At 31.5% G+C, this 115,343-nt stretch carries 106 protein-coding genes (1 of these 106 cut by a window edge); 57 read left to right on the top strand and 49 right to left on the bottom strand.

Annotated features, from left to right (window positions below; translation table 11 throughout):
- Window positions 1-505: 505 nt before the first annotated feature.
- The 13 genes from ATO12_RS12775 to ATO12_RS24930 all read right to left on the bottom strand — a co-directional run bounded on the left by ATO12_RS12775 (window position 506) and on the right by ATO12_RS24930 (window position 18,190).
- Window positions 506-1,603, bottom strand: a complete 1,098-nt coding sequence (locus ATO12_RS12775; protein ID WP_034242441.1) for a TlpA disulfide reductase family protein — start codon at window positions 1,601-1,603, stop codon at window positions 506-508.
- 89 nt (window positions 1,604-1,692) lie between these two features.
- Window positions 1,693-3,138: a TolC family protein gene (locus ATO12_RS12770; protein WP_034242439.1), complete on the bottom strand. Its 1,446-nt coding sequence runs from the start codon at window positions 3,136-3,138 to the stop codon at window positions 1,693-1,695.
- Window positions 3,135-6,095, bottom strand: coding sequence for an efflux RND transporter permease subunit (locus tag ATO12_RS12765; RefSeq protein ID WP_034242437.1), 2,961 nt, complete (start codon window positions 6,093-6,095; stop codon window positions 3,135-3,137). Before ATO12_RS12765 ends, ATO12_RS12770 begins: the two co-directional genes overlap by 4 nt.
- On the bottom strand, window positions 6,073-9,159 hold the full coding sequence (locus ATO12_RS12760; RefSeq protein WP_081802059.1) for an efflux RND transporter permease subunit: 3,087 nt from the start codon (window positions 9,157-9,159) through the stop codon (window positions 6,073-6,075). Before ATO12_RS12760 ends, ATO12_RS12765 begins: the two co-directional genes overlap by 23 nt.
- A 6-nt stretch (window positions 9,160-9,165) precedes the next feature.
- Window positions 9,166-10,212: an efflux RND transporter periplasmic adaptor subunit gene (locus ATO12_RS12755; protein ID WP_081802058.1), complete on the bottom strand. Its 1,047-nt coding sequence runs from the start codon at window positions 10,210-10,212 to the stop codon at window positions 9,166-9,168.
- 124 nt (window positions 10,213-10,336) lie between these two features.
- Entirely contained in the window at window positions 10,337-10,906 is a 570-nt protein-coding gene (locus tag ATO12_RS12750; protein ID WP_034242433.1) for a hypothetical protein, read from the bottom strand.
- On the bottom strand, window positions 10,906-11,961 hold the full coding sequence (locus ATO12_RS12745; RefSeq protein ID WP_081802057.1) for a BF3164 family lipoprotein: 1,056 nt from the start codon (window positions 11,959-11,961) through the stop codon (window positions 10,906-10,908). Before ATO12_RS12745 ends, ATO12_RS12750 begins: the two co-directional genes overlap by 1 nt.
- Window positions 11,962-12,104: 143 nt before the next feature.
- Window positions 12,105-12,329 carry a hypothetical protein gene (locus ATO12_RS12740; RefSeq protein ID WP_034242430.1) on the bottom strand — a complete coding sequence of 75 codons (225 nt, stop codon included), beginning with the start codon at window positions 12,327-12,329 and terminating at the stop codon, window positions 12,105-12,107.
- 68 nt (window positions 12,330-12,397) lie between these two features.
- Window positions 12,398-13,327 carry a signal peptidase I gene (gene lepB, locus ATO12_RS12735; RefSeq protein ID WP_081802056.1) on the bottom strand — a complete coding sequence of 310 codons (930 nt, stop codon included), beginning with the start codon at window positions 13,325-13,327 and terminating at the stop codon, window positions 12,398-12,400.
- Window positions 13,328-13,906: 579 nt separating this feature from the next.
- Complete coding sequence (locus tag ATO12_RS12730) at window positions 13,907-14,254, bottom strand: hypothetical protein (RefSeq protein ID WP_034242426.1); 348 nt, start codon at window positions 14,252-14,254, stop codon at window positions 13,907-13,909.
- A 19-nt stretch (window positions 14,255-14,273) separates the two neighbouring features.
- On the bottom strand, window positions 14,274-14,615 hold the full coding sequence (locus tag ATO12_RS12725; RefSeq protein ID WP_034242424.1) for a hypothetical protein: 342 nt from the start codon (window positions 14,613-14,615) through the stop codon (window positions 14,274-14,276).
- Between the two features lie 166 nt (window positions 14,616-14,781).
- Window positions 14,782-15,249 (bottom strand): hypothetical protein, encoded by a 468-nt coding sequence (locus ATO12_RS12720; RefSeq protein WP_034242423.1) that lies wholly within the window; start codon window positions 15,247-15,249, stop codon window positions 14,782-14,784.
- A gap of 97 nt (window positions 15,250-15,346) precedes the next feature.
- Entirely contained in the window at window positions 15,347-18,190 is a 2,844-nt protein-coding gene (locus ATO12_RS24930) for a M23 family metallopeptidase (protein WP_051575806.1), read from the bottom strand.
- A gap of 405 nt (window positions 18,191-18,595) precedes the next feature.
- Here ATO12_RS24930 and ATO12_RS12710 point away from each other — a divergent pair, with 405 nt between their 5' ends.
- From ATO12_RS12710 to ATO12_RS12700, 3 genes are all read left to right on the top strand, one after another.
- On the top strand, window positions 18,596-19,204 hold the full coding sequence (locus ATO12_RS12710; RefSeq protein WP_034242421.1) for a hypothetical protein: 609 nt from the start codon (window positions 18,596-18,598) through the stop codon (window positions 19,202-19,204).
- A 233-nt stretch (window positions 19,205-19,437) separates the two neighbouring features.
- Entirely contained in the window at window positions 19,438-20,763 is a 1,326-nt protein-coding gene (locus ATO12_RS12705; protein ID WP_034242420.1) for a hypothetical protein, read from the top strand.
- Between the two features lies 1 nt (window position 20,764).
- Entirely contained in the window at window positions 20,765-22,219 is a 1,455-nt protein-coding gene (locus tag ATO12_RS12700) for a hypothetical protein (protein ID WP_034242418.1), read from the top strand.
- A 246-nt stretch (window positions 22,220-22,465) separates the two neighbouring features.
- Here the strand turns inward: ATO12_RS12700 and ATO12_RS12695 are convergent, their stop codons facing one another.
- The 26 genes from ATO12_RS12695 to der form a co-directional block, all read right to left on the bottom strand.
- Window positions 22,466-23,338 carry a restriction endonuclease gene (locus tag ATO12_RS12695; RefSeq protein WP_034242416.1) on the bottom strand — a complete coding sequence of 291 codons (873 nt, stop codon included), beginning with the start codon at window positions 23,336-23,338 and terminating at the stop codon, window positions 22,466-22,468.
- A 78-nt stretch (window positions 23,339-23,416) separates the two neighbouring features.
- On the bottom strand, window positions 23,417-23,626 hold the full coding sequence (locus ATO12_RS12690) for a hypothetical protein (protein WP_034242415.1): 210 nt from the start codon (window positions 23,624-23,626) through the stop codon (window positions 23,417-23,419).
- Window positions 23,627-23,641: 15 nt separating this feature from the next.
- A complete protein-coding gene (locus tag ATO12_RS12685; protein WP_034242413.1) occupies window positions 23,642-24,376 on the bottom strand; it encodes a hypothetical protein in 735 nt (244 codons plus the stop codon).
- A gap of 66 nt (window positions 24,377-24,442) precedes the next feature.
- Complete coding sequence (locus ATO12_RS12680; RefSeq protein ID WP_034242412.1) at window positions 24,443-24,760, bottom strand: hypothetical protein; 318 nt, start codon at window positions 24,758-24,760, stop codon at window positions 24,443-24,445.
- A 462-nt stretch (window positions 24,761-25,222) separates the two neighbouring features.
- The gene (locus ATO12_RS24925) at window positions 25,223-26,527 is read right to left on the bottom strand and encodes a hypothetical protein (protein ID WP_051575805.1); all 1,305 of its coding nucleotides are present in this window, start codon (window positions 26,525-26,527) and stop codon (window positions 25,223-25,225) included.
- Between the two features lie 40 nt (window positions 26,528-26,567).
- Window positions 26,568-27,182, bottom strand: a complete 615-nt coding sequence (locus ATO12_RS12670) for a hypothetical protein (RefSeq protein ID WP_034242410.1) — start codon at window positions 27,180-27,182, stop codon at window positions 26,568-26,570.
- Between the two features lie 25 nt (window positions 27,183-27,207).
- Entirely contained in the window at window positions 27,208-27,882 is a 675-nt protein-coding gene (locus ATO12_RS12665) for a hypothetical protein (RefSeq protein ID WP_034242409.1), read from the bottom strand.
- Between the two features lie 15 nt (window positions 27,883-27,897).
- The gene (locus tag ATO12_RS12660; RefSeq protein WP_034242407.1) at window positions 27,898-28,173 is read right to left on the bottom strand and encodes a hypothetical protein; all 276 of its coding nucleotides are present in this window, start codon (window positions 28,171-28,173) and stop codon (window positions 27,898-27,900) included.
- 27 nt (window positions 28,174-28,200) lie between these two features.
- Entirely contained in the window at window positions 28,201-28,392 is a 192-nt protein-coding gene (locus ATO12_RS12655; RefSeq protein ID WP_034242405.1) for a hypothetical protein, read from the bottom strand.
- A gap of 106 nt (window positions 28,393-28,498) precedes the next feature.
- Window positions 28,499-29,329: a hypothetical protein gene (locus ATO12_RS12650; RefSeq protein WP_034242404.1), complete on the bottom strand. Its 831-nt coding sequence runs from the start codon at window positions 29,327-29,329 to the stop codon at window positions 28,499-28,501.
- 62 nt (window positions 29,330-29,391) lie between these two features.
- Window positions 29,392-29,892: a hypothetical protein gene (locus ATO12_RS12645; RefSeq protein ID WP_131248829.1), complete on the bottom strand. Its 501-nt coding sequence runs from the start codon at window positions 29,890-29,892 to the stop codon at window positions 29,392-29,394.
- 22 nt (window positions 29,893-29,914) lie between these two features.
- A complete protein-coding gene (locus ATO12_RS12640; RefSeq protein WP_034242401.1) occupies window positions 29,915-30,502 on the bottom strand; it encodes a hypothetical protein in 588 nt (195 codons plus the stop codon).
- A 21-nt stretch (window positions 30,503-30,523) separates the two neighbouring features.
- A complete protein-coding gene (locus tag ATO12_RS12635) occupies window positions 30,524-30,757 on the bottom strand; it encodes a hypothetical protein (RefSeq protein WP_034242399.1) in 234 nt (77 codons plus the stop codon).
- A 7-nt stretch (window positions 30,758-30,764) separates the two neighbouring features.
- On the bottom strand, window positions 30,765-31,013 hold the full coding sequence (locus ATO12_RS12630; RefSeq protein ID WP_034242396.1) for a hypothetical protein: 249 nt from the start codon (window positions 31,011-31,013) through the stop codon (window positions 30,765-30,767).
- A 48-nt stretch (window positions 31,014-31,061) separates the two neighbouring features.
- Window positions 31,062-31,316 (bottom strand): hypothetical protein, encoded by a 255-nt coding sequence (locus ATO12_RS12625; RefSeq protein WP_034242394.1) that lies wholly within the window; start codon window positions 31,314-31,316, stop codon window positions 31,062-31,064.
- Between the two features lie 45 nt (window positions 31,317-31,361).
- A complete protein-coding gene (locus ATO12_RS12620; protein ID WP_034242392.1) occupies window positions 31,362-31,925 on the bottom strand; it encodes a hypothetical protein in 564 nt (187 codons plus the stop codon).
- 15 nt (window positions 31,926-31,940) lie between these two features.
- A complete protein-coding gene (locus tag ATO12_RS12615; protein WP_034242390.1) occupies window positions 31,941-32,207 on the bottom strand; it encodes a hypothetical protein in 267 nt (88 codons plus the stop codon).
- A gap of 163 nt (window positions 32,208-32,370) precedes the next feature.
- Window positions 32,371-32,712 carry a hypothetical protein gene (locus ATO12_RS12610; RefSeq protein ID WP_131248828.1) on the bottom strand — a complete coding sequence of 114 codons (342 nt, stop codon included), beginning with the start codon at window positions 32,710-32,712 and terminating at the stop codon, window positions 32,371-32,373.
- A 71-nt stretch (window positions 32,713-32,783) separates the two neighbouring features.
- A complete protein-coding gene (locus ATO12_RS12605) occupies window positions 32,784-33,707 on the bottom strand; it encodes a hypothetical protein (protein ID WP_034242387.1) in 924 nt (307 codons plus the stop codon).
- A gap of 24 nt (window positions 33,708-33,731) precedes the next feature.
- Window positions 33,732-34,010: a hypothetical protein gene (locus ATO12_RS12600; protein WP_131248827.1), complete on the bottom strand. Its 279-nt coding sequence runs from the start codon at window positions 34,008-34,010 to the stop codon at window positions 33,732-33,734.
- 69 nt (window positions 34,011-34,079) lie between these two features.
- Entirely contained in the window at window positions 34,080-35,105 is a 1,026-nt protein-coding gene (locus tag ATO12_RS12595; RefSeq protein ID WP_034242384.1) for a PIN domain-containing protein, read from the bottom strand.
- Window positions 35,106-35,191: 86 nt separating this feature from the next.
- Window positions 35,192-35,986, bottom strand: coding sequence for a hypothetical protein (locus ATO12_RS12590; protein WP_034242382.1), 795 nt, complete (start codon window positions 35,984-35,986; stop codon window positions 35,192-35,194).
- A gap of 88 nt (window positions 35,987-36,074) precedes the next feature.
- Window positions 36,075-36,254: a flagellar FlbD family protein gene (locus tag ATO12_RS12585; RefSeq protein ID WP_165583374.1), complete on the bottom strand. Its 180-nt coding sequence runs from the start codon at window positions 36,252-36,254 to the stop codon at window positions 36,075-36,077.
- Window positions 36,251-37,420 (bottom strand): hypothetical protein, encoded by a 1,170-nt coding sequence (locus tag ATO12_RS12580; RefSeq protein ID WP_034242379.1) that lies wholly within the window; start codon window positions 37,418-37,420, stop codon window positions 36,251-36,253. The genes ATO12_RS12585 and ATO12_RS12580 overlap by 4 nt, the downstream gene beginning before the upstream one ends.
- Window positions 37,410-37,748, bottom strand: a complete 339-nt coding sequence (locus ATO12_RS12575; RefSeq protein ID WP_034242377.1) for a hypothetical protein — start codon at window positions 37,746-37,748, stop codon at window positions 37,410-37,412. The genes ATO12_RS12580 and ATO12_RS12575 overlap by 11 nt, the downstream gene beginning before the upstream one ends.
- 730 nt (window positions 37,749-38,478) lie before the next feature.
- Complete coding sequence (gene der, locus ATO12_RS12570; protein WP_034242376.1) at window positions 38,479-39,786, bottom strand: ribosome biogenesis GTPase Der; 1,308 nt, start codon at window positions 39,784-39,786, stop codon at window positions 38,479-38,481.
- Window positions 39,787-40,392: 606 nt separating this feature from the next.
- Between der and ATO12_RS12565 the strand changes: the two genes are divergently transcribed.
- Window positions 40,393-41,862, top strand: a complete 1,470-nt coding sequence (locus ATO12_RS12565; protein ID WP_034242374.1) for an alpha/beta fold hydrolase — start codon at window positions 40,393-40,395, stop codon at window positions 41,860-41,862.
- A gap of 430 nt (window positions 41,863-42,292) precedes the next feature.
- Here the strand turns inward: ATO12_RS12565 and ATO12_RS12560 are convergent, their stop codons facing one another.
- Together ATO12_RS12560 and era are read right to left on the bottom strand one after the other, a co-directional pair.
- A complete protein-coding gene (locus ATO12_RS12560; RefSeq protein WP_034242373.1) occupies window positions 42,293-43,825 on the bottom strand; it encodes a choice-of-anchor I family protein in 1,533 nt (510 codons plus the stop codon).
- 178 nt (window positions 43,826-44,003) lie between these two features.
- A complete protein-coding gene (era, locus tag ATO12_RS12555) occupies window positions 44,004-44,885 on the bottom strand; it encodes a GTPase Era (RefSeq protein ID WP_034242372.1) in 882 nt (293 codons plus the stop codon).
- Window positions 44,886-45,108: 223 nt separating this feature from the next.
- Here era and ATO12_RS12550 point away from each other — a divergent pair, with 223 nt between their 5' ends.
- Window positions 45,109-47,130 (top strand): OmpA family protein, encoded by a 2,022-nt coding sequence (locus tag ATO12_RS12550; protein WP_240486130.1) that lies wholly within the window; start codon window positions 45,109-45,111, stop codon window positions 47,128-47,130.
- A 17-nt stretch (window positions 47,131-47,147) separates the two neighbouring features.
- Here ATO12_RS12550 and ATO12_RS12545 read toward each other — a convergent pair whose 3' ends face one another.
- The 3 genes from ATO12_RS12545 to ATO12_RS12535 form a co-directional block, all read right to left on the bottom strand.
- Window positions 47,148-48,491, bottom strand: a complete 1,344-nt coding sequence (locus ATO12_RS12545) for an alanine/glycine:cation symporter family protein (RefSeq protein WP_034242371.1) — start codon at window positions 48,489-48,491, stop codon at window positions 47,148-47,150.
- Between the two features lie 75 nt (window positions 48,492-48,566).
- Complete coding sequence (locus ATO12_RS12540; protein ID WP_034242370.1) at window positions 48,567-49,034, bottom strand: RNA methyltransferase; 468 nt, start codon at window positions 49,032-49,034, stop codon at window positions 48,567-48,569.
- Window positions 49,035-49,113: 79 nt separating this feature from the next.
- Entirely contained in the window at window positions 49,114-49,956 is an 843-nt protein-coding gene (locus tag ATO12_RS12535) for an N-acetylmuramidase domain-containing protein (RefSeq protein WP_034242369.1), read from the bottom strand.
- A gap of 593 nt (window positions 49,957-50,549) precedes the next feature.
- On the opposite strand from ATO12_RS12535, the gene ATO12_RS12530 reads away from it, so the two are divergent.
- The 3 genes from ATO12_RS12530 to ATO12_RS12520 all read left to right on the top strand — a co-directional run bounded on the left by ATO12_RS12530 (window position 50,550) and on the right by ATO12_RS12520 (window position 55,108).
- Entirely contained in the window at window positions 50,550-51,125 is a 576-nt protein-coding gene (locus ATO12_RS12530) for a hypothetical protein (protein WP_034242368.1), read from the top strand.
- 166 nt (window positions 51,126-51,291) lie between these two features.
- Window positions 51,292-54,351 (top strand): sensor histidine kinase, encoded by a 3,060-nt coding sequence (locus ATO12_RS12525; protein ID WP_034242367.1) that lies wholly within the window; start codon window positions 51,292-51,294, stop codon window positions 54,349-54,351.
- Window positions 54,352-54,358: 7 nt separating this feature from the next.
- A complete protein-coding gene (locus ATO12_RS12520; RefSeq protein WP_025667385.1) occupies window positions 54,359-55,108 on the top strand; it encodes a LytR/AlgR family response regulator transcription factor in 750 nt (249 codons plus the stop codon).
- Window positions 55,109-55,146: 38 nt separating this feature from the next.
- Here ATO12_RS12520 and ATO12_RS12515 read toward each other — a convergent pair whose 3' ends face one another.
- Window positions 55,147-56,388 (bottom strand): NAD(P)/FAD-dependent oxidoreductase, encoded by a 1,242-nt coding sequence (locus tag ATO12_RS12515; RefSeq protein ID WP_034242365.1) that lies wholly within the window; start codon window positions 56,386-56,388, stop codon window positions 55,147-55,149.
- 111 nt (window positions 56,389-56,499) lie between these two features.
- Here ATO12_RS12515 and ATO12_RS12510 point away from each other — a divergent pair, with 111 nt between their 5' ends.
- The 35 genes from ATO12_RS12510 (at window position 56,500) to ATO12_RS25330 (ending at window position 91,049) form a co-directional block, all read left to right on the top strand.
- Window positions 56,500-58,035, top strand: coding sequence for an HAL/PAL/TAL family ammonia-lyase (locus ATO12_RS12510; RefSeq protein ID WP_034242363.1), 1,536 nt, complete (start codon window positions 56,500-56,502; stop codon window positions 58,033-58,035).
- On the top strand, window positions 58,035-59,171 hold the full coding sequence (locus ATO12_RS12505; protein ID WP_034242362.1) for a WG repeat-containing protein: 1,137 nt from the start codon (window positions 58,035-58,037) through the stop codon (window positions 59,169-59,171). Before ATO12_RS12510 ends, ATO12_RS12505 begins: the two co-directional genes overlap by 1 nt.
- Complete coding sequence (locus ATO12_RS26090) at window positions 59,168-59,341, top strand: hypothetical protein (protein WP_165583373.1); 174 nt, start codon at window positions 59,168-59,170, stop codon at window positions 59,339-59,341. The genes ATO12_RS12505 and ATO12_RS26090 overlap by 4 nt, the downstream gene beginning before the upstream one ends.
- A complete protein-coding gene (locus ATO12_RS12500; RefSeq protein WP_034242361.1) occupies window positions 59,338-60,465 on the top strand; it encodes a WG repeat-containing protein in 1,128 nt (375 codons plus the stop codon). The genes ATO12_RS26090 and ATO12_RS12500 overlap by 4 nt, the downstream gene beginning before the upstream one ends.
- A 56-nt stretch (window positions 60,466-60,521) precedes the next feature.
- Window positions 60,522-61,253 carry a 3-oxoacyl-ACP reductase FabG gene (gene fabG / locus ATO12_RS12495; RefSeq protein ID WP_034242360.1) on the top strand — a complete coding sequence of 244 codons (732 nt, stop codon included), beginning with the start codon at window positions 60,522-60,524 and terminating at the stop codon, window positions 61,251-61,253.
- A gap of 15 nt (window positions 61,254-61,268) precedes the next feature.
- Window positions 61,269-62,492, top strand: a complete 1,224-nt coding sequence (locus tag ATO12_RS12490) for a beta-ketoacyl-[acyl-carrier-protein] synthase family protein (RefSeq protein ID WP_034242359.1) — start codon at window positions 61,269-61,271, stop codon at window positions 62,490-62,492.
- A gap of 3 nt (window positions 62,493-62,495) precedes the next feature.
- A complete protein-coding gene (locus ATO12_RS12485) occupies window positions 62,496-62,744 on the top strand; it encodes a phosphopantetheine-binding protein (protein ID WP_024771999.1) in 249 nt (82 codons plus the stop codon).
- 6 nt (window positions 62,745-62,750) lie between these two features.
- Entirely contained in the window at window positions 62,751-63,635 is an 885-nt protein-coding gene (locus ATO12_RS12480; RefSeq protein WP_034242358.1) for an LpxL/LpxP family acyltransferase, read from the top strand.
- 1 nt (window position 63,636) lies between these two features.
- A complete protein-coding gene (locus tag ATO12_RS12475; RefSeq protein WP_034242357.1) occupies window positions 63,637-64,566 on the top strand; it encodes an NADPH-dependent FMN reductase family protein in 930 nt (309 codons plus the stop codon).
- Complete coding sequence (locus ATO12_RS12470) at window positions 64,566-65,702, top strand: beta-ketoacyl-ACP synthase III (protein ID WP_034242356.1); 1,137 nt, start codon at window positions 64,566-64,568, stop codon at window positions 65,700-65,702. The genes ATO12_RS12475 and ATO12_RS12470 overlap by 1 nt, the downstream gene beginning before the upstream one ends.
- 1 nt (window position 65,703) lies before the next feature.
- Window positions 65,704-66,135, top strand: a complete 432-nt coding sequence (locus tag ATO12_RS12465; RefSeq protein ID WP_034242355.1) for a hypothetical protein — start codon at window positions 65,704-65,706, stop codon at window positions 66,133-66,135.
- Window positions 66,135-66,590 carry an ABC transporter permease gene (locus ATO12_RS12460; RefSeq protein ID WP_034242353.1) on the top strand — a complete coding sequence of 152 codons (456 nt, stop codon included), beginning with the start codon at window positions 66,135-66,137 and terminating at the stop codon, window positions 66,588-66,590. Before ATO12_RS12465 ends, ATO12_RS12460 begins: the two co-directional genes overlap by 1 nt.
- A gap of 7 nt (window positions 66,591-66,597) precedes the next feature.
- Entirely contained in the window at window positions 66,598-67,005 is a 408-nt protein-coding gene (locus tag ATO12_RS12455) for a hypothetical protein (RefSeq protein WP_034242352.1), read from the top strand.
- Complete coding sequence (locus ATO12_RS12450; RefSeq protein WP_034242350.1) at window positions 66,995-67,990, top strand: BtrH N-terminal domain-containing protein; 996 nt, start codon at window positions 66,995-66,997, stop codon at window positions 67,988-67,990. The genes ATO12_RS12455 and ATO12_RS12450 overlap by 11 nt, the downstream gene beginning before the upstream one ends.
- Window positions 67,991-68,004: 14 nt before the next feature.
- Window positions 68,005-68,745 carry an ABC transporter ATP-binding protein gene (locus tag ATO12_RS12445; protein ID WP_034242349.1) on the top strand — a complete coding sequence of 247 codons (741 nt, stop codon included), beginning with the start codon at window positions 68,005-68,007 and terminating at the stop codon, window positions 68,743-68,745.
- A complete protein-coding gene (locus ATO12_RS12440; RefSeq protein WP_034242347.1) occupies window positions 68,738-70,006 on the top strand; it encodes an ABC transporter permease in 1,269 nt (422 codons plus the stop codon). Before ATO12_RS12445 ends, ATO12_RS12440 begins: the two co-directional genes overlap by 8 nt.
- Window positions 69,984-70,445 carry an acyl-CoA thioesterase gene (locus tag ATO12_RS12435; protein ID WP_117590041.1) on the top strand — a complete coding sequence of 154 codons (462 nt, stop codon included), beginning with the start codon at window positions 69,984-69,986 and terminating at the stop codon, window positions 70,443-70,445. Before ATO12_RS12440 ends, ATO12_RS12435 begins: the two co-directional genes overlap by 23 nt.
- Entirely contained in the window at window positions 70,438-71,583 is a 1,146-nt protein-coding gene (locus tag ATO12_RS12430; protein WP_034242346.1) for a beta-ketoacyl-[acyl-carrier-protein] synthase family protein, read from the top strand. Before ATO12_RS12435 ends, ATO12_RS12430 begins: the two co-directional genes overlap by 8 nt.
- A 17-nt stretch (window positions 71,584-71,600) precedes the next feature.
- On the top strand, window positions 71,601-72,662 hold the full coding sequence (locus ATO12_RS12425; RefSeq protein ID WP_034242344.1) for a methyltransferase: 1,062 nt from the start codon (window positions 71,601-71,603) through the stop codon (window positions 72,660-72,662).
- Between the two features lie 7 nt (window positions 72,663-72,669).
- Entirely contained in the window at window positions 72,670-73,290 is a 621-nt protein-coding gene (locus tag ATO12_RS12420) for a 3-oxoacyl-ACP synthase (protein ID WP_034242689.1), read from the top strand.
- 1 nt (window position 73,291) lies between these two features.
- Window positions 73,292-73,549 carry a phosphopantetheine-binding protein gene (locus ATO12_RS12415; RefSeq protein WP_024771985.1) on the top strand — a complete coding sequence of 86 codons (258 nt, stop codon included), beginning with the start codon at window positions 73,292-73,294 and terminating at the stop codon, window positions 73,547-73,549.
- A gap of 17 nt (window positions 73,550-73,566) precedes the next feature.
- On the top strand, window positions 73,567-74,769 hold the full coding sequence (locus ATO12_RS12410; RefSeq protein WP_034242343.1) for a beta-ketoacyl-[acyl-carrier-protein] synthase family protein: 1,203 nt from the start codon (window positions 73,567-73,569) through the stop codon (window positions 74,767-74,769).
- Window positions 74,770-74,827: 58 nt separating this feature from the next.
- Window positions 74,828-75,892 carry a beta-ketoacyl synthase N-terminal-like domain-containing protein gene (locus ATO12_RS12405; protein ID WP_034242342.1) on the top strand — a complete coding sequence of 355 codons (1,065 nt, stop codon included), beginning with the start codon at window positions 74,828-74,830 and terminating at the stop codon, window positions 75,890-75,892.
- Window positions 75,886-76,662: a polysaccharide deacetylase family protein gene (locus ATO12_RS12400; protein ID WP_034242341.1), complete on the top strand. Its 777-nt coding sequence runs from the start codon at window positions 75,886-75,888 to the stop codon at window positions 76,660-76,662. The genes ATO12_RS12405 and ATO12_RS12400 overlap by 7 nt, the downstream gene beginning before the upstream one ends.
- Window positions 76,655-77,272 (top strand): LolA family protein, encoded by a 618-nt coding sequence (locus ATO12_RS12395; RefSeq protein ID WP_034242340.1) that lies wholly within the window; start codon window positions 76,655-76,657, stop codon window positions 77,270-77,272. The genes ATO12_RS12400 and ATO12_RS12395 overlap by 8 nt, the downstream gene beginning before the upstream one ends.
- Window positions 77,253-77,864, top strand: a complete 612-nt coding sequence (locus ATO12_RS12390; protein ID WP_034242339.1) for a hypothetical protein — start codon at window positions 77,253-77,255, stop codon at window positions 77,862-77,864. The genes ATO12_RS12395 and ATO12_RS12390 overlap by 20 nt, the downstream gene beginning before the upstream one ends.
- Complete coding sequence (locus ATO12_RS12385) at window positions 77,861-78,457, top strand: porin family protein (protein ID WP_034242338.1); 597 nt, start codon at window positions 77,861-77,863, stop codon at window positions 78,455-78,457. Before ATO12_RS12390 ends, ATO12_RS12385 begins: the two co-directional genes overlap by 4 nt.
- 6 nt (window positions 78,458-78,463) lie before the next feature.
- A complete protein-coding gene (locus tag ATO12_RS12380; RefSeq protein ID WP_034242337.1) occupies window positions 78,464-78,829 on the top strand; it encodes a hotdog family protein in 366 nt (121 codons plus the stop codon).
- A 119-nt stretch (window positions 78,830-78,948) separates the two neighbouring features.
- A complete protein-coding gene (locus ATO12_RS12375; RefSeq protein ID WP_034242336.1) occupies window positions 78,949-79,446 on the top strand; it encodes a hypothetical protein in 498 nt (165 codons plus the stop codon).
- 21 nt (window positions 79,447-79,467) lie between these two features.
- Window positions 79,468-80,652 (top strand): DUF2062 domain-containing protein, encoded by a 1,185-nt coding sequence (locus ATO12_RS12370; RefSeq protein WP_051575803.1) that lies wholly within the window; start codon window positions 79,468-79,470, stop codon window positions 80,650-80,652.
- Entirely contained in the window at window positions 80,652-84,341 is a 3,690-nt protein-coding gene (locus ATO12_RS12365) for an MMPL family transporter (protein WP_034242335.1), read from the top strand. Before ATO12_RS12370 ends, ATO12_RS12365 begins: the two co-directional genes overlap by 1 nt.
- A 143-nt stretch (window positions 84,342-84,484) precedes the next feature.
- Complete coding sequence (locus tag ATO12_RS12360) at window positions 84,485-86,023, top strand: phytoene desaturase family protein (protein WP_034242334.1); 1,539 nt, start codon at window positions 84,485-84,487, stop codon at window positions 86,021-86,023.
- 47 nt (window positions 86,024-86,070) lie between these two features.
- Entirely contained in the window at window positions 86,071-87,747 is a 1,677-nt protein-coding gene (locus tag ATO12_RS12355; RefSeq protein WP_034242333.1) for an acyl-CoA--6-aminopenicillanic acid acyl-transferase, read from the top strand.
- Entirely contained in the window at window positions 87,744-89,039 is a 1,296-nt protein-coding gene (locus tag ATO12_RS12350) for a phenylacetate--CoA ligase family protein (protein WP_034242332.1), read from the top strand. Before ATO12_RS12355 ends, ATO12_RS12350 begins: the two co-directional genes overlap by 4 nt.
- 246 nt (window positions 89,040-89,285) lie before the next feature.
- Entirely contained in the window at window positions 89,286-91,049 is a 1,764-nt protein-coding gene (locus tag ATO12_RS25330) for a serine hydrolase (protein ID WP_165583372.1), read from the top strand.
- Window positions 91,050-91,135: 86 nt separating this feature from the next.
- Here ATO12_RS25330 and ATO12_RS12340 read toward each other — a convergent pair whose 3' ends face one another.
- Window positions 91,136-92,875 carry a phytoene desaturase family protein gene (locus ATO12_RS12340; RefSeq protein ID WP_051575802.1) on the bottom strand — a complete coding sequence of 580 codons (1,740 nt, stop codon included), beginning with the start codon at window positions 92,873-92,875 and terminating at the stop codon, window positions 91,136-91,138.
- Window positions 92,876-93,162: 287 nt separating this feature from the next.
- Between ATO12_RS12340 and ATO12_RS12335 the strand changes: the two genes are divergently transcribed.
- The 8 genes from ATO12_RS12335 (at window position 93,163) to ATO12_RS12300 (ending at window position 103,427) form a co-directional block, all read left to right on the top strand.
- The gene (locus ATO12_RS12335) at window positions 93,163-93,570 is read left to right on the top strand and encodes a response regulator (protein ID WP_034242331.1); all 408 of its coding nucleotides are present in this window, start codon (window positions 93,163-93,165) and stop codon (window positions 93,568-93,570) included.
- Between the two features lie 263 nt (window positions 93,571-93,833).
- Window positions 93,834-94,379 carry a heme NO-binding domain-containing protein gene (locus tag ATO12_RS12330; RefSeq protein WP_034242330.1) on the top strand — a complete coding sequence of 182 codons (546 nt, stop codon included), beginning with the start codon at window positions 93,834-93,836 and terminating at the stop codon, window positions 94,377-94,379.
- Window positions 94,372-95,967, top strand: coding sequence for a sensor histidine kinase (locus tag ATO12_RS12325; protein WP_034242329.1), 1,596 nt, complete (start codon window positions 94,372-94,374; stop codon window positions 95,965-95,967). Before ATO12_RS12330 ends, ATO12_RS12325 begins: the two co-directional genes overlap by 8 nt.
- A 5-nt stretch (window positions 95,968-95,972) precedes the next feature.
- Window positions 95,973-97,109, top strand: coding sequence for an FIST signal transduction protein (locus ATO12_RS12320; RefSeq protein ID WP_034242328.1), 1,137 nt, complete (start codon window positions 95,973-95,975; stop codon window positions 97,107-97,109).
- Window position 97,110: 1 nt separating this feature from the next.
- Window positions 97,111-98,166: a sensor histidine kinase gene (locus ATO12_RS12315; protein ID WP_034242327.1), complete on the top strand. Its 1,056-nt coding sequence runs from the start codon at window positions 97,111-97,113 to the stop codon at window positions 98,164-98,166.
- 3 nt (window positions 98,167-98,169) lie between these two features.
- Window positions 98,170-98,490, top strand: a complete 321-nt coding sequence (locus ATO12_RS12310; RefSeq protein ID WP_034242326.1) for an Hpt domain-containing protein — start codon at window positions 98,170-98,172, stop codon at window positions 98,488-98,490.
- A gap of 22 nt (window positions 98,491-98,512) precedes the next feature.
- The gene (locus ATO12_RS12305) at window positions 98,513-99,244 is read left to right on the top strand and encodes a LytR/AlgR family response regulator transcription factor (protein ID WP_034242325.1); all 732 of its coding nucleotides are present in this window, start codon (window positions 98,513-98,515) and stop codon (window positions 99,242-99,244) included.
- A gap of 157 nt (window positions 99,245-99,401) precedes the next feature.
- Window positions 99,402-103,427 carry a DUF6923 family protein gene (locus ATO12_RS12300; RefSeq protein ID WP_034242324.1) on the top strand — a complete coding sequence of 1,342 codons (4,026 nt, stop codon included), beginning with the start codon at window positions 99,402-99,404 and terminating at the stop codon, window positions 103,425-103,427.
- 310 nt (window positions 103,428-103,737) lie between these two features.
- On the opposite strand, the gene ATO12_RS25685 is transcribed toward ATO12_RS12300, so the two are convergent.
- Both ATO12_RS25685 and ATO12_RS12295 read right to left on the bottom strand, forming a co-directional pair.
- Window positions 103,738-103,893: a bacteriocin-like protein gene (locus tag ATO12_RS25685; protein ID WP_131248826.1), complete on the bottom strand. Its 156-nt coding sequence runs from the start codon at window positions 103,891-103,893 to the stop codon at window positions 103,738-103,740.
- A 206-nt stretch (window positions 103,894-104,099) separates the two neighbouring features.
- Window positions 104,100-106,106 carry a tetratricopeptide repeat protein gene (locus ATO12_RS12295; RefSeq protein WP_240486129.1) on the bottom strand — a complete coding sequence of 669 codons (2,007 nt, stop codon included), beginning with the start codon at window positions 106,104-106,106 and terminating at the stop codon, window positions 104,100-104,102.
- Window positions 106,107-106,744: 638 nt separating this feature from the next.
- Here ATO12_RS12295 and ATO12_RS12290 point away from each other — a divergent pair.
- From ATO12_RS12290 to ATO12_RS12265, 6 genes are all read left to right on the top strand, one after another.
- Window positions 106,745-107,551, top strand: coding sequence for a glycosyltransferase (locus ATO12_RS12290; protein ID WP_034242322.1), 807 nt, complete (start codon window positions 106,745-106,747; stop codon window positions 107,549-107,551).
- Window positions 107,552-107,645: 94 nt separating this feature from the next.
- Entirely contained in the window at window positions 107,646-111,674 is a 4,029-nt protein-coding gene (locus ATO12_RS12285; protein WP_034242320.1) for a DUF6923 family protein, read from the top strand.
- Between the two features lie 120 nt (window positions 111,675-111,794).
- Window positions 111,795-113,051, top strand: coding sequence for an oligosaccharide flippase family protein (locus tag ATO12_RS12280; RefSeq protein WP_034242319.1), 1,257 nt, complete (start codon window positions 111,795-111,797; stop codon window positions 113,049-113,051).
- 102 nt (window positions 113,052-113,153) lie between these two features.
- Entirely contained in the window at window positions 113,154-113,450 is a 297-nt protein-coding gene (locus ATO12_RS12275) for an STAS domain-containing protein (RefSeq protein WP_034242317.1), read from the top strand.
- Window positions 113,451-113,480: 30 nt separating this feature from the next.
- The gene (locus tag ATO12_RS12270; RefSeq protein ID WP_034242316.1) at window positions 113,481-113,780 is read left to right on the top strand and encodes a hypothetical protein; all 300 of its coding nucleotides are present in this window, start codon (window positions 113,481-113,483) and stop codon (window positions 113,778-113,780) included.
- Between the two features lie 246 nt (window positions 113,781-114,026).
- Entirely contained in the window at window positions 114,027-115,244 is a 1,218-nt protein-coding gene (locus ATO12_RS12265; protein WP_034242314.1) for a glycosyltransferase, read from the top strand.
- A 90-nt stretch (window positions 115,245-115,334) separates the two neighbouring features.
- Here the strand turns inward: ATO12_RS12265 and ATO12_RS12260 are convergent, their stop codons facing one another.
- Window positions 115,335-115,343 carry the final stretch of a cellulase family glycosylhydrolase gene (locus ATO12_RS12260; RefSeq protein WP_034242312.1) on the bottom strand. Its footprint extends 1,539 nt past the window's final position, so 9 of the gene's 1,548 nt are visible here — the last part of the coding sequence; its start codon lies off the right edge, out of view; the stop codon is at window positions 115,335-115,337.

Raw genomic sequence — 115,343 nt, 5'->3', positions numbered from 1 at the left:
ATTGCACTAATTTCTACACATAGTATACTATGAACCCGTTTAGTAAATAACAAAAATGACCATAAAATGATAGCAGCATTAAAACCAGTAATCTAGAATTAAACATTTGTTAGACCTCACAGGTTTTTAAAACCTGTGAGGTCTAGTCTTTAATCTCTATAGACAGGGGGTTATAAAATATCTGGTACACAAAAGGGAACAAAGGCACACAAAACCCTGCTTCAAAACCCTGCTCTGTATACTTTCCTGGTTACACTTATAGAGCCTATTAATATAAATAAATGATTTGGCAAAAATTTGATAATCAAAAGTGTAAAAATAAAATGAGTTTTCAGTATCTAAAACTTCTTAATTGATTCATCAGCATACGGTTCTGAAAACCGGTCGATTTATAAGACTCTCCTGCCACTGTGACAGAAATACAATGGTTAGTAACATTTCCCGATTTCCATGGTAAAGTATTTCTTAAACTTAAACCTACATTTTTATAAACTTTTTCTTAATTTTAAAATAGTTCCTCAAGTTTATTTTTTAGATCTTCGTTTCTTAAACCTCTGGCAATAATTTTTCCATTTTCATCTATTAAAAAATTATCTGGTATTTCATTAACTCCATACATCAAAGCAACCTCATTTTCATTACCCTTCAAATCACTTACATTTTCCCAAACTAAACCATCTTTTTCTATTGCCTTAAGCCAATTATTTCTTTTTTGATCAAGCGAAACCCCTATAATTTCAAAACCTTTATCTTTATACTTCACATACTCTTTCACAAGTTCAGGGTTTGATTTTCTACATGGAATACACCAAGAAGCCCAAAATTCAATGAGTGTGTATTTTTTCTGAATATTTGAAAACTTGATCTTTTGGCCATTTAAGTTTTCCTGTTCAAAATCTAAAAATTTATCACCAATGTTAAGTTTTTTACTCAATTCTATAAATTTCATAATAGCTTTTCCATCAGCCGTTTCATGTAGGTTTTTATCTATTAAAGAAAATAATTCTTTTGTTGTTTCTTTTCCAAATGTAGTTTTATACAGGTTTAATGTTTGACTACTCACTAAAGAATTTGGGTATTCTCTAATAAAAACTCTATTAATGTCTAATTTTTTCTTTCTTACATCATTAAACTTTGTAATAATTGAATCTCTATATACTTCATCGAGCGATTTATTAGAAAGAATTTTATTTAAACTATCAAATTCTTTTTTATAAGGTAATACTCTTTTATCAAGTATATTTGCCTCTTCTTGAGTTTTGGATCCAATTATTTTACTTTCTATAAAATTTCCTTTTTCAGCATAAAAATCAATTTTACTATTTTCCAACCAGAAGGGTTTGAAATTAATATCTCTAGATTTTTTTGTCATTAAAAAGACATTAGTTGGTTTTTCTACTTTTCCAATTAGTTTGAATTTTTCTCCAATAACAATTGTTGAATCAATAACTTTGTTATTAACCAAAATTTGGACTAAAGTACTATCAGGAATATTTTTGACATATCCATTGATTTCATACCCATCAAAACTATTTTTTTTCTCTTTTTGACATGAAGCAGTAAATAACACGATGGATAATAATAGAAATATGATTTTTTTCATGAATCTCAATTTTAGGTTTAAGTAAATGTTTTATTGATAAAGTTAATGAATTTCACTTGTAAGTGAAATTCATACTAAGAGAAATAGCTTTATAAATAGCTTATTTTTCGCTTATTTTGAAAGTCATACATGGTTATTTTTCTTATTTTATAATATTTAAGCCAAGTTTCTTTCAACATAGTTAAGTAATCACTATCTATTTGTTGATGTTCTCTTTGGGCTATATTAAGATCGGTTATTGTAGCTTTACCCAAAGAATACCTTTTTCTTAAAAATTCATATCTTTCATTAGCAATAAATAATTTTTTATCTAATAAGGACATTCTTTTTATATTAGAATTATATTCGTTAACTAAACGATATAATTGTTGTTTCATATCTTCTATTATTACATCATAATGATTCCCCTGTAAATCTTTCTTAATATTCATTAGTTTAATTTGTTGTTTATTTTTTCCAAAATCATACAAAAGATATTTTAAAGAAAGTGAATATGATTGTTGATCCTGTAGGTTTTCTATTGATTCATTGAATGAAACAGCGGTATTTGACAATCCGTAAGACGCATTAATATTAATTTTGAATCTATTTTTTGATTTATATTTTTTGAGTTCTAATTCTAATTCTAATTTTCTTCTTTCTTTTTCAATCATTAGTTGATTGTTTTCCATCATTTCCTTTAATGCCAAATCAAATGAAATATCTAGATTTAAAATAAGTTGTTTTGGTGTTGTATTTAATTCTAAATATGTACTTTCCTTAATAAAACTTTCAAGTACTTGCTGCGATATTTTTTGATTAGTGAGTAAAGTATTTATTGTGGACTCTGTATCTAATATGCTTAATTCTAAAGAAAGTAACTCTCCTTTATTTATGCTACCTATTTTGAATCTTTTCTTAGCTACATCATATATTTCTTTTATATCTATGTTAGCCTTTCGTATTTCTTCAATATTTTTAGTTAATACAAATAATTCAAAATATTTCTCTACTGTTTGATAAGCTATCTCTTCAAGTTGAGTGTTAAAATTTGCAATATCTTCTTTTGTTTTTAACCTATTAATCGTTTTTTCATGCCTAAGTGGATTGAAAATAAAAGCATTGTTGGTGTAGGATAAAGAAAAAGGAGTCGAAAAGTATGTTTGGTTTTCAGTATTTCCAAATAAATCAATTCTATTAAAAAAAGAAGAAAAAGTAAAAACTCCACCAAATATAGGCTCTCTTTGTTCTATATTAAGGCTTAAATCGTAATAAGCTTGGTTTTGAGTTACAAAGATATCTTTTCCTTCAGATGTTGTCACCCTGGTTACCGATTTAGAGATAGAAGGTAATATTGATGAAGCATAAATGTTAGGAAGAAAAACTTTGTTGAAAATAATACTATTTGTTTCTGAATACAATTTTTCTTTCTGAGCTTTTTTATACAGTTCAGAGTTTTTTAATGCTAAATCTATCGCTTCTTCAACACCTAAAGTTGATTGTGAGAATAAAAATCCTGAGCTAAAAATTAATAGATACGTTGTGTATATTCTCATAACATTAATTTTTTATAGAGAATTGGAACTATAAAAATACTCATAAATGTTCCTGCCAACAACCCTCCAATTAGTGAAATAATTAGAGGAGATTGTAACTGAGTACTTAATTCATTTTGAAATAGGATAGGTAAAGTTGCCAATATCGTTGTTAAACTTGTCATAACAATTGCATTTAATCGTCTTTTACCTGCAGAATTAATAGCTTCATCTATAGTAAATCCATTAATAAGGAGTTTTTTGATTAAATCTATTTTTAGAATAGAATCATTAATAATTATACCGCTCATTACTATCATTCCAATAAATGACATAACATTTAAAGTGTTATCTGAAAGATATAAAAAGATAAGTGCCACTGAAACCGAAACAGGGACTTCTGACAGAATGATTAAAGGTAATTTTAAAGAATCAAATTGTATTGCTAAAATTAGATATAACAATAGAAAGGTTGTGATAATAATAAAGAAAATCTCTTTTTGCAGTTTTTCTACCAACTTGTAAGTACCCTCAAAACTTATGGGGGAATTAGGGAAAGTTTTCCTTATAAAATCAATAACTTGTTTTGGTTTTTTTGACTTAACGTATAATATATTACATATACCTCCTAAATCAGCTTCAACCCCTTTTTTATATTCTTCATATTCAAGAGAAATTAAATCTTTTAAGTTATATGAGATTCCATTATTGTTAATAAACTTTGTTTTCAAAAAAGAATCTAATTCAGGGCTGTTTGCAAGAAAAGTAACAGGAATTCGTGTTCTGCCATAATTAATGTTTAATAACTTTTCTTTTCCAAATTTCAATTTAATAAATTCGATAATCTCATTTTTATCGATACCATAAATAAAGAGTTTATCGTCATCTATATTAACTTTTATTCTTTCAGTTTTACCTTTTAAATTAAAAATCAAATCTGGAAATGATCCAATCATTTTATTTTTAATGGTTTCCAAATTAATTTTGTCATCATATGAAATAACTCTTAAGTTATATTCTTCATTTACTAAAATAGAATTAAGAGCATTTTCTTCACTTAAAAATTTGATACTACTCTTCGGGAATTTTACTCTTAATTTAGAAACCATTTCTTCTTTTATGATTTCTTTATCGTGGCCTTTTTTTACTTTTACGAAGTACAATGATTCATAGTCTTCAATTGAATTTCTTTGAGTTTTAGATAAGAAATTTTGTTGATTCAGATACAATTCCGAAGACTCAATATTGTTTTCTAGAAAGTTTAAAATAATTTTTGACCTTTTAATTAATTCTTTGTTTATAAGATTTTGATTCCATTCAACCTTAAAAGCTAATTCTGATGATTGTAACTCTGGTAATTGCTTTTTATCAATCAAAATAAATGAAGTTATTCCTAAAATGATGACAATAGTTATTCCTAAAATAACAGAATTTCTGTTATTATTAATTTTATCATAATATTTTTCATAAAAAAATAAAAGCTTAGTATTAAAAACATATTGATTAGATTCCTTTTTAAGCAAAATATATAAAGTAGGTAATAAAATTACGGAAACAAAAAAAGAAGATGTCAACGCTATTGTTACGGAAATTGCCTGATCATAAAATAATATTCCCGCAAGCCCACTCATAAAGATTAAAGGAATAAATATTGAACAAGTGGTGAGAGCAGAAGAGATTAAGGCTGTAAATATTTCATTCACACCTTGAATAGTGCCTTTACTTATATTATTCGCAATTTTACTATTCTGCTCTACATTATCTAATACAATAATGATATTATCTATCATTAAACCAACACCTAATATAAGACCAGATATTGATATCAAATTAATGGAAATATCTAGAATGTAGAACAGAAACAAATCAATTAGTAGTGATGTGGTGATAGTTACTAATATGATTGTTATGTTACTAAAAGACGATTTCAAGAAAAAAAATGTAGTAACAATAGTCAGTACAATCCCCAAGACTAAACTTAAGGTTAAATTCATCATAGTGTCTTTAAGTATTACAGTCTTGTCATTCGTTTTTGATATAATAATATTTTCATTCTGTTCCGCTATATTTTTAATAGTGCTATTCAATTTTGAAATAAAATCACTTTCTTTTGAGTTTGGATTTTTAATAACTGCAAGGCTAATTGCTTTATTCATATCGTGATAATATTCATCTTCATTTTTTATAACATTTTTTATATCAGCTATTTCAGAAAGAGTTATTTTTTTATGGTCAATTAACAATGTTATTTTTCCTATGTCATCTAAAGAATTAATGCTGTTCTCAATTGATAAATCATATGTAAAATGTCCTTCCGAAATCTGTACATTCCCTAAAACAAAACTACTTTCCTTTATTGCTGTTTTTACCTCTTGTAAAGTAATTCCTAAAGAATTAATAAGTTTTTCATCAATGGAGATTTGGATAGCTCTTTTGCTTAAACCGGTCATATCAACGAATGATACTTCATAAAGTTGTTCTAATCTGTTTTTTAATTTCCCATTTACAAAAGAAGAAAGGTCTTCAAAAGAAATAGAAGAATTATCTTTTAAAGTGACTGATAAATAAAGTAAAGGTATCTCTGAAAGGTTAGATTTCACAACTTTTGGACGATTTATTTTATAGGGTAAATCAGATAATGTTTCATCAATTTTCTCATTTACTTCAAAAAAAATCAAATCTAAGTTTGATCCATAATCGAAAATTAGTTCCACTTTCCCATTTTTAGTATTTGAATAACTATTAATATCAACAATACTGCTAACTTGTAGTAAATTGTTTCTAACCTTTTGCACTATTTTGTTATCAAAATCCTCTGGAGATTGCCCTGGATTATCAATAATAATATCCAATTTTGGGAAATTTGAATCAGGAAACAATGATATTGGAATTTTCTGAGACAAAATAATACCAGAAAGAATGAGCAATGCAAAACTCATAATCACTCCTATAGGCCTATTTACTAAGAATCGAATCATACTTATTATTTGAAACTAAATAAATTGGAAGAATAAATATCAGAGTAAATAATGAAAATAAGAGTCCTAAGCATATAGTTACCGCAAAAGGGTACCAAAAATTATTTTCACTATCAGATATTAGAAATGGAATTAGCCCCACAACAGTAGACAAAATTGTAATAGTTATAGGAATTATCTTTTGGTTAAATGCCTTGAAATAAGATTTTTCTGAATTAAATTTTTTATTATAATTAGTATATTCATTGATAATAAATATTGCTGAATTAACCAATATTCCAATCAATAAGATTAAACCACCATATACTCCAGAGTTAAATCCAATCTCCATGTAATAAAGACTGAAAAACAATCCTATAAGAGTTATAGGTATCATTGATACTATGAGTAAAGATTTCATAAAAGATTCTAATAATATTGCACAAATACTGAAAATCATAAACAAGCAAACTAATATTGGCAAGAATAATGTTTTACTTTTATCATCCAGAGGAACTATATCTCCATCTTTTAATTTAAAACCAGGAGCAAAATATTTTTTAAATCTATTAATTATATCTTTTTTCACAATTTTGTTGTGTTTTTTAGTTCCTTTGAAATCGTATTGCAATACTAATTGATATTCCTGATTACTTTTCACTATCTTATCTGGAACGCTTTTTAAATCTAATTTTACATCAAACTTAGGTTTGTATCTAATTGAATCATTAGCTAAAAATTGTGTATTGAGGATAATGTAGGCTGATTTCTTTTCTTTAGTATTAGAAATTAGTTTTATAGGAATTTTGCCTTTCCCGATTTTATAGTTTCCAATTTCTTTTAGCGAAAAGTTATCATAAAAATCTTTCAATACATTTCGTGAAACCAAATCAATGCCTTGTAATGTATATTTTTTTTTATTGTGGTAAAACCAAGATTGCTCACTTTGTAGTACTGTGTTTTTAATTCTATTATTTTTTATTATTTTTTTAGATACCATCTCGGCATATGAATGTAGTTTTTTATAATCGTATCCCATAAAGATAATACTAGAGCTATACGATTCATCAGAAAACGTTCCAAATGGTTTTCCTACTCCATAAATAGTAAAATCAACACCACTCATATTTAATGATTCTTTTTCTAAAAACCCTTTTAGATCATATAAAAAATCTAAACTAGTATCAGCTTTGAAAAAAACATCAATTTGAGCGGATCTCTTATCATATATGGTCGTTTGAAAAAAATCTATGCCTAAAGATAAATTAAGATTTAATGAGTTCTCAATTTTTTTGCAGATAGTATCAATATAATTGATTGTCGAACCAAAGGGCGTCTTTATTCTCATAGATACTTTTGGTCTTTTGGGGTTTTGAATAAAATCATCGTCCAGAGAATTCTCGAAAAACAACTTAAGTACCCCACCAAAATATTTATCCGTCTTAGGTCTTACATAATTGGTATAATAGTCGCTTCCAATACTTAAATTATAAGCATCAGTCCAAAAAGAATTTCCTTCTATATTTTTAGGAAGTAAAAATAACGGGGTACCAAAGAGAAATATTAATACGACACCTATTATTATACGGTAACGTGTTAGAAAAAGAATAATTTTCCTATAATAACCTACTAAAAGAAATAATTTTCTGATTTTTAATAAATTTCTTTTGGGCGTATTAGATTGAATAATAGATGGGGTGAAAAAAAAGCTCACTAATAATGAAGAAGTCAATATAATAACCAAAGTCCATGAAAAATCTATTAAGTTTATCCTAATAGAATCCTCTAAAAAAACGATCAAAAAAAGCGGAGTAATAGTGGTTATTGTTGCTGCAAAAATAGGCAAAACAATTTTTCTGTTTTTATTTCTTAAATAATGATCAATACTTATGATAGTATTATCAATTGCAAAACCGATTGATATCGCAATTGCCATCAAAGAGTAGATATGAATTCCAATTTCAAAGACCTTAAAAAAAATAAATGATACTAGTAGAATAACTATTAAAGAAAAAAATAAAACAAAAACATATCTGGAACTTTGATAAACAAATGCAGTAAAAAACAACAAGAAAACAAAAGACATTAATGTTCTAAAAAAAATACTTCCCAACTCTTTTTTTAAATGTATTGTTTTATCGTTTGTTAAAATAAAGTTATAATTCGAATATTCTTTATCCAAATTCTGAATCTCTCTTTTTATTGTGTTTGCTAATTTTATTTGGTTTGCATTTTTATCTGCAACTATAGAGAAGCTTATGGATTTTTGCCCATTGATTCTAAATAGATTTATTGGCTCTCTCTTTTTTTTAATTATAGAAGCAACATCCTTTAATCTAATAATTTTAGATTTTACCTTTTTTAAAGGCAAGTTGTATAATTCTTCTATAGAAAAAGAGTCGTTAAGTATAATTGAAAATTCTTCAGAATAAGTTTTGTTTGTACTTATAAATGTTCCTAAATTTTTCTTTTCTAACGAATGTATTAAACTTAACTTTATTTCATTTATAGAAATATTCAATAAATTTATCTCCTTAGAATTATACTTTACTTCATAATAATACGATGGAATACCATCATATTTTATTGAACTTACATTTTTAATTTGATTGATTCTTGGAGTTAATATTTTGTCAATGAATTGCGAGATATTGGAATTTCCTTTTTTCTCAATAATTGAATAACTTAAAAACCTTACATCTTGATCATAGTACCTTTGTTTTAAAACTTTAGGATATGTAATACCTTTAGGAAGGTTTGGATATATTTGCCGAATTAATGTAGACAGTTGAAACCTAACTCTATCTATATCAGTCTTATTGTTGAATTCGATAAAAATCTCTCCATAACCTGCATAGCTCTTAGAAATAATTTTCTTTACATCTTTTACAGAAGAAAATATACCTTCAAATCTAGATGTAACCTCTCTTTCTATTATGTATTGAGATGTGTTTGGCCATGAAAATGATACTTTTAGCACAGGAGAAATATTATCCGGAATCAATTTGTATGACAGAAAAGGGATGCATAATATCCCAATTATGGAGATGGTAAAAAATAGTATCTTAATTGAAAAATTAGGCATGAAGATTTATTCTATAAATTCAATTTCAGCATCGTGAGCGAGATTTATGTTGCCATCAGTAATAATCGTATCATTGATATTTATACCTTTAGTAATAATTATAGAATCGCTAGTTTCATAGCCTAACCTAACATAATTCCATTTTGATTTTCCTTTTGAATATGTGAAAACTATTTTTTTACCTTGTCTGTCCACTAAAGCTTTTTTAGGAATGCATATAACATCATTTATTTTCTTTACAATGTTCACGTTTACATTCATTCCATGTAGTAAAAGCTTATCTTTATTTTCAATAGTAGCCTTAATCAAAATTAATCCGTTATTATCCACTATAGGGTTTATGTGTCTTATGGTTCCTTTATATTTTTTTGACATTGCAACCGGAAATACTTCTATTAGATCGCCTTTAGACACCATTCCCAACTCTTTCTCTAAAATAAAAAAAGTCACAAATAATTTAGAACTATCTATTAAGCTACATATCTTATCTGACATAGAGGACAACTCTTTTTCGTGAGCACTAATGTTTGCTATCACCCCAGAAAATGGAGCAACAATTTTAGTTGCTAAATATTGTTTTCTAGTTTGAATAATTTGGTTTTCTGCTTCTAATAATCTAGAACGAGATTTAACCATATTCATGGTCTCTTTAGGGATTACTAAAGAATCTTTTAGGCTATATCCAAAACCTAATAGAATATCTTCCATATTTAGCTTAGTCTTGGTTAATGTTTCCTTATTTTTTAACATCTCAGAAATGAGATGGCTTGATGATTGATAGGCGATAACATCACCTTTCATTACCATATCTCCTTCATGTACATTTATTTTTTGAATTATACCTTCGTTTTCAAATTTTAAATCTACTTTTTTTATAGCTTCAAGTTTCCCATTACTATTTATTAAAGTCGATAAAGAAGATTTTCTAACAGTTGCTATTTTAACTTTAGTTTTTTCAAAAGCGAAGCTGTTTTCCAAGGCTAAGTTCTCCTTATTTTTGCAACAGAAGAAAAAACTTATTGAAATTAAGTATAAATACCACTTTTTATTCATCGTTTTAAATTAATAAGCTTTTTAGGGATGTTATATTTATCTTTATAATACAAAAATCCTATGGTTATTAGAGTTATATTAATTATATTCATTTCAGAAATTCTACAAAATCTATAGATTGTATTTATTCTTCATTTAAAATAAGTTCTGAATAATGTTTCTTCAAATTTTTAGATTTTAAAGGGGAGCCTATAAAAAGTATTTTTTTATTCTTATCCAACAACATAGTATTATAGGGTTTATAAGAAACATGCTTATAATGTTTTAGGAAAGAGTTATCCATATCAATAACAATATATGATTCAGAAAAATTTATTTCTCTCAAATTTTTCAGGGTCTTTTCTAGATTCGTAGTGGATAAAATAAATTTAATATTAATTTTACTATCTATTTTTTTGAAATGATTTATAATTTCTTGCCAAGCACTAAGTTCTTCAAAGCAAACCCAACAATCCGCATCATAATAAACTAAAATACTATAATCATTATCGAGGTCATTTCTAAATAAGTCATTTAATAAACTTGGATTCTGTAAATCTATTTTTTTATTTCTATAGGTATTGTTTAATTCGATTAGCTCTTTGTTTAACTTTTCTAGTTTTTTAGAGCTATTAAATGTAAAGGTATTACAGCTCAAAAAAGCCATAAATAAACAACTAATAAGAATTAAAAAAAGCTGCTTGTTGTTTTTCATTATAAGTTAAATTTAACTACATCAACAGTTATATCACTTGATAACCCAATTATTGATTCATCATTAACAACCTTAAAATTATAAATAGGTGTATCCAGATTATATAAGCTTATTGGTTTTCCATCATAATCAAATACAAGAATCCTGTTTCCTTTTTTGTAAAAATTTTCTGTAGAAATAACATTCCCAGAAAATAACATATATATATAATTTTCACTTGTATCTAAAGCAATAAAGGCATTTCTGGTTTCACCATTTATTAAACTAAAGATTTTATGTCCATTATTTGATAACTCGTCATAAATAGGTGGGAATTTATCAATAGTAAGTATAGATGTAATTTTATTAGTATCAAGATTATATATTTCAAAAAATGGAGCATATTTATAGGCTGTAATTATATTATTATTTCCATGTATAATATGTGCTGCACACGCTTGTGAAAAAGTCTTATTTGCAACGCCTTTTGCATTATGTATTAAGGATCCAAATGTTTCTATTGAACCACTTATGGTATCTAATTTATAGAAACTATTATTATTTCCATAAAAATCAGTATAGTAAATATTGTTTTCAATCATCGTAATACTTATACAATATCCTGATTCATTGATTTTTCTATCAAACATAGGTTTATCCTCTAGTAAAGATTCTAAAGAGTATCCAAGTATTTTTTTTAACTCCAAATCATACATGAAAAATAAATCATCATTGTCCGAAAATAATTGTTTTGCATGTTTGATTTCTCCAGGTCCTCGCCCTTTTTTCCCATAACTTCCTATAAATTGATATGTTTCTAAGTTGTATACTTGCAATGGATAAGTAGTCTTATCATCCAAAAGTATAAGATGATTATTGACTATATCCATGCCTTCAGGGAAAATTATAGAATCATATTTAAATGGAAGCTTTTTTGACTTAATTTGTTTTAAGTTTTTGAAATCATTCTTTGAGTAAAAATTCAAATTTTTATTAGAATAAACTTCATCATGGACATTACATGAGTTTAGTCCAATAAGACAAATTACCACAAGGAATTTCATATATATTCTCATTTTCTAATAATTTTTATATAAAAGATATCTTAAAATAGATTTATACTGTAAACTTGTTGTTATAATAAACTTTACCGTTTCATTAAGATGATAGAAGAGAAGGTTCTGACTGTTCAGAACCTTCTTTAATAAAGGGTTATACCCTATTGAGGATTATTGATCCACTGTCTGTAAAGATAGACTTCTCCTCCACCTGGATCGCAAAGAGCGGTTTCGGTTACACAGCCCCCAAAATAATATGCTTGGGCAATGTTATCAGAATCTACGAATAATCCTGAAATTTCCTCTTTTGAATCGCTGTTACTTATTGTAAATGCCAAAGCACTTGCACACAAAGCCAGCCCGAATACTAAAAACTTTTTTTTCATTTTTAAAAATTATTTTTATATTCTACCTACTCTATTAAAGGCTTTTCGGTTTTCGCCTATTTTTTTATCTAAAACCAAAAAAGAATTTTACCCACAATGCATTTTTTAGGTATAAAACCAATAAATCTAGAATCTATAGATTCCATCCTATTATCTCCTAATAGGAAAAAATAATCATTGGTAAAAGTAAAGGATGTAACTTCCTTATTTCTTAAAAAAAATTTAGAGTTGTGTTTTTTTAAATTTACATTTTCATAAGACCCTATCACCTGCCTGTACATATTATAATTTTCTTCGTTAAGGTCAATTCTCATCCCTTTAAAAGGAACTATAATGGGGCCATAATTATTCTCGTCCCACTTAGAAAACATACTTCTTGGAAAAATAGAATCTTTTTTAAAAGAAACTAGATTATTAATTTTTGATTGAGCAATGATTTTTTTATTACCTATTTTTCCATATTCTTTACCTGTTAAAGTCAATTCAAATAGATTTTCACCTAAATATTTAATCCTTGGAGCACCTTCAATTTTTTTCACTATACTCTTCTCCAAATTACCTCGGAATTTGTATCGATAAGTATCTAATATTCTTTCATTTTTAGAATTAATAATTGTGTGTCCATTAATTATTTTGATAGTATCTCCATAAATTCCAATAACTCTTTTAACGATTTTTATATCATTATATTTTGCTAAAATTATATCTTCTCGTTTTACATCTCTATAGCCAATCATCCTAATGTTTTTCCATAATCTGATTGGGCCAATTTTTTTAAAAGCTTTAGATAAGTATGGAATATCATGTGTTGTTTCAGGGAGAATAGCTCCGTAATGAATTTTAGAAGCAATAGCAAAACTCTTTTTTTCAATAGTATATTCCATCGAACTGGTTGGTATATAGTAAAGATCAGCTATAAAAACTTTAAACAAGATCAAGCAAAAAAACAGGATGATACCTTTAATCAAATAATTCAAATACCGTTTTTTTATATACATTCTTTATTTATAATTTTAGACAATATGTTTATAAGAATCAGAATAAAAACACATATTACTTTGTTTATTACTACTAATTTCGTTTTGATATTTATGTTACTATTAGCTTTCTATTTACAATAATAAAAGATGTCAGTTTCATTTTTCGGAACTGAAAGTTTTTTTTAATATTTTTAATCAAATAGCTGAATAACAAGTCACAAAACTATGGTTTTGCCACATTCCATGTCTCCGGAAACCCGTAATATTGTTGGTCGTTTTTTATTTTATATTCTTCAGTTTTTACATTTTATGGATTTTGTACTGGACATGAAAGTGTATGAAATCTAATTATTACTACTTAAGTTTAACCCATTTGTTTTAAGTGTTCCATATCAATATTGAGGTAAAAAATTCCTATCGTTATCAAAAATTAGTGATTGATAAAACAACACTATAAGAGGGGTAATATTTTTAAAAACCATGAGTTCTCATGATAAGGCATTTTCCCCTACATACATTAATTCTTTTCTTTTACCTATAATTTATCGCTTCATTGAACTTTTTATTCTCTTTTTCAACAAACCTTTAACATAAATCCTATATACACCAAGATATGAATAATGATAAAAACTGTAATACGGATCCGATCAAAATATAAAGAAAACCATGTTTAAACTTTATAAAATCTATTTTAGCTGATTGTAAATGCTCAATGTAATTTGCTTCCATTTCATCTTTAGTAAGTTCCTCATTTTCTTTTCCTTTGAAATTATTTAATATGATGTGAATAGGTTGATTAAAATCGGGAGTTTCATCTTGATCACATAAACTATTAATTTTTAAAGCTACCTTATCAATTAAATAAAGTTTATATATACCTAATACATTTAACAATATACCGGTACCACTAACCACTTTTCCAACATCAATACAATATAATTCCATTATCGTTTATTTGAACTTATTAGTTGTCAATTTTTACTTTTTTTCTTTTCGTATAGAATTTCTTTTTGTTATAAAGAACAATCATTCCAGCAGACTCAAAGCCATCCGATTTATTGACTCTTTCAAATTGTATTGCATACAAACCATCTTTTTTACTCCGATTTTTCATAATCATATTCATCCTTTGCAAAAATTCATTTCCTGATTCTTTCGATTTTTTTGGGTAGAATTCAAATTTACTATATGTCTTGTGCAATTGTAAAGTAACCGTATCCTCTTCTAATTTTAAATTTTCTTTTTCCTGTGAAAATCCCTGAAAACAGAAAAAGATAAATACTGATGTAATTAAATAAATTTTCATATCGCTTATTTTAAATAGTTTTCCCTAAATTTTGACAATTATATAATAAAACCCCATATCCAAATATTTGGATATGGGGTTTTTAAATATTTACGTTACTTCTAAATTACAAAAAAAATAAGCAACTGATATTAAGTTATTTAATTTTTATCGTTTATTTGAACTTTTAATTGTACACTATTTGAATTCCATAAATATTTTTAATTTCAAGCATTGACATTTTCAAATCAGAATAAATTCTATTACTTTCTATTGAAATTTCAAGTTCTTTTTCTCTAATATCTTCTTCACTAAATGTCGGAGCATAAGCTTGTGCTTCCATATTACTCATGCCAAAAAGGAAACCTTTTGGTGGATCCATTTTATATACCTTATTCTTGACATCTTCATGAATCATTTTCTTTACATTATCAACGTTTACAATTAAGCAAATTTTAGTCGTCTGATTTTTTAGAAAAAAATTTAATCTAGTATCAAACTCCAAGTAAGGTTTAACTTTTTTTGGTGAAAGAATTTTATCTGTATCTGAAATATAAGATACATTGGGATTATCCATTTTAATTTCATTTAATATAACACTCTTTACATCATCTATATCAAAAGCACGAGTAACCTTAACTATTACTTCTTTCATCGTTTATTTATACTTTTATTTAAAAAACAAATTGCAAATACTTAATAAGAGAGATAAACGATTACATCTCATAATATTTTTTGTACACTCCGATACATTATTGTAATTGATAAATCTGGGCTCTATCTGTTAAAGTACCATCTTTAAGCTTAATTCTCATATGTATATGATTTACCATATTCTTATTATATTTATAGTACTGTTGAGGCGTTCCACGATGTCTTATACGCATATCAGGAGATACTCCAATCTGCTCACCTCTTGTTACTTTATCACCAACCTTAAGTGCTAAATTCGGAGTAACATATACCATTTGTATTTCTGTTCCGTTTCTATCTTTTATCGTGATAGTCCTAATTTCATCGTCACTTGAATCATTAGTCTTTGGATAACCGATTTTAATGATTTCTCCTGCGCTCGGACTTATAATAATATCTCCTGGTGTTGTTTCATAATCTACAGCTCCATGAAGTCTTCTTCCTCCATCTCTATTTGCGCCTAGATCTTGAATTTTACCACCATAATCAACACGAACTTTACCTGAAATTGTGGGAGAACCAATATTACCCCAATAGTATGGAACGTTAGGGTCAGGAATGAAATGATTTGCATCTAACTCTTCTCTTTCAAATTCTTCAAATCCTCGAAGTTCTTTAGAATAATTAAGGTAAATCTCAAATAAATAGTGAATATCAGGTAATGTCATTGCTATATTTCGTCCAAAATTTTCATTCTTAATTCTTGCTCTAGTTACTTCATCTATCAATGTACTATTTAGTAAAAAGCTTTTAAAATCGCCTAAAACATTTACATCATCAAGTGCTTTTTCTATGGTGTCTTTTTGTAAATCTGATAGATAATTTTGGAAATATTTAAATTCTGTTTTTTGTTGATTGGCAAAATAGTAATGTTGATTTATTGGAATTTCGATGCTAGTCGTTTGCCCTTTAGGGGTAATGCTTATTGCTAAACTTGAATTTCCTTCTTCATCTGTTGTTACATTCACTCCCCAACCATCTACACCTAATGCATCAGCAATTGCTTTAAAAAACGAATTAGTTGCATTCCAAAAGTGATTCCAAACAGTTTCTTTTGAGCGAACATATAATTTTTCATTATTATCAAATTCTAGCTTTCTTAGACGTCCATCATCATACTCTTTAACAAGATCCGTTTCACCTTGTCTACATTTTAAAACATACTTTCTATCTCCAGATCTACATTTACCGTTTTTATCTGTTTTACACTTAATTTCGAAATCCTTGTTTTCGTTAATAGACTCTCTTGTTTTATATATAATTTGTGTATCTCTTTCTCCTTTTCTAAAAGTACCAAATACCTCTTTTAAATCTACCTCATATTTTGTAATAAAATCATTTAGTGTATATGATATCTTACCATCCGATTTTGTATAAAGCATATGTATCTTTGCACTTTCAGACGCTTTAAAAGAAACATATTCCTCAAATGTTTCCTTTTTTTCAAATGAATTGGTCTGAGAGTTATATTTGCACTCAATTTTCGATCTTGGGGTTTCAATAGATGAAGGAGTGAAATTATAATAAGTATATTCAGTTATTGTAGAGTCTAATTGTATTTCTCCATTTTTAAAGTATTCTTCTTTTATTATTCTCCCTCTATAATCATTAGTATAAATCCAGCCATTTTTTTTACCTGACTTATAAGTTCCATATTCTTTGATTTTTCCTTTTCTAATTACATGATATAAACCATCAGGAAATCCATTTTTGTAATACCCTTCAAATCCGTTTTCTTTAGTATAATCTAAGAAACTGGCTAGTCCATTGATCACAATCATATTATCTTGATTTTTCTTGAATTCGAATGAAGATTTAGCCCAATGGTAAGGATTAAATTCCTGACCAAATAATTCAAAGTTCGAGAATGGAGTAATAGAACTTGTAATCTTACTTTCATTACTTGAAATTGTACCTTTATCATTAAGCAAAACAGAGTTTATATTCAAAAAATATTTTTCATTTTCCTTGAAATATGAATCAGAAATCATCACTGGTTTTAGATCCTCTGGGATTAAATTAATTACGGGTTCGTCTGTAATTATTGAAATTAATTCTGATTCAGATGTCGCGATAATCCCATAAAAATTAACAGCATCATTCGGAAAATCAAATTCTAATGGATCCAATTCATTTAAGTATAGGAAATCTTTTTTCCAATTATTCTTATAATTCTCCAATGTAGAAGAGTTGATTACTTCAAAAACAGCTCGTTTATCATTCCAACCTAACAAGGAGGTGTATTCCAAATGGTTTAATTCTTTAACAATCCAAGTTCTTCCTTCTTCTAATATTTGTTTCAAAACTTTATGAGGAATTTTAGAATAATATGTGTTTGTCTTGCTAGAGGAATTTGATACCAGATTTGTAAGAGTTCCAGATTTTGTACTAATTTTAATAGATTGATCCGTATCTAATTCATTGGTCGAAGTAGCAATATATTCGGTTATTCCAGTTTTTATTTTGTACTTTCCATTCAAACTTTGTACTTCGTCGAAATTTTCTACTTCTTCAGATAATTCATTAATTGGTATTAGGTTTTTAATAATATTGCCATCAGAGTTTAATGAATATGAACCATAAGCAGATTGAATTTCTACAATTTTATTAGGTTTAATTTCTAAGATTAGGGTTATCCAATATCCTGTATTAATATTACCATCAGCTATCTGTACCATATATCTTTGATGGCTAACATTATTATTGAGTTTAATTATTTTCTTAGTATTATTAAATACAAATCCTTTTACTCCAAAAAAATCATCAAGAACATCTTGCTTTACATTTAGTATATTATTTGGATCATAATTCATTTTAATATCATCGTATTTAAACAAAAATTGATATTGGCCATAAGTTGGTAAAAAGCAAATAAGAATTAAAGAAGTAACTAATTTTTTCATAGTCAAATTTGTTATTTATAGTTTGATGGATTTTCAATAGGTATTTGTAAAGTATTAAAAAACCTAATTTATCGATCATTTATTTGAACAAAACACCCCATACTCAGAGTTAAACTGAGTATGGGGTTTAGTTATAATTTTCTACGTTGCTTCTAAATTACTAAAAAACTAAAACAAATGGGTTTTATTTCCTCGATTAATTTGTTATATCTGGAATAGTATCGTTTTTTTAGTGTGCAGCGACATCTGATTTTCTATATTGTTGATGATGAAGCAATAGATATCATTCGTGTTCTTGGTCAAGAAATGGATATGGTGAAACACCTTTAAACAAATTCCTAGTGACCTTGGGTATATTTCCCTAAATAACAGTAACTTTAGCTTTCACCCGAAACCAACTTATTTATGGAAGCTAACCAAGTTAACGAAGCTGCCACAGTTTACGTTACCACAGGAAAAGATAAACCAGAAGCCAAAACCAGCGAGTATTTATTTGCATTCCAGCTCACAAAAGGAAGAATCGCTGAAAGCTTAGTACAGGAGCTATTGAGCATTGAAGGCTATGAGGTGACCAAATTCGGCTTGGAGAACCTTTATCCTGGCTTCTCTAAGAAGATAAGAGGCAATAAAGACTCAACAGCCGAGTCAGTACGTTATTGTCCAGATTTATTCCTACGCAATCCCTGTAATGGTCAGGTGAATTATGCTGAAGTAAAATACCGAGCTAATGGTAAATTCAGTATCAATAGAGCAAAATATCAATTCTACGAAGAACGGTTCCCAAACTGTTTTTTCTTCTTTGTCAATCCAACCAATATTTACTGTATACCCTTTGCAGAACTTCAAGAGCGTAAAACTATCGACTGCAATAAGTGTGATGAATTTCTGCTGAAGCACACAACAGATTTCGATCTAAGAGCTGAAAGTGTTGAGCATTTTGAGAGGTTTGTTTCTACCTTCTTCAACGAAGAGTTTTTAAAGCAAAGCTCAGACATTCAATCATCTACAAAATAGTTCTTTTATCAATTTTAAGGGAATTTTCACATTTTAACCGTAACAGCTTAACTTTTTTTACGTACTTTTAAACCGCTTAACGTCAATATCTTACCGTCAAAAAAAATTACCCCGTTTTCAAGCATTAGGCTTGGAAGCGGTTTTTTATGCAGTTCTGTGAATGTTAAGTGAACCTACATCCTAATTCTCAGAGCAAAAATTAGGAAATCCCTCCCCTAGAATTATATCATATTATGGACAGGATAATTGAAGCTACGCTTATTCTTTTAATTTTAAGTTTGATAACCGAAAAGGTATCAAACTTTATAAAAATGCAGTTTCAAGGTTTATACTTGAAGTATAGAGAATCACAAATTGAAAAAGAAAGGGAAAAGAAGATTCAAACATTGACTATAGTCGTTGGTGTCGTAGTGGCTTTGCTCGCAAAAGCAAACCTATTTCTTCTATATGATGATAAGTTCGAACTTTTCTGGACACACACATCTGAAAAAGAGAATATCTTATCAAACATTATAGGGTCGATAATAGCGGGGCTATTCTTAAGTCTTGGATCAAAGTTTTTTCACGATTTATTGGATATGCTCCTTCAGGTGAAGAACCTAAAAAGAAAACTCAATGACAAAGCAGACTGGGAATTCGAAAACATTCAGCAGGTAGATGGGTATATTAAAAGCCAGGACATCTCGCATCTTAAAGATTATCTTAACAATACATTTAAAGGAAATGAAGGCTTTCTTTTCTATGAATTGGATTACGAGAACCAAGTGATAAAAGTATTTGTAAGAACTGGATCTACTGACATACAAAACGTTGTTCCCTATAAATCCAAGTTAGGAAAGACAAGACTTTTTAAGGTAGAGGTTATAGAAACAGATTCTGAAATCAAAACGTTGGGGCAAGTGCTAAGACCATCCGATGAAATTGCAAACAATGACGCCTACAGAAATAGCCTAAAAGGCAGTATAGCTTATCCAGTTGTAGGTTATGAGGACAATACTTCATATATCCTTACCTGTTATCATACTATATGGAATCAAGGACATAACTGGGACATATTCATACCAATTGGTAAGGAGGAAATTGTCCATCCACTTAATGGTTTATCAATAGGAAGTGTCGTTTACGCATTTAAAAACTCATGGCTGGATGTAGCATTAATCAAACCAAACAATGATGTTGACTTCGCTTTGCAAATCCCCTTGTTGGAAGCACCAAAAGGAACAAGGGAAATTGATGCTTTGGATGTGGAAAGAAAAACCACTGTATATATAAAAAGTAGTTTAGACAATAACAAAGCAAGTAGTGGTTACATCAACGACACGGGTGTTATGTCATACATTAGATACCCCGATGGACGTATAAGGAGTTTGGAGAACCTTATTAAAGTAAAACCTTATGGCACGCGCCCTTTTTCAACAAGCGGTGATTCAGGTTCTCTGGTTTTGGACCAATGGGGATATGCCATTGGAATTGTTGTTGCCGGAAACGAGATAGACACCACGTTCATTATTCCAATATCCACAATATTTGATAATCTTAATCTTAAAATTAAACAATAATATGAAAAACAGACTTTGCACAGCCTGCTTATTATTCCTGTCCGGGTTCTTAAGCTTTGCCCAACAGGAAATCTCGATTGCCAAGCCTTCTTCTGGTAACACCCTCTCCTTTCAAGCCATGCTAAATGGACAGAAGATAGATGTTAAAAAATTGGATACAAAAAAAAACATTTCTATAAAGCCTGATCCGGCATTGACTAATTCCAATTATATTTTAAAGTTGAATGATGGGTCAGGTGCCGATATTACACAAAAACAGTTGAATTCCTCCACCGGGGTCATTACTGGAATAACTAGTGGTCCTCCACTTTACCTTATCTACAAATCAACTGGATACCAAGATTTGAAAATTACTGATATTGGAATAAATCCTTCTTCGCTCGTCTCGCCTGGAACAAATGGAAATGGAGTTACCAGAAGAACACCTGGCACTACTACTAATAATATCACAAGTAAAAAATACACAGCCATAGAATACCTTAAAAGCGGCACACCAAAACCAAGTTTTACGGATGACCCATTATACGTACAGAACATAACTAGTGGCCAAAGATACTTTAGGGATCAGGATAGAGCCTATGTTGTGGTCGATGATAAAGGAAAACTAATTGGAAATGTCCCCGTGAATCTGGACCAGGACGACGTCGTATATATTTATGCTATAGTTGATCGAAACTTTGTTGAAAGTTATGATATTGAGGTTATTGGAGCTCAGTACGCTCCATTAGATCTACAAATAAGGAGCTACGAGTCTCCCGCTCAGATTGGGGTTGCCAATGCTCAAGGACTTTCCATGGCGGATTGGACAATCATTCGGTTTGAACGGGGACCTTATACTTCCAATAATGTTACCTTTAATATCAACAAGACGGAAAGTGTAGACGGTGTTGCACAAAAGTTAAATCTGTCCACATATTCACTGAACATTAATAAGGTGTATCACGTTGCAATTGGCGCATCATTTATATCAACAAATCTTGGGAAACCTGATTTTGATGTCTTCCCCCTCAATGATTCTGAGAATACAATAAATGTGGTGAATAGCGAAGACAGGACGATGGCAACATTCAATGTTATTTTTTATTGGAAACCAACCATAGATTTTATTGCTAAAAAATTGAGAGGAAAGGATCATATTACTCGTGGCAGGGATGTTCTAAAGGAAGCGACATGGTTGGAGCGCTTAAACCCTACATTTGGTGTATCCTTGAACAATGAATGGCGGGAAAACTTTTTCACTGGATTAACCTTTGAATTTGCCAGAGGAGGGAGCTTAATAGCTGGGTGGCATTATGGTAAGGTTCAAGAATTAGTTGATGATGATTTTGTTTTAGGAGAAACAATTTTTACTGGTGTAAAGGAAGATATAAAACTGACAGATGTTTGGGATTCTGGATTCTTTTTTGGGATAACACTGGACACAAGGATATTTAACAAAATATTATCTCGAAATTGACACTCATAGGGCTTATTCATGCATTGCCAGTCTCAAAAGTGAGAACCAGAATACTAGAAAGATACCATGTGCTGACATAGAATTTTCATTGCCTAATCGAATTTTTGGTTTTCAAGTGACACACAGGAAGGATGAAACCATTATCACTAAAACTATTGATAACTAAATACACCCTATAATTTCCATAAGTATCATTATGTAATTTTCAGGGAATAATGAAAACACACCATCTTTTTAAAAATTTTGTCATATTAACTTAGAAATTTGATTCTTATAAAAAGGACTTTCCATATAGGACCTAATACGAATTAGTGCTATATCTTTTTGACTTTTATTATTTGAACTGCCTTCCGGATAGCATTCCCATATTTTTTCATTTATATCTTTGACATTTTTAGAATTTACAATAATCACCCAAGAATATGATTCACTACATAATCCAAACCCCAATTCCTCAATACTATTTTTAAATAAAAATTTTCTAATACAACTAACCTCTTCTCGAACTCTTAATTCTGCATCTCCTTCAGCATTGTTTCCAATACCATATCCATCATTTCCAAATATTGCTGTAGCTTCAGGAGAAAATAATATAGCTCCTCGATGTGCTTGAAAATGATGCCTTCTTAAGTAATCTGCTATTTCTGTAATACGATCTTGTAAATTGCTTTTGAATGAACGTTCGAAGTATTTCTGTATTAATTCCTTATTATTAAGAAGTAAGCTTTCTAAATCACTTAAACTCCAAAAAGTGCAAATATGAGGATATTCATGATTATTTGATATGCCTTGTAATTGGTTTTTGACTGTTTCGCTTGGCACAGTAGAGGTTGCCAGTAAATATCTATTAGCCTTATGTAATACTAACCTTTCAATTATATTACCTAGATCCTTTTCTTTTACGGATTTACCAGACTTAAAAAAGTGTTTACATTCCACAAGATAACGTTCATGAATTGTTATATTCATATCATTAGTTACTGGACGTTCCGCGATAATATCTTTGCCTCTATCTGGACCCCTTGATGGCCTACTTGTTATAGTAAAGCCTTTACTTTTTAGTAAATCTTCTATCAGATATTCAAATCTCTCTTCTGATATTATATTAAAATCAATCACTTATTAGAACTATTTTTTAAGAAAAATACAAATTCTATAAATTCATTTCTGATTTCTTCAAAAGTAAATTTCATCGTTTTATTGAACTTTAGTTGTTAATAATCCATACCCTATTAAGTTGGGCACTTGTGTTTCCCAATTACTATTTTTTTTGTAGACTTCAAATAGCTTATCTGCTTTTACTTTAGCTTCTTTTTCATTATTTGCGTAAATAAAAGCGGTAAAAAAATAGGGTTCTTCTATTTTAGTTCCGTTATCTCTTCCAAAAATAGTTTTGTATTTTTCCATCTGTTTATTGAATTTTTAATATTCTTCTTCTTTAGACAATTTCTTACCTGCATGGTCCCATTCTTTTTTCCAACTTATAAAATATGATGGTTCAGAAATATCTTTCACTATTTCAACAATAAAATCTTGGACAAAACGATTTAAATTATCACTCCCAGTAACAAGTCCTATTGTACCTCCTCCTTCTGGTCCAGTCTGACCGTCATATGCGGCTTTTGACATTTTTTCTATTTTATTAGAATAATATTCTTTTGCACTTATTCCGTTAAAAAAGTCAGGAGTATATACGGTTTCTGCCAAATCAGAAAGAGCTTCAGTAAGTCTATCGAGAACTAGGTAATTTCCTTTCATCATTTCAGAAGTAACTCCTGTATTCCATAGTTCTCTAGCATCACGGTAAGCATTTGCCTTTATTCCCGGTAATTGTGATAAATAAGATTTCGGTATATTTCTTTGAAATTTTCTAACCTCATTAGAAGAATTATTATTTATTTTATAGATGTTCGTTTGATTTCCCTCTATATATGTTCCTTTATCTCTTACCTCAATAGTTCGTCTGTTATCTTGTTTTTCCTGATTTATCGAGTCAGATTTTAGTGGTTGTTCTGCATTATTATTAGATCTTTCTTTCCATTGGTTAATACCAAAAATTATTGTTACGACCACACCTGCAATTCCGATAATTTGACCTATCGTTGGAAATTTATTCAGTCTATTTGTTTTTTCGCTATGATTTTCAGATTCAGACATTTTGCTTGTTAAGTAGTTTATATTTCTTATACTGTTAGTAATGTTTTACAATTTTTCATCGTTCATTTAGACTTTAATAGCATTAACCATTTTTAAGATTGCTAAAATCAAATTTAATCCTCCAATGATTACAATTGCCCATGTTAATTCTCTTTGTCGCTTAGAAGATTTTTCTAGATTTGAAATTAACCTTTTTTGTAGCCTAATATTTAACTCTTTATTACCTTGTTCAATTAATAACGGATAATCATTTGGCCTTATAACTGGATTTTTTCTGTAATTATTTTCGACGATTTGTTTTTGAAACTTTGTAATAAGATCCTTTATCAAATCATCAGAACAACCTTCTGGATAATTACTTGGAAAACTAATTACATTATTCATATTTGTTGAAATTTTAATCGTTTATTTAGACTTTAATTTACTCTCTGTGTTATAAATTATATCAAGGTCTTTATTATTTCTAATAAAGAAATACATTCCTACAGTTAGAAAAAACCAAAGCAGATAGGGTTCAATATCCGTTGATTTACGCCAGAAAATTTGTCTAATTATCCAAAACCAAGAATAAATATTTACAGACCAAACATATAAACGTTTTAACCAGAATTCTACTTTCTTGTAGAATTGTTTAAAGTAATTCTTTTTTCATCATTTATTTGAACAAAACACCCCATACTCAGAGTTAAACTGAGTATGGGGTTTAGTTATAATTTTTTACGTTGCTTCTAAATTACTAAAAAACTAAAACAAATGGGTTTTATTTCCTCGATTAATTTGTTATATCTGGAATAGTATCTGTTTATTGAACTTTTGAATTAATTATTATTCCATTCATATAAATCTTCAGAATTCTAATCTATAGAAGAAATTATCTATGAATTCCCAAGACATATTTTCTTTTCCATTCATTCCTATTTCTCCATTTTCAGCTTTACAAATTAATCGAATAACTATTTCCTTAGATTTGTTTTCTCCATTTAACTCATATTCAATATCCATAGTTATTTCAGAAATCGCTGGTGCTTCGTCTCTGATAGATTTTATTTTAAATGAATTAAGTTTTTTATTTTCTAATATTCGCCTAATTTTTCCTGCTTCTGATCCAATATTAACTTCTTTATCGCTAAATCGATGAATTAGTTGAGCTATTTTTCCATAATTCTGCTTTTTCCAACTTTCAGCTATTTCAAATGCTGTTTTTTCTGGTCTATATTTAGTGAAATTCGTCTGCTCTATGCTAATATTTTCTCTCGGTTCCCAATTTTCTAGTTCTTCCCATCTTTTATCACTTTGGATTTTCCTTTCTTTGTATTCAACAATTACTTTTTTTATTTCTCTCCAACTTTCTCCGATAGATGTTGGTTCTTTTAATGGAACTGGTGGATTTTCTTTTTCTTCTTTTAACGCTCTTGCCCAATCATTAATAGCAAATAAAGTAGACCAACATTTACCTACCACATATTGATTATCGAATTTTAAATCTCTACCGTGCAAAATACCATTCCTGTATGGGAGGAATATTTCTTCTGTGTTGGTCTTTTTTCTTGGAGCATTAAAAATATCCTTGATTACTGTTAATCCTGTACTATGAGATGCAATGCTATCCCAAGCTTTTAATTCTGTATTCTCTGAAAAAAAACCTTTGCTTTTATTTATATCATTAACAGTCCCATCGATTATTGTCAATAATAATAGTACACAGGAATGAAACCTTTTTTCGAGAGTGTCTTTGTACGCTTTCTCAATTAATTCAAAACGGATTGAAAATGCAGGTAAAACTCTGAACCTATGTTGTAACCAATTAATCTCTGTAGATGTAAAGTGTTCCGAAAGAATACTCTCAGCTTTTTCAATATCGCCATTATCAGCTAATTCAACTGCTTTTTCCATTAAAGGCGAATTCATTGATTCATAAGAAATCCATCCTAATTTTGCAAAATAACTATTGAATCTATCTGGTAATGTTGAAAGATGTTCTACATCTCTTTTTAAATCAGGAATTTTAGAAAACACTTCATTTAACCCATTGTTTTTAATACCAAAAAAAGAAAGAAATTTCACAATTTTTCCGATAGCGTTTGCTCCTTGGACATCTCTTCTAATTTTAGAATATGATGGTAAATCAGCTATTTTGTCTTTTTCTTCCATTCAGTTTTATGCTTGTTACCAACAATCGTTTATTTAAACTTTATAAATTAAATTCTTCATGATAATAATAAGCCGTCAAATCTTCCAAACTATCGTAAATTCTTTGATAAATTTCTAGAAGATTAATCATATCAACTTCTATATTTTCCCATACTCCTGCATAAAAATGTTTCATATATCCATTAGAAATAGGATAACGTGAAAAATCTAAATTCTTTTTTCCTTTGTCATCTTTTAGTTTTTTATACAGCTCAGTGATGTAGAAGTCTAGTTCTTTTGTAACTTCTTTAAAATCTTTCCCTTTATCATCAATCCCGAACTCTATTATTCTTGCCTTCACTACAGCATAGATTTGTTTTATGTCATGGCCTCCTTCAATTCTTCTACCATTCCTCAATAGTTCGTTTAACTTCCAGGTAATCGCTTTTAGGTATAATTCGATACCGTGGTTTGCATTATGTAGAATAGGAAAAATTATTTTGTCTGCTTTTTTATCCTTATTTTTTTTTAAGCACTTCTTTAATAAGAGAATTGATGAACTCAAAAAACCATCTGCAAGTACCAAAAAATTGCTAATGTCTTCTCCATCAGTTCTCCAATTTAGAAAAGCAAGTTTTGTATAGTGCTGATCATTTCTTGCAAAGACTTCCTTCATAGGTTATTTGAACTTTAATATTGTACTATTTAATTTTCTCGTAAAACTTAATATATGCCATTTCTAAATTTTTAACTACCAGAATAATCTCTTTTAGTGATTCGTCAACAAAGCCATCTGTTACTTTATTTCTGCTGTGTTCTCCCTCAACATTATTCATCTCATCAATAGTTTTTCTTATATTTTCTGGTATATCTCGACTTATGTTATGAATGAATCGATTTCTAACTCCTCTTATAGCATCAAGTTTTCTATTAGTTACCTTAGAAATAGTAATTTCCAATTCGCAATTCCTTTTCAGCCATAAAATATATTTATTTATGATTGGTAACGGACGAGTATCTAAAATAATTTTGGAATTCAAGTCGGATGCTACTTCATTAGAAAGTTCCACTAAAAGGTTTTCAAAATAACTAATTGCTAAAGATAAAGTTGAAGCACGTAAATGGTCAGGAAAATATTCTATATCTGCTCTAACATTGTCATAGAAATTATAGTGTTCTAATTCATTAACTTTATTTTCTAACTCTATGTTTAAATTATTTAAATGAAACTGATTAAACATTTTATTTATCTCCCAGTTTCTATGAAGACTTTGAAAACGACTCATGAATTCCCAAAAAGGTTCATAAAAAATACCTTCAGTTTCATAAATTGGTTCGATATTTAAAATATCTAAAAAGTGTTCTTTTGAAATCATCGCTTTATTAAACTTTTAGTTTAGAATTCTTAGATACTTATGAATCCAATTAATTATATCAGGTTTTATATGATTATATCGTTCTGGGAATTTTTTAAATATAAAATGAAGATCTAAATGTGCTCCTTGTCCTTTTTGGATAATTTCAACTTCTTCGCTACCCACAAATCCTTTCCAAATAATCGGATATTCTATTACTTGAGGATTCATTGTTTGGTTAGGGTTTAAAAATACACTATCCTTTTCTTGAGGATGAGAATAATCTACAAATTTTTCGTTTATGGCCCACATATTAATCAATTTATTGAGTTTTATTATTTAAGAGATTAGTATACAATCCCATTGGTTTAAGTTTATAGAAAGACTGCTAAGTGAAACTCCATATTTACGCTCCACTGCTTTTTTAATATCTTCGGATTTTGGATCTCCTATAGAAGTTATAACTTCTACATTCATTCCTTTAAGAGTTTTTCCAGAACTATTCTGGCATTCACATTTATATAATTTCATAGTTTCATTGAACTTTTAACGTCTCTTGTATGTTGCGCTTGCCTGCTGAAGGTAGCATATGCAATACACAAATTGTTATGTTTTTTTATTTTTGATTCTCAATAGTTTAGTTTTGAATATCTGACAATGTCTGGAGATTGAGTCCATTTATCACAGTTGTTTGTTTTTTTATTTTTTTCAATATATCAATTGCATTATTTTCTGAGATAAAAGTGTGAACGTAAGGTGTGGTAGTCATAATTAGAATATCTATTATGTCGGATTGCTCTATTTTACGTGTTCCATCTGAGAAGAACTTATAAAAAATAGCATGTGCTAGGACATCCAATGATTTTATTTGTTTCAATTTTTTCTTGTCAACTTTCACATTTTGACCATTCAAGAACCGATACTTCAGTTCATACCTCATAAATGCTCGAACAAAATCACCTTTCTTGTTTTTGATATATTCCTTATTAATGTGATTAAATTCAGGTTTATCTAAAACAGATATAACTTCATTATAGAAATCTGTTGTGTAACGATCAACATTTATAAATGCACTTTTTACCTCTGGCTTCTCTAATAGAATGTCAAGGGAGTTTGGGTTAAATACTTCACTATTAACTTTTATTCCTTGGGGGGAGAGTAGAATTGGATTTACAAACGCCACATCTCCTGCTATTAGATCGATTTCCTTAACTCCTAAAGGGAAATATGAAATTACCAATACACATGGGTAAATCGAGTAGAATTTTTTGAAGTCCTTATACAGAGTTTTGTTTTTTGCTATCTCATATAAAGTATAAGTGCTAAAGCAAAGAAGGTACTTTTCATTAATAGGGTATTTTGTAATAAACTTATTAATCAAATCCCCTTTTTTACAAATATTACTTATAACATTTGTGTCAAGATAAATCAGTTTATGTTGTTTATATATGCTATTTATTCCAATCATTGTGAAGTTTGCATATTAAGTCAAGTTATAATAAAAATACAATTTATCGTTTATTTAGACTTTTAATTTTTTCTTCTGTGACCTTTTACATAAACTCTCTTTCCTGATTTAGTCTTTCTGTAATGCCCTTTTACATATGTTGATCCAGATGAACGTATTGACCCACTGCCAGAAGAGTAAGAATTATATTCTAAATTATTTAAGATAGAACTCTCACTTATTTTTAAGTCTGATACATCAACAAATCCAGTTTTTCCGTTGTATACAACTTTGTACACCCCAATTTCTTTATTAAGAACTTTGATTGAATCTCCAACTTTTATAGTATCAATTGCCTTTCCATACTTTTTATCTTTCAATAAAAGCTTTGAAAAGCTATATTTTTTTTCGACTTCAATTAAATACCCATTCTTTTTAATTTCGGAATTAATTTGTTCTTTTAATTCATCTACCTGACTATAAAGATAATCTAGCTTAATTCCTAAACTATCTATCTTCTTATTGTTTTGGCTGTAAGCTAAAAAACTTATTAATAGACTTACTGTTATTGTAATATTCTTCATATCTATCGTTTTTTTAGACTTTTTATTTTCGTAATAGCTTAAAATCATAATTTCCATTCTCTTTAATTGTAAGAGTATAAACTCTGTCAAACCAAGTATATATAGGTTTTCCATTTAAATCCCTACCATTTCCGCTTTTATTTGTTTCTTGTAGAGAAACCATAAATGAGTTTTGACCGTTTCTTCGGATTTTTGGGTTTTTATAAATATAACCCGCATTATAAAAATTATACCAGTCTTGTATATATTTCAATGCTGTTTGTTCATCATAATTAAATGTATTCTTAATACTACCTTGGTTCTTTTCCTTATTAATAAAGTGTTCATCTATTATTTTTTCAATTTCTTTAAGTTCCCTATAGGCCTTAATAGGTAGCCGTTGCCATATTTTTTCTTTTGTTGTGTCTTTAATACCATTATATTCACCGAATATGTCAATCTGAGGATAGTCCTTTACAATGGTGTCTAAAGTACCCTGAATAGCAAGTTTATAAATACTATCCCTTTCTGTTGTCATTTTGATTAACTCCTCTTTTAATGTCTGATGTGTTGATTCAGTAACACAACAGATTAGTAACGGAAAAGACAGAACTATCAAGATTTTTTTCATCGTTTTATTGAACTTTAATTGTCAAATAATAAAGTTTAGATGTTCGTTGTCAAATATTTCTCTTAATCTTTTGTACGAAATATTTGTTGTGTTTTTCTCAATATCAAATTGTTTATATTGACTCACATAATTAAATACTATTTCTCCCTTTACATCTTGTAACTCTTTATTACTACTCGCGAGTTTCCTAAATTCACTAAATCTTTCAGGAACATTTTCTTGTGGTAAAAACGGAGTAAATTCTAAGTTCGCCATCGTTTATTTAGATTTCATTAATTTTTTCAAAAACAATTATTACGCCGCTAGTATAACTAAACCCATATCCATAAGACTGATTTTCATCATCGGAGTGATTATTATAACCAGATATTAAAGGAGTTACAGATACCACTTTATATCCATCAATGTTATTCCGTTCTATTACTTTAGAAACTTCCTCAAATACTTTTTCTGACTTATAATGTAAGGTATCGTCTTCTATCTTTGCTTTTATGAATTCTGTTTTATTCATTTTTTGGTTTTTTATCGTTTATTTAAACTTTTAATTCATTTATCATAATTAGTGAGAAGTAGCATTTCTACCAATAAAATCCTCCCAATTATCTCGTGTTACAATCTTATTTATCCAAGGAATATGGGTTATAACATTTCCTTTTTTATCAAGTATAGAAAAGTCTACGTCTTCTGAATCAGAAATCATGTGAAACACACAATAACCATATTCTTTTTCTATATAATAGCTATTGTAGGATTTATGAAATAGGAAATTAGAATCTAGTGTATATAACCCATTTTGTAAAATTAATTCTTCCATAATTTATCGTTTTATTGAACTTTTGGTGTTTAAGTGTCTAAAGTGTTATTTTTTAAATAAATCTTTAATCTCATTCAAATCTTTAACATTAATATCAATGAAAAAATTATTCATAATGGAATGTAGCATTTCGTTATAATCATCAAAAGCAAACTTAAGTTCAATGAATTCTTCTTTAGAAGCTACTATAATATCGCCCGTATCCTTTGGATGAACCAATTTATCACGTTTATTTTTAATAGACTTTAACTTGCTGTACTTAGAATCAAGATATTGTTGAATTATTTCCTCCTTACTCCATGTTTGACAAATTCTTTTAAACGTCTTTTTAAACCTGTCTTCGAAACGGTGTTTGTCATCATAAGCTTCATATTTATCAACTTGATTCAACCCGAAAATATCTGATTCAATCAAAGAAAAAAAACCTTTCAAAGAAGCTCTATAAAGCGAATTAAATTTTTCTTCTTCTCCTTGAAATGTCTCGGTTATGTTCAAGAGCAATTGGTAATCTTTACGAATAACGTTGTGACGCTTTTGAAAGCCCAATAATGCTAAATTTGCATTTCTAAACTCCTCTGGATCTTTATAGGTTTTTGAATGTTCACTCATCGATTACTTGTACATTTAATTTATAGTAGGGTCTCCACCCCAACCTTTTAAATCTTCTTTCTGGATTTCTTCTTGAGTTTGAAATTTTAATGAATAAGAATGTAGTGCACATTCTCTTATTGTTCCATCTTGTAATTCTATTATTGCAATTTGTTCCGGTCTTTCAGAATGTTGGTTTATACCATCGAACCACTTGTGGAAATATCCTTCAAATTTTTCAGGCTCGTGTTTCTCATATTTGGCCAATATTTCCGTGATATATACTTTTCTTAAATTCTTCATATTTATAATCGTTTTATTATACTTTAATTTTGCATTGACATAATTATGTAATCAGCTCTAAATTAAATAGGTGAAATTTCACCAAATCCTTCTGTAATTTTATCATTAACTAATGAAACTTATCATCTCCTCTTGTAATTAACAACAGGTATCTATAAAGGTTTTAATCAAAAAAACCTCTAATAAAAGAAAACATAAACTTGGCAGCACCAATATACCCTGTTATCTGTGCTGCGGTATATTCCTCGATTGTACCCACTATTCCAATACCAAGAAAAACTATTGCAAGAATTAAGTTGACTAACCCGAATTCACCCCAATCAAAATTAAAACTGTTTTTATTCCGATAAAGTTTTATCCCTAAATAACCAATACCTATATATAAGCAAATAGGTAATATATATTTATAATCCACTTCTTTTTGTTCAAAAAACATCAAATATATAGAGACAATTATGAATAGACACACAATGAAAATAATAACAGCACCTAAGAGTTTTTTCATCGGTTTATTGAACTTTTAGTTTACTATCTCGCACGGAAAGCATTTCCGGCTTGAGATCCGTAATGTTTATTCTATTTCTTCAAATCTAAAAATGTTGTAATTTCTGTTTTTACTTTTTCTAAGCTATTTATATGCCCTTCAATTTCTTCAAAATGAGCTTTTGTAACTATTTCCATGTCTATCCAAGCAGCATTTACCTCATTAGTTACATCTGAAACCTCAATAGCATCTTCATCAACAGGAATATATTGTTTAGTTATTTCGATAAGTGGTATGATAAACAGTTCGATTAACTTTTCCCTAATAACCACCTGGTTTTCATTTAATAAATCCGGATTAGACAAAACGGCTTGGACGTGATGAAAATACTTTTCTGCAAATTCATTATGTCCAAAGTTGATTTGAAAACCTTGAGGACTTCGTAAAACATCTATTGCTCTTCTATTACTAATTTCGTGGAACATTCTATACATTAGCTTTCTGTATAAATAGAATCTTTTTTCTAAGGTAATGTATCTAGAAATATATGTCCTTACGGAATCCCTCAAAGAATGCCGAAAATCGTTTAAAGAGTATAGTGCTGCAAAAAGGCTATTTACTTTTCCTATACCATCTTCTTTCTTAAATCCGATAGCTTCATAAATATGTTTTACATCTATAAATTTTAAGAAATCGACTTGTATATCTGGATTAAATTCTAAACTGAAATTTTGCTTTTCTTTGTATTCTTTGAGCCCTTTCAATTGCCCATCTATGGCTAGATTTAATTGCCCTAAATTGTTTTCAAAAAGTTTAACTTCAGATTTAATAAGTTCCTTCTGCTCTTTGGCTTTATCTTTTTTATCTCTTCTGTAACCTCGTTCTCCAAGGAAGTATGCTAACCATAAGCTTAATATTGTTAAAACAAGAGAAAGTATATCAAACCAATTTTGAGAAAAAGACCAAAAACTAGTCATTTTTTCTGCTTCTTGAATTATTAAATTGAAATCAAACATAATCGTTTATTTGAACTTTTGACATTAGTAATTACAAAGGTTGTTTTGAATTTCTTCCGTTGTCAATTTTCTTAAATTATCACCAAAATTTGCCTTAAGTATTTTTCTTATTTCTTTATCTCTAATATTGTCCATATTGAACTTTGGTGTTAATCCACGACTCGGTTTTATAACAGTAAGCTCTATTTCTTTGAACTCACCACTATATTCCTCATTTAGTGTCTCCTGAATGTCCCTTTTCAAAGATCTTATATTGCTACTTAATTCCTTTTCTTTTAAATAATTTTTTCGCTTTGACCCCAATCGAATATTGCTATATTTTACGTACATATAATAGATTTATTAAACTTAGATTATTGATAATCAAATTTTTTAAATTAATTCATGATCAGATAATTCAATTTCTTTGATTTCATTATTTTGATAGACCAATCCTATGTGAAATTTTCCTCTCAAATAGGTAGTTTCGTTATGAACATTCCTAAATTCCTTGGAACCGTAATAATCATATTCATAATATTCAAATTCAGTTTCAATTTCTGCACTTACAGTAAAGTTTATAATCAACGAACCATTTATCATTTCATAAATAAAGAGGTCATCTTGATCATAAGGAATAGCTCTTAAAATTCTATAATTGCCTGTACTTTCTTTTTCTTTCTTATACTCATACCAAGATATTATGCTATAGTTATTACTATCATTTATTTCATCGCAAATTACATCGGATAGCCATTCGAAATCAAGGTTGTCTGTAATCCAATCATGATCAAAAAGATCAATTTTCTTAGAATGTTTTTCTATAAAATCTTTAATAGTTCGAAAGTAATTTACCCTTATTCCTAAATCTTGACATTCCTTTTTTAGGTTGTAATGTAATTCAGTTGGGTCTTTTATATCACCAAAGTCTTTTGGGTTATTGCTTATAAATGTGATTTGTTTTTCGTGACATCCCTGGCAATAATCTAAAATAGTAAGCCATATTATTGAATCTCTAAAGCCTTTATCTTCGTCTTTAAAGGGTTTTTGTTTGTTTATAGCTCGTTTTACTATTTCTGGTAAATATTCGTTTTTGTAAGGTATATTCTTTTCTTCTTTTCGTCCTAATTTATTGTAAACAAAATCGATGTATTTTTTAACCTCTTCGTCACAATTAATATTCAATTCATCAACCAATTCATAATTTAAACCTTGGTTTAAGTTCTTGCGAGCTTTATTATAATTTCTTTGATTTTCATCTAAAGTTCTTTTGTAAAGTCCTGTGAGTTCTTCAATTATAATCTGTGGTAAAACAAAACGAGAGTCTGTTTTATGCAAATAATCTCTCAAAATATCAAAGTCCTTGGAATTGAAGAATAAATCGCTTCTGAAAATGTTTGTGTCAAGGATTATATCCATTCTTTTATCTAGTTATTATAACAAATTTATTTCTCATATAAAAATCGTTTTATTGGACTTTTAATGTTTCATTTTATAATCTAATGTTAGTGACAGTTTTTTAATGTAAACTTTGGATAATATAAATTCTCAAAGTCCTTTTTTACAATTTCATAAACTTCCTGTATTTCAATTTCTGTTCGATTAATTTCATTTTCTTTTAACTGATCATATACTCCTTTAAAATATTCCTCTTTTGCATTTTCATTATTTTCGATTTGTGCGAATGTAAATTCCATAACTTCTTTGAAAACTGCATCGGTATCTTTATAGAAAAAACTAGAGCTTTTGTTTTTAGATTCAAGTTTTTCAAAGGCCATTATTAAATTATGTGATTCTAGTATATTTTCATAAATAATCCTATAATCATCAAGGATTTCTATCGGTTTGATAGGTTTACTGGCAGAAATATAACCACAAAAAGGACTAGTTTGTTTTAAGTCCATTGCATTATAAATGGAACGCCCATAACAAGTAGCCATACAGATGTATAGCTTATTACAGGCTTCGAGGTTTATATAGGTCAAATAATCTGTCAATTCTTTCCAATGAATGATTTCTTCATTTGATAATTGTAATCCAGCGTCTTTTCCACCGTGCATTTCTAAATGGAGCAATATTCCTAATTTGGTAGTTTTGCAATTATATTTAATGTAATTAATAGAATCAAAGAATTCGTTTCTGTTCTCCACAACAAATAATCTGAAAATTAATTTATCCTTTATGTCAGGATAATACTTATAATGCTTTTCAAGAGTATCATTATACAACTCAGAGCCTGTTTTAAGTTCTCCTTTTTTTAAACTTTCAATTATAAATATCGTTCCTATATGACCAATCATTTTTTTTAAATTGTCACTAACAATGTTATATGAGTATAAGCAAGCATACTTCCATTATATTTCATTATCGTTTTATCGAGCTTTAAGTTTATTGTTCCCTTGAAAGTCGTCGAATTTCAGTTCTTGATTCTGCCACCACCATCATTTCACCATCAGTCATTGTAATCAAGGTACAATTATTAGGTTCAGAAACCATTTTAGCGATATTATCTGTATCAACTGTAATTTCTTGTCTTTTTATGTTACCAGAATTAATTATTTCTATCAATTTCGTAAGGTTAATGTTTGGCATAATTCATCTATTTCTTGTCCTACATTAATGAAATCATCAGGGATACCGGCATTGGACATATCATATTTCAGAAACTCTGAACGTAAAGAAAAATTAGGATGAATCGTGCTTTTTATATGGTTATCTGTAAATAAAGAAAAACTCAAAAGAAATGATTTAGAAGCTATTCTGGATAGTAATATACTAGATGAAGCAGGAGCAAAACGAACATGATTTTTCAGGTGATTAGAAATATTTAGTTTATTCACTAGCCGAGAAATCTCATTGTCAAAATAATAATGCATAACATAATATTGACTTAGTTTACTACCAAAAGAGTCACAAATAAATTCTTCTAGAAAAGATTTGTTAATATTAGGAAGATTGTTTTCATTCATAAAAGACTTAACCGCAGTCTCTTGTTCTCTAAAAGATACTCCTTGAAGATTTTCTGTATTTAGCATTATATGACCAAATTCATGACCAACAATAAACGAAATGATTATATTTCTTAAACAAGAGATGAAATTTAAATCTTCATCGTTCCAACTTCCTTCTAAATGTAACCCAATCGCATCAATAATACTAGCTGTATTAATAGTCCTATATCTTTTCCCTTTATCATATTCTATGTTCATGTCGGGGCTAGTTTGGTTTACATTTTCGTATTCTAAATCACTATTCTCTTTTATAAAATCTTTCATTTTATTAATATAATTAGCTAATTCAGAAAAGTTAGTTTTGTTCAATATTACTGCGCCCATCAATATTGAAATTTCAGAAATGATGTATAACATTCCTAGATTTATTTTGATCGAAAACCTATCTAGGTTCATACCTTTAGTAACCCTAGCAATTCCAAGTATATCTCCTGAAAAAATATAAGGTTCGTTACCTACAAATGTGATATAGCAACCATCTTTGGTAAGACCTATGTTTCTATGTTGGGATTCTCCAATTGATTTACAATATAAATCATAGATTGGAGCTACTTGATTATAAAATAGCTCTTTAGATATATTATGATAAAAATTGCGTGCTTTTAACCATGCTTCAGAATTATCGTTTGAGTTATCATCATCAACTTTTAATAATGAATTCAATACCTGTATATGAAATCTTACATCTCTGCAAAATTTTAATGGAGACTCTTTAAACTTCATCTATATAATTTTTACAAAACTTATCAAGACCTATTCTACTCAACAAAACAACTAAAGCAGCAATAGAAACATTTTGAGAGAAGATTCCACCAAAACTGGCGATAACGTTATAAATATTATTATCAGAAATATTGCGGAAATTTGATAATTCTTCGGAATTACATACAATTTCCCTAATTTCAGATTTATTGTTTTCAAACCACTCTTTACCTCTTTTTACTAGGATTTTAAATGGAGGTGGTATAATATTATTGTCATCAAGAGCCCCTAATTCTGCCCATAGCTCATCATCTGAAAGCTTTGACATATAAGTGATTTCATCGTTCATATTATCATGTTTTAATTTCCTTTAAAAATAAAACACCCCATACCCGAAGAAATCTTCAGATATGGGGTAATTAGTTTTTTTACGTTGGTTCTAAGATAGAAAATTTTATTTAATCTCCCTTAGATTTCCATTTCTGTTTTTCTGTGCTTTTACAATATGCTTTGTCTGGATTTGATGTATTTTTTGTAATCTGCCTTTCGCATATTAAATTTTGAGAAGGAATGCTAAAGGGAGCATATCCAAACAACATTACTAGTTCATTTAAGGGTTAATTGATAAACTTAAAAAATGAACCACTTTATTGAACTTAATAGGTTTTATTCTCTGGTTTCTAATCAAAAGTTCACTAAAATCACCATAAAATTGGAGTTACCAAACACTCTAAAAAGAAAGAAAACCGTACATGCTTTTAGGAAGCTATCATCTTATTTGCAGAAGGAGCAATTTTAGAATCACAATTACACAAATGAAAGTGCTATCCCAATGTTTACAGGTTCTTGTAAATAGATAGGACTGTATTTTTTTTAGATTTTTTTCTGAAATTTAGGATTTTATAAAAATCCCCGATCGGGCATAGTATGTCGCTAGTACCGGTAAGAGTGATAAAATAAATACTCCATATGCTTTATCGTAACTATCCTGTGAAAGATTGTAACTTTTTAAAAAGAGTTATAGATAATGAAACCTTTGCAAACCTTATAATACCAATCTAATATGATTTAGTATACCTCTACTTCTTTCTCAAATATACCGAAACTGGTACACCATGAAAATCAAACTCTCTACGAAGCTGGTTTTCGAGAAATCGTTTGTATGGATCCCTTATGTACTGTGGTAAATTACAGAAAAATGCAAATTGCGGTTGTGGTGTTGGTAATTGCGTGATATACTTTATCTTCACATACTTACCTTTATAGGCAGGTGGCGGGTTATGCTCAATTATTGGTAATAAAACATCATTAAGCTCGCTGGTTTTAATTTTTTTAGACCTGTTTTTATATACCTCTACTGCAGTTTCGATAGCTTTAAATATACGTTGCTTTGTTAAAGCCGAAATAAATACAATAGGAACATCTGTAAACGGTTCTATTTCTCTACGTATATATTTCTCAAAATCTTTTAAGGTATTACTTTCTTTATTTTCTACAAGATCCCATTTATTAACCAAGATTACAATCCCTTTACGGTTGCGCTCGGCTAACCAAAAAATATTTTGCACTTGTCCGTCAAAACCTCTGGTTGCATCCAAAACTATTAAACAAACATCACTATGTTCTATTGCTCGAACAGATCGCATAACAGAGTAAAACTCCAGGTCTTCTTTTACTTTAGATTTACGTCGTATTCCTGCAGTATCTACCAGATTAAACTCGAACCCAAAACGATTGTACTTGGTATCGATTGCGTCTCGTGTAGTCCCAGCAATATCTGTTACAATATATCGATCTTCTCCTATTAACGCATTAATAAAAGAAGACTTACCAGCATTAGGCCTTCCTACAACTGCAAATCGAGGTAACTCACTAGATTCGTCTTCATTTTTTTCAGGCAATACTTTTACCAATTCGTCTAGAAGTTCTCCTGTACCACTTCCATTAATACTGGCAATAGTATAATACTCACCAAGACCTAAATTATAGAACTCTACTGCATTTGTAGCTCTCTGTCCATTATCCACCTTATTCACCACCAAAAAAACAGGCTTATCTACCCTGCGAAGTAGATTGGCGACATCCTGGTCCATCCCAGTTATCCCTGATTCTACATCAACCATAAAAATAATAGCATCAGCTTCATCGATAGCCAATTCTACCTGCTTATCGATTTCGGTTTCAAAAACATCATCACTCCCCACAACATAACCACCGGTATCAATCAATGAGAACTCTACTCCATTCCAATCACTCTTTCCATAATGTCTATCACGGGTTACCCCGCTAACAGCATCTACAATAGCCTCTCTTCTTTGAATTAACCGATTAAAGAATGTTGACTTTCCAACATTAGGTCTTCCTACAATTGCCACTATACCACTCATTGCTATCTTTTCTAAATTTTGTGCAAAATTAGACTTTTTATTTTAGCAATACTATAAATGTTTTGATTTGATTACTACTGGCAGATTAGAAAGGAGCATTAGTAAAAGTGATACCTATATGAATTGAATTTAGAATATAATCTTTATAATTTCAAATAGGTTTCTTTTGATCCTTTACATTGACTTCCTAAAAACTCTGTTATCTTATCTGTTAACAAAGACGACTCCTCCAAAAAAATAGACACAAAATCAATACAATTACTTCTACACAAACAGCCTACAATCAAATTCCAATACTTCAAAGGAATTTTTCAAAGCCAAAAAAGCATTTAGCATATCAAAGAAAGATTAACCGTAATTGATCCATAAAATAACGAAGAACCAGAAGCTATTGATCACAAATATTTATGTTTTTATAGGGTTGAACTATTCGGTATACGTCTTATAGTCAAATACTTAAAACCCATGAAATATATAATGAAATTTTTCATACTAAATGTATCTATTGAAAATCGAAAAAAACACCGCATATACGATCTTTCTTTTTTGAATTACTAATGATAATATAAAAGCAAACAAAAATGTCTAAACCTTAAAATCACACAAATGAAATTAATTAAGAATAACTTCGTAAACATTTTACTGGCACTACTTTTTTTATCAATTACTTCTTGTGACAACGACGAAACTCCCACTCCTGATGTTCCTAAACTAGGCTATATAACTAAGGATTGTAAATATTCTGTTTCAGGTGTTAATCTACGATGTGGAGAACTCACAGTTTTAGAAGATTACAACAAACCACAAGGTAGACGTATTACTCTACCTGTTGTTATAATACCCAGTTTATCGCAAACACCCAAATCAGATCCTATAGTATATCTTGAAGGCGGTCCAGGCGCTACTCCTATACCTGTGATCGGGGAATTTACTACATTTACTGAATTGAGAGAAGATCGCGATCTTATTTTTATGGCTCCTAGAGGAACCCCAGGGACAAGTACTGACCTTTCTTGTGCGTCAACAGATCTAAGTGCCTTAAAAGCGTGTTACTCCAAATTTAAAAGCGAAGGAATAGATCTTGAACAATATAGTAATTTAAATACGGCACGTGATTTTCAGGAACTTCGAAAAGGATTGAATTTAGACCAATGGAATCTTTTTGGAATAAGCTATGGAACTACATTAGGCATGTATATTATGCGGCAGGATCCCGAAGGTACCCGATCTGTGATATTAGATTCTCCAACAGCTCCCAATACTGATGTTGCATATAGTGACACTTTTAGTAGTATTAAAGCTATTGATGCAATGTTTAAGAAGTGTGAGAGTGATTTCAATTGCAAAAAACGCTTCGGAGACTTGAAACAAACCTTTTTAAATGTTCTAAAAACGGTTTCTAATACACCTTTTGAAATCAATTCTGATGAATTGAAAGAGTGTCTGAAAGTGACTAGTATTGATAATAAAATTTTCTTACAAATAGTAATCGGATGTTTAAAAGAAATTTATACTATGGACAGAGCACCAGCATTAATAGATGCCATCAACAGACAAGATAAAAATGCTTTATTACGTATTTGTGATATCACTCCCCCAACATTTCCTCAAACACAAGGTTTTGAAGGATCGGAAGATTCTGTAGGGCTACACTTCTCGATTTACTGTGGTGAAGTGCACTATAGTAAATACGAACAGGGGGCACAAGAAACACTTCCAACCTGGGCTAATGGACTATGGGAATTATTGACTCCTGAATTTATAACTGCATGCCGAAACAAGGTTTGGCCTATTTCACCAATTGATCAAAATCTTGTTCAATCAGTAATAAGTGATAAACCTACTCTAATACTTACTGGAGCATTAGATCCTCTTACCAATATAGATGAAGCTAATCGTGCTGCTGCAGGATTATCAAATGCGCAATCCTATATAGTGCCATTTACAGGTCACGGAGTTGTAATAAGAAAGTGTTCTTTAGAACTAATGAGGGATTTTTTGAGTGATCCATTACAACAAATAGATACTTCTTGCCTTTCGGCAATACCACCATTACAATTTAGAACAGATTTATAGTTTACTGTTTATAAGAGAGTTCATTTAAAGTTTTTTATTCTCAAAAAACTTTAAGTGAACTCTATATACATTGCTTAACGTTTTAAACAAAGGTATAAAATCAACACATGAGATTTTAGGATACTATTCAATTCAGTTACTTCTATTAAAAACATATATACTAAACTAGAATATTGATATAGAGATACGAAGCAAACAGGGATCATTCTGTTAGAAAAATAAAAAGCCCAAAGGCCAATGTTTCAGGCCGATGGAACTTTTCATAATTGATAGTCAGTCAGTGAAATAATTACTTAGTCAAATATACCACGTATTGTAGTCAAGTTGGTTACTGTAAAACAACAAAGTTTTTATTGTTATTAGTGAAAAAACAAGGCTGTATAGCCGCTTACCAGCATTATGACTAGGATTCTCTTCTTTCTATATTGATTTAATTCTTTTTTTGTATTTCATAAATAGCAACTGTATTAGATACTTCATTAGTTACGATAATCAGATCGTTTTCTGTCGGACTATCTTTTGCTTCGACTACAATCAATCCTTCTGGAGAAATATCTGTCTCATCTCTTAACCATTCTAAAAACTTTGGGGTAGACGGATTGGAGATATCATACACCAAAATCCCTCCTGTTCTCTCTAATCCTACAAAAAGTAGTGTCTTGTTACCCACCTTAAGAGTTTCTACTGCTTCTGGTTCTGCTCCTTTATCATCAGACCTTTTATCGGCTGCACTTCCTTCATTACTGTTAAAAGCACTTGGATCCAAATCAAAAATTGTTTTTCCTATTTGGTCTCCACTATCATAAATAACTGCTCCAGATGTAGACCATATTGTAAATGATCTGGCGCCATAAGCATAAATCCTGTCATAATCTCCATCACCATCAATATCTCCATTTGCTGTAGTAATTTTAAGTCTTCCCAGATTCTCATCTAATTGTAAGGTAGCTGCATCAGAAAAAGCAACCGGATCCAGTGTAAGGTCTTTTACCCTATCTTCTTCAGAAAATCCATCATAATCCCTGGCATCTCCTTCGTTTGCCGTTATTAAATATCGCCCTCCTCTAATCTTGGTATATGCTATAGCATCTGGGTGATAAAACCCTAAAACCGGCCAATTTTGAAAATTCCCTACAACATTATCTTTATCGCTAGCATCTATTTGATTATTGGGCAGCTCATAATTTTTTACTCCCAGTCCGATGATATCCGTAATTGTCTTGGTTTCTAGGTTAACAATTGCCAATCCATTATTTTCCTGTAGCGTAACATATGCTGTCTTCGAATCATGTGAAATAGCTACATACTCTGGCTCTACATCTTGTGCCAGAGATGCTCCTGGTCCAAAAACCCGAAAGTCATTACCAATAGTCTGGCCATTAAAAGCTGTAAAACTTACATTCATGACCTGCCCGGTTGCCACTTCTATAATCGTTATTGATCCTTCTGGATCATCGGTATACAAATCATTAGGTTCTCCTTCATTGGCTGCTACTATATACTTTCCATTAGGGCTAAAAGTTACCATATCTGGTAATGCGCCTGCCGGATAAGTATGCAACAGTTCTTGCGAATCTGAGTTATAAATCGCAATGGTTCCATTAGCCTGTTTATTTGCAGCATTTTCTAAAGCCACAGCTACCATCCCGTTGCTTACAGCTACACTATTGGGAGTACCTACCAAAGGTATATCTACCCCATGTACTGGTGCGCCTGGATCTGATATATCCCAAACCGAAAGTTCTAATTCCTTTGGGTTTACAACAAAAAGCTTACCCGTTTGTGGGTCAAAAGCAGAAATCTCTGCAAATCCTTCATCTCCTGTTCCATTAACAAAGCCTCCAATTTTTTTAAATGTTAATGTACCTGTATTTCCACCTCCGTGGTAATCATCAGGGTCACATGCGCTAAAAAGCCCTAATACAACTGCGGAAATAAGAATAGTTTTGTTAAAAATTTTCATTATTGATCTTGTTTTGTGTGATTAAAAGCTCAAATGTTAACAACACATATATCCTTAATGTTATGCTAAGGATAAATTATAAACATTAATCAATAAATAGTTTTAACAAAAACCTTCTCACAAGTGATGAAGAAGGTCTAAAAAGCAATAGATAAAGTGATATTACAAGGGTTGTGAATCAGTTATTATACCCGAATCGTTTTAATTGACGTTCATTACTACGCCAATTTTTATTAATTTTTACATACAGTTCTATGTGTATCTTTTTTCCGAAAAACTTTTCCAGTTCTTTACGTGCTTCGGTACCTACTCTTTTTAGAGCAGATCCTTTATGACCTATAATGATTCCTTTTTGAGAATCACGTTCTACCATAATCACCGAACGAATTCTAATAATAGTGTCGTCCTCTACAAACTCCTCTGTTTCTACTTCTACAGAATAAGGAATTTCTTTTTTATAGTGCACTAATATTTTTTCGCGAATGGCTTCATTTACAAAAAAGCGTTCTGGTTTATCTGTTAGCTGATCTTTTGGATAAAAAGGTGGTGAATCCGGCAATAATTCAACTATTCTGCCAAAAACTTCTTTTACATTAAAATTCTCTAAAGCAGACACAGGGTATATTTCTGCATTGGGTACTTTTTGACTCCAAAACTGAACCTGTTCTTCTAATTTTTCCTGATTAGACTGGTCTATTTTATTTATTAGTAGAAGAATAGGGATTTTTGCATTTGTTATTTTATTGAAAAAAGCTTCATCTTTCAGGTCTTTTTCACCAATCTCTACCATATATATCAACACATCTGCATCTTCAAAAGCAGATTTAACAAAATCCATCATGGATTCCTGAAGCTCATAAGCAGGTTTTATAATCCCAGGAGTATCTGACAGAATCACCTGAAAATCATCACCGTTTACAATTCCTAAAATACGATGTCTTGTGGTTTGTGCTTTAGAAGTAATAATAGATAACTTCTCTCCAATAAAGGCATTCATCAATGTAGATTTACCTACATTGGGGTTACCTATAATATTTACAAAGCCAGCTTTATGAGCCATATCATTGATTTTAATGCAAAGGTAGATGAATATTAAACAAGAAAACAACAGATCATAGAATTATTACACACATCCCTGTTTTATTAACATTTTCCTACAAAAAGTAGTTATTAAAATAAAGAAGTTGAATTGACTTTTTAATTGAATTTTTCTTAAATTTAGTTCCAGTATGTTTTCAAATACCCCGTGAAAACAAGTTTTTAACATTAAATTCTGGGATCGTTTGAAAAATCACACCTTATTTTTTACTTCAATCTTTATAAGAAGAAATCTCATTTCTTTCTACGTACTCATTTTCATAACATCATCACAGCTTTTTTCTCAAGATCAGGATAAACGTATAACCAAAGCAGATCAAAGTTTTACAGCATTTGAATATATAGATGCCAGAGCAATATATATGGATGTGGCTCAACGCGGATATTCTTCTCAAAACCTATACTCTAAACTAGGAGATTCGTTCTATTTTACAGGAGATCTTGAAGATTCTGTAGTTTGGTATGAAAAGCTTATCCAAACCTATCCAGAGGATTTAAATCCTGAATATTTATTTAGATATGCGCAAAGCTTAAAAAGTGTTGAACGCTATAAAGAAGCTGATAGGATTATGGATCAATTCTATGCTATCACAGGAAATGACAAACGAGCCAAATCTTTTATAGAAAAAAGAAATTATTTAGATTTTATCGAAATGCAATCGGGTAAATATGACATATTCCCTCTGAGTATTAATTCGAAAAACTCAGAATACGCCCCTAGTTTCAATAACAAAAATCAAATTGTCTTTGCTTCATCCAGAAGTAAAAGCATTAATGACTCAAAACTTCATAAATGGAATAAAATGCCTTTTTTAGATATCTTTTCTTCTAATATCAAAGAAGATCAGATTACTCTAGAAGACCCCGTTAAACTTAAAGGGAAAATAAACACTAAATTTCATGAGTCATCTACCAGTTTTAGTAAAGACGGAGAAACCGTATATTTTTCTAGAAACAACTATACTAATAACAAATTAGGAACGAGTAAAAAGGGTGTTGTACTCCTAAAATTATATAAAGCTACCCTAAAAGATGGAATATGGACTGACATCGTAGAATTGCCTTTTTCTAGTGATGATTATTCTGTATCGCACCCTTCATTAAGTGCCGATGGAACTAAACTCTATTTTGCAAGTGATATGCCAGGTACTTTCGGACAATCTGATTTGTTTGTGGTAGATGTATTAGGAGATGGTAAGTACGGTGAACCAAAAAACTTAGGAAGCAACATAAATACAGAAGGAAGAGAGACTTTTCCTTATATAAGTGACAGCGGAAGGTTATACTTTTCTAGTGACGGCCATGTAGGCCTGGGTGGATTAGATATTTTTGTTTCTGTACCTAATGAGTCTGGTTTTTCTGATGCCTTTAATATTGGCAAACCTGTAAATAGCTCTAAGGACGACTTTACTTTTGTATTAAATGAGGATACCAAAATAGGGTATTTTGCCAGTAACAGAAAAGGAGGCAAAGGTAATGATGACATCTACAGTTTTAAACAAGTCGAAGAATTGATCACTTCTTGTATGCAATATATAGAAGGCACAATCACAGATAGTGCAACTGGCGAACCACTTATAAGAACTGATGTTACAGTGTTGGACAATAATAGAAACACACTGTATCAAGCTGTTTCTGATTTAAAAGGAAAATACAAAATTAAAGTACCTTGTGAGGAATCATATGTAATACAAGCATCATTAAATGAATATATCCCTAAAGAGGTTACCCTAGAAACCACAGATGTTTTTGAATTTATTCATGATATTCCTTTTGCTTTAGAAAAAATAGGGACACAAGAAGTATTATCTACTACAGTAGAGGTTACTATAGGTGATGATCTCGGAAAAATTTTACAACTAGAGCCTATTTATTTTGGACTAGACGATTATGAAATTAGTCCAAAAGCAGAAGTTGAGCTTCAAAAAATAATTTCGGCGATGAACAAGTATCCTAAATTAAAAATTGAAGTTCGCTCACATACCGATAGTAGATCCAGTCATTGGTACAACAAAAAGTTAAGTGTAAAAAGAATGAGGGCCACGATACGATATATCGTACGAAAAGGAAATATCGATTGGCGACGCATACCTGGTAAAGCATATGGAGAAAGAAGATTAATTAATAAATGTGCTGATGGAGTCGATTGTACAGAGGAAGAGCACCAGGAAAACAGAAGAAGTGAGTTTATTATCATGAAAATATAGTAACCAAAAAACTGGTTTTAAACCTTATATTTTTCAAAATAAATTTTAGCTCTGGCATTTACTTTTGAGGCCAATAATAATCCAGAAATCACTGTAGGGATTGCCATTATAGCAAAAGCACTATCAATTAGGTTAATCGCAAATTCTATTTTTACTACTGCAGCAATTATGATCGATACTATATATAGATAGTTATAATATTTACCATACTTAGGCTTGGTTAAAAATCCCAGACATGTAGTACCATAATACGAATATGAAAACAGTGTCGAAAACCCAAATACCAAGACCATAATAACCACTACAATATCCCCCAATCCGTATGGCAGAACAGAATTAAAAGCTTCTAAAGTAAGAGATATGCCATTATCATTAGAACTTTGCCATACTCCTGTAGAAAGTATTGCCAAAGCAGTTAGTGTACATACCAGCAACGTATCTATTGCCGGGCCAATCATTGCCACTAACCCTTCTCTAATTGGCTCATTAGTTTTTGCTGTACCATGCATCATAGGAGCGGTTCCTATACCCGCCTCGTTAGAAAATGCAGCTCTTTTTACTCCTGTTTTAATTAAATACCCTAAAGCTCCCCCTGCAGCTGCTTTTCCAGAAAATGCATCAGAAAAAATTAACATAAACATATCTGGTATTTTTTCTATTTGTAATACCAAAATAGTAATCACTGTAATAAAATATAGTACTACCATAAAAGGAACCAATCTGCTAGCCACAATCCCTATTCTTTTAATTCCTCCCATAACGACCAGCGAAGCAAAACCTGCTAAAACAATCCCGATATACCACTTATAACCATCATCCCAATCTAAAATATCTACCAATGTTTGAGTTAGTTGATTTGCAGTAAACGCTGGTAGTGTACCAACCAATCCTGCCAAAGCAAAAAGTATAGCCAAGGGTTTCCATTGGGTTCCCAGGCCTTTAGTGATTACATACATAGGGCCACTAAGTAAAGTCCCTTTATCATCTTTTGATCGATACATTACTGCAAGTGAACAGGTATAAAACTTGGTTGCCATACCAATTAAGGCACTGATCCACATCCAGAAAATAGCCCCGGGACCACCTGCAACAATTGCTACCGCTACACCACTTATATTACCCATACCTACTGTAGCAGCAATTGCAGAAGATAATGCCTGAAAATGACTAAGCTGACCAGGTGCATGTTCATTATCATATTTACCCCGCAACACATCGATCGCATGTTTAAAATAGAAAAAAGGTGTAAATCTAGAGTAGATAAGAAAAAATATTCCTCCACCAATAAGTAATACCAATAAAGGCCAGTCCCATACCCAGGAGCTAAAACCAGCAATAAAATCTTCTGCTATTTTAAACATAAATAATAAGGATAGTGGTTATAAATGTAGTGACAAAAATTAGATATGATGCCTTTAATTTAAAAATTACTACATCTATGCTCTTATAAATCTGGGTTTATCAATGCCACGATCATACATAATAATACTTCCTGCTACGGCTACATTAACACTTAGTTCGGATTTAAATTTGACTAAAAACTGTGATTTTTCGATAGCTATTTTAGATAATCCATGATCCTCGGCACCCAATAAATATACACAGCGTTTTGGATGATTAAATGTCTCTAGAGACTGTGCATTATCTGTTAGCTCTACCCCTACCAACATCGCTCCTTTAGGTAGGTGTCGGTAAAAATCTTCAAAAGTATCATAATGAAAATACGGCATGGCTTTTACCGCATTATGAGTATCACTGGCTTGTTTTGCATATCGATTACCTATCGTAAAAATAAAACTAGCTCCCATATTCTGCGCAGAACGCCATAATACGCCAAGGTTCTCTGGTGTTTTACCATTTTGAATACCGATCCCAAAAAATTCATTCTCGAAATTATCAATCATAAGGCAAAAATAGAAAAACTGAGATATAGTTGTAGAAGTACAACTTAAAAACAAATTCAATTCTATGATACAATCTCGATTAACTACTACTATATTTTAGGTATGCATTTTTTAGTTTGGTATCGTACTTATTCTTCTTATAACCTGGTCCATTATAGCCTTCAGCAAATCTTGCCCAGTTCTTTTCTATTATCCAATCCAGTAATTTTTTACCTTTAAAAGATGTAGCTTCTATAAATTTACCAAAAGCATTAAGGTGTTCTCTTTCATGATCATACATTTCTGAAACAAAATGATCTACAGAAGAAAACCCTAAGTTTAGGTAATGAAATCCCATGATTTGAAAAGCTCCCCACGATGCAGAACTATAAGCTGCTTCATGAAAAGCTGGGTCATCAGACATCCCAGCAGCTTTTTCTAAACGATCATACTCTCCAGCTCCTCCTTTATAGTGTACTTTTGTCCATTTCTTATATAGCACATTTTTGGTATATTCTGAAACATATTGAGATGGGGTTACTCCTCGTTTTTCTAATTCTTTCCAAAAAATATGGCCTTCAAACAAAATTCTTGGTCTGCCAGATACCAAAAAACCTTTTCCATTACTTTCTATTTCATTAACTGCTTTTACCATTGCTAATTCTAACCCAAACCGATCTGCAAAATCCTCGACATCTTGTTCAGACAAAAGCTTATCATTAAACGCAATAAAATCATTTTTTACCTCAATAAGTTTAGACCAGGTTTTAAGCCCAACAATACCATCAATCACAAGGTTATGTCTCGCCTGAAAATCTCTGACAGCTATATCTGTATCTTTTCCAAAAAAATTAGACACATATACTTGATATCCCAGTGTAGTTAGAATTTCTTCCAAAAAATGAACATCCTGTCCGTTAGAACGATACCGTATTGTTTTCATCTGTTTATATTTTATAGATTTTTTTTGTATTGAATCAACTTCTATTTAAAACAGAAGGTAAGTATCAAATCTTCTATAACTAAACGTAAAATTCTCTAAACATATTTAGTAAAAACTGAATATCTGGAATATTGATTTTTATTTTCTTAAACTATTAATAGATAAACATGCACATCTTTGTATGACCATAAAAGGTGATCTGCATTAAAAAGATGTCTAACATCTAAATTTTGTAAGGGTAATTCTTGTGAAGATACAAAAAACAACTTCCTAAACCCAATTCTACCTTCATGATTTCATCACATTATCAAGTACTTACATTTATTTTCTTAATAAATAGTATAAATCAAAGGCAGTAAAATTTTGCATAACCTAAAAAAGATAAATTGGCTAAACAATTTAACCATACAGGTTACTAAAATACCCTTGTCTCTTATCTTATAAAGTAGTTAGAATATAAAATCACTAAAGGATGGTTTTAGGTTACAAAAAACGAATTCTAGTTGAATCATTACGAATACTAAAAGCACATCCTCAAAAATAAGATAAGGAATTACTTTTATACAAAATAGCCAACCTCAAAATAAGCTGTTATGAAAAATGTTGCCATAATCATTATTCTATTTCAAAGTTTTCAAGGTATCCACGCACAAAAAGTTTTTGCCGATACTCAAGAGTTTTTGGTAACTACCGAAATTATGGACCGTGGAGAAAAACACCCCTCATATGTTATTAATCTGGTTCGTTCGGGAGAAGAAAATTTAGATAAAATATCTACTCTTACGATTGAAGACACAGAACTTTTTGAGGATATCTTTATAACTGCCTTAGAGAACCCTGGACTAGAAGGGGTCTCTAAGGTAATTAAGATGGAGGTCGAGTACCTGGCATGTTGCGCCCATGTAGAAGCATACTATTATATGCTTAAAGAAGATAATACAATTGTCGCATTACCTGAACTTAAAAATGTATACTGTGAAAATTCTGATTCCGATTTTCAATATATATTTCCAAATCAGGAATACGGTATAAAAGATAATATACTACAAACACAAACATTTTATCAAACAACAACAACTAATACTAAATATGTAAACCTAAAACGAAGTTTTACCTGGAAAGATGGCATTGTTGAAGATTCAAAAACAACTGCTATCACCGGGTACTAATTAATCCTAACAGTAATCTCAATCTAATAAACAAAAAGGGGGAAACTTTTGTTTATTATACCGACCCGCCTTAACCGGTGGTGTCGGTTTTTTTTTACATTTAAATCGATTATATCCCAGAAAAAAGCAGTTTGATTATATTTGTTACCAACCAGACAAATCTCTTGTGAACTTAAACTATAAATACATCTATCTTGTTTCTTTCCTGATATTGAATAGTATCGGCTCACTATCAGCACAAAACAATCAACTTAGAGCATATACTCTAGAGGATGGACTACCACAATCGCAAGTCTATGATATTGTGCAAGATAAAATAGGGTACTTATGGTTAGGTACTCAAGGAGGTGGTCTTTCTAGATTTAATGGCGAGGAATTTAAAACCTGGAATGAAAATGATGGATTGCAATCAAACTATATTCATGCTCTTGCCTTTGTAAATGACAGTCTTTTTATCGGTACAAAAAATGGGCTTAGTATCAAGATCAAAAATAAATTTACCAACATTGAAGGTCCTCGAATTAATAAAATATGCCTGATAAACAACAAGACCTATCTAGCCACCAATATTGGTATTTATGAATATCGAAAAAACCTGGGGTTAATTAAGATTAATCTTAATCCAAAGATCAATACAAGCATTATTAATGATATTGTTTTTGATGGTAAACTATTCTGGGTTGCCACCAATAAAGGACTTTGGAAACTAAATCAAATTAAACAAAGCGCAAGAATTATTGAGAGACATAGTGCATATGATTTTACAGCGGCAATCTTTCATAATAACAAAGTATTTGCTGCTGCTTTTAATCAAGGAGTTTTAGTACTAAATACCAATGCAAAAACATATGGTAACCAATGGATTCAAAAACCAGTTCGGGTAACAGATATTTCAATACATAGTAATAACGAATTATGGTTTGCTACAGATAATGACGGAATTACCATACTGGATTTTGAAACGCATGCCCTAAAAAAGAAAATTAATCGAAAAAATGGCCTATCTGTTTCGTACACTCGAAAAAGTATTTTAGATCTTCAATCTAATATATGGATTGCTACATCTGGCGGAGGATTTTATAAATATTTTCAGAATAACTTTACACACTATGACCAAAACACAGGACTAAAAGGTAATCGTGTATATGCTGTTCATAATGCAAAAAATGGTATTTGGACATCCAATTCTGAAGCCGGAATGGTAAAAATCGATTCTGCCGGGATTCAACATATACCTCAGGAAGAACGTTTATCTGATGTAAAAATCAAAACTATAACCAGTGATAACTCAGGGAACATATGGGCTGGTACAGAAGGTAAAGGGATTCTTTTTAAAGAGATTATGCAAGTTGATAGTATTGTTGTAGACACTATCAATAGTAAAGAATTAGGTGAAGATCCGATTATAACTACAGATACAATTGCAATTACAGTTAGTAAAAATCACATTATTGACAGAGACAAAGGTTTATTATCAGACTGGATCAGAACTATACAAGTAATAGACAATACCGTTTGGGTTGCCTCGTATTCTGCCGGGATCTCCAGATTTATATACGACCCAAAAAAGAAACGTATAAAGTCTTTAAAGAAATTTACTCGAAAAAGTGGTATTGAAGATTTGCAAATAAGGGACATGAAAAAAGATTCTCTTGGCAAAATCTGGTATGCTACTCAAAATGGACATCTGGGGTATATTGAAAGAAATAAAGTTACGCATTTAGGCAATGTTCTAAACCAAAAGACAGCAATTAGCACATTACTTTTTCACAAAAATATATTATATCTCGGGACAGCAGGAAGGGGGATTTGGTGGTCTAATCTTGATCAAAAGATTACATTCAAAAAATTAAAAGGAAGAAAAAAACCCTATTCAGATAATATTTATCAAATGATATTTGATGATAAAAATAATCTATGGGCTGGGAGTGAACGAGGGGTCGATAGAATTGAACTAAATCAATCAAATGATATTGTAGATGTTTTTCATTTTGGAAGAAATGATGGTTTCTTAGGAATTGAAACTTGTCTTAATGCTGTTACCAAAGACGATCATGGCAATCTATGGTTTGGAGCAATATATGGGTTAACCAAATATCAACCAACAGAAACTACTAAAGCTACAATCAAGCCCAGCATACATTTTGAAGATGTAGAAGTTGCTTATCGCAGTGTTGATTCTATACAGTTGGGAGCCTGGGTAAATAATAAAAGTGTTCTTAAACTGAAGCCAAATCAAACAGAATTATCGTTTAGTTATAAAACTATTGATCTTGATCACCCTAATGATGTAGAATATCGATGGAGGTTAAATAATTCTGAATGGAGTCCCTGGTCATCAGATCACAAACAAAATCTTGCCGGATTAGCATATGGCCCACATTACTTTTCTGCACAATCCCGAAATTACAGATGGGAAGAAAGTGATCCTATTATGTTTCGTTTTTTTATTGATAGTCCCATCTATGAAAAAGCTTGGTTTCAATTAACTGTATTAGTAATAATCGTATTGATTTTAGGTGGATATGCATTATCTTACATCCGAAGAGTGAAACAAAAAAACCGGGAAGAACGTAATCGTTTACAAATGCAAAATCACCTACTATCATTAGAACAAAAAGCATTGCGTTTACAAATGAATCCTCATTTCATATTTAATGCGTTAAATGGTATAAAAGCAATGGGAACCAACAATCCCAATCGTATGAATACTACCATAAATACATTTGCTACTTTATTAAGAGAAACGCTATACAATTCTAGAAAAGATCATATCACTCTGGATCAGGAAATACAGACTTTAAAACATTATATCGAAATAGAACAATTAATGGCCAGCAAACCATTTGTTTATGATATCTCTATAGATTCTGATTTTGACCCCGAAGAAATTCTTATTCCGCCTATGCTAATTCAACCTTTTGTAGAAAATGCGGTTAGACATGGTATTTTAAAAGGAAGTAGAGATGGTGAGTTAAAAGTATTATTTCATACCAGTGAAGAACATTTACATTGTACTATATTAGATAATGGGCAAGGTATTTTTCAATCACAAAAGAACAAAACCAATACAGATCATCAATCTATGGCACTTACAGTAACCCGAGAGCGACTTGAATCAATTTCGGGGAAGGATTCCTTACATATAAAAGAAATTCTCTTAAATGGCAATTCTGTAGCAGGAACTGAGATTACATTTAAAATACCATTACAAACCGACTATTAAAACAATTATGCTTACAGCAATTATCGTAGAAGACATGCCTGATGCACTTCAGCTTTTAAAAAGTGATCTAAAAGCGAATCATCCGGAAATAAAAGTAGTTGATACTGCCCAAAGTGTAGTCGAGGCAGCAAAATCATTACGCAATACACAACCCGATATTCTATTTTTGGATATTATGCTTGGTGATGGTACTGGATTTGATATATTAGAAATATTTCCTGACCTGAAATCAAAGATCATTTTTGTTACTGCCAGCGATGAGTTTGCTATCAGAGCTTTTAAATTTGCAGCTATCGATTATGTCTTAAAACCATATTCTAATGAAGAATTAGCTCAAGCAATTGCTCGGGCAAAAGAACAAATTCAACCCAACAAAGAACGTCTTAATATCCTAAAAGATACATTATCTGCACCAGAGCAAAAACCAGATAAAATATCACTACACACTCTCGACAAAATCATCATCGTAAATCTGGATGATATTATTCGTTGTGAATCTGATAGTAACAACACCATTTTCTACCTTCAGGATGGACAGAAAATTTTTGTGACCAAGACATTGAAATATTTTTCTGACATGCTCAAGAATTACCAATTCCTTCGAGTACATCAAAGCCATCTTGTTAACTTACAATGCATTAGTGCCTTTATCAAAACCGACGGAGGGTACCTTATGCTAAAAAACGGAGAAAATATCCCCGTTTCGGTACGAAAAAAAATAGAAGTAATGGAAATTCTAGATCGTTTGCATAGATAAATACTTACAAAATCTCAAGAATTATTACCTCTACTCGACTATGCTTCTTTTTCGGTTTCCATATCTATCATATGGGCAACCGTTTTAATTAATCTGTTATGTTTGGTTACAAAAGGATTTGTTTCATCCCATACATAGCCAGCTAAAACTGCACATATTTGTCGTTTAATTTGTGGATTTTCTGGTCGATGAAAAAATAACTTTTGAAGATTTCCTGTATACCATTCTTTTACATAAGATGAAAAAACATTAACACCTCCTTTGATATATCCCGTATATTCTTGCTCCCAATCTACAGCTTCATCTTGCAACTCTTTAGCGACAAGTTTTGCTGCTAATAATGCAGATTCTGTTGCAAATGTAACTCCAGAAGAAAACACAGGATCTAAAAACTCTGCGCTATTTCCTGTTAACACATATCCTTTGCCGTACAGTTGTTTTACAGATTTTGAGTAATTTTTAATTGAGATAGGATCAAACATAAAATCAACATTCTTAAATCGCTCATAGAAATAATCTGAACGTTGTAACATTTGTGTTAATTTCTCTGTAGCATTACCTTCGAATGAATCTAGAAATTCTGTTGGCCCCACATACCCTATACTAGTAACCCCATTAGAAAAAGGAATCACCCACAACCAGGTTTCTGTATCTATTACATCAAATGTAATAAGTGTCCCTTCGCCTCCTTCGGGTCTATTAATATCTTTAACATGTGTAAAAATTGAAGAATGTTTTGGTAACTCAGATGGCTGCTCTAAATCTAAAAGTCTGGGAAGTACTCTCCCATAGCCGCTAGAATCTATAACATACTTTGCAGTAATAACACGATGTTTCCCTTCTTTATCTTTTATAGTAGTTTTTGAAATTTTCCCTTCAAAATCTACAGCAACGACTTCTTCTTCAAAACAGATATCGACCCCTCTATTAATCAGTTCTTTTGTCAGAGCCGAATCAAAATCTGCACGAGGTACCTGCCATGTCCAATCCCAACCTTCTGTATGCTTTTTACTAAAATCAAAATTACAAACCTTCTCTCCTTTAATAAATCGTGCACCCGATTTTACTTCGAACTCACATGCTTTTAAGCAATCTAATAGTCCTACTTCTTCAAAATGATCCATACATCTTGGCAAAAGACTTTCCCCGATTACAAATCTTGGAAAAAGACTCTTTTCAACAACTTTCACATCATAACCATTATTATGTAAATAAGAAGCCGCAACACATCCCGAAGGCCCCGCCCCTACTACTAAAACATCAATATTTTCATCATTCATAGCACTATTGTACTTATTAATTCCTTAATTATTATAAATTTGCAAACCAAAATAACTGTTTTATTTTTGGTTATTAAAATATTATTCATTAAAATTTTGAGCAAAATATAGATGCTAACACTAAAAGGGAAAATAGAAATACAGGACTTTTTCAACATTATATTTAAAGAAGAATCGATTGCAATAGACGAAAGTGTTCTAGCAACTGTAGAAGAAAGTTTTAATTTTTTAAAAGAATTTTCTGAAAATAAAATCATTTACGGTGTAAATACTGGTTTTGGGCCAATGGCACAATACAAGATAAACGACAAAGAAAGAAATCAACTACAATATAACTTAATAAGAAGCCATGCTTCGGGAACAGGAAACCCGCTTCCTCCCATGTACGTAAAAGCAGCAATGTTAGCACGTTTAAATACGCTATGCTTAGGGTACTCTGGTGTTCATAAATCTGTTGTAGATGTTATGACATCTTTGATCAATAAAAATATTACTCCTCTTATTTATGAACATGGTGGTGTTGGTGCTAGTGGAGATTTAGTTCAATTAGCACATTTAGCCTTAACTCTTATTGGTGAGGGAGAAGTATTTTATGAAGGAGAACAAAAAAATACTAAAGAAGTTTTTGAACAAGAAAATATCAACCCTATTACAATTGCTTTACGAGAAGGACTTGGCTTAATGAACGGTACGTCTGTGATGACCGGAGTGGGATTAGTAAATACTATTTATACAAGAAGGTTATTAAACTGGATGATTACAGCTTCATGTGCAATTAATGAAATTGTAAAAGCATATGATGACCACTTATCACAAGAATTAAATCATGCAAAAAAGCATGTAGGACAACAACAAATCGCTAAGCAAATGCGAGAGCATTTAGAAAGCAGTTCTTTAATCAGAAAAAGAGAAGAGTATCTATACACCGATCAAACTGAAGTAACTGTTTTTAAGGAGAAAGTTCAAGAATACTATTCATTACGTTGTGTTCCTCAAATATTAGGCCCGGTTTTGGATACTTTAAACAATATTGAAAAGATCCTAATAGAAGAAGTTAACTCTGCTAATGACAATCCTATTATCGATGTTAAAGAAAAACACGTATATCATGGAGGTAATTTTCATGGGGATTATGTTTCTTTAGAAATGGATAAGTTAAAAATTGTAGTTACCAAATTATCAATGTTGGCAGAACGTCAATTAAATTACTTATTAAATTCTAAATTAAACGACATACTTCCTCCTTTTGTAAACCTTGCCAAACTAGGTTTAAACTTTGGGATGCAAGGAGTGCAATTTACGGCAACATCGACTACAGCAGAAAACCAAATGCTATCAAACCCTATGTATGTGCATAGTATCCCTAATAACAATGACAATCAAGATATTGTAAGTATGGGAACAAATGCTGCCTTGATTACAAAAAAAGTTATAGAAAATGCTTTTGAAGTTGTTGCGATAGAATTAATAACTATTGTTCAGGCTATAGAATATTTAGGTGTAAAAGATCAAGTTTCTACGAATACAAAAAAGATGTATGATGCCATACGAAATATAGTTCCTATATTTACAGAAGATGTTGTTATGTACCCCTATGTGAATCAAGTAAAAGATTTTATTATTAATAATGAAACCACAGAAGCGTGATGAAAACAAAGTTTTTTTTAATCATTCTTGCTTTTGTTCAAACTATATTTTTATCTGGTCAAGAACTTGCTTTAGTTAGAGAAAATAAATTATGGGGCTATATCAACCTAACAGGCGAATATACAATTCAACCTCAATTTAAAGAAGCTAGAAGTTTTCATAATGGTTATGCAGGAGTTCTTAAAAATGGAAAATGGGGATTTATAAATACGAAAGGGGAATGGGTTATAGAACCAAAATACAATAGAGTAAAAGATTTTCACTCTGGTTGGGCATTGGTTCTTGAAAAAAATAAATGGAATTACATTAATAACTCCGATGAAGTTTTGGATTGCCCTGTTCCTGATAAATATTATGACTTTAATGATAATGGAATAGCATTTTTTCAAAAAGGAAAAAAAATAGGATTATTAGGTAGTGATGGTAAATTGATTATTGAGCCCGAATATAAAATAATACGCGCTTTTATAAATGGATATGCCAGAGTTAATAATGGTAAAAATTGGGGTATGATTGATGAAAAAGGAGAATTAATTATCCCTCTACTATATGAAAGATTAGGACATTATAGCACTAAAGGAGTTTCTGCAAAAATGAAAAATGATTGGGGAATTATAATTGATAATTCTTTTGTACCTGTTCCAAAAGCCAAAGAAATTGGAAGTTTTTATGATCATTCCGATTTAGCTTTTGCAAAAAAAAGAGGAAAATATGGTTTTATCAATTCTAAAGGAGAATGGATTATAGAGCCAAAATATAGAACTGTTAAACCATTTTATAAAGGATTTGCACCTGTAAATGATGGTTTTAAATGGGGATATGTGAATGAAAAAGGAGAAGAACCTATACCATTCACTTATCTTAATGCAGGATTCTTTGGCGATAATGGATTAGCTAAAGTTCAAGTAGGAAAATGGGGGTTTATAGACACTAAAGGAAATCTTGTAATACCTGCCAAATATGATCTTGCTCCTAATATACTTATTAATGCAAAAAAACTAAAGGACTTTTTGGCCAAAGGATTTGTTAATGGCGCTGTAAGGGTAAAATACAAAAAAAAATGGGGATTCCTTAATGAAAAAGGAGATGTTTTAGGGAGTAAATGGTATGTTAACGCGGAATTATTTAGCAAATGAATATAGACAAGGAGTTATTATCAATAAAGATCAACATAGCAACACTAATAAAGATGTATGATGCCATACGAAATATAGTTCCTATATTTACAGAAGATGTTGTTATGTACCCCTATGTGAATCAAGTAAAAGATTTTATTATTAATAATGAAACCACAGAAGCGCGATGAAAACTAAACATTTTTTAATTTTTGTAATTTCTCTTTGTTCGCTAGTAGGATCTGCTCAAGAACTAGCATTAGCAAAATTTGAAGGTAAATTTGGTTATCTTACAAAATCAGGTGACTGGCAAATACCCGCAACACTAGATGTTGCAAAAAACTTTTCTGAAGATCTAGCTGCTGCGAGAAAAGGTAAACTATGGGGATTTATAAATAGAAAAGGAGAATGGGTTATTGAGCCTGGATTTGATAAAGTTAAAGCTTTTAATTCTGGTATAGCTGTCGTTTTAAAAAACAAAGAATGGTTTTATATCAACACCAAAGGAGAGAAAGTCCTCACCAATGTTGATTCTGACAAAATTTATGATTTTAAAGATGGTTTTGCTATAGTACGAAAAGAAGATAAAGTAGGTTTTATCAATACCAAAGGAGAGACTACAGTAGCTCCAAAATTCTCGAAAGCATTCAATTTTATAAATGGATATGCAAAAGTAAGAGAGGGTGAAAAATGGGGGCTAATAGATCCTTCTGGCAATTATTTTGTAAAAACAACCTATGATGGTGTGAGCAATGTCTACCATAATACAATTGTAGCTACTCAAGGCCTTCGTCATGGATTGATTATTAACGGAGAATTTAAAGAAGTATCAGGAGCTCAAAAAATATGGGATTTCTCTATAAATGCAGAATATACTTATGCCAAAAAAAATGATAAAATAGGATTTATCAATAAAAATGGAGAATGGGTAATTGAGCCTGCATATGATAAAGTAAGAGCTTTTAATAATGGATTAGCGCCTGTATTTAAAGATGGTAAATGGGGATATATTAACATTAGCGGTGAAACTGTAATTCCTTTTAAATTTAGAGATGCAGAAATATTTAGTGCCGATGGGCTAGCACCTGTTAAAACTAAAAAACTCTGGGGGTTTGTAAATACCAAAGGAGAGCTAGTTATAGAAGAAAAATATGAAATTACTGCTGGTGGTTTTTCTATTTTCAAAAAAAATGCGCAAAAAGGTTTTGTAAACGGCTTAGCAAGAGTTAAACAAAAAAAGTCGTGGTGTTATCTAAACACTAAAGGAGAAATACTTAAAAACTTGTGGTTTGAAAATTTAGAACTATTTAATTAATACTTATTAATCTTTATCTAAAATCGATTGAAATAACTATTACATCTTACAAATAAATGAAGTGTGCTTTAATAACAGGTGGCTCGAGGGGAATTGGAAAAGCAATTTGCGTACAACTCGCTAAAGATACCGATTATCATATATTAATTAATTACAATAGTAACGAAACTGCTGCAAGGCAAACTCTTACAGAAATAGAAGCCAATGGCGGAACTGCAGAAATTATTCAATTTAATGTAGTTGATGCTGATCAGGTAAAAACAAAATTAGATGCCTGGCAAGAGGATAATAAAGATGCTATAATTGAAGTCATCATAAATAATGCGGGAATCACAAAGGACAACTTATTTATGTGGATGACCCAAAATGATTGGCAAAATGTTATTAACACCTCTCTCGATGGTTTTTATAATGTAACAAATCATTTAATTCAAAAATTATTACGAAACAGATACGGTAGAATTATAAATATTGCTTCTGTATCTGGAGTTAAGGGAACAGCTGGGCAAACTAATTATTCTGCCGCTAAAGGAGCTATAATAGGGGCCACAAAAGCTCTGGCTCAAGAAATAGCAAAAAGAAATATCACAGTAAATGCTGTTGCTCCGGGGTTTATTAGAACTGACATGACCAATGAGTTGGATGAAAAAGAACTTAAAAAGTTAATTCCTGCCAATAGATTTGGAGAAGCTGAAGAAGTAGCGCATATTGTATCGTTTTTAGCCTCCAAAAAAGCTTCATATATTACTGGTGAAGTGATTAATATAAACGGCGGAATTTACTCGTAAATTAATTCTGAATATATGAGAAGAGTTGTAATCACGGGAATGGGTATATATTCTTGTATTGGTAAAAACCTCGAAGAAGTAAAAACATCATTATACAACGGGACATCTGGAATTGTTTTTGATGAAAAAAGAAAAGAATTCGGATATCGTTCTTGTTTAACAGGAATGGTATCAGAACCAGAATTAAATAAATTACTTTCCCGAAGACAACGTATTAGTTTAGGGCAAGAAGGAACATATGCTTATATAGCTACACTCGAAGCTTTAAAAAATGCAGGTATAGATCAATCTTTCCTCGATCAAAATGAAGTTGGTATTCTTTACGGAAATGATAGTACGGCACAATCGGTTATTGAATCTGTAGAAAAGATCAGAGAAAAAAAAGATACCACATTAGTAGGTTCGGGAGCCATTTTTAGAGGAATGAACTCTTCTGTAACCATGAATCTCTCTACAATTTTTAAACTTAGAGGAATAAACTTCACTATTAGTGCGGCATGTGCCAGTGGATCCCATGCTATCGGAATGGCATATCAGTTTATAAAAAGCGGATTACAAGATTGCATTGTTTGTGGAGGAGCCCAGGAAATAAACCAGCTTGCCATGGGAAGTTTTGATGGCTTAGGAGTGTTTTCTACAAATACAGAGCATCCAGAAAAAGCCTCTCGCCCATTTGATGTTAATCGTGATGGTTTGGTCCCAAGTGGCGGATCTGCTACTCTTATTGTAGAAAGTTATGAATCAGCAATCAAAAGAGGAGCAACAATTCTTGGAGAAATTATAGGGTATGGATTTTCTTCAAACGGTGAACATATTTCTACTCCTAATGTTGATGGCCCATCCAGAGCTATGAAAAAGGCACTTCTGGAAGCAAATATTGAAACATCAGCTATAGATTATGTAAATGCTCATGCAACTTCGACTCCCGTTGGAGATGCTAATGAAGCAAAAGCTATCTATAATGTTTTTGGAAAAAACGGACCACATGTAAGCTCTACAAAATCTATGACAGGGCACGAATGTTGGATGGCAGGAGCTAGTGAAGTGATCTATTCTATGCTTATGATGCAACATTCTTTTATTGCACCAAATATAAATTTAGAGCAGCCAGATGAAGACGCTGCCAAACTAAATTTGGTTAATAAAACTCTAGATAAAAAAATTGATGTATTTTTGTCTAATTCTTTTGGATTTGGGGGAACAAATTCCGCATTAATAATAAAAAAATTTAATAAATAGAATATGGATAAAGAAGTTATTATTGAAAAGATAAACGACTTTCTTATTGATGAGTTTGAAGTAGAAGGAGAAAATATTTCTCCAGAAGCAAACTTAAAAGAGACTCTTGAGCTAGATAGCTTAGATTTTGTTGATCTTGTAGTAGCTGTAGAATCCAATTTTGGTGTAAAATTAATAGGCGAAGATTTTATAAATGTTGTAACACTTCAAAATTTTTACGATCTTATAGAAAATAAAATAAAATCGCTATAAACATATATGACTACTGAATGGAAAGGAAAGTCCAGAGGTACGGTATTTGGGTATAAAATATTTGTTTTCTTTATTAAAAAAGTTGGCTTAGGCTCTGCCTATTTTATTTTATACTTCGTTGCTGCATATTTTTGTTTTTTTGCCTTATCTAGTAGTAGATCCATATATTACTATTTAAATAAGAGACTTAAATACCCTAGATTTAAGAGTATTTTTAAAATATTCCAGAGCTATTATGTTTTTGGCCAGACTATTATTGACAAAGTAGCCATATCATCAGGCCTTAGAGACAAATTCACGTATGAGTTTGATGGTGTAGAACTCATAAACGAAACCTTAAAGGAAAAAAAAGGAGGTATCCTTATTAGTGCTCATCTTGGTAATTTTGAGATTGCCGAGCATTTTTTTGGTGAACTAGAAGAAAATGCCGCAATTAGTCTTTTAACTACAGACATAGAACATACTGCTATTAAGAATTACCTTGATAGCGTTACCTCTAAATCTAATATTAAATTTATTTTCATCAAAGAAGATCTTTCTCATATCTTTCAAATTAATGCTGCTTTGGCTAGAAATGAAATTGTGTGCATTACAGGAGATCGTTATTTTGAAGGTTCTAAATATTTAACACAAGATTTACTAGGGCAAGAAGCCAGGTTCCCTTCTGGGCCTTTTATGCTAGCTTCTAGACTAAAAGTACCTGTACTTTTTGTGTATGTTATGAAAGAAACGAATACACATTACCACCTTTATGCCAGAAAAGCTAAAGCTAAACATAGGGATGCCAAAGAATTACTAAAAGAATATACGGAAAGCTTACAATGGATGTTAGACAAATATCCATTACAATGGTTTAACTATTTCGACTTTTGGAATGTAAATAATAAGTAAAATGAAACATGTTTTAGTGGTACATTATTCGCAGTCCGGGCAGTTGACAGAAATTGTCAATAACATAGTTAATCCTATGGATTCTTCTGAAGAAATAAAGGTAACCCATCACAAAATCGAAATGGAAAAACCTTACCCTTTTCCGTGGAATAGAAAAGCTTTTTTTGGTGTTTTTCCAGAAACATTTCTTCAGATACCAGAAAAAATTAAACCAATTCCTTCAGAAATAACAAATCAAAAATATGATCTAGTATTACTTGGCTATCAAGTCTGGTATTTAACACCTTCTATTCCTATCAATTCTTTTTTAAAGTCAGAAAGTGCAAAAAAAATACTGGATAACACACCTGTGGTTACAGTAATTGGGTGTAGAAATATGTGGGTTAAGGCACAAGAAAAAATGAAAACCCTTCTAGCATCTTGTAATGCGAAACTGGTAGGAAACATTGTCTTGGTAGATAGACATATTAATCACATAAGTGTAATAACCATAAAACACTGGATGTTTAAAGGGAAAAAAAGTCGATTTTTAGGTTTTTTTCCTAAACCAGGGGTTTCTGATAAAGATATAAAGAATGTAGTGAAATTTGCTACACCTATAAAAGATGCATTGCTCACTAGTAATTTTTCAGGATTACAAAAAAAATTGGTACAATTAGGTGCTGTAAAAATTAAATCATTTTTAGTTTTAGTAGACAAGCGAGGCAATATTATATTTTCAAAATTAGCCAACCTAGCATACAAAAAAGGAAAAACAAGTAAGACAGGGCGTAAAAATCTCCTTGTTTTTTTTAATTATTACTTGTTATTTGCAATTTGGATTATAGCACCACTAGTTTTTATTGTATTTTTGACTGCTTATATTTTTATGTATAAAAAAATTAGCAGAGAAAAAAAATATTATTCATCTGTTGATACAAAAAATAATTAATGAAAGACGTATACATTACAAGAATATCAAAGTTTTTACCTAACGATCCAATCGATAATGATCAGATGGAAGAGAGATTAGGCTTCATAGATGGAAAAGTATCAAAAGGCCGAAGAATTGTTTTACGAAATAATCAAATAAAAACCAGATATTATGCAATTGATAATGATGGAAATATAACACACAATAATGCACAGCTTACTAAAGAAGCTATAGAGCTTTTGTGTGACGAAAGTTTTACTGCAGAAAATATCGAATTATTATCTTGTGGTACAGGGAGTCCTGATCAAATACTACCATCACATGCTGCAATGGTTCATGGGTTTTTAAAAAATGGGAATGTAGAAATTAATTCCCCTTCGGGTGCCTGTTGTTCTGGTATGAGTGCTTTAAAATTTGGCTACCTGGCAATTAAATCAGGACAAAACACCAATGCGGTTTGCACAGGATCTGAACGAGCATCTTCGTGGATGAAATCAGATGTTTTTAAAAACGAAATAGAGCATTTAAAAAAACTAGAAGAAACGCCTATTCTAGCTTTTAATAAGGACTTCTTACGTTGGATGTTATCTGATGGTGCTGGAGCCTTTCTTTTAGAAGATCAACCTAATGGTAACCTTCCTTTAAAGATTGAATGGATGGACGCTTATTCTTATGCATATGAAATAGAAGCATGCATGTATGCAGGAGGAGATAAACTAGAAAATGGAGAACTTAAACCATGGAGCGAGTATCCATCAGAAGAATGGGCACAAAAATCCTTATTTGCTATAAAACAAGATGTTAAATTATTATCTGAAAATATTCTAACAAAGGCTGTAGAAACCTTAGTTAAAGTATTTGAAAAACATGATGATATTAAACCAGAAGACATCACCTATTATTTACCACATATTTCTTCATACTATTTTAAAGATGACTTATATGAAGCCATGAAAAATAGTGGTGTAGAAATACCTTGGGAAAATTGGTTTATCAATTTAAGTAAAGTAGGAAATGTTGGTGCTGGTTCTATTTATATTGTGCTAGAAGAATTAGTAAATACTGGAAAATTAAAAAAAGGAGATAAAATTTTACTTTCTGTACCAGAAAGCTCCCGTTTTTCATATTCGGTTGCGCTTTTAACCGTTTGCTAAAATGAAAAACACAAAACTTCCTATTAGAAATATTAAACACCTAATACCTCAAAAAGAACCTTTTGAAATGGTAGATACTTTGCTAGGTTTTTCAGAGACAAGTGTTGCATCCTCTTTTAAGGTTACAGAAAACAATCTTTTTCTAAAAGATAATTTATTTTTAGAACCTGGAATTATAGAAAATATGGCACAAACTGTGGCATTACATACAGGTTACGATTATTTTCTTAAAAATGAACCTGCTCCTACAGGCTATATTGGATCAATAAAAAAAGTAGAAGTTTTTCATCTTCCAAAAGTAAATGAGACTATAACTACCAAAGCCGAAATTTTACATGAATTTATGGGAGTTACCATGGTCAAAATCGAAGTGTTTAACGCCAAAAAAGAAGTGATTGCTTCTGGGCAAATGAAAACAGTTATTGCTAGTTAATGGATAAAGTCAAAACATTAGATATCGCTAAATTCCTGCCACATCGAACTCCTTTTTTAATGGTAGATAAAGTGTTATCTATTGATGATGAACATGTAGCAACTTCGTTTACTATAAAATCAGACTGTATTTTTGTTAGCGATACTATTTTTAACGAAATTGGTATGGTAGAGAATGCCGCTCAAACCTGCTCTTCAATCGTTGGTAAAAGTTATTTTGAAGAAGACGATCTAGAAGGTGAAGGCACAAAACTCATTGGTTTTATTAGTGCAATAAAAAAAGTACAAGTGTATAGCTGTCCAACCGTTGGAGAGACAATAGTTTCTAAAGCTATTTTAAAATCCCGATTTGATACAGAGCAATATAGCATGTGTACATTAGAGTGCACCATTCATGAAGCAGATAAAGAATTATTATCTTGTGAAATGAATTTGTTTATTCAAGAAATGAAATAGGTGTACTATGAAAAAAAGTGAAGTTCCACAGGATAAAGGCAGTTTAAAGTCTGCAAATTTTAAAGAACTATGTTATGCTGTTAATGAAAATGGAGAGTATACAACTGCAGGTAGCAGTGGGTGGACTCCTAAGACCATTGCATTAAACAATGCGCTGCAGGAAATAAACGAACGTGTAGAAAAAGCCAAAATTAAAGTTGTAAATAACCAGACAAGCCCTATAGAATATTATATGGAGCTACATAAAATGGATATTACTATTTTAGCCAGTTATGTCGGTCTATGGAAATGGCGCGTTAAAAGACACTTTAAACCAAAAGTATTTCATAAGTTATCTCAAAAAACATTACAAAAATACGCTGACGTTTTCGAAATCACAGTCGATCAATTAAAAAACATTGAACATGGAAATTAACTTTACGCATCATCAATCTGCACACTGCGAAAATGGTGTTGTGTCTAATTTAATGAAACATAATGGTTTCAGTGTTAGTGAACCCATGGTCTTTGGTATTGGATCTGGTTTATTATTTTGCTACATCCCGTTTTTGATGGTAAATCATGCTCCTGCCCTAACTTATAGAGCTATGCCGGGCTTTATCTTTAAACGATTCGCAAAAAGAGTCGGTATCAAAATAAAACGAGAAAAATTTAAAGACCCTCAGAACGCCAAAGCACGTCTAGACGAAAATCTCAAGAAAAATAACCCTGTAGGACTTCAAGTTGGGGTATATAATCTAGTGTATTTTCCCGACGAATATCGTTTTCATTTTAATGCTCACAATCTGGTTGTTTACGGAAAAAAAGAAGATTTGTATCTAATCAGTGATCCAGTAATGGAAACTGTTACAACTTTAACAGCAAAAGAGCTAGAAAAAGTACGTTTTGCTAAAGGTGCTTTTGCTCCCAAAGGACATATGTATTACCCCATCGATTTCCCTAAAGAGTTAGCTTTAGAAAAAGCTATAGTAAAAGGAATTAAACAAACCTGTAGAGAAATGCTTGCTCCAGCGCCTATTGTTGGAGTTAAAGGAATTCGAACAGTGGCTAAATTAATTCGCAAATGGCCAAAAAAGAAAGGTACAAAAGTAGCCAATCACTATTTAGGACAAGTGGTTAGAATGCAAGAAGAAATAGGAACCGGAGGCGGTGGTTTTAGATATATCTATGCTGCATTCTTACAAGAGGCTGGTAAAGTATTAAAGAATGACACATTAATCGAATTATCTACAGAAATGACTGCAATTGGTGATTCGTGGAGAGATTTTGCTTTAGATGCTTCTCGCATATACAAAAACCGAAGTGCAAAAGATGATGCATATAACGATGTTGCCATGCAATTAGACGATATAGCAAATCGAGAAGAAGCTTTCTTTAAAAAATTAAAGAAAGCGATTTAACAGCAGAATAAAGCATGATTAAAATTGAACAATTATCTAAAAAATATAAAGGTGCAGATACATATTCTGTATCAGATTTAGATTTGTTTATCGATGAAAAAGAAATTTTTGGGTTACTTGGTCCAAATGGAGCCGGAAAAACTACATTAATTTCGTTGTTATGCTCTTTAATAAAACCTACATCAGGATCATTTACTATAGACGGTTTAACGTACAAAAACCCTAATCAATTAAAACAATTAATTGGTATTGTACCCCAAGAGTACGCTCTATACCCTTCGTTAACTGCTAATGAAAATCTTAAGTATTTCGGAAGCATGTATGGTTTAAAAGGGCAACTATTAAAGTCTAAAATAAGTCAGGCTATTGAAACATTGGGTTTATCAAAGTTTGCTAACAAAAAAGTGAGTACGTTTTCTGGAGGGATGAAACGTCGTATCAATTTAATTGCAAGTATTTTACACGAACCTAAAGTCTTATTTTTGGACGAACCAACTGTTGGGGTAGATGTGCAATCCAAAAATGTAATTATTAAATATTTGCAACTCTTAAATCAAAAAGGAACTACCATTATTTATACATCGCATCATTTAAATGAAGCCGAAGATTTTTGTACCAAAGTAGCTATTATAGATCATGGAAAAATAATATCTCAAGGGAAACCACAAGAATTAATTTCTAATCAAAAAAAGGCAAATAATCTTGAAGATGTATTTTTAGCCTTAACCGGAAAAGCATTAAGAGATCATGCATAAATTATGGGCTTCTACATATAAAGAGTTTTTATTGCTCACCAGAGATATTGGTGGTATTGCTATTTTATTTGTAATGCCAATTGTATTAATTATCACGATAACAATTATTCAGGATAGTAGTTTTAAAACCATTAGTGATACTAAGATCCCAATACTTCTTGTAAATAATGATAATGGTCACGTGTCTGAAACTATAATTAGTAGTTTAACAGAATCTAATACTTTTGAGGTCATTCAAAAAGATAATGAACAAGAAGCCAGAAATCTGGTGTTTAAAGGAAATTATCAACTCTCTATAATTATCCCAGAAAAGTTATCATCAGATTTAGAGAAAAAAGTTAATCAAAATGTAGAGGGTATTTTATCAAAATTTGGCCTGGAAGAAGAAAAAGAAGCTCGACCAGAAGAAACTATTCTAAACAAGGAAGTTAGACTATATTTTGATCCGGCAACTCAACTAACCTTTAAAAGTTCAGTAAAAAATGGTATCGATAAAATGATTTCTAAAATAGAAACACAATCTATTTACAAAGCTTTTCATGAACAAGTTGCAGAAGATGACACAGAGGCTATTTTCGAAACAGATAATTTTATTAGTTTTAAAGAAATAGTTCCAAAACAAGGAGACAAAGAGATTATTCCTAATTCTGCACAGCATAATGTACCTGCCTGGACTTTATTTGCTATCTTTTTTATTATAGTACCATTATCTATAAATATTGTAAAAGAAAAGAATCAAGGAACTTTTGTACGATTAAGAACAAATCCTGTATCCTATGCAGTAGTGTTAGGAGGCAAAACTACAGTATATTTGGCTGTTTGCCTCATACAATTTACTTTAATGTTAGCAATAGGCGTGTTTTTATTTCCGAAACTAGGTTTACCAACATTAGATGTATCAGGAAGAATATTAAATCTATTTATTGTTGCCTTTTTTGCGGGCTTAGCAGCAATAGGATTGGGGTTATTGCTAGGAACAATAGCAAAGACGCAAGAGCAATCTGCTCCGTTTGGAGCAACCTTTGTGGTCATTCTCGCTGCTTTGGGAGGTGTTTGGGTACCCGTTTTTGTAATGCCCAAATTCATGCAACTATTATCAAATATTTCGCCAATGAATTGGGGCTTAAATGCCTTCTATGATGTATTTTTGCGAAATGCCAGCTTTAAAGAAATTGTTCCAGAAATAATATTACTTTTATTGTTTTTTATAATAACAGCTTTAATTTCTATTGTTTATAATGAAAAGAAAAATGCAGTCTAAAAATAACAAAGAAATAAGTTTTACCAGTCAGGTTAGAGTACGTTTTGTAGAAACCGATCCCTTAGGAATTGTCTGGCATGGTAATTATATTCAATATTTTGAAGATGGCAGGGAAGCTTTTGGAAGGCATCACGGTATTTCATATTTAGATCAAAAAAAATTTGGTTACGCAACCCCAATCGTAAAATCTAGTACAGAACACAAACTACCTTTACGATATGGAGATATTGCTACCATAAAAACTATTTATGTAGATAGTCCTGCTGCTAAAATGATTTTTAGATATGAAATTTACAACCAAAATCATAAATTAGTCTGCACGGGAGAAACCGTACAGGTGTTTGTTGAAGATATAGGGAATGGTGACTTATCACTAACAATTCCATCTTTCTTTATCAAATGGAAACAAAAAGAGGGCCTTATAGAATTGGATGAATAAGATTTACGCTTCATATAATAATATAATATCATCGCTTGGTTTTGACAGCGAAACTGTTGTACAGAATATTCATAATGAGAATTCGGGCTTACGGCTTATCGATGACAAAAACCTGTTACCGAGTCCATTTTATTCTTCAATTATAAATACAGAAGATTTAGCTACTAGTTTTAAGCAATTAAATAAGGAAGGACAGTTCACCCGTTTAGAACAGATGATGATTTCTTCATTAAGCCAGGTTATCAAAGCATCAAAAATCCCCTTAACAAATCGTGTTGGACTTATTATATCTACCACCAAAGGCAATATTGATGTTTTAAATAAAAACAGTACATTCCAAAAAAAGCGAGCTTATTTAAGCACTCTGGGAAAAGTAATTAAAGAAACTCTAGGTTTTAAAAATGATGCTATTGTTGTTTCTAATGCATGTGTTTCAGGGGTTTTATCTATTGCTATTGCAAAACGCTATATTAACCAAGGCACCTATGATGATGTTTTTATTGTTAGCGGAGATATGGTAAGCGAATTTATAGTAACTGGTTTCAATTCGTTTCAAGCACTAAGTGACGAGCCTTGTAAACCCTATGATAAAGATCGAAAAGGGGTTAATATAGGAGAAGTTGCTGCCAGTATTTTGGTTACTAATAATAAAAAAAGAGTATCAAAAGAAGCAGTTGTTATTTTGGGTGAAGGCTCTTGTAACGACGCAAATCATATTTCTGGACCTTCCCGAACCGGTGAAGGTTTATACCGAAGTATACAATCTGCTTTTAAAGAAGGGAATGTTACTCATACCGACATTGATTACATTTCAGCTCATGGAACAGCAACATTGTTTAATGATGAAACAGAATCAATTGCATTTAACAGGCTTAATTTAGGCAAAGTACCTTTAAATAGTTTAAAAGGCTATTTTGGTCATACATTAGGAGCTTCAGGATTAGTTGAAACCATTGTAGGGATGTATTCATTGCAAAAGAATACATTATATACTTCATTAGGTTTTAAAGAACCCGGTACCTCAAAGCCTTTAAATATTATCACAAAAACCACCCCAAAACAATTAAATATTTTCCTAAAAACTGCCTCTGGATTCGGAGGTTGTAATACCGCAGTTGTATTTCAAAAAATAAAATAACTTATATTTATAAACGTATGTCAGTTCAAACTATAAAAGCTATAGACGCAATTCAGGAAGCACAAAAAATAGCTTTTGCTCCTTTCGTTTTTCAAGCAACAATTTCTTTAAGAAAGCTTGGGGTTTTAGATCTTATTTTTGAAAGAAGGAAAAAAGGAGGTATCACATTAGAAGATATTTCTAAAGAATTATCTATTAGCAATTATGGTATTGGTGTTTTATTAGAAATTGCTGAAAGCTCTAATATTGTTAGTAAAAATGAAAATGACACTTATGAATTAACTAATATTGGTTATTTTTTAAATTATAATAAAACTGTTGATGTTAATATCAACTTCACGAACGATGTTTGCTATAAAGGATTATATCATTTAAACGATTCGATTAAAGAAGGGAAACCCGAAGGATTAAAAGAATTAGGAAATTGGGATACCATATATGAGGGTCTATCACAATTAGATCCAGAAATACAAAAATCCTGGTTTGAGTTTGATCATCACTATTCTGATGACATATTTCAGGATGCATTAGAAATAGTTTTCAGAAAAAAACCAAAGTTATTATTTGATATTGGTGCAAACACAGGAAAATTTGCGATTAGCTGTTGTAATTACGACGATGATGTATCTATAAAAATGATTGATTTACCGGGTCAGTTAAAAAAAGCACTTGCTGCCGTAAAAGACAATCAATTCGAAAACCGTGTTACCGGCCATGAGATAGATTGGTTATCCGAAAACCCAAAAATCCCAACCGGAGCAGATACCATATGGATGTGTCAATTTTTAGATTGTTTTTCTAAAGACGAAATCCTAAAAATATTAAAAGTTTGTGTAGAATCTATGGATGACAACACAGAGCTATTAATTATGGAAACATACACAGACAGACAAAAATTTGATAATGCTAAATTTATCCTGGAAGCCACATCATTGTATTTTACGGTGCTGGCAAACGGAAACAGTAAAATGTATAAAGCTACCGAGTTAATCGAATTAGTGAATCAAGCTGGATTAACAATACAAGAAGATTTGGCTGTAGGAGAATACCATACCATATTTGTCTGTAAAAAAAAGTAGTCGATTAATGGAGTCTGAATTTTATATAAAATCATTCTGTCACATAAAAGATAATAAAGTCTCTTTAAACGGAACCGTTATATACAACGATAATGACACTTTAGATTTTTTAGATTTTATAAAAGCAGCGTATAGAAGTTTCGATACTAAATATCCTAAATTCTTTAAAATGGATGGGTTAAGTAAGCTTGCTTTTTTGGCATCAGATCTTATCCTACGAGAAGAAAAATTGAATCTAGAAGACGAAAATAACATTGCTATTGTGTTTTCGAATAAATCATCTAGTTTAGATACCGATGAAAAACATCAGGAATCTATCCAAAATAAAGACAATTACTATCCTAGTCCTGCTGTTTTTGTGTATACACTACCCAATATCTGTATTGGTGAGATTAGTATAAAATATAAACTTCATTCTGAAAATAGTTTTTTTATCTTTGACAGCTTTAATGCCGAATATTTATCAGACTACACAAATAGTCTATTATCAGCAAATAAAGCTAATGAAGCATTATGTGGTTGGGTAGAGTTTGATGGAGTAGCATATGACGCATTTTTATATCTGGTTTCTAGAAAAGGAACCACAATACATACTAAACAAAATATAGTAAATTTATATAATACATAATATGGAGGTTTTAAAACAAGAACTAAAGGAAAACATTATTGAGCAATTAAATCTTGAAGATATTGCTGTTGAAGATATTGCTGATGACGATATTCTTTTTGGTGATGGTTTAGGTTTAGACTCAATTGATGCATTAGAATTAATTGTAATGTTAGATAAAAACTACGGTATTAAATTAACCGACCCTAAAGAAGGACGTGAAATTTTTGCATCTATAGAAGTAATGGCAAAATACATTTCTGAACATAGAACAAAATAAATTTTATTGATATTTAAATGAGTAAAGGTGTTGCTATAACCGGAATGGGAATAATTTCTGCTATTGGAAACAATGTTGCAGAAAATTACCAGTCACTTATTAATGGTAAAAAAGGAATCTCTAGAGTTTCTAAAATTGATACCATTCATAAAGATGATATTATGGTTGGTGAAATTGCATCTACAAATCTGGAGTTAGAACAACAATTGGGTCTAACTCCTGATAATAATTACTCAAGAACAGCTTTATTAGGTGCTATTGCTGCTAAGCAGGCAATACAAGATGCCAAAATTTCTGATATCAATGCCTATAAAACAGGATTAGTCTCGGCAACCAGTGTTGGTGGGATGGATATGACAGAAACCTATTATTATGATTATCTTGAAAACAAAAGCACCCAAAAATATATCGAAGGTCACCATGCCGGAGATTCTACTCAAAAAATTGCAGAACAGCTAGGGATCGAGAAAAGCTTGGTCACTACCATAAGTACAGCTTGTTCTTCTGCTGCAAATGCTATAATGTTTGGTGCCCGATTGATTAAGTCGGGAAAACTAGACAGGGTTATTGTGGGGGGTTCTGATTGTTTGTCTAAGTTTACCATTAACGGGTTTAAAACTTTAATGATCTTATCAGACACATATAATACTCCTTTTGATGAGAATAGAAAAGGACTTAATCTAGGTGAAGCTGCTGCTTTCCTGGTATTAGAATCTGATGAAGTTATTGCTACAGAAAAAAAAGAAGTATTAGGATATGTTAAAGGATATGGTAATGCAAATGATGCCTATCATCAAACTGCATCTTCAGAAAATGGAGATGGGGCAACTTTGGCAATGCAAAAAGCTTTAAAAGTTGCAGCATATACAGCAAATGACATTGATTACATTAATGCGCATGGGACAGCAACGGGAAATAACGATTTATCTGAAGGACGTGCTATTCTAAGGGTTTTTGGTGAAGAAATTCCCGATTTTAGTTCTACAAAAGCATATACAGGACACACCTTAGCTGCTGCAGGAGCTATCGAAGCTGTTTATGCGGTATTAGCGCTTCAGCATAATATCATCTATCCTAATCTCAATTTTAAAACTCAGATGAAAGAGTTTGATATTACACCACAATTAGAACTCAAAGAAAAAGAATTGAACACGGTGTTGTCTAATTCCTTAGGTTTTGGAGGTAATTGTTCTACGATAATTTTTTCAAAAGAACAATAACAAAATTGTAAACAAAGGGGTAATACCCAATATGCAAAAACTGTTTAATTAAAGAGATATGAGTGCAGTCTATATAACCGGTATCGGGTCTATTTCATCTCAAAAAACTTATGACAATACCGAGTTTTTGAAAGAAATCAATACCTATACAGATAATGTGATTTCTGTGGTTAATCCAAATTATAAAGAATATATTCCTCCTGCGGCAGCACGTAGAATGGCAAAAGGCATTAAAATGGGAGTGGTTGCCTCTAGAATTGCATTGGCAGACGCAAACATAGACAATGTTGATGCTATTATCACAGGAACAGGAATGGGATGTGTTAGGGATTCAGAAAAATTTGTTAGTGCTATTATAGATAATAACGAGCAATACCTCACTCCTACTTCATTTATACAATCAACTCATAATACAGTTGGTGGGCAAATCGCTCTGGGGCTTCAGTGTAAAGGTTACAATTTCACCTATGTACATGCAAGTGTATCTTTTGAATCAGCATTATTAGATGCCCAATTGCAACTAGAAAATGATGAGGCTAATACTATTCTAATCGGAGGTGTTGATGAGCATGGGGATCATACTATTACGATCCACAAACTTATTAATCATATTAAATCAGAAAAAACTGATTCTACCAAGATATTGGATTCGAAAACTGAAGGAGCAATATTTGGTGAAGGGGCAAACTTTTTTGTTGTATCAAATCAAAAACAAGACTCGAGCTATGCCCAGGTTATAGCAGTACAAACCTATAATACATTAGCTGAAACCGAAGTCTCTCATGCAGCTCAACTATTTTTAGAGGATAATAATTTAAATATCGACAATATAGATGCTATTGTATTAGGAAATAATGGAGATGTAAAATACGATACATTTTATAATGAGTTAAGCTCAAACCTATTCAAAGATACGCAACAAGTATATTATAAACATTTATGTGGTGAATTTAATACCGCATCGTCTTTTGGAGTATGGTTAGCTTCAAAAGTATTGAAAACACAAGAGTTACCAGAAGTAGTTCGGTTAAATGAAAAATCAACATCAAACTTTACTACTATTTTATTATACAATCAATACAGAGGAGAGAATCATAGTTTCACTTTACTGCGTAAATGCTAAATTTTAAATCCGTAAATAGAATAACAGCGCTCGCTTTTTTGGTTTTGCATATAACCAATTATTCATTAGAAATACCGTTATGGTCTTATTTCTTATTGGGTTTTATATGGTTGCTTATTACCATGGCTGGTTCTGGACTTATACAGTGGAATTACCATTTTACATCTCTTAATGCAAATAAGGATATAAAAAATAATCAAGTTGCCATTACGTTTGATGATGGACCAAATCCCGAATTTACACCTCAAGTCTTAAAACTCTTAAAGCAATATAATGCAAAAGCTACCTTTTTTTGTATTGGCAAGCATATTGAGGCTTACCCCGAATTAGTTAAAGAAAGTATTAAACAAGGGCATGTTATCGGAAATCATACATATACGCATCCTAATTCTTTTGGCTTTTTAAAAACAGAAGACGTAATTTCAGAATTACAACAAACCAATGCCGTAGCAAAAAAAGTAACAGGGTTAACTATGCGACTATACAGACCAGCTTTTGGAGTAACAAACCCAAGAATTAAAAAGGCATTAAAAGTAACAGAGTTACAATCCATTGGGTGGAATGTCAGGTCCCTGGACACTACATCCCGAAGTTCGGATAAAGTACTAAAACGAATAACAAGAAGACTTTCGAAAGGTGATGTTATTTTACTTCATGATACAAGCTCAAAAACAATTATTGTTTTGGAACAGTTATTGTTATTTTTACAACAACAAAATATAGAATCAACTACTATAGATTCTTTATTTAAGATAAAAGCATATGCCTAAAATTGTTTATTTACTATTATTTATAGTTACTACGCTATCTGCACAAACCGAAATGAGTACTATAGAAGCTAACGCTTTAAAAGCAAAAGTAAAAGCTCTTGCTACCACTACAAAAACTATTTCGAGTGATTTTACGCAATACAAACACATGGATTTTTTGTCAAATGATATTATCACAACAGGAAAACTTGCTTTTAAAACACCAAATATTGTAAAATGGGAATATGTAGAACCTTTTACATATTCTGTGTTGTTCAAAAACAAAACACTATACATTAATAATGAAGGTAATAAAAGTAACATCGATATTGGATCTAGCGAGCAGTTTAAACAATTGAATAAGCTTATCATTAATAGTGTTAAAGGGGATATGTTTAATGATGATGAATTTAGTATTGGTTATTATAAAAATAAAGGGAATAGCGAAGTACATTTTAGCCCTAAAGACAAAAAGTTTGAAAAATTTATTAAAGCATTTCACATTACATTTAATTCTAAAGGGGATGTTATTGAAGTAAAAATGATAGAACCTTCAAATGATTATACCAGAATAGTATTTAACAACAGAGTCTTAAACAAACCTTTGTCAGATGAGATATTTGCTCATTAGTCTTTGTTTTATATGTATAGGATGCGCTTCCTATCCTAAGAAAAACAATTTCGTTAAAAAAGAAGCATCTGGTATCGAAGTAAGAAATTTATATTTTTCAGATAAGACACAAGATTATGTGTACAAAGCAAATATTGATGTTTACAAAAAGCATTTTGGGGGGATTTTTATTGTAAAAAAGATTGAAGATCATCATCATCGTATCGTATTTACTACAGAAATGGGAAATAAAATTTTTGATTTTTCATTTATTAATGAAAGCTTTACGGTAAATTATATCTTAGAAGACTTCAATAAAAAGATTTTAATAAACATTTTAAAAAAAGATTTTAAAGCATTGATTGAAGAAACTCCTACCCTTTTAAATACATTTTCACATCAAAACGATATAGTTTTTGAAACTGAAATTAATAATGATAAACATTATTATTACAATAAAAATAACACAATACATAAAATTGTTAGAACTGGGAATAGAAAAGAAAAAGTAGTTTTTACATTTTCAGAAATTAGTGATACTATTGCAAATCTAATTACAATTGAGCATAAGAATTTAAAGCTTAAAATTAATTTAAAATCGATTCAAAAATGAGAAATCTTTTATTGATCATAACCTTTTTTGGTGTTTTTGGAGCGGCCTCTGCACAAAACAAGACATCTTTTGGATTAAGAGGCGGAGTTAATATTTCTGATCTTTCTAATGCCAATTTAGAGCCCAAAGCAGGGGTTTATATAGGAGCTTTTTTACATTTCAGATTCTCAGAGCTATATGCGCTTCAACCCGAAGTGGGATATTCTAACCAAGGAGGTAACAATAAATTTTCAAATGGAGATGATGTAGAGATACATTACGTTTCAGTAACTGCTACAAACAAATTTTTTGTTAGAAATACAGGATTACATTTGATCATTGCACCAAGTCTAGATTTTGATTTTGATGATACTCCAGTAAGCCTTGTAAACAGAGAAGAAGGTAATGACATTACTTTTGTAGATCTTTCTTTTGCAGCTGGTCTTGGTTATGAATTTAAAAACGGAATAGCTATAGAAGCTAGATATAAACATGGCACGCTAGATGTATTTTCTGGTGATTTTCATGATTTTTCAACACAATCTATATACGAAGAAAAGAATCAATTTAATCGTGTTTTTCAAATTGGTCTTTCGTATAGATTTAATTTCTAATTACATATGTTACTAAAAGATTTTTACACCGCAAATACATTAGAGACTGTTGAAAATATATCGACAGCAACTATTACCATCAACAAAAACCATGAGATTTTCAAAGGGCATTTCCCAGGAAATCCTGTAACACCAGGTGTTTGTATGATGCAAATCATAAAAGAATTAACAGAAGGTATTGTAAATAAAAAACTCTTTATGCAGTCCTCTAGCAATGTTAAATTTATGGCTATTATAAATCCTGAAAAAAATCCAGATTTAGTTTTAACTTTAGACATTACCCAGACAGATGATACTTATAAAGTAAAAAATGTAACTACATTTGAAGATACAGTTGCTTTAAAATTGACTGCAAATTTTAAAACAAAGTAAATTTATATACAAAACTAACATTAAAAATATATAAATTTTTAATGAGAGAATGTAGCGACTACATACGCTCTTAATTTTATAATTAATATATTATCGAATAATTACCAAAACCCAAACAAGTGAAATTTTTATTTGCATTCATATCATTATTATCTTTTACTATGCTATCGATAGATTTAGATATCGTAAGAATAGCATATAGAGAAGCTGCTCACGACAAAACAAAAGTAGCTGCACTTAATGAGCAACTTGCATCTGTAAATAAAAAAGATGATATTGTTTTGGTCGCTTATAAAGGAGCGGCTATTACATTGCGGGCGAAGTATGAAAAAAGTTTAAAAGAAAAAAAACGACTGTTTATAGAAGGAGTTTCATACATTGAATTTGCCATAGAAAAATCCCCAAATGCTGTCGAACCTCGTTTTATACGTATAGGAATACAAGAAAATACGCCTAGATTGCTAAAATATAAATCTAATATAAAAGAAGATAAATTATTTCTGCTTAAACAATACAAGACGATAAAACCTAAAATTTTAAAAAAGCATATCGGTGAGTATATTTTGCAATCGAAAGCTTTTAGTGATGAAGAAAAAGCAGTAATTTTAGTTCCTTAAAAATTGAAACACTTCAATTGAGTGATAAAAGAGTTTACAAAGCAAAAAATCGACCTATTCAACGTATGTGTAATAATTCCTACCTACAATAATTGCAAAACATTACGAAGGGTTATAGATGGTGTATTATCTTACACTAAAAATATTATTGTTGTAAACGATGGAGCCACAGATACGACTCCAGAGATCTTAAAGGAATATCCTCAAATTCAACAAATCCATCTACAAAAAAACAAAGGAAAAGGTAATGCTTTGCGTGTTGGGTTTGCAGCTGCACAAAAACAAGGGTTTAAATATGCAATTACGATAGATTCTGATGGTCAGCATTTTCCCGAAGATATTCCTGCTTTTATTACATCCTTAGAAACATCAGAAAATAAAAACATCTTGCTCATTGGGGCAAGAAATATGAGTCAGGAAAGTGTTCCTAAAAAGAGTAGCTTCGGTAATAAGTTTTCTAATTTCTGGTTTTGGGTAGAAACGGGCACAAAGCTTCAGGATACCCAATCTGGATATAGACTATATCCACTCGAAGCATTAGCAAATCTAAATTTTTATACTTCAAAATTCGAATTCGAAATAGAGGTTATTGTAAAAGCGGCATGGAGTGATGTAATTGTAAAAAATATTCCGATACAAGTATTATATGATGAAACCGAGCGGGTATCACATTTTAGGCCTTTTAAAGACTTTACCCGAATAAGCATACTTAATACCTGGTTGGTCACAGTAGCTTTTTTATATATAAAACCCAGAAATTTATTCCGAAAAGTTAAAAAAAAAGGAGTAAAACGTTTCTTTTTTGAAGATTTCTTAGAAAGCCAGGATTCCCCACAAAAAAAAGCATTATCTGTAGCTTTGGGAGTTTTTATAGGGATATCACCACTATGGGGGTTTCATACTGCACTTGTACTGTTTTTTGCTGTTGTTTTAAAACTAAATAAAGTAATTTCTTTTGCTTTTTCTAATGTAAGTTTGCCTCCCTTTATTCCTTTTATCATTTTTATGAGTTTAAAAGTTGGTAGTTTTGTTTTAGGAGAACCTCAACCGTCATTTACCAATATTGGTGAAAATTTTGAAATGATAAAAAGTCTTAAAACTTATATTGTAGGTAGTTTTACCTTGGCTATAATTTCTGCTATTACGTTAGGAATTTTAGGATATGTATTTCTTACCATTTTTTCTAAAAAAAATAATGCATCATAATGGATAGCTTTTTTTATAGTTTATATACATCTATTGTTTCCAGAAAAGTAATGAGCTTTGGAATATTTTTGCTCATTATTTCGGGTTTGCTATTTATTGCTTCAAAAATTCAATTTGAAGAGGATATTACTAAATTAATTCCTACAAATGATAAGACGTCCGAGATTCAAAAAGTATTAAAAACAGTAAACTTTGCTGATAAAATTATAGTAAACATTACACGCGAACCCGAAGGGTCGGTAGATGATCTCACAAAATATGCATCGCAATTTATTGATAGTGTTACTATAAAATCTGGTGAGTATATTACCCAAATTCAAGGTAAAGTCGAAGAAGAAGATATTTTTAACACCTTAGATTTTGTTTACAAAAACCTTCCTCTTTTTTTACAAGAAAGCGACTATAAGGATATCAAAAATAAAATTCGAAAAGATAGTATAGAAGCTATAACGAATAGTAATTATAAAACTTTAATTTCACCTACGGGAATTATTGCAAGAGATAATATCTTAAAGGATCCCCTGGGACTATCATTTATTGCCTTAAAAAAATTACAGCAACTTAGTTTCGGAGATGATTTCACATTACACAATGGTTTTTTACTTAGTAAAGATCAGAATCACGTTTTATTATTTATAACGCCTAAGTTAAAATCTAGTGAAACAGACAAGAATGCCATATTTGTAGAAGATCTTTATCAAATAAACGATCAACTTAATGATCATTTTAAAGGTAAAGTACAAAGCGAATATTTTGGAGGCGCTTTAATCGCTGTAGCAAATGCTAAACAAATAAAAAGGGATATTCAACTAACCATTAGTATCGCTATTACGATTTTATTAATCATACTTATTTTCTTTTATAGAAAAATTACTATTCCGATTATTTTATTTGTTCCAACCATTTTTGGCGGGCTATTAGCCATTGCTTTATTGTTCTTAATTCGCGAAAAAATTTCTGCAATATCTCTGGGTATTGGTTCCGTACTACTGGGGGTTACCTTGGATTATTCGCTTCATATCTTAACACACATAAGAAGTAATACTAATATAAAAGCAGTTTATAAAGAAATCACTACTCCAGTTTTAATGAGTAGCTTAACCACCGCTTTGGCATTTTTATGTTTATTATTTTTAGAATCGCAAGCGCTTCAGGATTTAGGTATTTTTGCAGCAATTAGCGTTGTAGGATCTTCTTTTTTTGCATTAATATTTATCCCACAGGTTTATAAAAGCACTGCTCAAAAAAGACCAAAAACAACACTAATCGATAATGCCGCTCAATATCCTTTACATAAGAACAAATGGGTAATTATAACCTTATCATTAGTATTAATAGTAAGTCTGTTTACCTATAGTAAAGTACAATTTAACAATGATATTTCTAAACTAAACTTCGAGCCGCAAGAGTTAAAAGATGCACAATTAAGATTAGATGCTTTAACTAATATTGCTTCAAAATCCATTTACCTGGCAGCCTATGAAAAATCAGAGCAAGGTGTTCTACAGGTAAATGACAAGATTTTTGAAAAGCTGCAACTACTAAAAAATGAAGGAAAAGTAATCGATTTTAGCTCTATCGGATCTTTAATCTATTCAGAAAAAACTCAAAAAGAAAGAATATCGAGGTGGAATTCGTTTTGGAATACAAATACAATAGCAAGTACAAAAGCTAATCTTATTGAAAGTGGAAACAAATTAGGTTTTAAGCCTACTAGTTTTAATGCATTTTATACACTTCTGGAGTCGAATTTTAAGCCTTTAAAAATTACAGACTACAACGCCTTAAAAACGATTTCTATAGCAGATTATATAACAACAAAAGAGGATTTTGTTACAGCAACAACACTCGTTAAAGTAAAAGATGAGAATGCACAACATGTAGTTGATATGTTTAAAGATGAGCCTCAGACCATAGTTATCGACAGAAAACATATGAATGAAACCTTTTTAGGAAATCTAAAAAATGACTTTAACAAACTAGTTGGTTACTCATTAATTGTGGTGTTACTTATCCTTTTATTCTTTTACAGAAGCTTATCTCTTACCTTGGTAACAAGTATCCCCATAGCGATCACCTGGTTACTAACCATTGGGATAATGGGATTATTCTCATTAGAGTTTAACATCTTTAATATTATAATTTCTACCTTTATTTTTGGTCTGGGAATAGACTATAGTATTTTTATGACTAATGGGTTGTTACATGAATACAGAACAGGAGAAAAAGCAGTAGCAACTCATAAAACATCTATTATTTTATCTGTTATTACTACTATTTTGGGAGTTGGTGTTTTAATATTTGCCAAACATCCTGCGCTGTATACGATATCATTACTTTCTATTATCGGTATACTATCTGCAATTGTTATATCATTCACCATCCAACCTCAATTATTTAGGCTTTTTATCGGGAGTAAGACAAAAAGACCAATAACACTTAGGTTATTTTTACATTCTATTCTTTCTTTTGGCTACTATGGTTTAGGAGGCCTATTACTTTCGTTATTTAGCGTAGTTTTCATAAAAATTATCCCATTACCTAAAAAAATGAAAATGAAATGGTTTCATAAAATAATGTCAAAATTTATGGGATCGGTACTATATACAAATCCTTTTGTACGTAAAAAGATTATTAATCAAAGTAATGAAACCTTTGAGAAACCAGGAGTCATTATTGCTAATCATACTTCTTTCTTAGATATTTTGGCAATAGGAATGTTATATCCAAAAATTATTTTCCTGGTAAACGATTGGGTATACAACTCTCCTATTTTTGGAAAAGCAGTACAACTGGCTGGCTTTTATCCTGTATCTAGTGGCATAGAGAATGGATTAGAGCATTTAAAGAAAAAAGTTGATCAGGGGTATTCGCTTATAGCCTTTCCCGAAGGAACAAGATCTAATACCAATAAAATTAAACGGTTTCACAAAGGAGCATTTTATCTGGCAGAGCAATTTGGCCTAGACATCATTCCGGTACTAATACATGGAAATTCTGAAGTACTCCCTAAAGGAAGTTTTATTATTAAAGACGGCAGCATAACCATCAAAATACTTGATAGGATAAAAGCAAACGATACTAGTTTTGGCGAAAACTATGCTAGAAAAACAAAACAAATTGGAGCATATTTTAAAAGTGAATTTGAGAACCTTAGAAATGAGATAGAGCACGATGCGTATTTTAACAAAATTATTCTCGAAGAATACCGATACAAAGGTGATCCTCTTTATAAAGAAGTTTTAAAAGATTTAAAAGCGAATAAAGAGATTTACAAAATAATTATAGACACAGTCGAAAAAAAAGAAACTATACTTCATATTTCTAAAGATTCGGGTCAATTAGATTTTCTGTTATCTTTAGATAGTCCAGACAGGAAAATTATTAACTATATAGAAAATAAAAACATACGAGATATTGTTAAAAACAGCTATATTACCAATAATCATAGTAAAATTATTTGTGTCGATACTATAGAAGAAATAATGGCGTATGATGCAAATGTGCTTATTCTAAATTTAGCTACAATTACAGAAAATGAATTAGAAAAGATCCTAAGCAGCAAAATTGATCTGTTAATTTTACTAAACGAAAGTCAAAATACACACGCACAGGTAATTGCTAATTTGGGATTCGAGACCAGGCACCAAAAGAATAATCTGGTTATTTTAAAAAACAAAGAAAATTAAAAAATGAAACGAGCATTAAGAAATTTCAACAAGTATTTCATAAAAGAAAATGTTTAAATTTTTAATGCGAGAACGTAGTGGGTTACACACGTTCTCAATTTTATAATTAATTTATTATTAATAAATTACTAAAATTTAAACGTGTGAAAGAGCATTATGATATTGTAATTATTGGAAGTGGTTTAGGTGGTTTGGTTTCTGCCATCATTTTAGCCAAAGAAGGCTATAGTGTATGTGTGTTAGAAAAAAACAATCAATACGGAGGAAATCTACAAACCTTTGTAAGAGACAAAACTATTTTTGATACAGGAGTACACTATATTGGTGGGCTTTCTGAAGGCCAAAATCTATATCAATATTTTAAATACATCGGTATCATAGATGATTTAAAATTAAAAAAACTCGATGAAGACGGTTTTGATATTATAACTTTTGAAGGTGATGAAAAAGAATACAGACATGCTCAAGGATATGAGAATTTTATAAAAGTTTTGGTTGATCAATTTCCAGACGAGGAAGAAGCTATTATAACCTATTGTAATAAACTAAAAGAAACATGTCGTAAATTTCCATTGTATCAGTTAAAACAAGGGAAACCTTACTTTGATGATAGTGAAATTTTTTCGCTTAATGCGAAGTCCTATATCAATTCTCTTACAGATAATAAAAAACTACAGGGAGTTCTTGCAGGAACAAATTATTTATATGCCGGAGACAGTGATCGTACTCCTTTCTATGTACATGCCTTATGTATTAACTCTTACATCGAAAGCTCATACCGATGTATAAATGGTGGTAGCCAGATTACAAAAGTTTTAATCAAAAGGTTAAAGGAATATGGGGGAGAAACATACAAACACCATGAGGTTGTTAAATTTGGATTTGATGATAAAAAAATCAATTCTGTTACCTGTAAAAATGGTAAAGAAATAAAAGGAGATTTGTTTATCTCTAATATTGAACCAAAACTAACGCTAAAGCTAGCTGGAGAAGATAAATTTAGAAAATCATATGCCAATAGAGTACATAAGATCGAAAGTACAATTGCTGCTTTTACGCTATATATTGTATTAAAACCAAACACTTTTGCCTATCAAAACAAAAATTTCTATCATTTTAATCACCCAGATAGAGTTTGGGATACACAGGGTTATACCGACGAAAGTTGGCCAGAAGGATATATGATGACTATGGGGGTTAATAAAAAAACAGATGAATATGGGGATAGTATTGCCGTAATGACGTATATGCGTTATGAAGAAGTTAAACCCTGGCAAGACACATTTAATACGGTAGCTAATAAAAATGAAAGAGGGCAAACCTATGAAGACTTTAAAGCTGAAAAAGCTGAAAAAATCATTGTTGAATTAGAGAAAAAGTTTCCAGATATAAGAGATTGTATTCTAGAAACGTATACCTCGACACCACTATCCTATAGAGATTATATCGGTAGTAATGAAGGATCGATGTATGGTTATGTTAAAGACGTTAATAAACCAATGCATTCTTTCTTATCTCCTAAGACCAAAATCAAAAATTTAATGTTTACGGGGCAGAGTTTAAATATGCATGGCATCTTGGGAGTTACTATTAGTGCTGTCACTACTTGCTCAGAAATAATAGGTAAAGATTATTTGCTTGATAAAATACTAGAAGCTAATAAGGAGCAAAAAACAATTTAGGATATGAGAACAACAAAAATATCAAGCATCTAAAAAAACAAAGAAGTATGTTCTTAAAAACATATTGTTTTACAAAATGGCTGTGCTTTTTTGCACTCTTTTTTCTGTTAATGTCATGTGGTGTCTCTAAATCGATAAAAGATATCCCAGACGTTAGTAGTTATTCTTCTTCTATTGAAAAAAGAATAAAAGTTTCGGATTCTGTTTTTACTATCGGAAGTAATTTTCTTAGTAAAAACAAGCAAGGTTTGTGGGAGCTTTATGTAGAAGGAGATCCTTTACAAATAGGTTTATTAACCGGAAGCCTGACACAAGAACTATTTAAAAAGCAGGAGCATGCTTTTTTATCTAAGGTAGGAGAATTAGTCCCTTCAAAAACAAAACAATATATATTAAGAAAAATTGTCGCCTGGTATAATAGAAAAATGTATTTACATATTCCTGCAGAGTATAAAGCAGAAATATATGGGCTTTCAAAATATGCATCAAACGATTATAATCACATAGCAGAAAACTACTTAAGAATACTATATCTTCATGGTGCACATGATATAGGGCATGCTTTGCAGGATTTAGCATTAGTAGGATGTTCTTCATTTGCAGCCTGGGGAGAAAAAACCGTAGATGGTGATTTGATCATTGGTAGGAATTTTGATTTTTATGCCGGTGATGACTTTGCCAAAGATAAAATCATTGCTTTTGTAACCCCAACAAATGGTCATAAGTTTATGTCTGTAACCTGGGGAGGAATGATTGGTGTGGTTTCGGGAATGAATGAGCACGGACTTACGGTAACTATAAATGCGGGGAAATCTAAAATTCCTTTATTGGCAAAAACGCCAATTTCAATTTTGGTTCGTGAGATTTTACAATACGCCTCGACAATTGATGAAGCCATTGCAATAGCAAAAAAACGGGAAGTTTTTGTATCTGAATCTATATTTATAGGAAGTGCAAAAGATAAAAAAGCTATTACTATTGAAGTATCTCCCAAAAACTTTGGTGTTTATGATGTCCCTAACTCGAATCAGTTAATTTGTTCTAATCATTTTCAGAGTGAAGCCTATTCTGATGATCAAAATAATATAAAACATATCGAAGAAAGCCATTCTCAATATCGTTATAAAAGAATGCAGGAGTTATTACAACAGCAACCTAAAATAACACCGCAAATTGCTGTAGATATCTTAAGAAATAGAGAAGGACTAGACAATAAACAAATCGGATATGGTAATGAAAAAGCTTTAAATCAATTATTAGCACATCACGGTATTGTTTTTAAACCAGAAGATCGCATGGTTTGGGTATCATCAAACCCATATCAATTAGGAGAATTTGTTGCTTATAACCTGAATGATATCTTTAATAAAAAACATACAAAAACAATATTATCTCAATCTGAATTAAATATTGAAAAAGATCCTTTTCAATTTACTAAGGCATATAAAGATTATGAAAACTACAGACGGTTACGCAAAGACCTTCAAAAAGCAATTGACGATAAAGAAATGTTAGCCCCTTCTTTTATTGGGACTTTTCAGAAGACCAATCCAGAGTATTGGGAAGTATATTATTTAATTGGTAAATATTATTACGAAAAACAATATTATACTGCAGCATTGCATGCCTTTGAAGAGGCAGGCAACAAAGAAATTACGACAGTTCCCGACAAACGTGAAATTGATTCGTATATTAAAAAATTAAAAAGGAAATTAAAACAATGATTCCTGAAATAGAAAAAGCATCGTTGGCTCAGATCAAAGCGGTACAAGAGCAAGAATTAAAGAAATTAATATCATATTTAGATACACACTCTACCTATTATCAAGGTGTTTTTGCAAAACATAATATTCTTCCTTCGACAATTAATACTCTAGAAGATCTGGTAAAAATACCAGTTACTACCAAAGAGCAATTACAACAGTTTAATGATGATTTTATCTGTGTCCCAAAAAGTGAAATCATAGATTATGTCACAACTTCGGGGACCTTGGGGGAGCCTGTTACTTTTGCACTAACAGATAATGATTTAAAAAGGTTAGCGTATAACGAAGCCATTTCTTTTGCCTGTGCTGGTGTGCAAAAGGAAGACGTAATGCAATTAATGACAACTATCGATAGGCGTTTTATGGCAGGAATAGCCTATTTTATGGGTGCTCGGGAATTAGGAGCCGGGATTATACGGGTAGGAGCCGGGATTCCCGAATTACAATGGGATTCTATTTTAAAATTTAAACCTACCTACTTAATTGTAGTTCCTTCATTTTTATTAAAATTAATTAAATATGCCCAGGAACACGATATTGATCTGAATGCTTCGGGGATAAAAGGTGCTATTTGTATAGGAGAATCTCTTAGAAATCAAGATTTTTCGTTAAACACACTAGCAAAAAAGATAAAAGATAACTGGAACATAGAACTATACTCTACCTACGCATCTACAGAAATGAATACTGCTTTTACAGAGTGTAGCGAACAACAAGGAGGCCATCATCACCCAGAATTAATTATTGTAGAAATTCTAGATGATCATAATTGCCCTGTTCCTCCTGGTGAGGTAGGAGAACTTACGGTTACTACTTTGGGAGTAGAAGCAATGCCTTTATTGCGATTTAAAACAGGAGATATGGTCAAGGCGCATACTTCACCTTGTGCATGTGGACGTAATACCATGCGTTTGGGGTCGGTAGTAGGAAGAAAAAAACAAATGATTAAGTATAAAGGAACAACTTTATACCCTCCTGCTATGGATAATATTCTCAATGATTTTAATGAAGTAGAAAATTATATCATCGAGATTTTTCACAATACCATAGGAACAGATGAAATTTTAATCAAAATAGGTACACAAAGTCCTACAGAAGAATTGCTTCATGATATAAAAGATCATTTTAGAGCAAAGTTAAGAGTATCTCCTAAAATTGAATTTCATGATAAAAAAGACATCCTGAAACTTCAATTTCCTAAACTAAGCAGAAAACCTGTCATTGTTATTGATAAAAGAAAAACAGAGTAACACCTTTTCTGATTTAAATAGTACTCATATAAGATTTTACAATCTCTATATTGATTTTAGTTACCTTCGGTAAACAAAAAGATACTTGTAGTGGTAATGACTACACATACCTTGTATGAAATCATAAGAATGCAGTTAAGTGTTATGTTTTGATTCCTCATATAAAAATGACAGATAGGTGACATCTAAATGTCGTTACAAAAACAAGAGACTCTCTATAGCTTTGTATCAAACAAAAATATGATTATGGAAACTCAATCAATTGCAAAAAACTTGGTGTATCAGCGAAAATTAAAAGGATATACTCAAGAAGAATTATCAGAAAAAACACAAGTTACCATTCGTACTATTCAGCGTATAGAAAAAGGAGAGGTAACTCCGCATCTTCAAACTGTAAAATTATTAGCTGCTGCATTAGACATTGAAGTGAACGAGTTATTGATATTAGAAAACCCAAAGGAAGAGACAATACAGAAAAAATGGCTCATCTTATTACACGGCACTCCTATTTTAGGCTTTATAATACCACTTGCGAATATACTTTTTCCTTTATTCATTTGGATTCATAAGCGAGAAGATAACGAGCTATACAACCGTCACGGTATTAAAATCATTAATTTTCAGATAACAATGAGTATACTATACATACTCTCATTGATAGCTCTTTTAATTGTCGAAAAATGGGGGTTTTTCTTTTTTATATCTGTAATCCCATTTAGTACTATTTGTATGTTATTTAATATAATAAGAGTTGTGAATTCGCAAAAATGTTATTATCCATTATCATTTCCGTTTCTAAACAGTATCAAAAAAGCTGAATCTAAAAAAATGATAGTTGTACTATTGATAAGCTTGATGTGTTTTGCAAGTTGCACTAAAGCGAGAGCGCAAAATATTGTACGATTAGACGGAACTGAAATAGCTAAAGACTCGCTAACAATTCAAATTAATCGACTTATCAAAAATGCAAATATCCCTGGGATTGCAGTTACTATTTTTAATAACAATGAAGTTGCCTATAAGAAGGTTTTGGGGTATAAAGATTATGAAAAAAAATTACTTCTAAATGGTGTTACTAATATCTACGGAGGCTCTTTTAGTAAAGCAGTTTTTGGTGTACTCGTCATGAAATTGGTAGAAGACGGTATTATTGATCTCGACACGGCTTTAGAATCTTATTTACCAAAAAAAATATACGAATACAAACCTCTTACACGTTGGCACGATGATTTTTCTGCCTTAAAAAACGATAGTTTATATCACAAAATAACAGCTCGTATGTGTTTGACGCACACTACAGGTTTTGCAAATTCTAGATGGATGGAATCAGATCATCAACTTCGTGTAAACCTAGAACCAGGAACCAGATATAGTTATTCTGGAGAAGGATTTATTTACCTGCAAGTCGTTTTAGAAAAAATAATGGGGAAGAATCTGGAAGAATTAGCACAGGAAATAATTTTTAAACCATTAAACATGGATCACTCCAGTTATCAATGGTCACCATCATTCGAAGACAATTTTGCATATGGTCATACTATCACAGGTGAGCGTTTTAAAAAAGATATAGACAATGAGCCGAGAGGCGGTAGTACATTAGAAACTACTCCAGAAGATTATTCAAAATTTCTTAAAGCTGTATTGCAAAACAAAATTATCACACAAAACTCTTGGAACGAGCTGTTTAAACCACAATTTAGAATTCGTTCTATCAAACAATTTGGACCACTTGCTCTAAAAGATTCTACACAAAATGATGCTATTGAGTTAAGTTATGGATTAGGCTGGGGTGTTTTAAAAACTCCATATGGTTTTGGAGCATTTAAAGAATGTCATGGCAATGGGTTTCAGCATTATTCAATTATATTTCCAGAAGCTCAAAAAGGTATTATGATAATGACTAATAGTGATAATGGAGAAAGTATCTTTAAAGAATTATTAGAAATATCAATTGCAGATACATATACACCATGGTATTGGGAAAATTATATTCCTTATAATAACAAGTAAAAAAATAAGGAGAATTGACTATTAGCATTATCCCGATTAAGCTCTATAACTTAATTGGGATAACGTTAATGTATCTCTAGTGAAGATTACTTTTCTCTCAGAGAAGAAAATCTATTATCATCGGTAGCCAAACGTGCCTTTTTAACTTCTATTTTGCGTAGCATCCAATCTGGATAATCAGAAGGATCTTCGGCATCATAAATACGAACATCCTGGTTTAGATCTGCATCTGGTTGAATAAGATCATCTTGTCTACATTTAAGAATTATCGCCGCTGTTTGAACTCCAGAATAACTTGCTCCTGCTACTCCGTGAGATGCAATACTGGCACCACAGAGGTATAAATTTTCGATCTCACTTTTTGGTTTATACGCCAATGGGCCAATATGACGCAAACTTTTTTCGGTACCATATACACAACCATTAGTAGAATTTATATAATACTGATTGGTTATTGGGGTTCCCAGTTCTTTTTGTACCACGCGATCACTAATCCCGGGAGCCACTTTTTCCAGGCTATTCATAAACTTTTGAGTCAGTTTTTCTTTGAACTGCAGATATTCTTGAGAGCGTTCTTTATTCTCATTTTCGAATCGTTCAAAAGCTTTATAATTAATATAGGTAATCACTTCAATGGTATGATATCGACCATCATAACTTATAGGATCTTTAAGCGTTGTACAGCTTATAAAAAGGCCTGCAAATTCTTCGCCTTCTTCGATATCTACTCTTTGCATTTCTGCAAACTGCTCATCCATATCTGCATTTTTGGGCATCATCCAAATATTACCAGAATCCAGTCCTGCTTTTCGAAGGTCCATATCTACTGTCAAAAACAGCATCAATGATGTACACGAATATTTCGTTTTATTAAGTTTCTTTAATAATCTGCGACTTATATTCTCCCGGCCTACCATTTCTAAATAAGTTTTTCCCGGATCTGCATTAGAGATGATCCTTTTGGCAAAAATTCGCTCTCCACTTTCGAGTTCGACTCCAATAGCTCGTTTTTTCTTTTCTCCTTCTAATAAAATACGTTTTACACTTTGCCCGGTACGTACTTCACTACCATGTTTCTTGATCGCATTAGTCATTGCCTTTACTATGGCTCCTCCTCCACCCATGGGATAAAAACCACCGTCAAAATAATGATCCATTACTGCACAATGCAAAGGAAAACTTGCTTTACCTGGTGGTAATCCATGATCTCCATATTGTATATTGAGTATCGTTTTGAGCAATGGGTTTTTAAGATACCAACCGATCACTCTTTTTAGGCTAAATAATGCATATTTACCCATATATTTTGTTCGAAAAGGAATCGTAACATGATCCCAAAAGCCTTTTATTTTGGGGATTAATTGTATTTGTCGACTCACTGTACGAACCATAGTGAGGTATTTTTTAATATCCTTCTTTTCTTCGGGAAAACGTTGTGATAACGAGTCGCATAATTCATCAAAATTGGCAGGAAAATCAAAACGTTCATCCCCAATCCAGCAATGCTCGTATGCCTTTGTATTCATCCTAAAAAAAGCGAGATCATTTGCAATCTCCAGTCCTTCATAAAGCTCGCTTGTCGATTGTCCCTTATCCAACAATCCTACATAATGCACTCCAGGTGTAAACCGATATCCATTTAGGTAAAAACTATGGCACCACCCCCCGGGTACATCATGTTGTTCGAGAACTAATACCCGTTGGCCACTACGAGCCAAACAAATTGCAGAAGCAAGCCCCCCTACTCCAGAACCAACAATAATGGTATCAATTTCATTTTCAACTTGTAATTTTAGATCTGTTGTTTCTCGAGGGTTGTCTTGCATTATTTATACTAAAATGAAGGATTAACTTTTTAATTGTTTTGTAATGATACAACTATATTTTCAGAAGTGACTAATGAACGTATCCAGAGTATTGCTTTTATCTGTAAAAGATACATTTTTACTCTTCAGTATTGCTATTTTTTCAATTCCCATTTATCTATAAAAAATTACCATTCGTCTACACTAAAAATACATTTCAACGAAAGTAGTAATAAAATTATCCCTAAAAAGGAGACCTTTAGTGTTGTTAAAGAACATTTTTTAACCTAACTTAAAACACTGAAAAGATGAGTTTGACTTTTTTATTAATAGATGATGATGAAATAGAACGGCTAAAATTTGCCAGAGTTTTGGATAAAAATGACTATCCTCACAAAATTATAGAGGCCAAAAATGGTGAAGAAGCTTTAGATGTTTTAGCGCAAAAGGATCAACAACCCGATATTATTTTCCTTGATCTAAACATGCCTAAGATGAACGGTTTAGAGTTTTTAAAAGAGTTAAAAGCAGATACATCATTACAATATATACCGGTGATCATTTTAAGTACATCTAATAATCATCAAGATCTTAAAGAAGCTTATGAAATTGGAGCTGCTGGTTATATTGTAAAACCTCTAAAGTATGAAGAATACACGCATAAAATAAAATGTTTAATCGAATACTGGAGTGTTAATGAACTTTTAAAAGCATAACGGTTATCTTTATAAACCTCAAAAAATAATATGGATATGAAATAGATACTTTTTTAATGTAAATATATTGTCACTATAGGAGTTCTTATCCGTTTTTATACCCCCAGAAGAAAACATCAGTTTGAGTTAAACTAGTTACAACTCAAAACACTGAGAGTTACCCCTATATCGTTTTCTTTCAAGATCACACAAAATCACTCAAAGCTATAACGCAACAGTATTTTTGAGGTATAAAAACATCTAACCAAAAAGTTTTTAAAAGAATGAAAGGAATAGTATTTACAGAATTTTTAGAATTAGTCGAAGATAAATTTGGATTAGCAGTGGTTGATAAAATTATTCAACAGTCTAATCTACCCTCTCAAGGAGCATACACTGCTATAGGCACCTATGATTTTTCTGAAATGCTGGGATTGTTAAAGCATCTTAGTGAACATACAAAACTAAGTATCGACGACCTTCTTCTTACATATGCCGAACATTTTTTTTCTGTTTTAGCTAGTAGCTATCCCGATTTAATTAACAAGTACAATGATCCCATAGAAATGCTATCTTCTATCGAAAATCATATTCATGTCGAAGTTCGTAAAATATACCCCGATGCAGAACTTCCTACTTTTGAAATACAAGAGAAAACAGCTACTAAACTGGTGATGATTTATAAATCCAGTAGAGCTATGTATAGTTTCGGACTTGGATTAATGCGTAAAACTTTTGAGCATTTTGATGCTACAGCCAAAATCACTCTAGAAAAACTCACATCGGATGGAACGGAAGTAAAATTTAGTATCGTGAAAACAAATGAGTAGTGAGGACATCGAAATACTAAAAAGAGCTATACAAAGAGAAAAATTAGCTCGAAAACAAGCAGAAAAAATTCTTGAGGATAAATCCCGGGAACTTTATCTCATCACTCAGGAATTAAAGGAAACCAATGAAAAATTAGAAGAACAGGTAGGTACAAAAGAATCTGAGCTACAGGGTGTATTTGATAATTTATTAGATGCCTACGTTAGAATGGACATTTTTGGTAATGTCCTGGAGATGAACTATGCTGCTAGAAATTTATTTGGATATGATATCGCCGAAGAAAAACTAAATGTCGTAAAACTTATTTATAAAGAAGATTATAAATATGCCATGACTTCTTTTCAGGAATTGGTTACCAAAGGTTCTTTTTCTGATTACCAGGCCCGGGTATATACAAAAGAAAATGGAATACGCACCGTTCATATCAATGCTAGTCTTATTTATGATAAAAACAAGACTCCTATAGGGGCACAGGGTATTGTAACAGACATTACAGAAGAACTTAAACAGAAACAAATATTCGAAGAACAGAAAAAACAACTATCTGTTATTGTCGAAAACTCATCTTTAGGAATTGTACTTGCTCAATTTGGTAAAATAGTTCAAACCAATAAGGCATTTCAAAATCTATTGGGGTATACCGCAGAAGAACTCCTGAAAAAAGAAGTTAAAGATATCTCTATAAAAGACGAATATGAAGCTGTAGCCGAAAATTTAGAAAAGATGAATACAGGAATAATCGATAGTTTTTCGGTAAACAAAAGATATATAAAACACAATGGTTATTCATTTTGGGCCAAAACCAATATCGCAGCAGTAAGAGATCATGATGGAAATATTAAATACCAGGTTGCATTTATAGAAGATATAACAGAACAATTAAAAGTAGAAAAACAAAGAGATCAATTAGTAAAAAACCTAGAGAAAACAAATCAGGAACTTAAGGATTATGCTCATATCGTTTCTCATGATCTAAAATCACCATTACGAAGTATTAATGCCCTTGTAAACTGGATTAAAGAAGACCATGTTGATACACTTGATAAAACCGGGGTACACCATTTTACCATGATCGAAAATACACTCGAAAAAATGGAAACCCTTATCAATAATATTCTTAGCTATTCTAGTGTAAGTAATAAAGAAAACTTACAAACCAAAGAAATAGATCTTAATATACTTATAGATGACATAAAAAATATCATTCTGATTCCTGATCATATAAAAGTTGCTATTAAAAAGAAACTTCCTGTAATCAATGGTGATACGACCAGAATACAACAGCTTTTTCAGAACCTAATTGGTAATGCTGTTATTTATACCGATAAAGAAATCGGAAAAATAGAAATTGATTATGAAGACAAAAAAACACATCACCTCTTTAGCATTAAGGACAATGGTGTTGGTATAAAAAAAGAACATCACGAAAAAATATTTAAGATGTTTCAATCTGTAGGAGATAATGAAAACTCTTCTGGAATAGGGCTTGCCATTGTAAAAAAAATAATAGATCTGTACGAAGGTGATATATGGTTAGAAAGTAAATTAGGTAAGGGCACAACATTTTACTTCACATTAAAAAAATAGGACCTATGAGATTTCAACAATTCGAAAAGAAAAAAAATCAAGATTGGACTGCTGTTGTAACGACAGAAAAAAAGCTAAAAAACCCTTTAGTTTTGGTTTTCGGGAATCGATATGAATTAGAGAATCCCGAAGTTTATAATGATGTAAAAAAACTATTCCCGGATGGAGAAATTGTTATCGGCTCTACTGCCGGTGAAATTATTGGGAGTAGAGTTCTTGATGATTCGATAACATTAACCGCTATAGAGTTTGAAAAAAGTACCTATGCCATATTTCGAGAAAATAGTATCGATAATAATAAAGATGCAATACAACTAGGAAACAAACTGATTCAAAAAGTACCCAAAGAAGGCTTAAAGCATATTTTTATTGTTTCTGAAGGCAGTTTTGTAAATGGTTCGGCCTTAATTGAAGGTCTTGAAACAAGGATCGACGATATTGCCATTACAGGAGGGCTCTGCGGGGATGATTCGCGATTTGAAAAAACAATATCGGGATATAATGAGAATCCTAAAGAAGGAGAGGTTATCTTAATTGCCTTTTATGGTGAGTCTCTAGAGATTAGTTATGCCCAGTATGGAGGATGGACTCCGTTTGGGCCAGAACGAATTATTACAAAATCTGATCAAAATGTACTGTATGAATTAGATCATCAACCTGCTCTGGACTTATATAAAAAATATCTAGGAGATAAAGCGGCAGAACTCCCTCAATCTGCATTATTATACCCACTTAGTGTTAAATCCAAAGATAAAGAAGAACCCATTGTAAGAACCATTTTATCTATCGATGAAAAAAGCAATACGATGACCCTGGCAGGAGATGTCCCAGAGGGAGCTGTTGTTCAATTAATGATGGGACATATTGATAATATTGTAGATGGAGCCCTGCAAGCTGCAGAAATAGGAATGAAAGACAGAAAACATAAACCCGAATTAGCAGTATTGGTAAGCTGTATTGGTAGAAAATTGGTTATGGATCAACGTGTAGAAGAAGAAGTAGAAGAAGTGATAGAGGCTATTGGCGCCCAGGCTACTGTAGCCGGTTTTTATTCCTATGGTGAACTCTCTCCTTTTGAAGGAAAAAACTCGAACTGCGAACTACACAATCAAACAATGACCTTAACTTTATTTAGTGAATAATATGCACTCATTATTGACCAGACAAATCAAAAAGCATTTAAATATTGAGAATACAGAATCTCATAAGATTGCGCAATTTCTTGGGGCGGTTGATAAATCTTATCACAATTTTGAAGATCAACTAGGGATGTTACAAAGGGCAATGTCTATAAGTTCTAAAGAACTGTTTGATGCCAATCAAAAGCTTCAGCAGGAAGCAGAACAACAAAAAAAGGTGATTGCCAGTTTAACGGATGCTACCAGGATTCTACAATCCATAACTTTCAAAAATATGAAAGAAGGTAAAAATGGAAACGAACTCTCGGGAATCGAACTTGCCGTAATGATAGAAGAGCAAGCGGTTCAAATTTCAAAAATCGAGAAACAAAGAGAATTACTACTCAAAGATTTAGAAAAAAGTAATAAAGAACTTAATGACTATGCACATGTAGTATCTCATGATTTAAAATCCCCATTGCGAAGTATCAATACGCTCATTAACTGGATAAAAGAAGATGCTAACGGAGAACTTAAAGCGCCAATACTAAAGAACCTGGATTTAATAGATCAAAATATTGAAAAAATGGATAATCTAATTAGTGGGATTTTAGAGTATTCTATAATTAGTGATAAATCAAGAAATTTAGAATCTGATATTGATGTAAATACCTTAATCGAAGATATTACACATCTCATACACCCTCCTGATCATATAACCATTAGTATACACAACAAGCTTCCTGTTATATATGCAGATGTATCGCGAATTAAGCAAATATTTCAGAATTTAATGAATAATGCGATACAAGCAATAGATAAGGATAAAGGAGAGATTATCGTGATATATGAAGAAATCCCCGATTTCTGGAAATTCGGGATTAAAGACAATGGAAAAGGAATTTCTAAAAAATATCACAACAAGATATTTCAGATATTTCAGACGCTTGATGATGAAAAAAAATCAACCGGTATTGGATTATCGATCGTAAGAAAAATAGTAGAATTTTATAATGGTAACATCTGGATCGAATCTGAAAAAGGACACGGAACTACTTTTTATTTTACACTAAAAAAATAAGGCATGAACGAATCTCCAAATCTCATATATATAAAAGAACTGGCTGCGGGTTCTGAAGCTTTTGAACAAAAATTAATTGGTATTGTAAAGCGTGAATTTCCTGATGAAAAAGACGAATTCCTTAAAAACTATACCTCAAAAGCATATACTAAAGCAGCAGAAAATGTGCATAAACTAAAACATAAAATCGGAATGTTTGGTTTTGAAGAAGGGTACCAAACTGCAATAGATTTTGAAGAAGAGCTAAAAAGCAGTAACACTTCGCTATATTCAAAATTTATATTAATTTTAGAATCCATAGAGCATTTCCTTAAAACACTTTAAAATCCTTAAAAACCAACTTACTATGAATTGCATAATTATAGATGATGAAGAAACCGCAAGAATGATTATTCAACAACTTTGCTCGCAGGTTGATGAACTTAATGTGATTGAGGATTTCCCCAATGCAATTCAGGCTATTAAATTCTTAAACAAAGAAGAGGTAGATCTTATATTTCTGGATATCCATATGCCCGATTTTACAGGTTTTGACTTTATTGATACCTTAAAGAATCCGCCAAAGATAATCTTAACCACTTCTGACAAAAACTTTGCTTTAGAAGCTTTTGAATATGATTGCATCGTAGACTATTTGGTAAAACCGATAACCTTACCCAGGTTTCTTAAAGCCATACAAAAGGCAGAGAGTGCTACCACCGTTGCTACAACAGAAACCGCAACAGAGACTGCTACAGAACCGTCATCAAACACATCTTCTTCTGAAGAAAATGAGCTTTATATTAATATCGACAGAAGACTAATAAAGATTAATATCCCAACTATTAATTTGATAGAAGCCAAAGGTGATTATGTATTGATAAAAACCGAAAAGCAAAATTATACAGTGCACTCTACCTTAAAAAAGGTTGAAGAAAAACTACCCACCGATCTTTTCTTAAAAGTACATCGATCTTATATCATTAATATCAAAAAAATCATTGATATAGAAGACAACAGTGTACTTATTGCAAAAGATGTTATCCCCGTAAGCCGTTCTAACCGACCAGAATTAATGAAGCGTCTTAATATGCTTTAAACTAAATTAGTAACATCTCATTGATTATCCAGTTTAAAAACTCATCTCTTCATAAAAACCATTCATCTACAGCAAATTACCACTGATCGAATAACACCGATACAAGGAGTTGATATAGATTAATTTTAGGTATCTGAAAACCTGAATTTATATCGGCATGAAAAAAATAACTACCCTTATATTTCTATTAGTAGTCTTATCTGCAAATGCTCAACAAGCCTTTGATTGTGACGAAGGTAATTTTTACCAGGTAATCTCTGGGTCTTTAAAAGCCTATGACCCCATTACTGGTTCATATTCTGAAGCACTACACACCTACTCTACTACTTATAATGCAGGAGGATATAATCCCGAAGATAATTATTTGTATGCGATTAAGAAGGGTGACAAACATCTCCTTAGAATTGCCAAAGATATGGTGATCGATCTTGGTGCTGTTGCTCCAGCAGGGACTACAGTTTTTGGCGGTGGATATGCTGCAGATGTCGATGCAGATGGAAATCTTTGGGTATACCAAAACAACACTAAAAAAACATTTCATAAAATAACGAATTTAAAAGACTATGATGGGTCTTCTTCTCCCGTTTTCGAGGTTGTAGAAGCCGATCAGACTTCGCCTAGTACTTGTGCAGATATCGCCTATATAAATGGTGCTTTTTATGGCGGAAGTAGAGGAAAATTATACAAATGGGACTTATCTTCGGGAACACCCGTATTTTCTCAAAAAGCAGTATCTAATTTACCCAGCAGTACCTTTGGTGCAGCATATACAGATGCTAATAATCGACTATATTTATCAGATAATAACGGAGGCTTATACTTAATCAATGATTACGAAAGTGCTGTCCCAACAGCCACATTACTTAATCTTACCGAAACCACAAATTCTAATGATGGTTTTAAATGTGCTAATGGTATTTCTCCACTAGATAAAGATCAAGACGGTATCTTAGATTCTATGGATGCCGATTGTGATGGTGATGGTATTTCTAACATAGTTGAGTGTAGCGGTATAGATCCTTACGGAGACGATGATGGTGACGATTTATATAATTACTTAGATGGCGATATAAGTGGTAATGGTGATAATGTAGTACAAGACGCTTTTGATAGAGATGGGGATGGCATTCCTGATTTTATGGATGTAGATTCTGATAACGACGGTATCTATGATATTGTAGAAGCAGGATTAGGTGATAAAGACACCAATAATGACGGAGTTTATAATGGATCAGACAGCAACTTTCTGGATACAGATCTGGATGGATTAGCAGATGCATTTGATCCTGATCAAGGGAATACGGTCACCCTTATAGATACAGATAATGACAATATACATGATTGCTACGATATCGATTCTGATAATGATGGGATTGTAGATATTATAGAAGGACAAAATAGTGGTAGCTATCAAGGGTTATCTAACATTGATGAAGATAATGATGGTATGGATGATGCTTTTGATCCTGATTATGCAGGAACAGTAAACGGAACCGTAAATACCGACGGTACCGATGCTTATGATCACCTGGATACCGATTCTGATAATAATGGTATATCTGATAGTACCGAAGCATATGATAGTGATGGTGATGGCGTTGCAGAAACTACATTATCGGGAGTTGATAACGATAATGACGGTTTAGATGATAGTTTTGATTTAAGAAAAAGTAGTTTTGCTCCAGAAAACGGAGGGCAAACTCCGGCGAGTTTTCCTATCCCCCAAATCTGTGACCGATATAACTACTTAGGTGATTTTTCTTCTAACGGAAAACCATTGTATTTAGACGGGCAGGATGTAGTTACCCAGGAAACTATTGATTTAGTAAATAATGCATTACCAGAAGGATATCCGGTACCTGATTTTAATCCTCATTATATTTCTTCGGGTTATGATACCGATATAGAAGTACAGGAACAAGCCGATATATGGGTTACTTTTATAGGAGAAGGAGCTGGATATAAAAACACACTAGGATTTTATACCTATGATATTAACAACCCATCACCTTCAATCCCTGCGCCAGAAGATATTACGATCATTTTCCCTAATGTATCGGCAGTAGGAAGCGGTGGTGAATTAGAAGTAGGTGATAAAGTAAAAATAGGAACTTTTCCTCCTAATACAGGAATAGGATGGGTATTGCTAGCCAATGCATGGTCAGACGGTTGTGTAGGAACAGGACACTGGCAACTACACTCTAATCCAGATTATAATCCAGAAACAGATCCTACCCTACGATATCACAATGTTTTATTATCTGATCCCGATAACGAAAGAATTATATTAGGTTTTGAAGATATTAGAAGAGATTATGCTTCTTGTGACCAGGATTTTAACGATGCCTTATTCTATATCACGGCAAGCCCTTATACAGCAATCTCAACAGATAATTGCGTAGATATCGATACTGCTACCGATGTTACTTCTGCCAATAATGGAGGATTAGAAAGTAACGGAGACTTAGCCAGCTTAATCGCTAAACGTAACTTTAGCAGAACAAAAACAAACAGTATTTTTAATACCAAAAAGAGTCAAAAAAGATTTCAGCCTGGTATGAAATCATACAAATCTGCAAACAATGAAGATTTAAGTATCTATTTCCCTAACACAGGAATATTCGGGACCGAGTCTACTTATGTATCCAGCCCAGAAGATCTATTGGGGATCACCAATGCAGAAGCTGTATTCTCTGTAGATTATTATAAAGGAAATGAAAGAGTAGCAGCAGCACTGGCAACGTCGACCAAAGGTTCTATTTATGATCATTCTAAAACCATATGTGATCGATTAAACGGCTCTAAATTATTAGATGTACGAACGGTAACTATCAAAAATCATACGCTTGTAAGTACCAGAATAGAAAGAGCTACAGGTCAAATTGAATATGCACTAACCTTTTCGGTTAAGAAAGGTGAATCTGAAAACGAGATCTATAGCTTATGGAACATCGGTAACTACCCTGATGGAGATTATATAAATTTCCAGGTGTGGGGAGGATCGGTACCACAGGTAGCTAATATTGCCAATCATATCTTAGATGCATTTACAACAGATAAACCTATGCGTAGTCACAAAGTGAGCCATAGAGTACCTACGGTATTTGTAGAAAAAGGATCATATGCAAATGGAAAACTAACCCTTAACATCATCAATAAATTAGGTGCTCATCACATGACATTTAATGGTAACATTAGAAAGACCGAACAATCAAAAGAACACAATATGGTTGAAACCGTAGCACTATCAGGAGCATACCATGAGCAAATCACTATAGCAACAGGATATTTATTTGATATCGGGTTCTCTATCAAAGGAGAAAACTCTACTCAATTAGATGCACTATACCTGGCAGATGGTCCCTGGGGTATTGATTACCAGGAGCAGGGAGTTGTAATCGAGAATTTTGAAGTTACAAAACATGATGCAGCAGCACAGAAAAATGAATATACTATAGAACGTAATGCATTGGTACAGGGCGAAGTAAAAGAAACGCTAAATCTTTTTAGAAATATCCTTGCCGGTGAACTTACACTAGCCGTATCTGACTACGATGCTGTACAGTTCGAAATGTATAACGATAGAGATGTAGAGGTAATATTAGTAACCGATGGCCTTACAAACTGGAGTAATAGGCTTAGATATAGAATTGCCGCTACCGATAAAAAAACAACACATACTCTTTCATTTGCTGATTTCACAAATGGAAATAAAGAAAATGAAACGTTCGAAAAAGTAAGAAGCATTGTATTCTCGGTACAGGGAGATTATCAAAACTTTGCTCCATTTCATGTAGAGGTATCCGATCTGGCATTTACCAGTACGACAACAATCGATCCAGAGCTAGATCTCGAAACACCAGCTGTGGTAACAGAAGATGAAGAAGAAACTAATGATGACCAAATCGCACAGGTAGCAACCGATGAACCAATCGCAGTAACTACGCTTTCTAATTATCCTAATCCTTTTAGAAACAAAACTACGATTAGAGTACCGGGTACACACCAGGCAATAGAAATGGTTGTTATCGATATGATAGGAAGAACAGTACGACAAGAACGTATGACACTACATAATAACAGCATAACTTTTGAAACCAAAAGCCTTATCCCCGGGGTATACTACTACATCTTAAGAGGTGATAACAAACAAAAATATAAAGGCAGTTTTTTAATCCGATAATAAAGTATACCATTTAGCACTTATGTTTACACTAAATGGTATTAGGTTAAGTTCAGGATTTGGGTAATAGCGGGGATGATGTCATGGTTGTCCTCGCTATTTTTTTTTAACCCGAATAATCAATGTCGTTTGGTTAAGGATAAGGTTAAAAATTTCTTGTCACACTAAGCTTGTCGAAGTGCAATTAAAAACAACCCAATGGCGCAGATTTGTAACCCATAAAACCTACCATAACAAAAAAAACAGTCACATTATAAGTGACTGTTTTTCTCTAAAGAATATAATAAAGAGGTATGCTGGTTCTTTACCATTAATGGATAGCCATTGCTGCATACATTATATTTAGCATATAACATTGCGGGCATAAAAAAAATGGAATAGGTTCTGGTTGTCGATCATCACCTCCCCCATTGATTTTGGATAATTCTTTTCTATCTAACTTCTTAAAATTTTTGAGATTGTTCATAATTATTATTGGTTTATACATTTTTATAGAACGCTTAACCTGCGTTTCTAAGCGTAGTATAAACCTAATACCAAAATGTTGTTTGAATGTCCGAAATGTTTGAATTTCAAAAAATTCGGACTTTTTAGCTAGCGTTTTTATAAATATTAATTATAATTCATGGGAGGTTGCGTAACTTGGATAGCGGATGTAAGATATAATCTGCGTTATTTTTGTAACTCCATAATCTTTTTATCAAAAATTGGTTTTCTTAAGAAATACCATTTTAGTCTAAAACCAAATTCTATATACTCAAAACCTGCTGCCGTAGCCGAAGCGATATTACTATACTTGCCATAAACATCTGCTTTAAATCGTTCTGAAAACCGATATCCAAATTTTCCTTCTGCTCTAAAAGTAGATGAACCGGGATCGTCTTCTACAAATTGTCGACCCAAAGCTGCACTTGCATTATAAAACCATTTTTTTTGTGGATCACTTACTACTTCTGCAAATAACTCTCCCAAATTAAATCGTGCAGGGCTAAAATAAATTGCAGGTACTTGATTCTTAAAAGAAAGGTATTGATAATTAATCCCTACTTTTAGAACAGGTCGTTGTAGTGCCGTATAATATAAAGAGGTAAAAAGTAGATTTCTGCTATTATCATCGGTTTGGGAAGTATAAATATACTGGGTATACCATCCCAAATTAAAATTGGTGCTAAGATTATAATTCAAAAAGTAATTATTCATTACAATCTCCCGGTTTAATAAATCTGCATTAAAATTTTGTAGCTCTCTCTTATATCCAACATCTAAGTTTTGAAGTTTAAAAGGTTTGGTTTTTACTACCGCCTCGGCAACCAATTCTGTATATTCTGTTGTAAACCCATCGGCATTAGTGATTCCTATTTTGGATTGTAGAGCAACTCTTCCATTAAATGTATACAATGCCCCTAGCCAAAAATCATGAGATGTAGCTTCATTTTTGGTAACTGTATTTTTAGTAGTCCTATAATCGTATTGAATTTCTGATTTAAATTTGGCAGATAAAGGAATCTCGGTCTTTACTGTAATATTTACAGCTTCATTATCTCCATTATCAAAAGTGAATGCTGTTTTCTCTTCGATAAAAGGTGTATGTGATTTCTTTAACGTCTTTATCAGTTTTTCGGCATCTTGCTGCTTTGGGTAGTATTCTAATGTTTTAAAAGTATATGTATAGGATTTCATATCCTCTCCTACTGCTCTATAAGCATTTGCTATTCCTAAATTACCATCAAAAGATCCCTTATCTTTTTCTAATATCGCATCGTATTGTTGAAGACTGGTTTTAAAATTACTAGTATACATACCATGAGTAGCCCGTAAAGCCAATACCCTTGGATGATCTGGATATAATTGCTGCAATCGGGCAATATCTTCTTTTGCGGCAGTAAACTTCCTGTTCCATAATAGCGCTTGTATATATCGTTCTCGTGTAGATAAGTAGAGTTCTTTATCTTCTTTAAACTTTTCTACTTTATGCAGTGCCATACGGGCTATACCTAATGCATTTTTCTCTTTATATTTTTTATGCGCTACCAGGGCCAGGCCATTTAGCGATACAATACTATCCTTAGGATTAACTGCCAAAGCAGTATATGCTTTTTCTGCATTATCCAAGTCATTGGTCATTAGATACAGGTTTGCTTTGTTTAACTGGGTATCTTTATCATTGGGGTAATCAACCAGGTTTTGATCTAATAGTGCAATGGCCTCATCATATTTTTTGTCCTGTGCAATGGTATTGGCATACCCCAAACGAATAAATTTGCGAGATAATAAAGCATTAGGGTTTCCTTCTTGTAATTGTAATGCATTGTTAACCATCTTTAATGCATTTTTGTATTTTTTGAGATTAGAAAGTGTGTTTGCGTACCCCAATACTGCAGGAAAACTTGTGCTATCTTCTTTAATCAATTTTTCATAAAACGTTTCGGCTTTGGTAAACTGGCTATCCCAGAGTAATGATTCGGCATAATTTAGTTTGATTTCGAAATCATTCGGGTATTCTTTTTTTAGTTCTGTAAAAATAGATACTGCCTGTTGCGAGTCTCCTAATAACCCCACTGCTCTACCATAACACAAACGTGCCGTTTTGTTATCGGGATATTGTTTTAAAATTGTATCAAAAAAAGATTTTGCTTTATCATAGTTACCGGTTTCTAAATAGGTAAATCCTTCTTGCATGTCTTGTGCAAATAGAAGTGAAAATGAGAACAAAAATAAAAGGCTAATAAAAAATGACTTTAAGTGCATTATTTTGTGTAATAGTTGATTAACATCGTTAAAGTAAGAATAACTAAAAAAACAGCAGTCAAAAACTTAATAAGTTTTATAAAAATAATAGCTCTATCCGGGATTCATTTAAGAAAAAATGTATCGACATTAACATAATTTTAAATAATTAAGGAATAAAACAGGGGAAAAACCCCCTTTTTTTAACATTAAAATAATCGAAAAATCATTTTTTTCTTTAACACTTGTAGTATTTCACCTTCTTTTTTAAATCAAAAAATGTTAAAATTTCAGTAAAAAATGTCGATTAACCGACGAAATACACTGTTTTTGGCATTTGCGTAAATATTTTGTGGTTTTACCATAACCAAATTTCAAAAACCGGTATTACTTTTACAACGAGTTGATAACTAGCGCTTAGCATCAATTCGAGATTAAAGTAAATTCGTCAAAATGTAAAATAGTCTTCAAAAATCCCCAGAAGAATGTTTAACATATTTTAAAAGATTGAGGTCTAAAAAAAATAAAGACAAGTATTAAAAAACCAATACTTCTACTACCCCGGAAGTATGTCCCAAAATCTAAAAAAAATGACGAAAATTACCGGAATCATTATCCCGTGCTATAATGAATATAATAGACTGGATCAAAAAAAGTTTTGCGATTTCTTAAGCAAAAATTCAAATTACCACTTATGTTTTGTAAATGACGGCAGTTATGACGATACTTTAAAGATGTTGTGTGAGCTCAAAGAATTTGATCCACAAAGAATAGCGGTACTTGATCTAGAACAGAACCAGGGTAAGGCTACCGCAGTACAAACAGGAGCAAACTACCTGGCAGATATAGATATTATCGAAAATATTGCTTTTCTTGATGCAGACCTCTCTACTTCATTAGAAGAAATGGACAACCTGGTAAAGAAATTAGATAGTGATCCAAAATTAACCATGGTTTTTGGTTCTAGAAAAGCAGCAGAAGCAAACAATATTGACAGAAATATAATTAGAAAATTCTTATCAAACTTTGTTGGATTCTTTATCCGATTTATTCTTCAGCTTCCTATTAAAGATACACAGTGCGGAGCAAAAGTTTTTAAGAAAAGTATCATCGAAAATGTATATAGCCAACGATTTATAAGCAGATGGTTATTTGATATCGAAATCTTTCTTAGATTAAAAAAACATATAGGGTTGAAAGATTTGTTAAACTGTATTAGTGAAGAACCACTAGATAGTTGGATTGAAGTAGAAGGCTCTAAAATAACATTAAAAGATTCTTTCCTTATCCCAATCAATCTATTAATGATATGGTTTAGCTACTTCAAAATTAAAACAAATAGCAAAAGTGCTTCAGATATTTTCAACCTTAAAACCGATTACTATATGGTAAGATAACTACTTTTCTTCTTAAGCAAAATTCAATTCAAAATATATTTTAACTATCAAAAAACGTCTGTATTAGTTTTAATACAAACGACCAGTATATACTATGAAAAAGATCATTATCCTTTTGGTAATTCTCCTAGTCAATATTACGTATGCCCAACAACCTTTTGATTGTAACGAGGGAAAATTTTACCAGGTAATTTCTGGAGCATTACGATCATACGACCCAATAACAGGAACATATTCAACTCCTCTTCATACGCATACAGCATACAATGCGGGAGGTTATAACCCTGTAGATAACTTTTTATATGCGATTAGAAATAGCGACAAGCATTTACTACGTATCGGAACCGACATGGTAGTAGATCTAGGTGCTGTAGCCCAAAACGGAGGGGTTTCTTTTGGTGGCGGATATGCTGCCGATGTAGATAGCGAAGGGAACTTATGGGTTTTTCAAAACGCAATTGACAAACAATCTTTTCATAAGATTACCAATCTTCAAAGCTATGACGGTTCTTCATCTCCTACATTTGAGATCATAGTATCTGATCAGGCCTCGCCAAGTACTTGTGCAGATATTGTATTTATAGATGGTAATCTATACGGCGGTAGTAAAGGAAATGTTTATAAATGGGATCTTACAACAGCTACACCAGCTTTTAGCTATAAGTCTGTTACAGATTTACCTAGTCATACATTTGGTGCGTGTTATACCGACACTAGTAACCGATTATATGTATCTAGTAATAAAGGTGGCTTATATTTAGTAAATGACTATGAGTCTGCTACTCCTTATGCTACATTATTAAACAATACAGAAGTAACAAATTCTAATGATGGGTTTAAATGTGCAGTTGGGGTATCTCCTATAGATGCTGATAAAGATGAAGTATTAGATCCTTTTGATAAGGATACCGATGGTGACGGAATCCCGGATGTAGTAGAATGTGGTGGAGTTGACCCATATGGAGACGATGACTCTGATGGAATTTTTAATTACCTGGATCCGGATTTTGGTAATACGTGTAATAGCGGAGTATCTCTTGCTTTTGATACGGATCGCGACGGAGTTCCTAATGCATTGGATCTTGATAGTGATAACGACGGAATATTTGATATCGTTGAAGCCGGATTAGGAAGCTATGATACCAATGGAGATGGTTTTTTTAATTCTGAAGATGCAAATTTTGTAGATTCTGATCTTGATGGAATTGCGGATATAGTAGATGTTGATCAAACCGGAGTTGCATTCTACCCTACCGATACAGATGGTGACTTAATTTATGATCCATACGATATTGATGCAGATCAGGATGGTATTATTGATCTTATCGAAGGGCAAAACAGCGCAAGTTTCGTAACGCTTTCTGGTTCTGATCAGGATAGAGATGGTATGGATGATGCTTTTGACCCAGATCAGGGTGGTACGCCCCAGGGATATGTAAATACTGATGGTACCGATAATCCCGACTTTATGGATACCGATTCTAATAATGATGGAACGTTGGATACTGTAGATGGATATGATACTAACAGTGATGGTACTGCAGATACGGTTGCCGCAGGAAATGATTTTGATCAGGATGGTTTAGATGACAATTTTGATTTAAAAGAAACTGTATTTGATTCTGATAACGGAAACCAAACTCCAGGTAGTTTTCCTGTACTAAGTATTAGTCAGCGATACCAATATCCGGGAACATACAACAGTAACGGAACTCCTGATTATTTAGGAACCAATGAAACACTCGCTTCTGATTATCTCGCACGAATCGATAACGCATTACCAGAAGGAAATTCTGTACCCAACCTTAACCCAAATTATATCTACTCGGGATATGACACCAATGTTATTATAGAAAGTACAACCAATGTTTCTGTAACTTTTATTGGTGAAAACACAAATTATAAAAATACACTAGGTTTTTATACCTATGATATCAATAGTCCTTCTACTACGGCTCCTAGCCCAGAAGATATAACTATTGTTTTTCCTAATGCTTCTAAAACAGGTAGTAATGGCGAATTAAATGCTGGTAATACGGTAAACATAGGAAGTTTTGCAGCAGATACAGGTATCGGATGGGTATTACTTGTAGACGGTTGGAATGGTAGTACTGTAGACTCTGGATTATGGCAAATCTATTCTAATCCTGATTACAATCCAGAATGTGATGAAGCACTACGCCCTCATAACATCCTACTTGCTGATACGGCAAATGAAAGTATCGTACTTGGTTTTGAAGACATTAGAAGAGACTATCCTGGAGCAGATCATGACTTTAATGATGTTCTTTTTCATATCAAAGCCGATCAATATTCATCTTTAAAAACGACAAACATCCCAGAATTAACAGAAGAAGGCGTTGTAACTTCTGGAAACGACGGTGGATTAGAAAGTAATGGTGACTTGGCCAGTTTAATTGCCAAAAGAAACTTTTTAAGATCAAAAACGAACAATGTATACAATCAAAAGAAACTACAGAAACGTTTCGCTCCGGGTCAAAAATCATACAAATCTGGTAATAATCAGGATTTAAGTATTTATTTCCCAACAACAGGTGCCACAGGAACAGAGACATCTTTTGTTTCTAGCCCAAACGATCTAATTGGTATAACCAACGCTACAGCAGTATTTTCGATAGATTACTATAATCAAAATAAGAGAGTCGGAGCTGCACTGGCTATGGCAACCAAAGGGTCTGTATATGACCATTCTAAAACCATCTGCGATAGACTTAATGGTTCTGTATTAGAAGATATAAGAACATTAACCATTCGAAATCATACTTTGGTAAATACCAAAATTAGAAGAGTTACGGGAGAAGTCGAACAAGCATTACATTTTTCTGTGAGGATAGATGAGTTTCAAAATGAATTATATAGCTTATGGAACATCGATCAATATCCAGAAGGTGACTACCTTAACTTCCAGATTTGGGGTGGTTCTATCCCACAGGTAGCCACGATTGCAAATACAATTATCGATAAATTAATTGAACAAAAATCATTAGGTAAAACTTTTATCCCCAATAATATCCCGTCTGTATTTGTACAAAAAGGATTTTATAGAGATGGTAAACTTGTTTTGGATATTGTAAATAAATCAGAAGTAAGTCAGTTCAATTTTAGAGGAAACAAAAGAGCTACCGAGCTTTCTAAAGAAGAACTAATTACCAAATTCATATCCTTATCTGGTAAATACCAGGAAACTGTTACTGTAGAAACCGGATACTTATTTGATATCGGATTTGCGATTACTGGTGATAATCCCAATACGGCAGATGTGCTATACCTGGCAGATGGCCCATGGGGTATTGATTTTCTGGAGCAGGGAGCTACTGTATTTAATTTTGAAATTGTAAAAAATAAAAACAATGGCACGCAAGAGGGACAGTATCAAGTAGAACGAGATGCCAAAGTAAGTGGTAATCTTAAAGAAACCGTGAACTTGTTTAGAAACATTCTTGGTGGTGATCTAACGTTAGATGTTTCTGAGTATGATGCCGTTGATTTTGAATTATATGCTGATAGAGATGTAGAAGTAATTTTAGTAACCAAAGACCTTGTGAACTGGAATGACAGGCTTAGATATACCATAAAAGCAAGTGATACAAAACAAACGTATACCCTGCCTTTTTCAGAGTTTTCGAGTAAAGCAAAACAAAGTGGTTCTATTAATGAATTAAGAAGTGTAGTATTCTCTATCCAGGGAGATTACCAAAGCTATGTTCTTTTTAATCTCGAAGTTGCTAAACTTGCTTTTACCAAGGAAAAAGAAAATACCGACGATACTATTGATGAAGAAGATAGTGATGCAACAATTATTGATAATGATGATATCGAAGATATTACGCTAACCACAGAGAATAATACTGTTATACATAATTCTCCTAATCCGTTTAGAACGCAAACAACGATCAAAATGCCTACAGCAAATCAAAAAATTACAATTTCTGTAATCGATATGTTGGGTAGAGTTGTACAAAAAGAAGAGCTAGAAAGTGCAGCGGCTCCATCAGATACTTTTACGTTTACTGCCAAGAATTTACAGCGAGGAGTGTATAAGTATATTATTAGAGGAGATGACTTTAAGAAAAGATACGAGGGAAGTTTTTTAATACAATAGCAATAGTTAATAAAAACCGCTATACTGCCTAAAAACAGGTGGTATGGTGGTTTTATCAAAAAGAAAATATTTTTAGTATAAAACGTAGAGGTTGGAAAATTAAAAACTAACTTTATGAATATGATTCTTAATACTGCTTTAAAAAAATTGAGTGCTGAACAAAAATTTATGATCAGCGTTATCATTGTTAATGGAGGAAACTATCTATATAACTTGATATTGGGAAGAATCTTAGGTCCCGCACAATTTGCAGATGCAGCATTATTAATTACTTTTCTTTTGGTTTTATCGTTTATAGCGATGACATTTCAGCTATCAACTGCCAAGTTTTCTGTGCTTTTTGAGGATTCTATATTTAAAAGTTTTATTAATATTATTTATAAATATTCAAGCAGTATCGGGGTTATCTTTGGTGTACTCTTAATTATTTTCTCTAAACAACTTCAGCAGCTTTTTAATACTCAATCTGCTGCTATGTTTACTATTTTTGGGATTGGTGTTCCTATTTATTTTATAATGAGTGTTAACCGAGGAGTGTTTCAGGGAAATAAAAAATTTGATAGCCTTGCAGTCACTTACCAGGGAGAGATGCTTAGTAGATTGATTATTACTCTTATTTTAATTTACACCTTAGGTTTACAGTCTTCTATTTTAGTGGCTTTGGGTATTGCAATTTCTTTTTTGTTTGGGTTGTTACCTTTTCGTTTCCAGGATATCGAGATTACAAAAAAGCATAAACTACCTTCTGCAGAGTCTAAATATATCATTAAGTTTTTCTTACTAACAGCTTTCTATGAGTTTACTCAAATCATAATCAACAATAGTGACATCCTTATGGTTAAACATTATTTTGAAACCTATGAGGCGGGTCTATACGCATCATTAGCATTGATTGGTAGAGTTGTCTATTTTGTTGCCTGGATGTTTGTAATGTTACTATTACCCAAAGTAGTAGAAAAACAAAAAGAAGGAGAATCTCATGCTCCTATTTTATTTAAGTATGTGTTCTATATCACATTACTTTCGGCTTCAATTGTTCTGGGGTGTTACCTCTTTCCTGAGTTTGTGATCAATATCATGTTTGGCTCAGAATACTTAAGTGTTGCCCCACTACTGTGGAAATATGCAATCGCAACTTCGCTCTTTGCTATTTCTAACATTTTTGCCTATTACTTTTTATCCTTAGATCAATATATACCCGTTATATTATCGGCGTTACTTGGGGTTTCGCAAGTGGTACTTATCATATTCTTTCACGACACATTATCTGATATTGTTATTATGCAAATAATAGCAATGGCTATTCTTCTCATATTTCAGATCTTCTTTTTTGTAAGCTATCAGAAGTTATCTAAAAAAGGCTCAACGAACCATTAAATCAATTCATCGATAGATACTTGCAACTCAACAGATTTAGTGTAGAGATGCAAAAAAAATGATCCATCTTTGAAATATTAATAACCAATAAAACAAGAAGTTATGGCTTTACAAATTACTAAGAACCAAGGAATTTTTGAAATTAAAGGAAGTATTGTAGCAGAAAATACCAAATCGCTACAGCATCATTTTGAGAACTTATTATTCAATTCGGATAAAGTGATATTGTGTATGGATAAGGTTAAAAAAATTGATGCTTCTGGTGTTACAGTATTGACCAAATTATTTAGAAATGCTATGGAACATAACAAGGTTTTTTACATCATTGGAAAAGAAAATAAAAAAGTAAGTAATGCTTTTGGTAAAGTAAATTACATATTAAGAAGTGATTTCGTATAAAATATAACCCTCCCCAAAATATAAAATATCATGAAACTACAAATAATAAATACCTCAGGAACATTTGAAGTCATAGGAAACTTTACTTTGGACAATACAGAATTAGTAAAAGATCATTTTAACTACTTATTAGATCACTATGAAGAAGTAGTGATGTCTTTAAAAAAAGTAAAGAAAATCGATAAAAAAGCCATCAAAGTTTTAAAAGAAATCTATGCAAAAGCCAATAGAAGAAGTAAAATACTTTTTGTTTTAGGTAAAGAAAATAATGTAATAGCAAATGCTTTCAAAAAAAATAAAGCAGATCATATTTTTAGAGAAGATTACTAATATTAAGTTTCTTATCAACTAAGTAAGAGTATTATAAAATTCTTTTAAATCGACAACATTATAGGTATTCTTCTTGCATTTCAGTTGTTTTTGTTGTTAGGTTATTATAAATTGTAGTTTATTATAGTAAAAAATAAAGACGTACCCCATTCGTCCTAAAATCTTGAAACCTGTTAACCAACAAGATTTCTACTTGATTTTAATTCGTCTCTGTCTGTTTCTAAAAAAGAAAACAAAATTCTACAGATGAAATTAGCAATTGTAACGGCGTATCCGCCTAGTAAGGTGACTTTAAATGAATATGCATACCACCTGGTAAAACACTTTAGACAACATGCCGAGGTATCTGAGCTTGTTTTATTAACCGATGTATCTCCTAAAGATGCGGATACCGTTTTTGAAGAAGAAGGATGTAATGTAGTCGTTAAACAATGTTGGAAATTTAATAGCTATAGTAATATCTTCTCTGTTATGAAAGCTATTAAACAAACGCGCCCAGATGCAGTATTGTTTAATCTTCAGTTTATGAAATTTGGTGATAAAAAAATAGCTGCAGCACTTGGCTTATTATTGCCCAAACGTTGCGTCTTTAACAAAATACCCACCATAGTTCTGTTGCACAATATTATGGAGCAAGTAGATCTTGAAAGCTCTGGGTTTACAAAAAATAAAGTGCTACAAAAAATCTATAATGGTATAGGGACAACACTCACTCGGTTTATCTTATCTGCCGATATTGTTGCCGTTACTATAGACAAGTATGTTCATATTCTAAAAGCAAAATATAAAACCGAAAATGTAGTACAGATTCCACATGGGACTTTCGAGTTACCTGAAGAGCCAAAATATACACTTCCGGAAGGCCCGTTGCAAATTATGACTTTTGGTAAATTTGGGACTTACAAGAAAGTGGAAATCATGATTGAAGCGGTAGAAAAAATACGATCTAGAACAAATATTGATTTAGAGATTGTAATTGCCGGAACAGACAATCCTAATGTTATTGGGTACCTGCAATCAATGAAAGAAAAATATGCCGATGTCCCTCAACTCACTTTTACTGGTTATGTAGAAGAAGCAGATGTACCCCGAATTTTTGAAGAAAGTGCAATGGTCGTATTTCCTTATACCTCTACAACGGGTAGTTCTGGAGTATTGCATCAGGCAGGAAGTTATGGTAAAGCAGTAGTTATGCCAGATTTGGGAGACTTGAGTTTATTAGTAAAAGACGAAGGATACCAGGGAGAATTTTTTAATCCCGAAAGTGCAGACAGCCTCGCTGATGCCATAGAAAAAATAGTATTGGATCCTGCATATCGTACTGCTTTGGGGCAAGCAAATTATAAGGCAGCAACCGCCCTACCAATGAGTAAAATCACAGCAATGTATTTAGAACAGTTTAATGCTATCAAAAAAAGTAAAGCACGAAATATAGAAAAGACATACAAAGGGGCTTCTTTATAAAAATATTTCTGCCGGTATACTGGCAGGATTGCCCCAAACTTAATGATTTGTCATAACTGTAAAAACACTTGTATCTTACACAAGTGTTTTTTATTTATT

The organism is Aquimarina atlantica (genome assembly GCF_000626715.1).
GTDB lineage: Bacteria > Bacteroidota > Bacteroidia > Flavobacteriales > Flavobacteriaceae > Aquimarina > Aquimarina atlantica.
This window is presented reverse-complemented; position numbering and strand designations above follow the sequence as displayed.

What these genes read in the sequence shown, in the direction of transcription:
- ATO12_RS12775 (WP_034242441.1), bottom strand. Translation starts at nt 1,603, where the DNA reads ATGAAAAAAATCATATTTCTATTATTATCCATCGTGTTATTTACTGCT.
- ATO12_RS12770 (WP_034242439.1), bottom strand. Translation starts at nt 3,138, where the DNA reads ATGAGAATATACACAACGTATCTATTAATTTTTAGCTCAGGATTTTTA.
- ATO12_RS12765 (WP_034242437.1), bottom strand. Translation starts at nt 6,095, where the DNA reads ATGATTCGATTCTTAGTAAATAGGCCTATAGGAGTGATTATGAGTTTT.
- ATO12_RS12760 (WP_081802059.1), bottom strand. Translation starts at nt 9,159, where the DNA reads ATGCCTAATTTTTCAATTAAGATACTATTTTTTACCATCTCCATAATT.
- ATO12_RS12755 (WP_081802058.1), bottom strand. Translation starts at nt 10,212, where the DNA reads ATGAATAAAAAGTGGTATTTATACTTAATTTCAATAAGTTTTTTCTTC.
- ATO12_RS12750 (WP_034242433.1), bottom strand. Translation starts at nt 10,906, where the DNA reads ATGAAAAACAACAAGCAGCTTTTTTTAATTCTTATTAGTTGTTTATTT.
- ATO12_RS12745 (WP_081802057.1), bottom strand. Translation starts at nt 11,961, where the DNA reads ATGAGAATATATATGAAATTCCTTGTGGTAATTTGTCTTATTGGACTA.
- ATO12_RS12740 (WP_034242430.1), bottom strand. Translation starts at nt 12,329, where the DNA reads ATGAAAAAAAAGTTTTTAGTATTCGGGCTGGCTTTGTGTGCAAGTGCT.
- lepB (WP_081802056.1), bottom strand. Translation starts at nt 13,327, where the DNA reads ATGTATATAAAAAAACGGTATTTGAATTATTTGATTAAAGGTATCATC.
- ATO12_RS12730 (WP_034242426.1), bottom strand. Translation starts at nt 14,254, where the DNA reads ATGGAATTATATTGTATTGATGTTGGAAAAGTGGTTAGTGGTACCGGT.
- ATO12_RS12725 (WP_034242424.1), bottom strand. Translation starts at nt 14,615, where the DNA reads ATGAAAATTTATTTAATTACATCAGTATTTATCTTTTTCTGTTTTCAG.
- ATO12_RS12720 (WP_034242423.1), bottom strand. Translation starts at nt 15,249, where the DNA reads ATGAAAGAAGTAATAGTTAAGGTTACTCGTGCTTTTGATATAGATGAT.
- ATO12_RS24930 (WP_051575806.1), bottom strand. Translation starts at nt 18,190, where the DNA reads ATGAAAAAATTAGTTACTTCTTTAATTCTTATTTGCTTTTTACCAACT.
- ATO12_RS12710 (WP_034242421.1), top strand. Translation starts at nt 18,596, where the DNA reads ATGGAAGCTAACCAAGTTAACGAAGCTGCCACAGTTTACGTTACCACA.
- ATO12_RS12705 (WP_034242420.1), top strand. Translation starts at nt 19,438, where the DNA reads ATGGACAGGATAATTGAAGCTACGCTTATTCTTTTAATTTTAAGTTTG.
- ATO12_RS12700 (WP_034242418.1), top strand. Translation starts at nt 20,765, where the DNA reads ATGAAAAACAGACTTTGCACAGCCTGCTTATTATTCCTGTCCGGGTTC.
- ATO12_RS12690 (WP_034242415.1), bottom strand. Translation starts at nt 23,626, where the DNA reads ATGGAAAAATACAAAACTATTTTTGGAAGAGATAACGGAACTAAAATA.
- ATO12_RS12685 (WP_034242413.1), bottom strand. Translation starts at nt 24,376, where the DNA reads ATGTCTGAATCTGAAAATCATAGCGAAAAAACAAATAGACTGAATAAA.
- ATO12_RS12680 (WP_034242412.1), bottom strand. Translation starts at nt 24,760, where the DNA reads ATGAATAATGTAATTAGTTTTCCAAGTAATTATCCAGAAGGTTGTTCT.
- ATO12_RS24925 (WP_051575805.1), bottom strand. Translation starts at nt 26,527, where the DNA reads ATGGAAGAAAAAGACAAAATAGCTGATTTACCATCATATTCTAAAATT.
- ATO12_RS12670 (WP_034242410.1), bottom strand. Translation starts at nt 27,182, where the DNA reads ATGAAGGAAGTCTTTGCAAGAAATGATCAGCACTATACAAAACTTGCT.
- ATO12_RS12665 (WP_034242409.1), bottom strand. Translation starts at nt 27,882, where the DNA reads ATGATTTCAAAAGAACACTTTTTAGATATTTTAAATATCGAACCAATT.
- ATO12_RS12660 (WP_034242407.1), bottom strand. Translation starts at nt 28,173, where the DNA reads ATGTGGGCCATAAACGAAAAATTTGTAGATTATTCTCATCCTCAAGAA.
- ATO12_RS12655 (WP_034242405.1), bottom strand. Translation starts at nt 28,392, where the DNA reads ATGAAATTATATAAATGTGAATGCCAGAATAGTTCTGGAAAAACTCTT.
- ATO12_RS12650 (WP_034242404.1), bottom strand. Translation starts at nt 29,329, where the DNA reads ATGATTGGAATAAATAGCATATATAAACAACATAAACTGATTTATCTT.
- ATO12_RS12645 (WP_131248829.1), bottom strand. Translation starts at nt 29,892, where the DNA reads ATGAAGAATATTACAATAACAGTAAGTCTATTAATAAGTTTTTTAGCT.
- ATO12_RS12640 (WP_034242401.1), bottom strand. Translation starts at nt 30,502, where the DNA reads ATGAAAAAAATCTTGATAGTTCTGTCTTTTCCGTTACTAATCTGTTGT.
- ATO12_RS12635 (WP_034242399.1), bottom strand. Translation starts at nt 30,757, where the DNA reads ATGGCGAACTTAGAATTTACTCCGTTTTTACCACAAGAAAATGTTCCT.
- ATO12_RS12630 (WP_034242396.1), bottom strand. Translation starts at nt 31,013, where the DNA reads ATGAATAAAACAGAATTCATAAAAGCAAAGATAGAAGACGATACCTTA.
- ATO12_RS12625 (WP_034242394.1), bottom strand. Translation starts at nt 31,316, where the DNA reads ATGGAAGAATTAATTTTACAAAATGGGTTATATACACTAGATTCTAAT.
- ATO12_RS12620 (WP_034242392.1), bottom strand. Translation starts at nt 31,925, where the DNA reads ATGAGTGAACATTCAAAAACCTATAAAGATCCAGAGGAGTTTAGAAAT.
- ATO12_RS12615 (WP_034242390.1), bottom strand. Translation starts at nt 32,207, where the DNA reads ATGAAGAATTTAAGAAAAGTATATATCACGGAAATATTGGCCAAATAT.
- ATO12_RS12610 (WP_131248828.1), bottom strand. Translation starts at nt 32,712, where the DNA reads ATGAAAAAACTCTTAGGTGCTGTTATTATTTTCATTGTGTGTCTATTC.
- ATO12_RS12605 (WP_034242387.1), bottom strand. Translation starts at nt 33,707, where the DNA reads ATGTTTGATTTCAATTTAATAATTCAAGAAGCAGAAAAAATGACTAGT.
- ATO12_RS12595 (WP_034242384.1), bottom strand. Translation starts at nt 35,105, where the DNA reads ATGGATATAATCCTTGACACAAACATTTTCAGAAGCGATTTATTCTTC.
- ATO12_RS12590 (WP_034242382.1), bottom strand. Translation starts at nt 35,986, where the DNA reads ATGATTGGTCATATAGGAACGATATTTATAATTGAAAGTTTAAAAAAA.
- ATO12_RS12580 (WP_034242379.1), bottom strand. Translation starts at nt 37,420, where the DNA reads ATGAAGTTTAAAGAGTCTCCATTAAAATTTTGCAGAGATGTAAGATTT.
- ATO12_RS12575 (WP_034242377.1), bottom strand. Translation starts at nt 37,748, where the DNA reads ATGAACGATGAAATCACTTATATGTCAAAGCTTTCAGATGATGAGCTA.
- der (WP_034242376.1), bottom strand. Translation starts at nt 39,786, where the DNA reads ATGAGTGGTATAGTGGCAATTGTAGGAAGACCTAATGTTGGAAAGTCA.
- ATO12_RS12565 (WP_034242374.1), top strand. Translation starts at nt 40,393, where the DNA reads ATGAAATTAATTAAGAATAACTTCGTAAACATTTTACTGGCACTACTT.
- ATO12_RS12560 (WP_034242373.1), bottom strand. Translation starts at nt 43,825, where the DNA reads ATGAAAATTTTTAACAAAACTATTCTTATTTCCGCAGTTGTATTAGGG.
- era (WP_034242372.1), bottom strand. Translation starts at nt 44,885, where the DNA reads ATGGCTCATAAAGCTGGCTTTGTAAATATTATAGGTAACCCCAATGTA.
- ATO12_RS12545 (WP_034242371.1), bottom strand. Translation starts at nt 48,491, where the DNA reads ATGTTTAAAATAGCAGAAGATTTTATTGCTGGTTTTAGCTCCTGGGTA.
- ATO12_RS12540 (WP_034242370.1), bottom strand. Translation starts at nt 49,034, where the DNA reads ATGATTGATAATTTCGAGAATGAATTTTTTGGGATCGGTATTCAAAAT.
- ATO12_RS12535 (WP_034242369.1), bottom strand. Translation starts at nt 49,956, where the DNA reads ATGAAAACAATACGGTATCGTTCTAACGGACAGGATGTTCATTTTTTG.
- ATO12_RS12530 (WP_034242368.1), top strand. Translation starts at nt 50,550, where the DNA reads ATGAAAAATGTTGCCATAATCATTATTCTATTTCAAAGTTTTCAAGGT.
- ATO12_RS12520 (WP_025667385.1), top strand. Translation starts at nt 54,359, where the DNA reads ATGCTTACAGCAATTATCGTAGAAGACATGCCTGATGCACTTCAGCTT.
- ATO12_RS12515 (WP_034242365.1), bottom strand. Translation starts at nt 56,388, where the DNA reads ATGAATGATGAAAATATTGATGTTTTAGTAGTAGGGGCGGGGCCTTCG.
- ATO12_RS12510 (WP_034242363.1), top strand. Translation starts at nt 56,500, where the DNA reads ATGCTAACACTAAAAGGGAAAATAGAAATACAGGACTTTTTCAACATT.
- ATO12_RS12505 (WP_034242362.1), top strand. Translation starts at nt 58,035, where the DNA reads ATGAAAACAAAGTTTTTTTTAATCATTCTTGCTTTTGTTCAAACTATA.
- ATO12_RS26090 (WP_165583373.1), top strand. Translation starts at nt 59,168, where the DNA reads ATGAATATAGACAAGGAGTTATTATCAATAAAGATCAACATAGCAACA.
- ATO12_RS12500 (WP_034242361.1), top strand. Translation starts at nt 59,338, where the DNA reads ATGAAAACTAAACATTTTTTAATTTTTGTAATTTCTCTTTGTTCGCTA.
- fabG (WP_034242360.1), top strand. Translation starts at nt 60,522, where the DNA reads ATGAAGTGTGCTTTAATAACAGGTGGCTCGAGGGGAATTGGAAAAGCA.
- ATO12_RS12490 (WP_034242359.1), top strand. Translation starts at nt 61,269, where the DNA reads ATGAGAAGAGTTGTAATCACGGGAATGGGTATATATTCTTGTATTGGT.
- ATO12_RS12485 (WP_024771999.1), top strand. Translation starts at nt 62,496, where the DNA reads ATGGATAAAGAAGTTATTATTGAAAAGATAAACGACTTTCTTATTGAT.
- ATO12_RS12480 (WP_034242358.1), top strand. Translation starts at nt 62,751, where the DNA reads ATGACTACTGAATGGAAAGGAAAGTCCAGAGGTACGGTATTTGGGTAT.
- ATO12_RS12475 (WP_034242357.1), top strand. Translation starts at nt 63,637, where the DNA reads ATGAAACATGTTTTAGTGGTACATTATTCGCAGTCCGGGCAGTTGACA.
- ATO12_RS12470 (WP_034242356.1), top strand. Translation starts at nt 64,566, where the DNA reads ATGAAAGACGTATACATTACAAGAATATCAAAGTTTTTACCTAACGAT.
- ATO12_RS12465 (WP_034242355.1), top strand. Translation starts at nt 65,704, where the DNA reads ATGAAAAACACAAAACTTCCTATTAGAAATATTAAACACCTAATACCT.
- ATO12_RS12460 (WP_034242353.1), top strand. Translation starts at nt 66,135, where the DNA reads ATGGATAAAGTCAAAACATTAGATATCGCTAAATTCCTGCCACATCGA.
- ATO12_RS12455 (WP_034242352.1), top strand. Translation starts at nt 66,598, where the DNA reads ATGAAAAAAAGTGAAGTTCCACAGGATAAAGGCAGTTTAAAGTCTGCA.
- ATO12_RS12450 (WP_034242350.1), top strand. Translation starts at nt 66,995, where the DNA reads ATGGAAATTAACTTTACGCATCATCAATCTGCACACTGCGAAAATGGT.
- ATO12_RS12445 (WP_034242349.1), top strand. Translation starts at nt 68,005, where the DNA reads ATGATTAAAATTGAACAATTATCTAAAAAATATAAAGGTGCAGATACA.
- ATO12_RS12440 (WP_034242347.1), top strand. Translation starts at nt 68,738, where the DNA reads ATGCATAAATTATGGGCTTCTACATATAAAGAGTTTTTATTGCTCACC.
- ATO12_RS12435 (WP_117590041.1), top strand. Translation starts at nt 69,984, where the DNA reads ATGAAAAGAAAAATGCAGTCTAAAAATAACAAAGAAATAAGTTTTACC.
- ATO12_RS12430 (WP_034242346.1), top strand. Translation starts at nt 70,438, where the DNA reads ATGAATAAGATTTACGCTTCATATAATAATATAATATCATCGCTTGGT.
- ATO12_RS12425 (WP_034242344.1), top strand. Translation starts at nt 71,601, where the DNA reads ATGTCAGTTCAAACTATAAAAGCTATAGACGCAATTCAGGAAGCACAA.
- ATO12_RS12420 (WP_034242689.1), top strand. Translation starts at nt 72,670, where the DNA reads ATGGAGTCTGAATTTTATATAAAATCATTCTGTCACATAAAAGATAAT.
- ATO12_RS12415 (WP_024771985.1), top strand. Translation starts at nt 73,292, where the DNA reads ATGGAGGTTTTAAAACAAGAACTAAAGGAAAACATTATTGAGCAATTA.
- ATO12_RS12410 (WP_034242343.1), top strand. Translation starts at nt 73,567, where the DNA reads ATGAGTAAAGGTGTTGCTATAACCGGAATGGGAATAATTTCTGCTATT.
- ATO12_RS12405 (WP_034242342.1), top strand. Translation starts at nt 74,828, where the DNA reads ATGAGTGCAGTCTATATAACCGGTATCGGGTCTATTTCATCTCAAAAA.
- ATO12_RS12400 (WP_034242341.1), top strand. Translation starts at nt 75,886, where the DNA reads ATGCTAAATTTTAAATCCGTAAATAGAATAACAGCGCTCGCTTTTTTG.
- ATO12_RS12395 (WP_034242340.1), top strand. Translation starts at nt 76,655, where the DNA reads ATGCCTAAAATTGTTTATTTACTATTATTTATAGTTACTACGCTATCT.
- ATO12_RS12390 (WP_034242339.1), top strand. Translation starts at nt 77,253, where the DNA reads ATGAGATATTTGCTCATTAGTCTTTGTTTTATATGTATAGGATGCGCT.
- ATO12_RS12385 (WP_034242338.1), top strand. Translation starts at nt 77,861, where the DNA reads ATGAGAAATCTTTTATTGATCATAACCTTTTTTGGTGTTTTTGGAGCG.
- ATO12_RS12380 (WP_034242337.1), top strand. Translation starts at nt 78,464, where the DNA reads ATGTTACTAAAAGATTTTTACACCGCAAATACATTAGAGACTGTTGAA.
- ATO12_RS12365 (WP_034242335.1), top strand. Translation starts at nt 80,652, where the DNA reads ATGGATAGCTTTTTTTATAGTTTATATACATCTATTGTTTCCAGAAAA.
- ATO12_RS12355 (WP_034242333.1), top strand. Translation starts at nt 86,071, where the DNA reads ATGTTCTTAAAAACATATTGTTTTACAAAATGGCTGTGCTTTTTTGCA.
- ATO12_RS12350 (WP_034242332.1), top strand. Translation starts at nt 87,744, where the DNA reads ATGATTCCTGAAATAGAAAAAGCATCGTTGGCTCAGATCAAAGCGGTA.
- ATO12_RS25330 (WP_165583372.1), top strand. Translation starts at nt 89,286, where the DNA reads ATGGAAACTCAATCAATTGCAAAAAACTTGGTGTATCAGCGAAAATTA.
- ATO12_RS12340 (WP_051575802.1), bottom strand. Translation starts at nt 92,875, where the DNA reads ATGCAAGACAACCCTCGAGAAACAACAGATCTAAAATTACAAGTTGAA.
- ATO12_RS12335 (WP_034242331.1), top strand. Translation starts at nt 93,163, where the DNA reads ATGAGTTTGACTTTTTTATTAATAGATGATGATGAAATAGAACGGCTA.
- ATO12_RS12330 (WP_034242330.1), top strand. Translation starts at nt 93,834, where the DNA reads ATGAAAGGAATAGTATTTACAGAATTTTTAGAATTAGTCGAAGATAAA.
- ATO12_RS12325 (WP_034242329.1), top strand. Translation starts at nt 94,372, where the DNA reads ATGAGTAGTGAGGACATCGAAATACTAAAAAGAGCTATACAAAGAGAA.
- ATO12_RS12320 (WP_034242328.1), top strand. Translation starts at nt 95,973, where the DNA reads ATGAGATTTCAACAATTCGAAAAGAAAAAAAATCAAGATTGGACTGCT.
- ATO12_RS12315 (WP_034242327.1), top strand. Translation starts at nt 97,111, where the DNA reads ATGCACTCATTATTGACCAGACAAATCAAAAAGCATTTAAATATTGAG.
- ATO12_RS12310 (WP_034242326.1), top strand. Translation starts at nt 98,170, where the DNA reads ATGAACGAATCTCCAAATCTCATATATATAAAAGAACTGGCTGCGGGT.
- ATO12_RS12305 (WP_034242325.1), top strand. Translation starts at nt 98,513, where the DNA reads ATGAATTGCATAATTATAGATGATGAAGAAACCGCAAGAATGATTATT.
- ATO12_RS12300 (WP_034242324.1), top strand. Translation starts at nt 99,402, where the DNA reads ATGAAAAAAATAACTACCCTTATATTTCTATTAGTAGTCTTATCTGCA.
- ATO12_RS25685 (WP_131248826.1), bottom strand. Translation starts at nt 103,893, where the DNA reads ATGAACAATCTCAAAAATTTTAAGAAGTTAGATAGAAAAGAATTATCC.
- ATO12_RS12295 (WP_240486129.1), bottom strand. Translation starts at nt 106,106, where the DNA reads ATGCAAGAAGGATTTACCTATTTAGAAACCGGTAACTATGATAAAGCA.
- ATO12_RS12290 (WP_034242322.1), top strand. Translation starts at nt 106,745, where the DNA reads ATGACGAAAATTACCGGAATCATTATCCCGTGCTATAATGAATATAAT.
- ATO12_RS12285 (WP_034242320.1), top strand. Translation starts at nt 107,646, where the DNA reads ATGAAAAAGATCATTATCCTTTTGGTAATTCTCCTAGTCAATATTACG.
- ATO12_RS12280 (WP_034242319.1), top strand. Translation starts at nt 111,795, where the DNA reads ATGATTCTTAATACTGCTTTAAAAAAATTGAGTGCTGAACAAAAATTT.
- ATO12_RS12275 (WP_034242317.1), top strand. Translation starts at nt 113,154, where the DNA reads ATGGCTTTACAAATTACTAAGAACCAAGGAATTTTTGAAATTAAAGGA.
- ATO12_RS12270 (WP_034242316.1), top strand. Translation starts at nt 113,481, where the DNA reads ATGAAACTACAAATAATAAATACCTCAGGAACATTTGAAGTCATAGGA.
- ATO12_RS12265 (WP_034242314.1), top strand. Translation starts at nt 114,027, where the DNA reads ATGAAATTAGCAATTGTAACGGCGTATCCGCCTAGTAAGGTGACTTTA.